The organism is Acinetobacter sp. (genome assembly GCF_050285345.1).
GTDB lineage: Bacteria > Pseudomonadota > Gammaproteobacteria > Pseudomonadales > Moraxellaceae > Acinetobacter.
The window spans coordinates 1-88,679 of the sequence record NZ_JBLZXR010000117.1 but is presented as its reverse complement, the minus strand read 5'-3'; the positions used below and the strand labels follow the sequence as shown (position 1 = coordinate 88,679).

The 88,679-nt window shown below is 41.6% G+C and carries 87 protein-coding genes and 2 pseudogenes; 51 read left to right on the top strand and 38 right to left on the bottom strand.

Annotated elements, in window-relative coordinates; all coding sequences use genetic code 11:
- The 5 genes from ACN6OV_RS10410 to tfpZ all read left to right on the top strand — a co-directional run bounded on the left by ACN6OV_RS10410 (nt 1) and on the right by tfpZ (nt 3,855).
- Complete coding sequence (locus ACN6OV_RS10410; protein ID WP_427952688.1) at nt 1–561, top strand: TPM domain-containing protein; 561 nt, start codon at nt 1–3, stop codon at nt 559–561.
- Between the two features lie 203 nt (nt 562–764).
- On the top strand, nt 765–1,322 hold the full coding sequence (locus ACN6OV_RS10405) for a pilin (RefSeq protein WP_427952686.1): 558 nt from the start codon (nt 765–767) through the stop codon (nt 1,320–1,322).
- Between the two features lie 80 nt (nt 1,323–1,402).
- On the top strand, nt 1,403–2,527 hold the full coding sequence (locus ACN6OV_RS10400) for a serine hydrolase domain-containing protein (protein ID WP_427952684.1): 1,125 nt from the start codon (nt 1,403–1,405) through the stop codon (nt 2,525–2,527).
- A 130-nt stretch (nt 2,528–2,657) separates the two neighbouring features.
- Nucleotides 2,658–2,909, top strand: a complete 252-nt coding sequence (locus ACN6OV_RS10395) for a prepilin-type N-terminal cleavage/methylation domain-containing protein (protein ID WP_427952682.1) — start codon at nt 2,658–2,660, stop codon at nt 2,907–2,909.
- Between the two features lie 223 nt (nt 2,910–3,132).
- Nucleotides 3,133–3,855 (top strand): TfpX/TfpZ family type IV pilin accessory protein, encoded by a 723-nt coding sequence (gene tfpZ, locus ACN6OV_RS10390; protein WP_427952680.1) that lies wholly within the window; start codon nt 3,133–3,135, stop codon nt 3,853–3,855.
- Nucleotides 3,856–3,895: 40 nt separating this feature from the next.
- Here tfpZ and bfr read toward each other — a convergent pair whose 3' ends face one another.
- The 6 genes from bfr to gmk form a co-directional block, all read right to left on the bottom strand.
- Complete coding sequence (gene bfr, locus ACN6OV_RS10385; protein WP_427952678.1) at nt 3,896–4,360, bottom strand: heteropolymeric bacterioferritin subunit Bfr; 465 nt, start codon at nt 4,358–4,360, stop codon at nt 3,896–3,898.
- Nucleotides 4,361–4,627: 267 nt separating this feature from the next.
- Nucleotides 4,628–4,822 (bottom strand): bacterioferritin-associated ferredoxin, encoded by a 195-nt coding sequence (locus ACN6OV_RS10380; protein WP_427952676.1) that lies wholly within the window; start codon nt 4,820–4,822, stop codon nt 4,628–4,630.
- Between the two features lie 576 nt (nt 4,823–5,398).
- On the bottom strand, nt 5,399–5,782 hold the full coding sequence (locus ACN6OV_RS10375; protein WP_427952674.1) for a RidA family protein: 384 nt from the start codon (nt 5,780–5,782) through the stop codon (nt 5,399–5,401).
- A gap of 55 nt (nt 5,783–5,837) precedes the next feature.
- Nucleotides 5,838–7,946: a RelA/SpoT family protein gene (locus ACN6OV_RS10370; protein ID WP_427952672.1), complete on the bottom strand. Its 2,109-nt coding sequence runs from the start codon at nt 7,944–7,946 to the stop codon at nt 5,838–5,840.
- Between the two features lie 217 nt (nt 7,947–8,163).
- Entirely contained in the window at nt 8,164–8,445 is a 282-nt protein-coding gene (gene rpoZ, locus ACN6OV_RS10365) for a DNA-directed RNA polymerase subunit omega (protein WP_067762989.1), read from the bottom strand.
- 76 nt (nt 8,446–8,521) lie between these two features.
- Nucleotides 8,522–9,145: a guanylate kinase gene (gene gmk / locus ACN6OV_RS10360; protein WP_067762988.1), complete on the bottom strand. Its 624-nt coding sequence runs from the start codon at nt 9,143–9,145 to the stop codon at nt 8,522–8,524.
- 134 nt (nt 9,146–9,279) lie between these two features.
- On the opposite strand from gmk, the gene ispH reads away from it, so the two are divergent.
- The 12 genes from ispH to rplS all read left to right on the top strand — a co-directional run bounded on the left by ispH (nt 9,280) and on the right by rplS (nt 19,862).
- Entirely contained in the window at nt 9,280–10,230 is a 951-nt protein-coding gene (ispH, locus tag ACN6OV_RS10355; RefSeq protein WP_427952669.1) for a 4-hydroxy-3-methylbut-2-enyl diphosphate reductase, read from the top strand.
- A gap of 163 nt (nt 10,231–10,393) precedes the next feature.
- A complete protein-coding gene (locus ACN6OV_RS10350) occupies nt 10,394–10,846 on the top strand; it encodes a pilus assembly FimT family protein (protein WP_427952667.1) in 453 nt (150 codons plus the stop codon).
- On the top strand, nt 10,843–11,346 hold the full coding sequence (gene pilV / locus ACN6OV_RS10345; RefSeq protein WP_427952665.1) for a type IV pilus modification protein PilV: 504 nt from the start codon (nt 10,843–10,845) through the stop codon (nt 11,344–11,346). Before ACN6OV_RS10350 ends, pilV begins: the two co-directional genes overlap by 4 nt.
- The gene (locus ACN6OV_RS10340) at nt 11,346–12,236 is read left to right on the top strand and encodes a PilW family protein (RefSeq protein WP_180088959.1); all 891 of its coding nucleotides are present in this window, start codon (nt 11,346–11,348) and stop codon (nt 12,234–12,236) included. Before pilV ends, ACN6OV_RS10340 begins: the two co-directional genes overlap by 1 nt.
- Nucleotides 12,236–13,003 carry a hypothetical protein gene (locus ACN6OV_RS10335; protein ID WP_427952663.1) on the top strand — a complete coding sequence of 256 codons (768 nt, stop codon included), beginning with the start codon at nt 12,236–12,238 and terminating at the stop codon, nt 13,001–13,003. The genes ACN6OV_RS10340 and ACN6OV_RS10335 overlap by 1 nt, the downstream gene beginning before the upstream one ends.
- A 10-nt stretch (nt 13,004–13,013) precedes the next feature.
- On the top strand, nt 13,014–16,715 hold the full coding sequence (locus tag ACN6OV_RS10330; RefSeq protein WP_427952661.1) for a pilus assembly protein: 3,702 nt from the start codon (nt 13,014–13,016) through the stop codon (nt 16,713–16,715).
- Entirely contained in the window at nt 16,715–17,128 is a 414-nt protein-coding gene (locus ACN6OV_RS10325; RefSeq protein WP_180088962.1) for a type IV pilin protein, read from the top strand. The genes ACN6OV_RS10330 and ACN6OV_RS10325 overlap by 1 nt, the downstream gene beginning before the upstream one ends.
- A gap of 14 nt (nt 17,129–17,142) precedes the next feature.
- Complete coding sequence (locus ACN6OV_RS10320) at nt 17,143–17,601, top strand: type IV pilin protein (RefSeq protein WP_427952694.1); 459 nt, start codon at nt 17,143–17,145, stop codon at nt 17,599–17,601.
- A 138-nt stretch (nt 17,602–17,739) separates the two neighbouring features.
- Entirely contained in the window at nt 17,740–17,997 is a 258-nt protein-coding gene (rpsP, locus tag ACN6OV_RS10315) for a 30S ribosomal protein S16 (RefSeq protein ID WP_427952659.1), read from the top strand.
- A 17-nt stretch (nt 17,998–18,014) separates the two neighbouring features.
- Nucleotides 18,015–18,563 (top strand): ribosome maturation factor RimM, encoded by a 549-nt coding sequence (gene rimM, locus ACN6OV_RS10310; RefSeq protein WP_427952657.1) that lies wholly within the window; start codon nt 18,015–18,017, stop codon nt 18,561–18,563.
- A 42-nt stretch (nt 18,564–18,605) separates the two neighbouring features.
- The gene (trmD, locus tag ACN6OV_RS10305; RefSeq protein WP_427952655.1) at nt 18,606–19,346 is read left to right on the top strand and encodes a tRNA (guanosine(37)-N1)-methyltransferase TrmD; all 741 of its coding nucleotides are present in this window, start codon (nt 18,606–18,608) and stop codon (nt 19,344–19,346) included.
- Nucleotides 19,347–19,487: 141 nt separating this feature from the next.
- Nucleotides 19,488–19,862 carry a 50S ribosomal protein L19 gene (gene rplS, locus ACN6OV_RS10300; protein WP_427952653.1) on the top strand — a complete coding sequence of 125 codons (375 nt, stop codon included), beginning with the start codon at nt 19,488–19,490 and terminating at the stop codon, nt 19,860–19,862.
- A gap of 66 nt (nt 19,863–19,928) precedes the next feature.
- On the opposite strand, the gene ACN6OV_RS10295 is transcribed toward rplS, so the two are convergent.
- On the bottom strand, nt 19,929–20,909 hold the full coding sequence (locus ACN6OV_RS10295; RefSeq protein WP_427952651.1) for an esterase/lipase family protein: 981 nt from the start codon (nt 20,907–20,909) through the stop codon (nt 19,929–19,931).
- 38 nt (nt 20,910–20,947) lie between these two features.
- Complete coding sequence (locus ACN6OV_RS10290; RefSeq protein ID WP_427952649.1) at nt 20,948–21,976, bottom strand: lipase secretion chaperone; 1,029 nt, start codon at nt 21,974–21,976, stop codon at nt 20,948–20,950.
- A gap of 149 nt (nt 21,977–22,125) precedes the next feature.
- Between ACN6OV_RS10290 and truB the strand changes: the two genes are divergently transcribed.
- The 3 genes from truB (at nt 22,126) to ACN6OV_RS10275 (ending at nt 24,419) form a co-directional block, all read left to right on the top strand.
- Nucleotides 22,126–23,034, top strand: coding sequence for a tRNA pseudouridine(55) synthase TruB (gene truB, locus ACN6OV_RS10285; protein WP_427952647.1), 909 nt, complete (start codon nt 22,126–22,128; stop codon nt 23,032–23,034).
- A gap of 26 nt (nt 23,035–23,060) precedes the next feature.
- On the top strand, nt 23,061–23,834 hold the full coding sequence (locus tag ACN6OV_RS10280; protein ID WP_427952645.1) for a sulfite exporter TauE/SafE family protein: 774 nt from the start codon (nt 23,061–23,063) through the stop codon (nt 23,832–23,834).
- Nucleotides 23,835–23,957: 123 nt separating this feature from the next.
- A complete protein-coding gene (locus ACN6OV_RS10275) occupies nt 23,958–24,419 on the top strand; it encodes a hemerythrin domain-containing protein (RefSeq protein WP_427952643.1) in 462 nt (153 codons plus the stop codon).
- Nucleotides 24,420–24,505: 86 nt separating this feature from the next.
- Here ACN6OV_RS10275 and ACN6OV_RS10270 read toward each other — a convergent pair whose 3' ends face one another.
- The 3 genes from ACN6OV_RS10270 to serA form a co-directional block, all read right to left on the bottom strand.
- Nucleotides 24,506–25,381: an EamA family transporter gene (locus ACN6OV_RS10270; protein ID WP_427952641.1), complete on the bottom strand. Its 876-nt coding sequence runs from the start codon at nt 25,379–25,381 to the stop codon at nt 24,506–24,508.
- 194 nt (nt 25,382–25,575) lie between these two features.
- On the bottom strand, nt 25,576–26,445 hold the full coding sequence (locus tag ACN6OV_RS10265) for an EamA family transporter (RefSeq protein WP_427952639.1): 870 nt from the start codon (nt 26,443–26,445) through the stop codon (nt 25,576–25,578).
- A gap of 109 nt (nt 26,446–26,554) precedes the next feature.
- The gene (gene serA, locus ACN6OV_RS10260; RefSeq protein WP_374666336.1) at nt 26,555–27,787 is read right to left on the bottom strand and encodes a phosphoglycerate dehydrogenase; all 1,233 of its coding nucleotides are present in this window, start codon (nt 27,785–27,787) and stop codon (nt 26,555–26,557) included.
- A gap of 370 nt (nt 27,788–28,157) precedes the next feature.
- On the opposite strand from serA, the gene ACN6OV_RS10255 reads away from it, so the two are divergent.
- Entirely contained in the window at nt 28,158–29,567 is a 1,410-nt protein-coding gene (locus ACN6OV_RS10255; protein WP_180039425.1) for an FAD-binding oxidoreductase, read from the top strand.
- 171 nt (nt 29,568–29,738) lie between these two features.
- Here the strand turns inward: ACN6OV_RS10255 and tnpA are convergent, their stop codons facing one another.
- The gene (tnpA, locus tag ACN6OV_RS10250; protein ID WP_180039427.1) at nt 29,739–30,146 is read right to left on the bottom strand and encodes an IS200/IS605 family transposase; all 408 of its coding nucleotides are present in this window, start codon (nt 30,144–30,146) and stop codon (nt 29,739–29,741) included.
- 24 nt (nt 30,147–30,170) lie between these two features.
- On the opposite strand from tnpA, the gene ACN6OV_RS10245 reads away from it, so the two are divergent.
- The 4 genes and pseudogenes from ACN6OV_RS10245 to ACN6OV_RS10230 all read left to right on the top strand — a co-directional run bounded on the left by ACN6OV_RS10245 (nt 30,171) and on the right by ACN6OV_RS10230 (nt 33,656).
- Nucleotides 30,171–31,238, top strand: coding sequence for an RNA-guided endonuclease InsQ/TnpB family protein (locus ACN6OV_RS10245; protein ID WP_427952636.1), 1,068 nt, complete (start codon nt 30,171–30,173; stop codon nt 31,236–31,238).
- A gap of 89 nt (nt 31,239–31,327) precedes the next feature.
- The gene (locus tag ACN6OV_RS10240; protein ID WP_427952634.1) at nt 31,328–31,699 is read left to right on the top strand and encodes a hypothetical protein; all 372 of its coding nucleotides are present in this window, start codon (nt 31,328–31,330) and stop codon (nt 31,697–31,699) included.
- Nucleotides 31,700–31,908: 209 nt separating this feature from the next.
- Nucleotides 31,909–32,151: pseudogene (locus ACN6OV_RS10235) on the top strand (hypothetical protein); the annotation flags it as partial.
- 275 nt (nt 32,152–32,426) lie between these two features.
- Nucleotides 32,427–33,656: an MFS transporter gene (locus tag ACN6OV_RS10230; RefSeq protein ID WP_427952632.1), complete on the top strand. Its 1,230-nt coding sequence runs from the start codon at nt 32,427–32,429 to the stop codon at nt 33,654–33,656.
- Nucleotides 33,657–33,758: 102 nt separating this feature from the next.
- Here ACN6OV_RS10230 and ACN6OV_RS10225 read toward each other — a convergent pair whose 3' ends face one another.
- The 4 genes from ACN6OV_RS10225 to ACN6OV_RS10210 all read right to left on the bottom strand — a co-directional run bounded on the left by ACN6OV_RS10225 (nt 33,759) and on the right by ACN6OV_RS10210 (nt 36,978).
- Entirely contained in the window at nt 33,759–34,058 is a 300-nt protein-coding gene (locus ACN6OV_RS10225) for a DUF3817 domain-containing protein (RefSeq protein ID WP_427952630.1), read from the bottom strand.
- Between the two features lie 344 nt (nt 34,059–34,402).
- A complete protein-coding gene (gene sodC / locus ACN6OV_RS10220; RefSeq protein WP_427952692.1) occupies nt 34,403–34,951 on the bottom strand; it encodes a superoxide dismutase [Cu-Zn] SodC in 549 nt (182 codons plus the stop codon).
- Between the two features lie 112 nt (nt 34,952–35,063).
- Complete coding sequence (locus tag ACN6OV_RS10215; protein WP_427952628.1) at nt 35,064–36,182, bottom strand: AI-2E family transporter; 1,119 nt, start codon at nt 36,180–36,182, stop codon at nt 35,064–35,066.
- Between the two features lie 151 nt (nt 36,183–36,333).
- Nucleotides 36,334–36,978, bottom strand: coding sequence for a ParA family protein (locus tag ACN6OV_RS10210; protein WP_427952626.1), 645 nt, complete (start codon nt 36,976–36,978; stop codon nt 36,334–36,336).
- Between the two features lie 131 nt (nt 36,979–37,109).
- Between ACN6OV_RS10210 and ACN6OV_RS10205 the strand changes: the two genes are divergently transcribed.
- Together ACN6OV_RS10205 and ACN6OV_RS10200 are read left to right on the top strand one after the other, a co-directional pair.
- On the top strand, nt 37,110–37,580 hold the full coding sequence (locus ACN6OV_RS10205; RefSeq protein ID WP_427952624.1) for a Holliday junction resolvase-like protein: 471 nt from the start codon (nt 37,110–37,112) through the stop codon (nt 37,578–37,580).
- A 49-nt stretch (nt 37,581–37,629) separates the two neighbouring features.
- Nucleotides 37,630–38,220 (top strand): hypothetical protein, encoded by a 591-nt coding sequence (locus tag ACN6OV_RS10200; protein WP_427952622.1) that lies wholly within the window; start codon nt 37,630–37,632, stop codon nt 38,218–38,220.
- A 67-nt stretch (nt 38,221–38,287) separates the two neighbouring features.
- Here ACN6OV_RS10200 and ACN6OV_RS10195 read toward each other — a convergent pair whose 3' ends face one another.
- A complete protein-coding gene (locus ACN6OV_RS10195; RefSeq protein WP_427952620.1) occupies nt 38,288–38,914 on the bottom strand; it encodes a class I SAM-dependent methyltransferase in 627 nt (208 codons plus the stop codon).
- A 285-nt stretch (nt 38,915–39,199) separates the two neighbouring features.
- Between ACN6OV_RS10195 and ACN6OV_RS10190 the strand changes: the two genes are divergently transcribed.
- A complete protein-coding gene (locus ACN6OV_RS10190) occupies nt 39,200–39,748 on the top strand; it encodes a hypothetical protein (protein ID WP_427952690.1) in 549 nt (182 codons plus the stop codon).
- 45 nt (nt 39,749–39,793) lie between these two features.
- Nucleotides 39,794–40,225, top strand: coding sequence for a protease inhibitor I42 family protein (locus tag ACN6OV_RS10185; RefSeq protein ID WP_427952618.1), 432 nt, complete (start codon nt 39,794–39,796; stop codon nt 40,223–40,225).
- 97 nt (nt 40,226–40,322) lie between these two features.
- Here the strand turns inward: ACN6OV_RS10185 and ACN6OV_RS10180 are convergent, their stop codons facing one another.
- Nucleotides 40,323–40,655 (bottom strand): HopJ type III effector protein, encoded by a 333-nt coding sequence (locus ACN6OV_RS10180; RefSeq protein WP_427952616.1) that lies wholly within the window; start codon nt 40,653–40,655, stop codon nt 40,323–40,325.
- A gap of 166 nt (nt 40,656–40,821) precedes the next feature.
- On the opposite strand from ACN6OV_RS10180, the gene crcB reads away from it, so the two are divergent.
- On the top strand, nt 40,822–41,202 hold the full coding sequence (gene crcB / locus ACN6OV_RS10175) for a fluoride efflux transporter CrcB (RefSeq protein WP_427952614.1): 381 nt from the start codon (nt 40,822–40,824) through the stop codon (nt 41,200–41,202).
- A gap of 231 nt (nt 41,203–41,433) precedes the next feature.
- On the opposite strand, the gene ACN6OV_RS10170 is transcribed toward crcB, so the two are convergent.
- A complete protein-coding gene (locus ACN6OV_RS10170; protein WP_427952612.1) occupies nt 41,434–42,732 on the bottom strand; it encodes an ABC1 kinase family protein in 1,299 nt (432 codons plus the stop codon).
- Nucleotides 42,733–42,934: 202 nt separating this feature from the next.
- Between ACN6OV_RS10170 and ACN6OV_RS10165 the strand changes: the two genes are divergently transcribed.
- Nucleotides 42,935–43,147, top strand: coding sequence for a DUF1737 domain-containing protein (locus ACN6OV_RS10165; RefSeq protein ID WP_427952610.1), 213 nt, complete (start codon nt 42,935–42,937; stop codon nt 43,145–43,147).
- Here ACN6OV_RS10165 and ACN6OV_RS10160 read toward each other — a convergent pair.
- The 3 genes from ACN6OV_RS10160 to ACN6OV_RS10150 form a co-directional block, all read right to left on the bottom strand.
- Nucleotides 43,144–43,575, bottom strand: coding sequence for a hypothetical protein (locus ACN6OV_RS10160; RefSeq protein ID WP_427952608.1), 432 nt, complete (start codon nt 43,573–43,575; stop codon nt 43,144–43,146). The two genes, ACN6OV_RS10165 and ACN6OV_RS10160, sit on opposite strands and share 4 nt — an antisense overlap.
- A gap of 83 nt (nt 43,576–43,658) precedes the next feature.
- Complete coding sequence (locus ACN6OV_RS10155) at nt 43,659–45,017, bottom strand: MATE family efflux transporter (RefSeq protein ID WP_427952606.1); 1,359 nt, start codon at nt 45,015–45,017, stop codon at nt 43,659–43,661.
- A 41-nt stretch (nt 45,018–45,058) separates the two neighbouring features.
- The gene (locus ACN6OV_RS10150) at nt 45,059–45,517 is read right to left on the bottom strand and encodes a DMT family transporter (protein WP_427952604.1); all 459 of its coding nucleotides are present in this window, start codon (nt 45,515–45,517) and stop codon (nt 45,059–45,061) included.
- A 124-nt stretch (nt 45,518–45,641) separates the two neighbouring features.
- Between ACN6OV_RS10150 and hemW the strand changes: the two genes are divergently transcribed.
- The 4 genes from hemW (at nt 45,642) to ACN6OV_RS10130 (ending at nt 50,654) form a co-directional block, all read left to right on the top strand.
- On the top strand, nt 45,642–46,796 hold the full coding sequence (gene hemW / locus ACN6OV_RS10145; RefSeq protein WP_427952602.1) for a radical SAM family heme chaperone HemW: 1,155 nt from the start codon (nt 45,642–45,644) through the stop codon (nt 46,794–46,796).
- A 1,314-nt stretch (nt 46,797–48,110) separates the two neighbouring features.
- Nucleotides 48,111–48,491 carry a hypothetical protein gene (locus tag ACN6OV_RS10140; RefSeq protein ID WP_427952600.1) on the top strand — a complete coding sequence of 127 codons (381 nt, stop codon included), beginning with the start codon at nt 48,111–48,113 and terminating at the stop codon, nt 48,489–48,491.
- Nucleotides 48,485–49,726 (top strand): CsgG/HfaB family protein, encoded by a 1,242-nt coding sequence (locus ACN6OV_RS10135; protein WP_427952598.1) that lies wholly within the window; start codon nt 48,485–48,487, stop codon nt 49,724–49,726. Before ACN6OV_RS10140 ends, ACN6OV_RS10135 begins: the two co-directional genes overlap by 7 nt.
- Nucleotides 49,727–49,841: 115 nt before the next feature.
- A complete protein-coding gene (locus tag ACN6OV_RS10130; protein WP_427952596.1) occupies nt 49,842–50,654 on the top strand; it encodes a hypothetical protein in 813 nt (270 codons plus the stop codon).
- A 121-nt stretch (nt 50,655–50,775) separates the two neighbouring features.
- Here the strand turns inward: ACN6OV_RS10130 and ACN6OV_RS10125 are convergent, their stop codons facing one another.
- Nucleotides 50,776–52,599 (bottom strand): acyl-CoA dehydrogenase C-terminal domain-containing protein, encoded by a 1,824-nt coding sequence (locus ACN6OV_RS10125; RefSeq protein WP_427952594.1) that lies wholly within the window; start codon nt 52,597–52,599, stop codon nt 50,776–50,778.
- Between the two features lie 232 nt (nt 52,600–52,831).
- Between ACN6OV_RS10125 and ACN6OV_RS10120 the strand changes: the two genes are divergently transcribed.
- On the top strand, nt 52,832–55,315 hold the full coding sequence (locus ACN6OV_RS10120; RefSeq protein ID WP_427952592.1) for a hypothetical protein: 2,484 nt from the start codon (nt 52,832–52,834) through the stop codon (nt 55,313–55,315).
- Nucleotides 55,316–55,362: 47 nt separating this feature from the next.
- Here the strand turns inward: ACN6OV_RS10120 and aroE are convergent, their stop codons facing one another.
- The 3 genes from aroE to hemF form a co-directional block, all read right to left on the bottom strand.
- A complete protein-coding gene (gene aroE / locus ACN6OV_RS10115; RefSeq protein ID WP_427952590.1) occupies nt 55,363–56,151 on the bottom strand; it encodes a shikimate dehydrogenase in 789 nt (262 codons plus the stop codon).
- Between the two features lie 111 nt (nt 56,152–56,262).
- Entirely contained in the window at nt 56,263–56,487 is a 225-nt protein-coding gene (locus tag ACN6OV_RS10110; RefSeq protein ID WP_427952588.1) for a hypothetical protein, read from the bottom strand.
- A gap of 215 nt (nt 56,488–56,702) precedes the next feature.
- Nucleotides 56,703–57,644, bottom strand: a complete 942-nt coding sequence (hemF, locus tag ACN6OV_RS10105; protein ID WP_427952586.1) for an oxygen-dependent coproporphyrinogen oxidase — start codon at nt 57,642–57,644, stop codon at nt 56,703–56,705.
- A 248-nt stretch (nt 57,645–57,892) separates the two neighbouring features.
- Here hemF and hemN point away from each other — a divergent pair, with 248 nt between their 5' ends.
- Nucleotides 57,893–59,266, top strand: a complete 1,374-nt coding sequence (hemN, locus tag ACN6OV_RS10100) for an oxygen-independent coproporphyrinogen III oxidase (protein ID WP_427952584.1) — start codon at nt 57,893–57,895, stop codon at nt 59,264–59,266.
- A 79-nt stretch (nt 59,267–59,345) separates the two neighbouring features.
- Here the strand turns inward: hemN and ribA are convergent, their stop codons facing one another.
- Nucleotides 59,346–59,948, bottom strand: a complete 603-nt coding sequence (gene ribA / locus ACN6OV_RS10095) for a GTP cyclohydrolase II (RefSeq protein WP_427952582.1) — start codon at nt 59,946–59,948, stop codon at nt 59,346–59,348.
- Nucleotides 59,949–60,259: 311 nt separating this feature from the next.
- Here ribA and dxs point away from each other — a divergent pair, with 311 nt between their 5' ends.
- The 8 genes from dxs (at nt 60,260) to ACN6OV_RS10055 (ending at nt 69,009) form a co-directional block, all read left to right on the top strand.
- Entirely contained in the window at nt 60,260–62,170 is a 1,911-nt protein-coding gene (gene dxs / locus ACN6OV_RS10090; RefSeq protein ID WP_427952580.1) for a 1-deoxy-D-xylulose-5-phosphate synthase, read from the top strand.
- A gap of 112 nt (nt 62,171–62,282) precedes the next feature.
- Nucleotides 62,283–63,113 (top strand): inositol monophosphatase family protein, encoded by an 831-nt coding sequence (locus ACN6OV_RS10085; RefSeq protein WP_067762939.1) that lies wholly within the window; start codon nt 62,283–62,285, stop codon nt 63,111–63,113.
- A 456-nt stretch (nt 63,114–63,569) separates the two neighbouring features.
- Nucleotides 63,570–65,387, top strand: coding sequence for a DEAD/DEAH box helicase (locus ACN6OV_RS10080; RefSeq protein WP_427952578.1), 1,818 nt, complete (start codon nt 63,570–63,572; stop codon nt 65,385–65,387).
- A gap of 401 nt (nt 65,388–65,788) precedes the next feature.
- Complete coding sequence (locus ACN6OV_RS10075) at nt 65,789–66,604, top strand: ABC transporter ATP-binding protein (RefSeq protein WP_427952576.1); 816 nt, start codon at nt 65,789–65,791, stop codon at nt 66,602–66,604.
- Nucleotides 66,601–67,380, top strand: a complete 780-nt coding sequence (gene mlaE, locus ACN6OV_RS10070) for a lipid asymmetry maintenance ABC transporter permease subunit MlaE (protein ID WP_427952574.1) — start codon at nt 66,601–66,603, stop codon at nt 67,378–67,380. Before ACN6OV_RS10075 ends, mlaE begins: the two co-directional genes overlap by 4 nt.
- Entirely contained in the window at nt 67,380–68,057 is a 678-nt protein-coding gene (locus ACN6OV_RS10065; protein WP_427952572.1) for an outer membrane lipid asymmetry maintenance protein MlaD, read from the top strand. Before mlaE ends, ACN6OV_RS10065 begins: the two co-directional genes overlap by 1 nt.
- 16 nt (nt 68,058–68,073) lie before the next feature.
- Nucleotides 68,074–68,709: an MlaC/ttg2D family ABC transporter substrate-binding protein gene (locus tag ACN6OV_RS10060; RefSeq protein WP_427952570.1), complete on the top strand. Its 636-nt coding sequence runs from the start codon at nt 68,074–68,076 to the stop codon at nt 68,707–68,709.
- 12 nt (nt 68,710–68,721) lie between these two features.
- Nucleotides 68,722–69,009, top strand: a complete 288-nt coding sequence (locus ACN6OV_RS10055; RefSeq protein ID WP_427952568.1) for an STAS domain-containing protein — start codon at nt 68,722–68,724, stop codon at nt 69,007–69,009.
- Nucleotides 69,010–69,116: 107 nt separating this feature from the next.
- Here ACN6OV_RS10055 and ACN6OV_RS10050 read toward each other — a convergent pair whose 3' ends face one another.
- Nucleotides 69,117–70,133, bottom strand: a complete 1,017-nt coding sequence (locus ACN6OV_RS10050) for a CorA family divalent cation transporter (RefSeq protein WP_427952566.1) — start codon at nt 70,131–70,133, stop codon at nt 69,117–69,119.
- Nucleotides 70,134–70,288: 155 nt separating this feature from the next.
- Here ACN6OV_RS10050 and ACN6OV_RS10045 point away from each other — a divergent pair, with 155 nt between their 5' ends.
- Nucleotides 70,289–70,891 carry a TIGR00730 family Rossman fold protein gene (locus ACN6OV_RS10045; protein WP_427952564.1) on the top strand — a complete coding sequence of 201 codons (603 nt, stop codon included), beginning with the start codon at nt 70,289–70,291 and terminating at the stop codon, nt 70,889–70,891.
- A gap of 3 nt (nt 70,892–70,894) precedes the next feature.
- Nucleotides 70,895–71,299, top strand: a complete 405-nt coding sequence (locus tag ACN6OV_RS10040) for an NUDIX hydrolase (RefSeq protein WP_427952562.1) — start codon at nt 70,895–70,897, stop codon at nt 71,297–71,299.
- A 40-nt stretch (nt 71,300–71,339) separates the two neighbouring features.
- On the opposite strand, the gene ACN6OV_RS10035 is transcribed toward ACN6OV_RS10040, so the two are convergent.
- Nucleotides 71,340–71,969: a ComF family protein gene (locus tag ACN6OV_RS10035; protein ID WP_427952560.1), complete on the bottom strand. Its 630-nt coding sequence runs from the start codon at nt 71,967–71,969 to the stop codon at nt 71,340–71,342.
- Between the two features lie 6 nt (nt 71,970–71,975).
- The gene (gene recG / locus ACN6OV_RS10030; RefSeq protein WP_427952558.1) at nt 71,976–74,021 is read right to left on the bottom strand and encodes an ATP-dependent DNA helicase RecG; all 2,046 of its coding nucleotides are present in this window, start codon (nt 74,019–74,021) and stop codon (nt 71,976–71,978) included.
- 33 nt (nt 74,022–74,054) lie between these two features.
- Here recG and ACN6OV_RS10025 point away from each other — a divergent pair, with 33 nt between their 5' ends.
- The gene (locus tag ACN6OV_RS10025) at nt 74,055–74,840 is read left to right on the top strand and encodes an NAD-dependent epimerase/dehydratase family protein (RefSeq protein WP_427952556.1); all 786 of its coding nucleotides are present in this window, start codon (nt 74,055–74,057) and stop codon (nt 74,838–74,840) included.
- A gap of 254 nt (nt 74,841–75,094) precedes the next feature.
- Here ACN6OV_RS10025 and plsB read toward each other — a convergent pair whose 3' ends face one another.
- Nucleotides 75,095–77,668 carry a glycerol-3-phosphate 1-O-acyltransferase PlsB gene (plsB, locus tag ACN6OV_RS10020; RefSeq protein WP_427952554.1) on the bottom strand — a complete coding sequence of 858 codons (2,574 nt, stop codon included), beginning with the start codon at nt 77,666–77,668 and terminating at the stop codon, nt 75,095–75,097.
- Between the two features lie 289 nt (nt 77,669–77,957).
- On the opposite strand from plsB, the gene ACN6OV_RS10015 reads away from it, so the two are divergent.
- On the top strand, nt 77,958–78,830 hold the full coding sequence (locus ACN6OV_RS10015) for an acyl-CoA thioesterase (protein WP_427952552.1): 873 nt from the start codon (nt 77,958–77,960) through the stop codon (nt 78,828–78,830).
- Between the two features lie 167 nt (nt 78,831–78,997).
- On the top strand, nt 78,998–80,245 hold the full coding sequence (locus tag ACN6OV_RS10010; protein WP_427952550.1) for a dicarboxylate/amino acid:cation symporter: 1,248 nt from the start codon (nt 78,998–79,000) through the stop codon (nt 80,243–80,245).
- Between the two features lie 12 nt (nt 80,246–80,257).
- On the opposite strand, the pseudogene ACN6OV_RS10005 reads toward ACN6OV_RS10010, so the two are convergent.
- The 7 genes and pseudogenes from ACN6OV_RS10005 to ACN6OV_RS09975 all read right to left on the bottom strand — a co-directional run bounded on the left by ACN6OV_RS10005 (nt 80,258) and on the right by ACN6OV_RS09975 (nt 87,580).
- Nucleotides 80,258–80,667 (bottom strand): annotated as a pseudogene (locus ACN6OV_RS10005) (VOC family protein).
- A gap of 183 nt (nt 80,668–80,850) precedes the next feature.
- Nucleotides 80,851–81,795, bottom strand: coding sequence for a metal-dependent hydrolase (locus tag ACN6OV_RS10000; protein WP_427952548.1), 945 nt, complete (start codon nt 81,793–81,795; stop codon nt 80,851–80,853).
- A gap of 152 nt (nt 81,796–81,947) precedes the next feature.
- A complete protein-coding gene (yihA, locus tag ACN6OV_RS09995) occupies nt 81,948–82,817 on the bottom strand; it encodes a ribosome biogenesis GTP-binding protein YihA/YsxC (protein ID WP_427952546.1) in 870 nt (289 codons plus the stop codon).
- Nucleotides 82,818–82,902: 85 nt separating this feature from the next.
- Nucleotides 82,903–83,346, bottom strand: coding sequence for an RrF2 family transcriptional regulator (locus ACN6OV_RS09990; RefSeq protein ID WP_427952544.1), 444 nt, complete (start codon nt 83,344–83,346; stop codon nt 82,903–82,905).
- Nucleotides 83,347–83,432: 86 nt separating this feature from the next.
- Entirely contained in the window at nt 83,433–84,641 is a 1,209-nt protein-coding gene (gene hmpA, locus ACN6OV_RS09985) for an NO-inducible flavohemoprotein (RefSeq protein ID WP_427952542.1), read from the bottom strand.
- A gap of 150 nt (nt 84,642–84,791) precedes the next feature.
- Nucleotides 84,792–86,363: a helicase HerA-like domain-containing protein gene (locus tag ACN6OV_RS09980; protein WP_427952540.1), complete on the bottom strand. Its 1,572-nt coding sequence runs from the start codon at nt 86,361–86,363 to the stop codon at nt 84,792–84,794.
- A gap of 14 nt (nt 86,364–86,377) precedes the next feature.
- Complete coding sequence (locus tag ACN6OV_RS09975; protein ID WP_427952535.1) at nt 86,378–87,580, bottom strand: PLP-dependent transferase; 1,203 nt, start codon at nt 87,578–87,580, stop codon at nt 86,378–86,380.
- Between the two features lie 161 nt (nt 87,581–87,741).
- Between ACN6OV_RS09975 and ACN6OV_RS09970 the strand changes: the two genes are divergently transcribed.
- The gene (locus tag ACN6OV_RS09970) at nt 87,742–88,482 is read left to right on the top strand and encodes a type 1 glutamine amidotransferase (protein WP_427952533.1); all 741 of its coding nucleotides are present in this window, start codon (nt 87,742–87,744) and stop codon (nt 88,480–88,482) included.
- The last annotated feature ends 197 nt before the right edge of the window (nt 88,483–88,679 follow it).

The window sequence follows — 88,679 nt, the reverse complement described above, 5'->3', positions numbered from 1 at the left end:
ATGGTAACGAAAACAGAAACAACAGACATTGTCACTAGTCCAAAGACACAGGAAAGACAACAACCGAGTTTTAAACGTTGGTTGAAGCATTTTTTTTATATGCCTGCGGCAAACCGTTTTTTTAATAAGCAAGATCAGCAGGCCATTGCACAAGCGGTGACAGAGGCTGAGCACGGTCATGTAGGTGAAATACAAGTGGTGATTGAAGGGCATATTCCTTCAAACCAAGCTTATTATCAAAATACCCGTGCTCGTGCTGAACAGCTCTTTGCGGAACTGGGTGTGTGGGATACGGAGTTTAATAGTGGTGTTTTGCTGTATTTAAATTTGTGTGAACGCCAAGTAGAAATTGTGATTGATCGCGGCATTAAAAATGCAACAGAGCAAAATATTTGGGATGGAATTTGCCAAAGGATCATTCAACACATGCAAAAAGAGATGTATAGGACTGCCATGACGGAGGGTGTAAAAGAGATCGGAAATGTCATGGATGAGTTTTATGCGGGTAAGTCTGTAGATCGTGCCAATGAACTAAGCAATACACCAATTATTTTGGGTTAATAAAACGTAGGAAAGTGACACAAATTGTCACTTTTGAACACAAAAAGAGACACAATATTTACAAAAATAAAAATATTTTCTTAAAGTGCTGTTTTTTCTGTCAATTTTATTATAATAAAACTTGGCACGTTTTGTGCTGTTTATAAAACAAGCTGCATAGCTTTATTAAATAATTAAATTAAAAAACATTTGTGGAGAATGTTATGAAATCAGTTCAAAAGGGTTTTACTCTTATCGAATTAATGATTGTAGTTGCAATTATCGGTATTCTTGCTGCGATTGCGATTCCTCAGTACCAAAACTACATTGCGAAATCACAAGTTAGCCGTGTAATGGGTGAATTGAGTTCAGTGAAAACTGCTATGGAAAGCTGTATTCTTGATGGTAAAACAAAAGTTGAGAATAATCAGACTACATTTGACGCGCTTGGTGTTGATGACCAAGCTAAAACATGTTTCTTAGGTGCAACAACATCAACACTATTGGGTGCAACTGAGAGTAAGCTAGCATATACAGGTTTAACGGTCGGTTTACCTACAGCTAAAGGTGATACTGGTTATGTATCAGGCCAATTTGGTACCTCAGCAGCTGCACAGTTAAAAACATCAGTATTAACTTGGTCACGTGCCGCTGATGGTTCATGGTCTTGTGCGAGTAGTGCTGAAGCAAAATTTGTGCCTACTGGTTGTACTTTTGTTAAAGAATTAAAGTATGCTACATATCAAGCGGCTCCAGTTAAGGAAGAAGCTAAAAAAGAATAATTCATTATTTTAGTGAAAAAGAACTCCTCTATATAGAGGAGTTCTTTTTATCATAAATAAAAAGAAGAAAAATTTATCGTATGCTAAAAAAAATTATGTATGTTGCTTTTGTTATTACAGTGAGCTATCTATATGGAGTGTATGCTATTTATGGTAGTACACCCTTTTTAAGAAAAAGTTATTTTATAGAGGCGTGGTGGGCTAAAACTAATATTAAATGCCAGCATGACTACTCAGTATTTTTGAAAAATTTTTTAGAAAAAGTTGTATCGGATTACGGCAGCTTGTCGAATCAACTGGTTTATTTAAAAAAAGATGGAAACATTGAATCTTGTAATAGCGGCGCGAATGTAAATGAAGATACACGCTTCCGTTATGCCAGCTTAACCAAAGTAATCACTGCAGCGCTTTTTTTGGAAAATGAAAAATTGGGGCTGTTAAACCGTGAAGATGATCTGCGGCAATATATTGAAATGAAGCATCCTGTTGATGCCAGAATGCAAAAGATTCAGCTGTTTAATTTATTGACGCATACTTCAGGATTTGACCGTACCCAAAGCAATGACCCCATTATTCAGGAAGGAAAATCATGGTGTCCTAATCATTTGGAGAAGTTGAATTATATACGTTTGGATCATCAGCCAAATACAGTGTATAGCTATGACAACCGAAACTATTGTGTTTTGGGTGCAGTATTGGCAAAAAAAATAGGCCAGCCCTTTAGTGTGATTTTGAATGATTATTTGGCGTTTCATCATTTTGATCACATAAAATTCATTGATGGCCCATTTATGCCAGATGAAGTAGATTATGATTTTCGTTTTGAAGAATATTATTTCCCTTCATATACTCAAAAATATGATTTTTATGCAATGCAGTCTGCTGCAGGGTTGTCGGGTTCTGCAAAAGATTATGCAAAGTTAATCCATTATTTTATTGATCAGCGAAAATTACTATTAACCCAAACGGTTTTAGAAATAACAGATACAGGGAAAAAAAATAATTCATTAAGTATAGGTTTGCAGCAAACTACAACATCAAAGGGAGAGGTAATTTCTTATCACTTTGGTGCGCTTCCTGCTTCTAGAAGCATGCTGATAATCCGCGGAAATGGCGATATTCTTGTTTGGACTGGCAGCGGAGTACCTGAAAAAAAAGGTTATAATGATGCCACATTATTAAAATATATTGCTGATCAATTTTAATTTATGAATAGAATAAGTATAATTTTTATAAAAAAGGGACTAGTTGACAAAATTTTTTTTATTAAAAAAATGATTTTTAATTAATTTTATTTTTGGCATTTTTTTGCTTATATCTTATTTTAAGGGGGATATGAATAAAGGATTTACATTAATAGAGCTGATCATTGTTATAGCTATTATTAGTATATTTTCTGCTATCACAATTCCAATGTATCAAAGAAATATTGCAAAAATACAAATTGTCTCCACTCTAGTAGAATTGAATGGGGAAAAATCTCAATATGAACTAATAATGAATAAAGGTTCAACCTCTGGTAGCACTGCGTTTACTGTCTCTAATATCTTTTTTTTCTGGAGCTCAATCCAGCATATGTGTTTATGAAGTTAATGAACCTGATAATGATGGAAATTCGGATCAGGCATTGGTCTGTAAATTTATAAATACGACATCTGTACTAAAGGGTGAATCAGTTTATTTAAATAGAAATAAAGATGGTGTCTGGCTGTGCATAACATATGTGGGAGTGGATCTTTAGTTAAAGCTTAAGAATGTTATTAAATTTGGATTTAATATATACTCTCTCAATTTATAAAAATATGAAATTATGTCAAAGCGGAATAATTTTTTTTTATCGCATTTATTTATCTCTATTTGCATTGGGTTAACAGCAGTTGGGCTGATATTTTTAGTCTGGTATCCAGCGCCGCTAGCGAAAGCACTTGGCGTAACCCATATTTCTTTAATGCTGCTTGCTATAGATGTTATTTTAGGGCCTGTACTGGGGTTTATTGTATTTAAAGAAGGTAAAAAGACATTAAAAATGGATTTGGCCATTATTATTGTCTTACAGCTGTCAGCACTTTCATATGGTCTATTTAGTATTTATCAAGGACGGCCTGTATGGCTAGTCTTTCAAAATGACCATTTTGATTTAGTACGTTTGAATGATGTTGTTGTAGATAAGAAGGCTCATAAAATGAATTGGCTGAAACCTCAGTTTAGAGCTGTTGAGATGGGGCAAACAGCACTGCAAAAAAACAAATATGTGGTTGAAGAAATGCAGACAGGCATTCCGGCTTCTTATCGTGTTGAACGCTATATACCGATTGAACGATCAGCAAATGAAATGCTGGCCAAAAAACGTGATCTGAAAGATCTGAATCATTTCAATAAAGCTCATGATGTATTGAAGATTGTTAAGCAATACCCGCAAGCAGCAGGCTGGCTGCCGCTTCGTGTCATGACTGGCATAGATATGGTGATATTGATTGATTCTAAAGGTGCGGTGGTCAAAACAGTAGACTTAAGACCTTGGAAATTATCTTGATAAAAAACCCGCATTCGCGGGTTTTTTATCGCATCCGTTTTTAAATCTGACTTTGAATATAATTCTCTATACCCACAGTCTCAGTTAAATCTAGTTGTGTTATCGCCCAATCCAACCATTCTTCTTCTTTTTCTAAAATTTCTTGCACCAAATCGCGAGTCACATAGTCTAACTGTTCTTCTGCAAGCTTAACTGCTGCTTGTATCGCTTCAATGTTCTCTTTAACTTTACGCACGTCACAATTTAATACTTCAACCGTATGCTGGCCGATATACAGCTTGCCCAAATGTTGTAAGTTTGGCAGACCTTCTAAAAATAGAATGCGTTCAATAATTTTGTCTGCATGCTTCATTTGACGAATTGATTCTTTATATTCCGCAGAACCGAGTTGCTCAATGCCCCAATCGTTAAACATACGTGAATGCAGGAAATATTGGTTAATTGCAGTTAAATGATGATACAGCACCTGATTTAACTGATTGATTACATCACGATTGCCTTTCATGTCAGACTCCTTAACTGCAAGAATTTAAATTAATTCATTTTAATCGAAGATTTGAATAGAAATATCTTAAACAACAATAAGCGACTTTGCGAGTGTTTTATAGAACAGCAAATGAAAATCACAATCAAAACAATCAGCTAGTTTTGTAGGGAGTTGTAAATAAAAAAACCGCTTAGAGTCAAAAGCGGGGAGGAGGAATGGTCAAAAGACCATTGGTTTTATCATTATGCTTATAGTGGCGCTTGTGCGCTTTATTTTAAATCGGTGTTATGCGGCAATCGCGATACGTGCAGCAATTTGTGCTACTTCGTCACTGATGATCGCACGCGCTTCCGGCGCACAGCGACCACAACAAGTGCCAAGGTCGAGCATATCGCGCACTTCGCGATAGCTTTCAGCACCATTCGAGATGGCATCTTTAATATCTTGATCGGTAATACCACGGCACAGGCAAACGTACATGAGAGTAAACCAAATGAATAATGGGATAAGTAATATTATTGATAATTGTTATCGTTTGTCAATAAAAATCATTTGAAATAGCGTTTAATCTGATTGAGTTTTTGAATAAAAAAAGCCACTTGAGCGGAAATTTGAGTCATGCTCGGATTTTCGCGTAATATTTTTTGATCTTTTGGGCTGATATATTTCGTAAAAGAATTAATTACTGGCGTGTAACTGATTGACTGATGTTACACAATAACATCAGAAGCGCCATTTGATTCAAATAAAAGAACGCTACGCGGCGATGTCGTCCGCAATTGTTTGAGACAGGACGACTTCTAATCAAAAATGTTTTTGCGATACTTTGAATAATTAGACGGTAGTGAATGAGTTTTGCGGTGAGGAGCACTGCTCCGCAAGTTGGTTTCCTTGCGAAGCACGCTTCTCATTTTGCCGAATGAGAAACAACGTTTCATAAGAGTACCTCCAGCCGAAGGCTAATCCCTTTAGTCAAACCTTAGCTGTAAGACTCCGTCGAATAGACTTAAAAATCATTTTAAAAATACGAAATTACTTTTACGGGCGTAACATCAGTTATTGATTAATAATAACGATACCATCCATCTCAACCAGTGCACCTTTCGGTAGGCTCGCAACACCAAGTGCCGCACGTGCAGGGTAGGGTTGAGCGAAATATTCGCCCATAATTTGGTTGACCAATTGGAAGTTAGAGAGGTCGGTAAGGAAAATATTCAGTTTCGCAATATCCGTTAAGGTGCCACCGGCAGCTTCACATACCGCTTTTAAGTTATCGAATACACGGCGAATTTGAGCTTCAATGCCTTCTACCAGTTCCATGCTGTATGGATCTAAGCCAATTTGTCCAGACAAATACAACGTGTTGTCCACTAAAATGGCTTGTGAGTAAGTACCAATTGCAGCGGGTGCATTTTCAGTATGGATTACCTGACGGGACATCTATTTCTCCTATGATTATCTCAGACACACTGCAAAGAATATTGTAATGTGTGATTTAGCTGGCAACTTTTGCAGGTTCAGCAATGGCAATCGGTTGTGCCAAACGACTGATGCGTGGGAAGCCAAAATGCATTCTTAAATTACGGATAATTTCGGCAATTTGTTTGCGGTTATGTACCACGATATTTACATAAGTTTTATCTTCATGTGAACGAACCGCTTCCACCCCCACTTTTTCTTTACGACATAAGTAAATCAGCTCAGAAATCTGTTCATCATTGAGCAGCATATTGAGGCAAAGATAAGCGGTAAAACTGATATCTTCACTGTCTTCAGCAGTCCAGTGCAAAGGCATGATATTTTCAGGATGTTGATGCTGTTCATGCAATAAATTATGACAACGCGCACGATGCACGATTAAACCACGACGTGAAAGATGTCCTTGAATTGGATCACCTAATACCGGGTTACAGCAATGGGCATATTTTACATCGACGCCATCGGTGCCTAAAATCAAGCGCGCTGAATTACTGGAAGTTTGAATCGCATCCAGTGCAAACAAATGATTGGCAACCAGTTGTGGCAGTAAATCACCCACTGCGATTTGTTCAAATAAATGCTCTTTATCATTTAAATGCCGCCAATTGAGGACATTTTCCCAATCGGCTGAGCTTAGATCTTTCACTGAGCGGTTAAACAGTTTTAAGGCGCGATTTAAGGCTTGTTGACCCACCAGACGCTGTTCATCCTGATCTTGATCACGCAGAATGTTTTGCAATGCGCGGCGAGCTTTTTGCGTGTTGATAAAACTGAGCCAGTCAGGGTTTGGAGTCGCCAGTACATCGGTGATAATTTCAATGACTTGTCCACTTGTTAGCGGGGTAGAGAGTGGTTTGGTTTCACCATTCACTTTTGCCCCAACAGCGTGGTTCCCTAAAAATAAGCTGGCAGAATAAGCAAAATCAACCGCTGTGGCACCTTGAGGTAATTCATGCAAATGACCATGTGGTGTATAGACCCAAATTTTTTCTTGATGCAGATAGTCCAGTAACTCACTAAATGTGGTTTTGGCACATTCACCATCAATCAGTACGTTGAGGTTTTGCATGGAAGCCTGAATGGCAGAGCGGCAGGCTTGAGGCGCATTTTCACCCAGTACCACACCAAAACGAGCAGCTTTACGCATCAGTTCCGTTTGAATGGTCAGGGAAAGTGTGGTCTCTTCACCTTTTAGGCGCAGCATGAGTGACTGGTTGCCACCGGGAAGTGGGCGGCGAATATGGTCTTCATAACTGAGAACTTGAAAGCTCTGTTCAAGAATCTCTGCCAGTCGGTCACAGTCAGCAATGCTTTGTAGAATAATTTCAAAAGCATGGCTGTGGGTGAGTTCTTGCAGATCAATGTCATTTTTAACAAAGTGGCGCAGCAATTCAATATTGTTATTTTTCTTTTTAATTCGACCGCTAATGTGGTGGTGTTCAAGTAGGGCGGTGAGGTTGTTTTCCCACTGAGTTTGATACTCACAGCGTTTAGGCTTGGTTTGGAGTAGTGCTTCCTGAACATTGTTATACATATCTAAATCGAGATTTTGATAACACAGATGTTCAAGGTTGTCGGCCATTTCATTCATACCGACCAGACGTGCCATCGGCACAAAAATTTCAAAAGTTTCCTGTGCAATGCGTGCGCGTTTATCTGGGCGTAAAGCGCCGAGCGTGGTCATATTATGATAGCGATCGGCCAATTTAATAATAATGACACGTGGGTCTTGTAAAGTGGCTTGTAGAATTTTACGGAAAGATGCGGCTTTATTATATTCTTTGTCGCTTGATTGACTCAGTTTAGTCACACCATCGACCAGTTCAGCGATGGTGAGGCCAAATTTTTCGGTAATATCTTGTTTGGTAAATTCGGTATCTTCAATCACATCATGTAACAGCGCAGCCATGAGTGTTTCAGGATCTAGACGCATATGCGCCAAAATACAACTGACGGCAATCGGATGCAGGATGTAGGGTTCACCACTTTTACGGGTAATACCGTCGTGGGCAATATCTGCATAGTCACAAGCTTCAAGCACGCGTTCGACATCACTTACCGACAGGTAAGCGTCGATAATCACATTTAACTGTTGCTTGGCTTGACTGACCATTGGCCCTGGCATAGAACACCCTTTTACTACTGCGATGGATTGAAACGGTTAATACTTTAATGAAATGCATATTGCGAGACTTGTCAATTTTTTATTGCGAAAAATGAAAATCTTTTTTGGATTGCGAAGCACTTCTTTAGCTTATGTTATAACTGTTCTGAACAAAATATTAAAGACAATCCATAAAAAAAGCCTAGTTAAAAACTAGGCTTTTTTTATTTGGTTGATCTTATTGGAAAGAAAAACCATCTAAGTTGAGGTTATTTGCTGAAAGTGCAAGATCTAAGCTCGAAGTTTGGTAGTCTTGTTCACGTTGTTTCAAAATATCTTTAGATACATGACCCGCTGCGATTTCACGCAGTGCAACAACGGTCGGTTTATCGTTATCCCATTCAACAGTAGGTTCGATGCCTTGACGTGCCAATTGACGCGCGCGTTTGCTTGCCACTAGTACAAGCTCAAAGCGGTTGTCTACATGGTCTAAACAATCTTCAACGGTTACGCGTGCCATAAGAATTCTCGTTTGAATATAAATTTTTAACAGACTGTGCAGTATAAGGTGCTTTGTCTATAGACTCAAGTTTTAATCACTGCTCAGTCGGCGTGATTAATTTTTCAATTAACTGCTGATGACGTGTCGCTTGCTGTTTTAAAACCAAGCGATTAGCAATAATCACAGACTCTAAATCATGTAAGGCTTTATTAAAATCATCATTAATAATGACGTAATCAAAATTTACATACTGCTGCATGTCTTCAACTGCGCAGCTTAAGCGATGTTCGATCACTTCAACTGAGTCAGTGCCACGGTTTGATAAGCGTTGGCGTAAGTCAAACTGACTTGGTGGGAGAATAAAAATTTGTCTAGATTCAGGAAAAAGTTTACGAACCTGTTCAGCCCCTTGCCAGTCAATTTCCAGTAAAACGTCATGGCCTTTCGCCAATTGTTCTTTAACTGTACGTTGTGCTGTGCCGTAATAATTACCAAAAACTTCTGCATATTCAATAAAGCCACCTTCTTCAACCAAAGATAAGAAGTCTTCTTTTTTTGCAAAATGGTAATGTACGCCGTCTAATTCGCCAGGACGCTGACCACGAGTGGTATGAGAAACAGAGACATGTAAATTGTTTACACGTTCAAGCAGGGCTTTAACGAGGGATGTTTTGCCCGTTCCCGAAGCAGCAGAAACGACAAACAAGAGACCCGACATGATATTTTTCCTGATATGATAAAATATCTTCTCTATTTTAGAGTAGACGCGCGCCAAACAAAATAGTCAGACGTCTATTGTTTGCATTTATTTCAAGTGATACCCGTAAAATTTGAGTGGGCATTGAGGATTCTATGGAAATTGTTTTAGCTAATCCACGCGGTTTCTGTGCAGGGGTAGATCGTGCCATCGCGATAGTCAACCGTGCACTCGAATGCTTTAACCCACCCATTTATGTGCGTCATGAAGTGGTGCATAACAAATTTGTAGTCGATGATCTGCGTCAGCGTGGGGCAATTTTTGTCGATGAACTGGATGAAGTGCCTGACGATAATATCGTGATCTTTAGTGCCCATGGCGTATCTAAAGCGGTGCAACAAGAAGCAGAGTGTCGTGGCTTAAAAGTCTTTGATGCCACTTGCCCGTTGGTGACCAAAGTCCATATTGAAGTGACCAAATATGCCCGAGAGGGTATTGAGGCGATTTTGATTGGTCATGAAGGGCATCCTGAAGTTGAAGGCACGATGGGACAATATGACACTAAAAATGGTGGCTCGATTTATTTGGTTGAAGATGAACAAGATGTTGCTGCGCTAGACGTTCGTAACCCAGAAAAAGTGGCTTTTGTCACTCAAACTACGCTGTCTATTGATGATACGGCCAAAGTAATTGATGCACTGCGTCAGAAATTCCCTGAGATTCAGGGGCCGCGTAAAGATGATATTTGCTACGCGACACAAAACCGCCAAGATGCGGTACGTGATTTGGCCGAGCAGTGCGATGTGGTCTTGGTTGTGGGGTCACCGAACTCTTCGAACTCAAACCGTTTACGTGAATTGGCTGAACGGATGGGTAAACATGCGTACTTGGTCGATAATGCAGAACAATTGCAGCAAGAATGGTTTAATGAACAGACTAAAATTGGTGTAACTGCAGGAGCATCTGCACCTGAAATTTTAATTAAACAAGTAATTCAGCGCCTACAAGATTGGGGGGCAAAAGCGCCGCAAGAGCTAGATGGCTGCGAAGAAAATATTACATTTAGTTTACCAAAAGAGTTACGTATTCCTGTAACTCAGGCATAAAGTGTTAATGACTTAACATTCTGAATTTTTTTAAGAATTGACAGATAATTGCTTTTTGGCAATTATCTGTTTTTTTATGCCTTTTATCCTTATTTGTGTTGGTTTTGTAATTTAATTGGGTATTATTTTTAATAGGGTAAGGTTTTGTTGCTTTGGGGGGAGTATGCAGAAAAATAAAGGATTCACGTTAATTGAGTTGATGGTGACGATTGCTGTGTTGGCGATTATTGCCATGATGGCTGCGCCTTCGTTTCAAGCAATGATTTATAATTATGAATTAAAAAAAGAATTTAAAGAGCTGATTTATATATTGAGTGATGGAAAGTCAATATCTCGTGTATCTAATAAAACAGTGTCTATTCTTTTTCGAGAACCAGAGAGCGGTGATCCTGTTCACGCTTTATATTTGAATGTAGATGAAGATAAATATGATTTTAATATGAAAGATGAAGAGATTTTATTTAGAAATAATGGTGTGATAGATCCTGCGACTGGAGATTTTCCTTTGTGTTTTGAATTAAAACATATTAAAAGCGGTCAAATAAAAAAAGTAGAAGTATCACAATTAGGAATGCAGCAGGTGTCTAATGGAGCTTGTACAGGAGGGACGCCATGAGTTTTCAAAAGGGTATGGGGATGATTGAGATCATTATCTCTATTTTGGTGCTGGCGATAGCAATTTTAGGGTTTATGGCTTTGCAGTATCGTTCTGTTGAGCTAGCAGCAGAGGCAATGCAAAGAGTTGAGGCAGTCAATCTAGCTCGTAATCTATCTGAACGTATTTATGTAAATAGAATTGTATATTCGGATGATTCAGGGCTTTTAGATAAAGGTGATGTCTCTGATTGTTTGAGTAAGGATAATGCGATCGTTGAATGTGATCCTGTTGACTTTATGGCTAAAGATATTGCAGATATTAAGTCTATTGCAGAATCTAAAGCGATGGATATTAACTTGTTGACTTGTCCAGATACTGCCAATAACAGAGCATGTATTTATGTTGCTTGGGATGAAACTAAAGCTGAACAAGGTGATGAGGATGATAATGCTTGTACATCATCAGATAATTTTGCCTACTATCCAGAATCTAAATGTATTGTAATTGAGGCCTTCTAATGAATAAAAAGAATTTAGGCTTCACGCTTGTAGAGTTAATGATTTCGCTTGCATTGGGTCTAATTATTGTCTTGGTTGCTGTGCAAATGCTGTTGTCAGGTCAAAAAAGTTTAGCTTTCCAAACAGCAATGGTTGATGTGCAGGATAATGCGAACATTGGCTTGAATTATGTTGTCAGTGATTTGAAATTAACGAATTTGAATATTATTAATCGCGATATGAAGAGCACGGGTATTTCAGGCCTTGTTGTAAATGCTTCAAATTATCCATCGTTAATTACGGCAAATAGAAGCGTGAGTTCTACTGGGGTGGCTAGTGCCAGTACTCAAGTGGAGAAAAGTGATGTACTGGTGATTCAATACCGTCCGAATGTTACGGGAGGATACGATTGCGAAGGTACATTAATTGAAAGTACTCAAGAAGTTGTGGTTCAGCGTTATTTTTTAAGACCAGATGAAAATGGAGCTGCACATGATTTGGCTTTGGCGTGTGATGCTGGAAGATATACAGCTGCATCAACTACTGTTAGCGGATTGAATGCTGATAGTACCAAAGGCGGTCAAATAATTATGCCCCGAATTGACCATTTTAAGGTGTTGGTTGGGGTTCAAGATATTGAAACAAATAAACTTAGTTATATGACTTTAGCTCAGTTTGCGGCAGTGCCTGCAGCAGTGAGTGCTGACAAAGGGAAGCGTGCAGTTTCTCTGCAGGTTGGATTATTGGCACGTTCGATTGACAGTTCTGGAACGAATACACCAGAACAAACGCAATACTCTTTATTGAATGAATCGTACAGTGTGTATAAGCCAGATACGATGACAACGAAATTTATTCGAATACCTGTAGAGCAAACGATTGCGTTAAAAAATGGTTTAGGGGAGCGCTGATGATTAAAAATAAGCAAACGGGTTCAGCGTTAATCGTCATTTTGGTTGTGGTACTGATGTTGACCATTATTGGTGTTATGGCGGTACGTTCTGGCATATTTGGCTTGAATGTGGCGACGAGCAGCCAAGTTTCCAGAATTATGGATCAAAATAATGATGCAGCCTTATTTAAGATTGAAGACAGTGCACAATTTCCTGAGTTCTTAGTGGGTACGGGGTTATTTGGCTATCCTAAAATGGATACAAACCGTGATAAAGAATTGGTGATCTGCTATAGAGGCAAGAGTGCTGAGTTTTATCAATTCTATCGTGCAAGCTTGGCTTATATAGAAAAAACTGACGGTGTTGATGAAGTAAAAATAGAGAATATTGGCGGTGATGCCCGTCCTGGTTTTTGTCAAGTGTCGAATGATAATGCTGATTTTGTCAGCGGCCGGGCCGCTGCAATGACACAAATAGCGGTGCGTGTTTCAGGGGATACTGGAGCGGATAGTGATCCTTTCGCGTTTTATCAAGAAGGGACAGATACGGAAACAGGCAAGCTGGATGAGGCTGTACGGTTAATTATTACAGCTACGACGGTTATGCCTGCATTAAGTTCTGAGACAAATGCGACAATTAATGCTTGCCTAAGAGGGATGAGCTATTTAGATGCATCTGTTGATGCGGAAACCGTTGCTGAGTGCTTGAGTAAGCATTCGGTTCCGTTTAAAACCCAAGTATCTGAATACAGTTTGGGACAATTTATTAAAAAAGTTGCAGCTTAGGAGAGTCGTTATGAAAAATGGCACACACATTAAGAAAAAATGGATGCAATTTAAAGTATCGGCTTTATCTGCATCTATTACGGCGCTAATAGTCAGCAGTATTCCTACCCAAATTTCTGCTTCAGATATTGATATTTATCAATCTGGCGGTACAGGCGCAATTAATATTTATTTTATGCTGGACGTGTCTGGCAGTATGGGGAGTACTAGCCTGCCAGATGATTATGGGTATACTGCTACAAAAGAGGTTTGTAATAGCAGTAAAGGGATTACGTATACGCAATCTAATGCGGGAACTAACTATATAACTTTTGAATATAAAGGCAATAATAAGGGAAACTATAAAAATGAGGGAAATAACTATGTGTTTGTTGGAGAGAAGAAGGGTAAATACATTATAAAAAAAATCGACACAAAAACTTTTACTGGTGCGTCTAGGTATAATGCGACAGAAGTAACGGTTGAAAGCTGTAATAATGTAAGTACTAATATTTGTCCGGCATCTTGGTCATATTGGGATGATCGGTGGGTTTGGAGCGGTACTACATTGTCGAAAACCTTATCTAAACATGGGTATGATTATGCGCAAAGTGGTGAAGCCTATTGCTTAGTTAAAGAGACAGACTTAAATATTTCGGATATTAACGATCAAAACTACTTAAAGAAAATTAAGAAAATTTGTGAGCCTGTAGAGGGTAAGACTGGAGAATATAATTGTCTTACTAGACTAGCTAACTTAAAGAAGGGCTTTTATGAATTAATTAATTCTTCTGAAATCACAAAAGATCATAATTTTGCTATAGGTCAATACACTGGCGATAGTACAAACAATGGAGGGATAGGTACATTACTGAATTTCACCTCTATGGATAGTGTAGGAAAGGCTTCTATTTCTAGATCTGTTAGCAATCTAATAGCAGCCGGCGGGACGCCAATTGCTGCTGCTTATCAAGAAGCCAGTTCAAAAATTACAACTGGTAACTCTCTAAGTAATGCCAAGCCATCATGTAGCGGTAATGGTATCTATTTTTTAACAGATGGACAGCCAGATCCTGGTTTTACTGATTTATTTTCTAGTAATAAAGTTGAAGATAGTGAACTGATTTATAGCGCACATACAATCAATAGTAAGGGAACAAAACAATACGATTGGTATGGAAATCCTATCATGGCGAATACAGATTATTGGCAGAAAGTGGTTGGGAAGGCGAAAACTTTATATGGCAGTTCTAAACTAATCAAAACTGCAACTGTCGGTTTTGGTGGCGAATATTACTTAACATCAGATTATGCCAAAAATGGTGAGTTTGAATGTTCTGTGTATAGCCACCCTGAAAAAGGTCTGTGCTTATGGGGCACTAAAAACCAAAAATATGGTCAAGGTGGATTTTACAATGCACAGTCGGCTGAGGATATTGTAGGCAGCATTAAGCAATTTGTTAGTGATGTATCAGTTCCTGTTGAAGGCTCAACAATGGGCACAAGTACAATTCCAGTTGATGCATTAAATTCAACGCAGTTGCAGCCTTATTCGTATTTCCCAATGTTTAAGCCGCTTATTGGCACAAAAGCTCAACTATGGGTGGGCAATTTAAAGAAATTTAAAGTTAGTAATGGTTCTATTTACGACACCTCAGATGCGACTGTTTTTGATCAAGACCAAATTCGCGCAAAATTAAGAGATTTTTGGTTTAGTGAAGCTGGCAGCAGTGATGATGACCCTTCAGTGGGCTGGGGCGGGCATCTAAGTCGTTTAAAAGCTAATAATTTACCAAAAATGGATGGAGCACCAGACTTTAATCGTAAATTGTTTATAGACAGAGATGGCGAGCTTGTAGAAGCATCGGTTGTTTTATCTGATGCAAATAAACTTCCGAATAGTGAATATTTATATGGTCTTTTAGGATTTTCGAAACTGACACTGGCTGATTTTGAAGCATTGGGTGCAATGGATCAGACACAGCAATTAGAATATTTGAAGACTAAAACAGATGCTAGAGGTCATCAGCTAGGTTCTGTTATTCACTCTACACCAGTGCTTTTAACACAAAAAGGCGCAGTCAATGTTGTCAACGGCGTTCAGTCCTCTAAAAACCGTGAAGATTATATTATGTTTGGCACCACGCAAGGTGTGCTGCATATTGTAAAAGCAGGCCAGCAGGACACAAGTGCTATTGATGCTAATGGCGGTACAGATGTATTTAGCTTTGTGCCTCAAGAGTTTATTGCAAATCAAGCGAAAGGTTTTGCTGAATCTTTAGCTATGGAACGCACTGATTCTGTAGATACATTCTTCTATGGCGTGGACGGCCCTTGGGTGGCGCATACGGTATATGAGCCACAGGTAACGGATACTTATAAAGAAGTAGATGGTAAAAAAGTTTTAGAAAGTACAAGCGGGTCGTTGGTTGTAAAGGCAAATAGTTCTAAAAGTCATCAATATGTGTATGGCGGTTTACGTATGGGCGGCCGCAGCTATTATGCTTTGAATCTTTCGGATATGGCGGAACCAAAATTGATGTTCCATATTAATCCAGATGCGGTTGAGTCTGGTCCGTTATCGCATATGGGGCAAAGCTGGTCAAAACCATCGTTAGCTTATATTCGCTGGAATGGCGAAAAGAAACTTGCGATGATTGTCGGTGGCGGTTATGACAAGAAATATGAAGACCATGATTTTACCAATGATGGTGCGCAATCTGTAAAGGGTAATGGTATTTACATTTTTGATGCTAAAAATGGCCAACTGTTGTGGTGGGCGAGTAAAGGTACAAATACAACTGCGGACGAGTCATCGGATGCTGTTTTAGATAGTGATGGTGCTGTCACTACACCTGCCTTTAATGAAATTGGAACAATGTATAATAGTATTCCATCACGAATTAAAGTAATTGATCGTGATGGTGATGGTATTGCAGATCATTTGTATACAGGTGATTTAGGTGGAAAAGTCTTTAGAATTGATTTAAATCCTAAACATTTTATTAGTGATGATGAAGATAAGAACCAGCCATTTACGTTAAATGCTTTTGAGTTTGCTGATTTGGGACAGCGCCGTTTTTATGAGCCGCCTACATTCACAATTCATAAGTCAGGAATGACACGATACGCAGTCCTGTCGATGGGGTCTGGTGATAGAAGCAGTCCTTTAAGATCTTCTCAAGTGAATGACTTATTGGTTGGATTGTATGACTATGGTGTGACTCAACGAACGCCAAGTGCTCAAGCTACAATTCTTGAGGGGAATTTAAGAGAAATTTATAAGAGCCAAAAGCAGACAGCTGACCATAAAGGCTGGTATTACGTGTTACCAAAACAAAGTGTCGAAAGTGAGACATATCAAAGCCGAATTATTGAAGAGGGTGTTGCGTTAGATAATGATCTGTATATGGCTATTTTTGATCCGCGAAATAGTACAGCTGGCGAGAATGCTACCTCTTGTACAGGCGGCATTACGGGTGAGAGCACTTTGTATAAGTTTTGCTTGCCTGATGGTGATTGTGGTGCCAGCAAGACAAGTGTCGATAAGGTCGGTAAATTAGGTGCAGGTATTCTTGGGCTTACAATTGGTCCAGGGTCAAAAGATGACCATCGAACATTTATTTTTAATCAGCCGCCAAATCCTAAGCCAGATGAATACGTAACAGCGAATAAGCTTTTGCCGAAGAAATGGTTTGAGTATTCGCCATACAAAGCAAAGAGTAATAAATAATGAAAATTATGAAAGGCTTTACTTTGATTGAGCTTATGGTTGTGGTAATTGTAATAGCAGTAATAGCTGCTATTGCATTACCCAGCTATGCGGCTTACGTTAGAAAAAATCATGAAAAATTAGTCGTACAAAAGATGGGTGATATTGCACTGAAACTTGAAAAAGAGAAGTCACGTAATTTCAGTTACAATAATTTTCCTGATGCAGATATTGAAATTATGAAAAATCCATCTTCCAGTGAGGTGGTTTATACGGTTTCTATAGATCCTCAAGTCCAAACATGGACGATGAAGGGGTGTGTAAATAGTGCGTTAGATAATGCCAGCCGTTATAAAAACTTTGCGCAGAATAGTAAAGGCGCTCATTGTGAATGGTCTGATACCAGTTGTAATGTTCCAGATGAATGTAAATAGGAGGGCTGAAGTTGATTAAGTCTAAAGGATTTACATTTATCGAAATGATTATCGTTGTTGCAATCGTTGCAATTTTAGCGGCAATAGCAATTCCGTCATATCAACAGCATGTACGTAAAACAAAGCGAGTTGAAATGCAAAGTGAGCTTTTAGAAATTGCATCTAAACTGCAGCAGTTTAAGGCAGTACATCATACCTTTACACCAAATGGTACAGCTATTACTTTTTCTGATTTGGGATATGCTGCTGATTATTCGGGTATTGCGAATTTTCCAAAGAGCGGTACAGCTACGTATAAGGTTTCTATTGAAAATGTAACGCAAAACAGTTGGCTTTTAGTTGCCATCACCGATAATAACCAAAAGGGGGATGGAGCCTTAGGTTTAGATAGTCAAGGGCAGAAATGCTGGACACCTAATAATGATTTAACACGCTGTATACCTGATGGCACATCTAATTGGGATGGAGATTAAATTCAAAGCTGCGGATAAGTAAATATTAATCTTTCCCTTTGAATGAATTTAACGTAAAATATTGCCCTCTATGAAAGGGGTTTGAAATGTATCGATGGTCGGTACAGGGATAATCCGTAAAAACTATAAGGTTCTATCATGGTTGTTATTCGTCTTGCACGCGGTGGTGCTAAAAAACGTCCGTTCTATCAAATCATTGTGACTGATAGCCGTAATGCACGTGATGGTCGTTTCATCGAACGTATTGGTTTCTTCAACCCTACAGCTCAAGGTAAAGCAGAAAAACTTCGTTTAGACGCTGATCGTTTCGCTCACTGGGTTTCTCACGGTGCTCAACCTTCTGAACGTGTTGCTTCTTTAGCTGCTGAAGCTAAGAAAGCTGCAGCTGCTGCTTAATTCGTAGTAGGTTACCCATGACACCAACACAGAATGTTCCCGAAGATCGTATTCAGATTGGACAGCTACGTTCAGCATATGGATTAAATGGGTGGCTCTGGGTCTATTCCAATACAGAACCCATGAGCAATATATTTGACTACCTCCCTTGGTACATTGAGACCAAAGCAGGTTGGCAAATTATAGATGTAAAACGTTGGAAACCGCATGGCAAAGGCTTGGTTGTTTCGCTAAAAGGTGTGATTGATCGTACCGCAGCAGATAACTTAGTTGGTGCAAATATCTGGATTTCAAAATCGCAACTGCCTCAAGCGGGCGTGGACGAGTATTACTGGTCAGATTTAAAGGGCTTAACCGTGTTAGGTCTTGGAGAAGATGAGCAAGAAGTTAATCTCGGTCAAATCCATGAACTGTTTGAAACAGGTGCTAACGACGTGATGGTGGTTCGTGCCACTGCCGACAGTGTCGATAGCGAAGAGCGAATGATTCCATGGCATAAAGATGTGGTACAGCGTGTTGATCTCGAAGCTGGTCGTATCTACGTAAATTGGGGCGTAGATTATTAATCCTTCTAGGATTGACGCAGCAGGAAAATAGAGGAGTCTGCGATGTTTTTTGCAGTCATTACGCTTTTTCCTGAAATGTTTGAAGCGATTACGAGCTTTGGTATTAGCGGGCGCGCAGCAAAACGTGATTTAGTGCATGTCCATTGCATTAATCCACGCGAATTTGCTGAGGGTAACTACAAAAGAGTGGATGAACGTCCATTTGGTGGTGGCCCAGGCATGGTGATGATGGCTGAGCCTCTGGCAAAAGCAATTCAACGTGCCAAAGAGCTTGCAGTGCAAGCGGGTGCAGTTCATGTGCCTGTGGTGTATATGTCACCACAGGGCAAAACCTTAAATGAACCGGCAGTACAACAGTTTGTTGAATATGACGGATTGATTGTATTGTGTGGGCGTTACGAAGGGGTGGATGAGCGTTTGATCCAACAATATGTTGATCAGGAATGGTCAATAGGAGATTACGTTTTATCTGGTGGTGAACTCCCAGCGATGGTTTTATTGGATAGTGTGATTCGGAGGCTTCCGGGTGCAATGTCTGATGAGCAATCACACGTGCAAGACTCATTTGTGGATGGTCTTTTAGATTGCCCACAATATACCAAGCCAGACCATTTTGAAGGTTTGGATGTCCCTGAAGTCTTAAAATCAGGACATCATGCCAATATTGAAAAATGGCGGTTTTTGCAGCGTTATCAACGCACGTTAGAACGCCGACCTGAGTTGGTGGAAAAAGTTGAATTGACCAAGCAGCAAAAGAAATGGCTAAAAGATTCCAAGGTTTAAATTTTTTTTAAATCTTATATTAGGCTCTTTATGCATTGAAGCGGTCAAGCATAAAGGGAAAGTCAATCGGGTCTATGCGCTTTAGCCTCTAGCCCCAGCGATGATTAGACCTCTTCTAACTCGCATAATTGGAGATACCCCATGAGCGGTAAACATCCTTTAGTACAAGCTGTTGAAAATGCACAGTTGAAACAAGACATTCCTGCTTTTGCTCCTGGTGACACAGTAGTTGTTCAAGTAAAAGTAAAAGAAGGCGAGCGTGAGCGTTTACAGGCATTTGAAGGCGTTGTAATTGCGAAGAAAAACCGTGGTTTGAACTCAGCGTTCACAGTACGTAAAATTTCTAGCGGTTTTGGTGTTGAGCGTGTATTCCAAACTCACTCACCAATCGTTGCTGGTATCGAAGTGAAACGTCGTGGTGACGTTCGTCGTGCTAAACTTTACTACCTACGTGAATTGTCTGGTAAAGCTGCACGTATTCGTGAAAAGTTACCTGCTCGTAAAGTTAAAGCTTAATTTTAAGTTTAACTTGAGTGAAAAAATGCGCCTTTTGGCGCATTTTTTATGTCTAGATTTTAAGCTTTATAAGCCTTGTAATTTTAAACGGTTGGCATGTTGACGGTACAAGGCAACCGGGTCGGGTGAAAACACACTACGTAAGCCAAAGACCATATTCACTTCATCCAGATGATTATGGTTATAGTCATCGCGAATGACCTGACCTAAATGGGTGCTACAGCGTCCGACTAAACCATCATTGTCTTTGTTGCCATAAGCCAATGGACCGAGTTGGCTAATTACGGTATCCAACACATCCAGTACATTGGTGGTTTGAGCGGTCCCTGTCCAAGAATAGTAATGGATGCCCTTATCGACTTTCGATCCCGACTGATTACAGTCCGAAGCTAAGGCAGTGGTGGGGAACTTGGCATTGAAGACAGCAGCACCTGTTTCACTGATCGAGCTTAATGAGGTATCTATACTGTTGGGTAGGCTGGAATTCCCTTCTGCCCAAGTAATAATAGGCGCCAGAAGTTTGTCGCCGAGGACACCAAAGATGGAATTCAGCCCTTGATGGGCCTGAATTTTATCGGCCACCAATGAACCACGGAATGTTCCAGCAACGCCCGTCACTGATGCGACATATTCTGGTTTGACCGCGGCAATATAACGCGTGGTTGGACCGCCATGGGAATGACCAATTAAATTCACTTTGGATTGACCGGTTAAGGCCAGTACCTCTTCCACTTGTGCCAGCAGTTGTTCACCACGGACCTCGGTCGACTCAAGCGGTGACACTTGTGCGGCAAAGGTATTGGCACCATTTCGTGCTAAGTCTGGCAGAATTTGATAGAAATAGTCCATGCCAAAGCTGTCAAAACCAATGCGGGTAAAGCCAAACATACCATGCATAAATACAATGGGATATTGGGTTTTGGCGTAGGTAGTGCTGGTATTCGCTGTCACATGCTGTAAGCCTTCAGCCGCTTGAGTCGTCGATATGGCGAGCCTTGTTGAACAGAGCAGTAGGGCTGTACAGGCAATTTTCTTTTTGTTTTGCATAATTTCATCCTGAAATGATGGCGTAATTCATGATCAAGTTATTCGGAAAATGGAAGCTTTCCACCCTGATCATGGACGGTTTCAAAAGTGCTTAAGCGCAATTGATCTTGTTGAGATTTAAAATGTTGATTCCGCAGTTGTTGAATGGCTTGTTGTTTAGCACTGTCACTCAGATTGCTTTGTATGATCGAATCACGTTCGCTCAGATATTGATTGACGTTGCCCTTCCATTCACGGCGTTGACCATCGAGGTGTTCAAGGCGTTGTGTCGCCTCAGCTCCCACCAAATTTAAACGCATTTGACGGATTTCTGCTGCTGAACCGCCACGGGCTTTAATGTCAGTAGTCAGTTTGCGCAGGTCATCCAATTGATTGATTTGTTCTAAATTTGCTTTCCAATCTTCAGGCAGTTCATCAAATAATGCTTTGAATTTTTTAGCTTTTTCAACTTCAGAGAGTTTTTTGTCGTTGACCACTTCTATACGTTTTAAGGTGTATTCGTGGTAGCTATTTTCCTTGCCAAATAAACCTTCAATTTCATAGTCAGAGAAGAACTGCTGACGCAGGTTTTGCATGCTGTTATAAATTGCACGGTAATATTGTGGTGATTGTTTCTCTTCATTTGGTGGCTGCACATCACCTAAACGCTCACGATATTGCATGTAGCGATCCCACAGCGCATAAATTTGTGATAGGGCAGGTTCTTTATGGTCTTGAGCAATATAGGTTTTAAAATCTTGTTTAATTTGCTCAATCGGCTTTTCACCATATTGCGTGATGAAATACTCAAAGCAATTACGCGTGTTTTCATTCACAATTAGTCGGTTAGCGTCATCCAGACTGATTTGACAGTTAACTTCGGTATCGTGTTGGCTTGGACTGATTAAAGGTGAATGAGCCGTATTTTCTAAGGTGGGCGTTTCCCCAGAAGCGGCCATTGCAGTCTGTTGTTGTGCCGGATTTGAAGTGTAGTCATTTTGAGAAGCTTGAGGATAAAGCCAATAAATAAAAGCCACAGCAATAAGTATGACCATGGCCAACATAAGCCAGAGTTTATTTTTTTGCATATCCCAATGCACCTTTTCGTTTTAATTGTTTTTTGAGTTCTTAATGTGAACTCAATATGACAGAAAAGCATGATAACAATATAGAAGAGTTGTAAATAATTCGCTTAGATTGCTACCATTGCATGGTACTTTTCTAGCCCGATTTTTTCATGAAAAAAGCTTCTCCTAAAATTCAGCGTCGTCCCGTACATGGTGTTTTTCTTTTAAACAAACCACTGGGAATTAGTTCTAATGCCGCATTACAAAAGGTGCGCTGGTTATTTAGAGCACAAAAAGCAGGCCATACCGGTGCACTCGATCCGCTGGCATCAGGTCTATTGCCGATTTGTTTAGGTGAAGCGACCAAGTTTTCCCATTTCTTATTGGATTCGACTAAGCGTTACCAAACCACGGTTTTTTTAGGGCATAGCACCACGACAGGCGATGTCGAAGGCGACGTGTTGTTAGAGCAAGCGGTTCCTGTATTGACCGAAGAGAAAATTCGTAGTGTGTTGGATCAATTTGTTGGTGATATTCAGCAAATTCCACCGATGTATTCGGCATTGAAAAAAGAAGGCCGTCCCCTATATGAATTGGCACGTAAAGGGATAGAGATTGAGCGAGAAGCACGCCCAATTAGCCTATATGCCATCGATTTATTATCATTTGATGAGAATAGTATTACACTCGACATTACCTGTTCGAAGGGCACTTATATCCGTGTTTTAGGGGAAGATATTGCTAAAGCATTGGGGACTTACGGACATTTAATTTATCTACACCGTATTCAAACGGGGCATTTTGATCTGAATCCAAGCTATACCATTGAATATCTGGAGAGTCTGACCGAAGCTGAACGTGAAGCATTGCTGCTGCCAGTGTATTCACCTGTCGATCATTTTACTAAAGTTCAAGCGCCTGAAGGTCGTGCTGAGTATTTTAGTCGTGGCATGGAAAGCAATATTGAGCATGCTGCGGAAGCACAGGTTTTGGTGTTTGATGGGGAGCGTTGTTTGGGCCTTGCGGAAATTACCGAGCGTAAACGTTTAGTGCCAAAACGTGTATTAAATCTTGAATAGTAATTATTGCTGATAGAAGCCAAACCATGGAAATTGAAATCATCTTAAGCCTCCTGTTTTTTGCATTTTTTGCTGGTGCAATTGATGCAGCAGTTGGAGGTGGGGGATTAATTCAAATTCCAGCCATTATGAATGCCATGCCACAGTTGTCACCGGCGACGGTTTTTGGTACCAATAAACTGGCGTCAATCTGTGGTACAGCATCGGCCGCAATTTCATTTTTGAAAAAGGTCCAACTACGCTGGAAATTGCTGGCTGTAATTGCCAGTTGTGCCTTTATCAGCTCCTTCGCGGGGGCGGCCTGTGTGTCGATGATTCCGAAGGAAGTGCTGCGTCCCTTTGTTTTGGTGATGTTGATCGTCATTGCAATTTATACTTTTGCCAAAAAACAATTTGGTCAGGTACATGTGCGTCAGGAACTTACGCCGAAAATCTTGATTTTGGCCGCAGTGGGCAGTTTGGTGATTGGTTTCTATGATGGGATCTTTGGGCCGGGCACCGGCAGCTTCTTTATTTTCTTTTTCATTCGCTATTTACAAGCGGATTTTTTGCATGCCTCCGCATTGTCCAAGGTGGCCAATCTCACAACGAATCTTGCGGCATTAAGTTTTTTTGCACCGACAGGCCATGTGTTATTCACCATGGGTGCAATGATGGCGGTGGCCAATGTTTGCGGTTCACTGGTGGGGGTGCGTGCCGCAATCAAATATGGTAGTGGGTTTATCCGTATTCTATTTTTGCTTTTGGTCAGTATTTTGATCATCCGTTTGGGCTATCAAACTTTTACAGGACAAGCTTGAACAAAACTTAACAGAGCTCGGCTGTTTTCTGTAGCTGATATGTTTAGTATAAAAAATACGCATTTTAAGTTGCTAAATAATAAATATTGAACCTATTGCTAAGCATTCGAGGGCCGCATCTATATGAATATTTTCGAAGCTTTACGCCAAAGTCATGAACAACAAAGAGCACTTGCAGCACAGCTGATTCAAACTTCAGGCGATACACCTGAACGTCGCGACTTATTTGAGCGTCTAAAAAATGAATTGTTCGCCCATGCTGTCGGCGAAGATCGCTATTTTTATATTCCGCTGATGATGACCGATTCGGGATTAAATATTACCCGTCATGCGTTGTCTGAACATCATCAAATGGATGAGTTATTGGAGCAACTGACTGAAATGGAATTGAGTCACCCTAGCTGGTTGATCATTGCGAAAAAATTATCGGAAATTGTGCATCATCATTTAAAGGAAGAAGAACATGGCTTCTTTCAACAAGCGGGTAAAATTTTAGATGGAGAGCAAAAGGAAACGCTCGCGATTCAGTATTTAGCCGAATATAAAAAATATAAAAAAGCCGATAAAGATAGCCTGACAGGTTAATTAGATCGATGATCTAAAATAAAAAAAGACGGCATTGCCATCTTTTTTTATGAACCTATTTTATAGGTTGTTTTTATGTACTGTTTTTAATTTACGGTTTCTGTCGTTGGTTTGGCAGATCGTAAAGTCACACCAACCGATGCAAGCATAATGCAGACTAAGGCTGCCCATTGCCACGCACCAATACTTTCACCGAGCAGCAGCATGCCGGTAATTGCGGCGAGTGCAGGCGAGAGGCTCGACAGTGTTCCATAGCTAAGTTTGCTGAGTATTTTCAAGGCTTTTAAATCCAGTGCATAGGGAATCGCGGTGGCTAAAATTGCGATGACCAAGGCTTTGGGCCAATATTGCGTGTCCAATAAAGCCGCCGCATTATTGTATAACCCGATGGGTAATAAGGTCAGCGCGGATAAGGTGATGGCGATGGTTAAGGCATGCATGCCAATATTTTGATGCACCACTTTTTGGCCAAAATAAATATAAAAAGCCCAACACAGTCCTGCACCTAAGGCAAAAGCTGCACCAATAATGGAGAAGTTGTCGCCCTGTGCCTGTCCCCAAGGCACCATCAAGACAATGCCCAAAATTGCCAACAAAACCCAAATGTAGTCGCTACGGTTTTTAATCGAAAGTAAGGCCAAGCCGAGTGGGCCAATAAATTCCAGACCGACAGCAATCCCTTGTGGCAGTTTGCCGAGTGACATATAAAACAGCACGTTCATCAGGCACAGTGCGGCGCTATAACAGAGTAAATCACGCCACTTTAAAAAAGACAGCCGTTTTAAAATGTGCCATGAGCGGAACATCAAACAAATGATGATGGCGGCAAAACACAGTCTTAAAATGGTCACGGTCAGTGGGTCAAGCACCAAAAATAATTGTTTGGCGAAGGAGGCACTGATCTGATAGGAGATCATGGACAGCACCATGAACATGACAGCAAGAAGTTGTGAATTTGGCATGAGGCACACAGGTGGTGGGGCAGTTTGTGCCCTATTTTTGAATGCACATAGTATAGCGTTTAATGTTGAAATTTCACCGATCTTTACGATGCTAAAGTTGAATTTAGCACTTTGAATTTAAAAATGTGGAGTGTGCGTAGTGCATTATTTTTATAGCTGAAATTTAAATTCAAAGTGTAGAAGCAGTTTTGAATTTAAAGTGTTTTGGCTTTTTTGGTGGTGTAGGTGCAGCCCATAGAGGCGGTAATAATCACCGCAAGTGCTAACCACTGTGTCCATAATAATTGTTCATGTAGAAAGATAAAGCCTGATAATGCGGCAATGGCAGGTTCTAAGCTCATCAGTGTCCCAAAGCTGAGCGCCGTTAAATTGCGTAAGGCAATCATTTCTAAAGTGAAGGGTAGTGCGCTAGCGAGTACTGCTAATGCGACAAAATACAATAGACTCATGGGTTCAAAGGTATGTGCCGGAATCCCTGCAAAGAGTGCGATTGGCATCAAGACCAACGTACCGACCAACATGCCTAAGCAAACGGTATGATTACCGGATATACCTGAGGGTTTTTGACCGGCTACAATATACAGCGCCCAACAGGCACCGGCACCGAGGGCAAATAAAATTCCGATTGGATCAAGTTGCTGTGCTGCTTGGTCAAACGGAAACAGTAAAATCAGACCCAAAATGGCGAGGCCAACCCAAACAAAGTCGAATTTTCGGCGTGCAGCAAATAGGGCAACACTTAAAGGTCCAATAAATTCAAAAGACACGGCAATGCCGAGCGGAAGACGACCAATCGACAAATAGAACAACATATTCATTCCGGCAAGGGCAATGCCATAGCTGAGAATAGCGGGCCATTTGATCTGTCGGAAATTGATTTGCCAAATTTTAAAGATGCAAGCCAAGATCAAAGCACCAAGCAATAAACGCATGGCAGAGACGGTCAGAATTGGAAATTGACCGAAAAGATATTTGGCAAAAGAGCCACTGCTTTGCACGCTGATCATGGCAATGAGCAAGATTAGCGGTGCTTGAGCAGCAGGGGCGATTTTAAAATTTGGCATACTAAATTTGATCGTTCAAAGAGCGGGAGATAGGCAAAAGCCAGATTTTAAAAACGATCTACAATAAAAAACCACAACCCGAGGGCTGTGGCTTCAAGGTTTTATTGAATTAGAATAATACGCGAACGCGGATCGTACCTTCAACTTCGTGAAGTGTATCGAGTGCTTCTTTAGATGCAGTTGCGTCTACATCCATTACCAAGTACCCCACATCACCTTTAGTCATTAATGATTGACCAGAGATGTTGATGCCGTGCTCAGCAAACAAGTTGTTGATTTTTGATAGAACGCCCGGCACGTTTTTGTGGATGTGAAGTAAACGGTGTTTACCTTCAGTCAACGGCAACGCGATTTCTGGGAAGTTCACAGCAGATAAAGTCATGCCTTTATCAGAGTAAGCTACGAATTTTTCAGCAACTTCTAGACCGATGTTCGCTTGAGCTTCCATTGTTGAACCGCCGACGTGAGGCGTTAAAATCACGTTGTCTAGGCCACGTAGTGGAGAAACGAATTCTTCACCGTTTGCTTTCGGTTCTTTCGGGAATACGTCAACCGCAGCGCCTGCAATGTGCCCCGATTTGATCGCATCTGCAAGATCTTCAATAAGTACACATGTACCACGTGCAGCATTGATGAAGATTGAACCTTCTTTCATTTGAGCGAATTGCTCTTTACCGAAGAAGTTACGTGTAGATGGAACGTCAGGAACATGCAGAGAAACCACATCAGCATTGGCAAGGAGTTCACCCATAGAACCAACTTGACGTGCATTACCCATTGGAAGTTTAGTCACGGCATCGTAGTAAATCACGTGCATACCTAAGCTTTCAGCAAGTACAGAAAGTTGCGAGCCAATCGAACCGTAACCAACAATACCTAAAGTTTTACCACGAGTTTCAAATGAACCGACTGCAGATTTGTTCCAACCGCCACGGTGAGTTGAAGCAGATTTTGCAGGTACACCACGAAGTAATAAAATCGCTTCAGCAAGTACAAGTTCAGCCACTGAACGTGTATTTGAGTATGGTGCGTTAAATACAGGAATACCGCGAATCATGGCAGCATTTAAGTTCACTTGGTTTGTACCGATACAGAAACAACCCACAGCGATGAGTTTGTTCGCAGCTTCAAAAACTTCTTCAGTTAATTGAGTACGCGAACGAATACCAACGAAGTGTGCATCTTTAATCGCTTCTTTCAACGCTTCACCCTCAAGCGCAGTTTTACGATAATCGATGTTGGTGTATCCGGCAGCATTTAGAGTGTCGATTGCGTTTTGATGAACGCCTTCTAACAACAAGAAACGAATTTTATCTTTAGGTAGAGAAAGATGTTGGCTCATTACGGCTCCGCTACAAAGGCCAAATTTAGTGCGCATATAATAGCATAGGAAATTGGCCGATATACATTTCCTTTATGACCCAAGACGTTGCTATTTTGGAAAATGATGTGTCAGAACAGGTCGAAAATGGTCGAATTAACCTTGTAATATTCAACAAAACATTGCAAAAACAGCTTTTTCTATCGGTTTTGTCAAAAAAAGCCAGTTATAGCTTATAATAATGCGACTCAAGCTAATCAGTACGATTCCGCTACTGATTGAATGCCCCCAGTTTCAGGCTTCTTCTTAAAATATGCATTGCCGCAGTTTTAACTGAAGATGATCTGGACCTTTAAAAAAACTTGTTTACTTCTTGCAAGGTCTGAAAACGATGAATGCTCCAGTCGCTTTAACCCCAGAGTTATTGACCCAATTGACCGCTATTGTTGGCGAAAGCCGAATTAAAACCGATGCGGATAGTCTCCAAAATTGGGGTCGTGACCATACTAAGCACTTCGATCCAAACCCGTCGGTCGTTGTTTTCCCGTCAAGCACTGAACAAGTTCAACAAATTGTCAAACTCGCAAACCAATTTAATGTAGCGATTACCCCAAGTGGCGGTCGTACCGGTTTATCTGCGGGTGCGGTAGCAGCCAACGGTGAAATCGTGGTGAGCATGGACAAGATGAACCAAATTTTGGAATTCTTCCCCGCTGACCGTATGGTTCGTGTACAAGCAGGTGTGGTAACTGAACAACTGCAAAACTATGCTGAAGAACAGGGCATGTACTACCCAGTAGATTTTGCATCTTCAGGTTCATCACAAATTGGTGGCAACATCGGGACCAATGCCGGTGGTATTAAAGTCATCAAATACGGTATGACTCGTAACTGGGTGTTGGGTATGACTGTAGTGACTGGTAAAGGTGACATCCTGCGTTTGAACAAAGGCATGATCAAAAACGCGACAGGTTATGCGCTACAACACTTATTTATTGGTGGTGAAGGCACTTTAGGTTTAGTAACTGAAGCTGAAATTAAGCTCGAACGTCAACCACACGATCTACAAGTATTGGTTCTGGGTGTACCTGATTTTGATGCAATCATGCCGGTATTGCATGCTTTCCAAAAGAAAATCGACCTGACTGCATTTGAGTTCTTTGGTGAACTTGCAATGCAAAAAGTATTGGACAATGGTCATGTTCAACGTCCGTTTGAAACGCCATGTCCGTTCTATGTATTACTTGAGTTTGAAGCACCATTTGAACCGATTATGGACGCGGCAATGGAAATCTTTGAACATTGCATGGAACAAGGTTGGGTACTGGATGGCGTGATGAGCCAAAGCCTAGACCAAGTACATAGCTTATGGCGTTTACGTGAAGACATTTCAGAGTCGATTGCACCATTTACCCCATACAAAAATGATATTTCAGTACTGATTACGCATGTACCTGCATTTATTAAAGAAATTGATGCAATTGTGGCAGAGAACTACCCAGACTTTGAAATTTGCTGGTTCGGTCATATTGGTGACGGTAACTTGCACTTAAATATTTTGAAACCTGCGGATTTGTCTAAAGATGAATTCTTTGCAAAATGCCAAGTCGTGAACAAATATGTATTTGAAACTGTGAAAAAATATGACGGTTCAATTTCGGCAGAACACGGTGTAGGCATGACCAAAAAGCCTTACCTTGACTACACCCGTTCAGCAGAAGAAATCGAATATATGAAAGCTTTGAAAAAAGTATTCGATCCAAATGCGATTATGAACCCGGGTAAATTATTCGATCTTTAATTTTTAAAGACGTACTAGAACGCATCTTCGGATGCGTTTTTTTATGCCTTATTTTAACTCCGATTTTTTAAACAGCTTAATATACATCTATTTTGTCATGTTGATTTACCAAATGGAGCGAAAAGCCCCCCCATCGTTCATGTTGGGGATATAAGCGACCACCGTTAGGTGTTAATGTGATGATTGTTGTTTAATATATTGCTTAATAATCTCCAATGGCGCACCACCACAACTTGAAGCAAAGTAACTTGGCGACCATAAAGAGCCACCCCATAATTTGCTTTTAATTTCAGGAAATTCTTTCCTTAAGTGGCGACTTGAAACACCCTTTAAGCTATTCACTAAATTTGAAACAGCAACTTTGGGTGGATAATTGATTAATAAGTGAACGTGATCGTCTTCGCCATTAAATTCGGTTAATTCAGCTTCAAAGTCCAAACAGACTTTTTTAAACATCCTTTTCATTGAATCAAGCATTGATTTTGTAAAAACGTCTTTTCTATATTTAGTCACAAATACCAAGTGAACGTGCATATTAAAAACACAGTGGCGACCTGATCTTATTTCTTGATTTACCATGATAGACCAATTAAAATATAAAGCATGAAAACACTTAAATTACGCATAAAAGACAAACATTGCAAGGTGCTAGACCAATTGGCATCTGAGGTGAACTTTGTTTGGAATTATGTGAATGATTTAGGGTTTAAACATTTAAAGAGAAAGGGTGAATTTCTTTCATCCTATGACATTGATAAGTACACCAAAGGCGCATCTAAAGAGTGTGGATTACACAGCCAAACCATTCAGGCGATTTCTGCTGAACTCGTTACCCGAAGAAAGCAGTTTAAAAAAGCCAAGCTTAAATGGCGTGTCAGCAATAAGAAATCAGCAAGAAGATCACTTGGATGGATACCGTTTAAGAAAGTAGCGATCAAATACGCTGATGGATATGTTCAATATGGCAAACAACAATTTAAGCTATGGGATAGCTATGGCTTAAGTAAATACTGTATTAAAACAGGCTCATTTGTTGAAGATAGTCGTGGTCGTTGGTATGTGTGCCTTGTAGTGGATTCACTGAAACAAGAAAAACCGACAGCCACCAAAGCCATAGGCATTGATCTAGGCTTAAAGGACGTTGCAACCTGTTCAGATGGTACCGTGATTTCAAATCCTAAATTCTATAGAAAATATGAACAGAAACTAGGAATTGCTCAACGAGCAAACAACAAGAAGCGTGTACGTGCATTACATGCAAAAATTGCAAATAGTCGTAAAGACCATTTGCATAAGGCAAGCAGCATGCTTGTTAAGGAAAATGCATTGATTGTTGTTGGTGATCTCAGTGCTAAGAGACTCGTAAAAACTAAAATGGCGAAATCTGTTTTAGACACAGGATTTTCGGCACTAAAAACAATGCTCAAGTATAAATGCGAGAACGCAGGCGTATTGTTTGAGGAAGTCAATGAAAGTTTCACCTCCCAAATCTGTTCGTGCTGCGGTGAGATCACCGCAAGTAGTCCGACAGGTAGGATAGATTTGCGAATAAGAGAATGGCAGTGCAGTAATAAAAAATGTCTCAGTCTAAATGATCGGGACATTAATGCTGCAAAGAACATTCTTGCGCTTGGGCATAAGCGTCTAGCTGTAGGAATCACCTCCGTTTAAGGGAGGTGAGGATGTCAAATTGCTTAAATAGTGTTTTCTGTAAAAAATCTGCATGATAATGTGGTAAATCATAATTTTGAGTTGGGCTTATGAATCGTTTAATGGTTGTTTCTGCATTGTGTGTGGGGATGTTAGCGGGTTGTGCGACAACGCAGAAAATTGTGTCTAAAGTGGGTTCTTCTGCTACACCACTCGATCAGGTGTTAAAAGAACGTCCCGATTTGCGTAAAGAGCTATCGACTGTGGAAATTCGTCAGTACTTTAACCGTGTGGAATCACCAAATGCAGGACAGGTGAAAGTGACTGAAACGGGTTTGATGGATGATTCAGTGAAATCGATTCGTACCATTTATAGTTTTAGATTGGTGGATGGGGAGTGGAATTGCGTAAATACGCAGAAGGAATATCAGTGCCAACGTGGTAAAAATACCAAGACTTTCCAAGCGACGAAGTGTCCTTAAACTGTAAAAAGATACGGTCTAAATTTTTTATAAAATATTCAGGATGGCGAGGTCCTTTCATTTAAAATTCGATGATTGGAGCTGGTATCTACTTTTGTTTCGGTAAAATGAGACGTGTGCTTCGTAAGGAAACCAACTTGCGGAGCAACCTCCTTACCGCAGAACTCGTTAAATACCATCTTCTATTGAGTTGGTCGTAGAAAGTGTAAATGTTGAAGAGTGTCCTGACTCGGACAATTGCGGATGAGTTTCCGTGTATCTTAATTTTCATCCACGTTAATGACTCAGGTTCACCTGTGGGGGATTTTGCCCCTGTCACCTCCGTATTTTCCCATTATGAATTGGGCAATACCGTGTCGCCTTTTTTATTGCTCGACCATTTAGGGATTAGGTTTCTGAAACCAACCCAACTGAAAAAAGGGGTGCTTGAACACCCACATCGTGGATTTGAAGCAGAATCGTTTTCTGTGTGCACTAGCCAAAAAAAATAAACATACAGCCATAGAAAACGCTGCTAAACTAGATGGACTTACTTGGTACGATCTGCTGTTTAAGTTCTGATGAATTTCTTATTGGCGTCTTGTGAATATGGCGCAAACCTTGCAAATTTCCTGCACTCTCCAAATTTTATATTTTAATATTTTTTAGTGTTTGTCATTGGGCTGACGCGTCTCTCCACGAATATAGACCCTGCCTAATCCCGACACATTTTTATATGTAGATAACAATGCAAAACGTACATACTGCAAAGTTAAGCCGTGCCACGTTGATGTTTCCTTTGGCATTGGTGTTATTTGAATTTTCAGTCTATATCGGTAACGATTTAGTCCAGCCAGCAATGCTTGCCATTACCCAAGAATTTGGGGTAAGTAGTGCGTGGGCACCTTCTTCCATGTCGTTTTATTTACTTGGTGGCGCGTGTGTCGCGGCTATTTTAGGGCCTTTGTCTGACCGCCTCGGCCGTAAAGTCGTACTGCTCGGTGGTGTGGTTTTTTTCACACTGTGTTGTTTGGCGATTTTACTGACCGACACTATTGAAAGCTTTTTAACCCTGCGCTTTTTACAAGGCTTTGGATTATCCGTAATTTCTGCTGTGGGCTATGCTGCCATTCAGGAAACTTTTGAAGAGCGTGACGCCATTAAAGTCATGGCATTGATGGCCAATATTTCCTTACTTGCACCCTTAATGGGGCCGGTACTTGGTGCCTTTATGATTGATCATGTGTCATGGCATTGGGGCTTTATTGGCATTGCTTTTCTGTCCTTTCTCAGTGGGTTTGGTTTAAAAGCCAAAATGCCGACGCAGCAGATCAGTATTCCGAAACAGCCGATTGGTTATATTTTTGATGACTTTAAACAGGTATTGAAAAATAAACGCTTTTTGGCCCTGACTTTTGGACTGCCGATGGTGGCAATGCCATTGATGCTCTGGATTGCACTGTCACCAGTGATCTTGGTGGAGGAATTCGGACTCAGTAGCATGCAATATGGTTTGGCACAATTCCCTGTATTGGGCGGTTTGATTATTGGGAACTTGGTGTTGATTAAAATTATCGACAAATTGCCATTGGGTCAATCGGTCATGATTGGTTTACCGTTGATGCTGTTGGGAACAGGCTTGGTGGTGCTTGGCATGTTTACACCGACTTATTTTTTAACGTTACTGATTATAGGAATGACTTTGGTCAGTTTTGGTGAAGGCATTAGTTTCTCCGTATTATACCGTTTTGCCTTGATGTCATCTGAGGTATCGAAGGGGACTGTGGCAGCGGCTGTTTCAGTTTTAATGATGATTTCATTCTTTGCGGTGATCGAGTTGGTGCGAGTGCTTTATGAAGGCTTTGGCTTATGGGCGTATAGCTTGACCGGGGTTGGCTTAATTTTACTGTGGTTTAGTTTCCCACGGTTTTTTGTTAAAAAGATTATGCAGCAGCGTAAAGCTAGGGGTGAGTTTTAAAAGTAGGCTAAACGGTGGTTCGCTATTATCTCCCCATAAATCAGCGATAAAAAAGCCCAACAATGTGTTTGATCAAGTGGTTGGGATTTTTAAATTGTACGATTAATTTTGCGTAGTAAGTTGTTCAGACTGCTTTAATTTACGATCAAAAATAAAAGGACCAAAAGGCAAAATAGAAGCAATCAGGCCCATTAAAAACACACTAAGGGACCATTTTTGTTTTTCACAGACCACAAACAGCACCACCAAGAATGCAATAAAGAGCACACCATGACCCATGCCGACGTATTTCACCAAAATTGGATTGTCCATCAGGTATTTCATGGGCATAGCAATAAACAATAATAATAGAAATGAAATGCCTTCTAGTAGGCCCACAATACGTAAGGTCTTGATATTCATGTACAGTTTACATTCAAAGTCATTTAAGCCTTGAGTGTACCTGAAATAATGGGCCAAACCTAATATTTATTAAACAGATAAAATCCTTAAGTTGATGTATTTTAATAAATTAATTCTGAGTGATGGGCTTGGTTTAATTCAATATATGCTAAAGCCATTATTGAGTTTCGGCTTTTCATAATTAGCGTTTGAGCAATATCTATTTCGGTAGTGTGTTTTTGTGGACAATGACATGCTGAGGATATTTTGGAAATTAGACTGAATTTTTTCAATGAACTGCTTATTTTAGGTAAGAGAAAAGCGGACTGAAAGTCCGCTTATTCGTTCAATTTTTTTAGCTTCAATTATCGAATCACACCACAAGCAATACGGTCACCGCCACCGCCTAAAGGTTTTGGATCATCTGAATAGTTATCTCCACCGGCATGCACCATGATGGCTAAACCTTGAACATCAGCAAGTTTGAGGCGTGGCGCAATCAAATTCACTTTAGCCGTACCATCTGTTTGCACTTGTAGAATCGGTAAATCGCCCATATGACCTGTGAGTGGTGTTCCGTGATGTGGGACAGCTTTCGGGTTGAAGTGACCGCCTGCGGCAATGGCAGCACCCATTTTTCCATCTTTTTCCGCAGGTGCACATGAACCTTTTTCATGGATATGGAAACCATGTGGGCCGGGTGGTAACTGGCTAAGATTGGTGTTAATAACCAGACCAGCAGGACTATCAACCAATTGAATTTGTCCGATATTTGCTCCAATTCCTTGAGCAGTGACTGCATTAACGGTCACAGATTTAGTATTCAGACCCGTTGCAGGAAGGGTACTGGCACAGCCAGTAAAAATTAGTGTACTGACTGCTGCTAAAGCGCTTAGTTTGAATAAAGAAGAAATCATGGGCATCCTGTCTGTTTTTATGATTCAAACCATTGAAACAGAAGCCAAGGCAGGATGACAGATAATTTAAGTATTTGATTGTAAAATTTGTTTAAGCACAATTTGGCTTTTACTGACTTGGCGTATCGTCCGTATTGTCGAGGTCATGTGCCATGGTAGCCTTAGGCATCATTACCGGTTCAATTTTGGTTTCATGCAACCATTCACGCCAAATGGCGAGCAATACCGCCAGAATCACAGGACCAATAAATAAACCGATCAAACCGAAACTGGCAATACCGCCCAACACACCGAACATGATCAGTAAGAAGGGAATTTGCGTTGCGCCAGAGATGACCAATGGACGAATCACGTTATCCGCAGTACTGACAATACATACGCCCCATGCCATCACGCCAATCGCTTCAATAGTTTGTCCTTGTGAGAATAACCATAAAGACACTGCGCTATAAGCAACTGGAGGGCCAAAAGGAATCAGGGCCAACATAAAGGTAATGATGGTTAGCAGCATTGGATTTGGAACGCCTACAACGAAATAACTGAGACCTGCCAGCAGCGCTTGGGCAATAGCAGTGAGGCCAATCCCGTAAACCACGGCACGCGTTGTATCTGAAATGGTGGCAAAATAATGATGAATACGCGGGCCAATCACCATCTCTAAAGCTTTACTCACCTGACTTAAAATCGTTTGTCCATCACGATAGAAGAAAAATAAAGACATTACCGCAAAGCACAGTTTGAAAATATTTTTGCTGATTTCACTAAATAAAATTTTGCCGTAATTCAGATGCCCCTGAATCCAAATTTGAACCGATTGAATAATGCTGTTTGGATCATTATTCAATTCTTTTAAAGTACGCGTAACTTCTTTACCAATAAAGGGCAATTGACGAATAAAATCGGGCACATTGACATGACCCGAGAATACCTGTTTTTGTAATTCAAAATATAGGTTACGACCTTCGTGTTGTAACAGGAAAATCGCAAAGATTACCGGCAAGCCAACAACTAAGATCACCAGTAGAATCATCAAGGTGGCGCTCAAATTGGTTCGATTACCACAAAAACGATGTACCGATTGATAAAGCGGCCACGTCATATAGGCAATAATCGCGGCCCAAACAACAGGTACAATAAAGTATTTGAGGACACTAAAGCTCAAAAAAATCAGGATAAAAAATAATCCAAATAATAAGACTTTTTGTAAAGTGGGCGCGAAGGTTGGCAATGAATTCTCAGATTATTTCATCAAGGTGAGCCCAATCTTAACTGAAAAAAAAGCTCCCGAAAACGAGAGCTTGTTAAGTTATGGTGAATATCTTTCAGTCTGAATTGCTAAACGATACAGTATTCGGTTTGAAAACCAGAAAATGCGCTGCTTAAAACCACTCCGATTCATCTTCAATAATGGCATTTAGCACAGGCTGCCATTGATGTTGCATGGCTAAATAAGCTTTCTGAGACTTGTCAAATACAGATAAACCTTGCATCGCCAATTGACTATAGGCTGTGCGTTCAGAAATCCAGGCCACCGGTTGCTGTTCGATTTTATGAAAGAACTCCTGCATTTCTTTTGAGTGAGCAGAATTGGGTTTTACTCGATTGGCTAATAGCAGAATTTGTACTTTACCTTTACGAATACGTTTAATGTCTTGTAAATGCTTTAAGAAGCGTCGCGTGGAGTCGATATCAAAAAATGATGGTTGCAGCGGGGTAATAATGGCCTGCGCTTCATTGACCAACTGATCGGCATGTTCCCCTGACAGTGCGCCCGGCGCATCAATGATTAAATATTCAATCCCTTTAGGAACTTCACCAATCGATTTTTCATGGCGCCAATCTAGGCTTTGGATTGGTGCTGCGGTCTCAGGACGTTGTTTGAGCCATTGGCGAGCGGACTTTTGATTGTCGGCATCAGCCAGTGCAACTTTATATCCTTTTTGTGCTAAGGCCGATGCTAAACTGATTGCTGTAATGGTTTTGCCACAACCACCTTTTTGATTGGCAATTAAAAGTGTTTTCATTGACCTAAATCGATTTTATTCTGCTCATCCCTAGCATATCATTCTTTAATGCGAGGAGTATGATAAAGGACAAAAGTCTTAGTTTTTCCTCAAAATCGTAATGTAAGCAATTAAAAAATTAGGAATTTTGCATGTCTGTCTGGATGGCGATGTTAATTGGCGCAGGTATCGGCATTGTGCTGACCACCTTAATTTTAAGTGGCAGTCGAAATGGTCGGATTAAGGCAGAATATGAGCAATATATTGCTGAGTTGGAACTGGAACATCAACACGCATTGACTCAGGCGCAAAAGCGCAGCGTTAATACCAGTCGCGCGGTACTGAAAGGCAAAATGGCAGAGCAAATGGCCCCGATCATGCCTGAATTTCAATATCTCCCCAGTGATGCGAAGTTTCTTGGCGACCCGATTGATTATGTGGTGTTTGATGGTTATACCGACTATCGGGATGGCGATGGTCGTGCTGAAGATATTGAAATTGTGTTGATTGATATTAAAAGTGGTGGAGCACGTTTAACCAAAGGGCAGCAAGCGATTGCACAAGCCATGGCCGAGGGTCGCGTGCGCTTTGAAACCATCCGTATTGATTTTGATGAATTATAAAAGCAGCATTGCTTTAAGCAGGACATAGCCAAAGGACAAGATTGAAGTCATGGAAAAACTTTTTGTTGCAGCTGCTTTGTTTGCATTGATGCTGTGGATTTGGTCTGAGTATTTTCGTGCTATTCCAGACTTAGAACAGACGGGCGTGCTGAAAAACTTTCAGGTTCTTAGTACGGACACTATGTCAGGACAATTTATGGTACTGGATAAACGCTACTACAGTGCAGGGCAGCGCTTTTTACATCCGGCTGCACCGACCGTGGTCGGTGGCTTTCAAGATTTGGCCTATGTCAGCAATATTGATTTGCTACTCAGTTCAGGCTCACAAAGTCGGGATGCACTCAAACAACTTCTGGAATGGTCACAGCAACAGCGATGCTTCACGGTAAAAAACTCAAAAATGTCTGCGACTCAATTTGAACAGCGCAAAGCTGAATTACAAAATGTCAGTGTGATTGCGGCATCAAAGCAGGTGGCCGATCAGATCCGCCGCGTAAAAACAGGACAGCGTATTCAAATTCGAGGAGAATGGGTTGAGGTGAATTCGACCAAAACTGGTCGTCCTTATAGCACCGTAGATTTTCAGAGCCAGAACCCATGTGGTATCTTGAAAATAAATAGTATCAGTACCCTAAATTAATAGGGTATCGTTTTAAATCCAAGATTCAAAAAGCCAGTAGTGATTTCATGGCTTGTATTTACCGTAATTAAGAGCATTTTTGCGCACGTACAAGCAGCATGCGTTGCCCAATTTTTGGAATAGTTGCTGCATCAAAATATTCACATTGCAGCAGTTCAAACTGGGCATTTTTGAGTAATTTTTCCATATCACGATTCAGATGACAGCCATCCGCAACTTTCTTTTGAAGAGGTGTCAGTAAGTTCTGAAACAGTTGAATGCGTTGATTTTCATTGTGTAATACATGTTCAACCAAATGAAAGGTTCCACTCGGTTTCAGCACACGGTAAATTTCTGCTAGGGCTTGTTCCACATGAGCAATGCTACACAGCGTCCAAGTACTGACAATGTGATCTAAACTCGCATCGGCGAAGGGAAGTTTTTCTGCGCTGGCTTGGATATGTTGCACATCAAAGGGCGTGGCGCAAATACGTTCAGCAGCTAAATGGTAAATATCCGGATTCGGTTCTAGCGCATATAAAGTATCGACATTTTGATAAAACGCTAAATTTAGTCCAGTCCCAAACCCTATTTCCAAAACTTCTCCTGATACTGTCGCAAGTAGCTCACGGCGCTTATCCATCAGACTCGGTGTTTGCATCACTTGATTTAGTAAATGCGGAAAAATATGCTGCTGATAAAACTTATAAATCATTTTTAATCTTTATTTTTAGGCTTAGCGCTAGTGTAAAGGATGATGGTTTAGGCTGTCATGCTGGAACTGACTGAATCCCTGCATTTTGTTACCAAGTTCATAAGGTTTATGCAGATAATCTGCGTAATATAGAGTTACAACTGTGAAATATATCGATCTGATTTAAGTTTAATTTCAGCTTTTGATTTTAGGTTAAAAGGATGATGAGCTGCCCACATGAGGCAGTTGCAGTGAAAGTGAAATGTGTAAGCAATCGGTAAAGAGGATAACTTGATGATTAAACCAATGCTATTAAGTACTGTGTTGGCAGGCTTATTATGGAATGTCGGTGTTCAAGCCTCTACAGACTATAATATTGCCAAAGGACTTTCGCCTGTGGCCAAAGGTCAGTCGATTTCATCCTTAAAAGCGTTTAAAGGTGACTTTCGTATTTTAGGTTCCAAAACCTACCAGTCCGATGAACAAGCCAAATTTTCACCGATTGATTATGCCGTGAGTTGGGGCTTATTTGCTGAACCTGAAATTGCGCGCAGCATTTCGGTCAATCAATATGATCGCTTCCTGAACTGGAAAATGGATCGTGTGCCGGTTCCACAAAAACAAGCCATGATGATGGTTTCCAATATGCATATCATTCCGGCCAACCCTCAAATTGCCAAACAGATTACTCAAGTGAAACGCGGTGATTTGGTCCGTCTTAAAGGCGATTTGGTTGAAGTTAAAGATAAGGATTTGGTTTGGACTTCATCTTTGACCCCAACCGATACTGGCGATGGCGCTTGTGAAGTCTTTCGGGTCAATTCCATTCAGTGGATTGAAAAAGTGAAAGCTTAAAACCAGTTTAAACCGCGGTGATTCAACAAGGGCTTAAAGAAAGAGATGATGAAACATAAGCTGAAGCAGATGCTCCTTGGGCTGATGATTGCCAGTGGTTTAATGTTAGGTGGATGTACCAGTATGAGCCCGACAATAGATGGTAAAACCCATATTTTTACGGAACAGCAAAGTTGCCCAACCTTGTTGGAAATGGATCGTGGACAAACCCTTGAAGTGTTACTGAAGGAAAATCCAACGACAGGTTATATGTGGTCTTTAGCAGCACAACCGAAATTATTTAATGTTGAAGAAAGTTATCAAACTGACCAACCTCAAACGGCAAAAGATGCTGTACCGATGGTCGGTGTCGGTGGTCAAAAAATCTATCGTTTTACTGCTATACATGCAGGTCAAGAGTTGCTGCATTTAAAACACGCAAGAGTTTGGGAACATGCACCGATTGATGAGTGGACTTGTCGAGTGAGAATTTCTTAATGTTATGCTCGATAAGAAAGATCAAATAAAAGTGATACGACAGGATAGGGATTCGATGGTTTTAAATACACTTTTAAAGCCCATCAATCAGCTTAAATTACTTCGCTGTCAGCGCTTGACCATCAAATTGAATACCTTCCCAGCCATTTTGCATAAACTGACGGATATTTCGGTGATCTGTCGCTTCAGGCTTTGCAAGCACTCCCGCATAATGTTCAGCAAAAAGACTTAAAGTTTCGGCTTGATTCAGACCGTGCAATTGTGCAAATGCAAAAACTTTGGCACTGCCTTGATTTTCAGTGCTTGCATTGACTTGTTGACCGTTGGTAAATGCCGTTGGAGTATGGGTATAACGTGCTTCAATAAAGGCAATCACATCTGAAAACTGAGCAGTTCCTGCTTGAAGTTGAGTCAATAATTCCTGAGCCATAATGTCCTCAAATCATAATAAAATGGTGCAAAGCCCGCTGACTATAGCAAATTTTTCTCGGATCACTGAACACTATTTGCCTAAATTAAATGCGTGTATAGTGGTTTAGCTAAACAGATGAAAACCGTCTGTGATGCTATGCATAAATCATTGCAATAGGACAATTATGAACTGGCTTTGGGTCGCACTGGGTGGTGCAATTGGTGCAACTTTTCGCTATGGCACCGGCGTTTTACTGATTAAACCGACAGGACTGTTTCCATGGACCACGTGGTGGATCAATCTTTTGGGCTGCTTCCTTGCGGGTGTGTTTTTTGCATTGAGTCAAAAATATCCAGTTCTGCAAAATGAAGCACGTTTGTTTTTAATGGTTGGGATTTTGGGTGGTTTTACCACATTTTCCAGTTTTGGTTTAGAAACCTTTCAACTGTTACGGCATGGACAAAGTATCTTGGCTTTCAGTTATGCGCTTTCAAGTTTGGTTCTTGGCGTAATTGTTTTAGGACTGGGATATTACCTATTTCAAACCCTACTGAAATTTGAATAACAACAAAAAACCATATTTCAAAAATATCCTCATAAAAAAAAGAAGCTCAGGCTGGAGGAGAGGATCCTGAACTTCTTTAATCGTTTTACTTTAAAAGCAGAAACTTAACTGAATATGAACATCTTGTGAGTGTTTGCAATCTGCACCATGTTTATTTAAGTTTGTAATTTAGCCTTGATTATTCAATCGCCTGCGATTACCCAAAAGACAGAGGCAATCACAGAGACGGTATTATGCCGTTGGCGGTACCAATTCATTAAATAAATCGGTCAGATTGTCATTCACTTTTAAATGAATTAAGTTCCAATAATGACCCGAGACGGTACGGTTGACCATTAAGGTATCGGGTGAGGGTTTGAACACATCCCAATATTTGAGAGAGGGTTTAATCAGCTCCACCCCATCATGATGGGCTGAGTTTTCAGCAAAGTCATATTGAGTGGTGAGTGGGCGCATCAGGACTTCTAACCATTGCTCATACAGCTCAGTTGGAAATTTACCCAAGGCATTGAGGGAATGCAGCGCATCGAGATGTTGTTCCATTAAGGCAATATCATGCTGACGTGCAGCATTAATTAACTGTTTAAAATGCGACACGACTTCGAGTGATAAGGTTTTGACCCCACCGTAGTCATAAACAATCACCGAGCCATCTTCACGAAAGGCAAAGTTCCCCGGATGTGGGTCACAGTGGAAACGTTTGAGAAAGAAAATTTCCTGTCCAATTGCACGGAATAGACGACGACCGAGTTCGTTCCGGGTTTCCTGTGACCATGTGCTTGCGGTTTCTATACTTTCACCCAACTCTAGGCTAAGGGTTAAAATATGCCGCGATGAATAGTCATTAAAGACTTGTGGAATGATGATTTTACTGTCGAGTGCGCTATGAAAGGCCCGAGCGACTTCAAGATTTTGTGCTTCAATTTCATAGTTTAGCTCATTGTCCAAACTTTCTTGAATTTCTTGAAACAGTTTATCTTGCAACTTCCGGTCAATTTTTAACACACCCATCAGGCGCAGTGCCAAACGAACTTGTTTTAAGTCACTTTCACAGGCTTCATCAACACCTGGATATTGCACCTTGACCACCACTTGCTGACCATTTGGCAATACGGCTTTATGCACTTGACCAATGGAAGCAGCGGCAAAAGGTTGTTCATCAAAACTTTTAAAAATTTGATTCAGCGGTTTACCGAGTTCTTTTTCCACTTGTGCCTTAATTTCGGCAAAGGGCATTGGGGGGGCTTGGCGTTGCAGTTTACTAATTGCCTTCGCCACTTCAGGTGGGAAAATGTCTTTGTATTGCGAGGCAATTTGCCCCACTTTCATCACCGCACCTTTCATTTCACCCAAAGTATCTGCAATTTGCAGACCGATGTCCTGAAAAAGTTTAGTGCGCGAGGCATTTTTCTGTTCTTCATCGGCAGTAAGATTGCGAATCGAATTTGAGACGGTTTTAGTAGCAATGCTTGCGGTCATGCTCGCAAGCTTCATAAAGCGACGACCGGGAGTACTAGCCGTTTTTGCCATGTGATGTTCCTCAAGATCATCTATTTATTATCTATGATTGATCATAGGCGACAAAATACCAACTGCCTACTTTAAATTGTTAAGACTTTATTTCTCTTCATAAAGTTCAGGGTAAAAATATCAATACTGAAAAACGTTCAGGCAAATTTTAGCTAGAGATAGAATGGTTTAAAATGGCGTGTTGATGGATGGAATATTGAAAATGAAGCTGTATCGTTATTTAACTGGTAAAGATGATGTGAACTTTTGCGCTCGCGTGACCAAAGCGCTGAACGAAGGCTATGAACTTTATGGCTCACCAACCATGGCCTTTAATGGCACGGATGTGATTGTCGGACAGGCGATTATTAAAAAGGTCGAAGATGAATCCGAAGTGCCTCAAGGTTTGAAAAATGCCGTAGCTGCACTTGATTAATCGACTTTGGCCGTGGCTTCTTGTTGAGTCTCATTTAATTCTATCTGTGGACTTAAATATTGGCTGCACTGGTTATGGTGTAGATTGGTATTAAATTCAATGAGGTTTTTGGTCACTAAAAAGTCTTGGTCTTCCGCAGAGGCAAATTTCGGATTGGCCGCAATAAAGTCTTGATAGCGATAGGCCATGCCTGATTGTTGGCAACTGAGTTTTAAGCGTGTGGTATAAGAGTCTGCTTGCTGTTCTTGATAGTAACGCAACGCGGTCCATAAGGCGTTATTGATATAATCAAACTCGTGTTGAGTCTGTACGTTGATCGGGGCTTGATAAAGTGGAAATTGGTGATGATCAATGATTTCTTCAGCATATAGCGTGAAGCTAAAGAACAAAAGCGTAATGCTGCAAGCAGGTTGAAATATTTTTAACATTATTCTTATCCAGTTGAGTGGGCCTATTCCGCATTGGTGCTCATCGCAATGGAATGCGGAACAGACTTTTAGACTTAAATATTTTAAACCGACTGTGTCAGGCGTTTATTCATCATAAATAAACGGGTTAATAACAGGATACAGGCCACAGTCAAACCGACAATTAGACCAATCCATACACCGGCAGCACCAGTCGTGGTAAAGCGAGCTAAATAGATCCCTAGCGGGAAAGCCACAATCCAATAGGCCACCATGGTAATCCACATCGGGCCTTTGGTGTCTTGCATGCCACGTAGGCAACCTGCTGCACTGACTTGCCATGCATCCATCAATTGATAGGCGATTGCAAATAAGATCAAGTACACCGCCAGTTTCGCAACGTCATAATCATTGGTATAGAGTGAGACAATTTCATTGCGGAAGAACCATAACAATAGCATGGTCATCACGGCAAAAACTGTTCCTGTCGCAAGCCCCACGTTTTGCACTTTACGCATCGCCACCCAGTTTTTTTCTCCATAATAGGTGCCGACTCGAATAGTCAGTGCAATAGCTAAAGACATCGGGATCATAAACAGTTGTGACGTTACGGAGATGGCAATTTGATGGGCTGCAACCGTAATTTCTCCTAAAGGGCTGAGAACGATGGCTGCGGTACTAAAAATACTCACTTCAAAAAAGATCGCCAAGCCAATTGGAAAACCGAGTTTTAAAATGCGTTTGACCCAATAGCGATCGATTTTTTCAAAGACGGCAAAGGGTTGGGTTTTTTGATAGACCGAACCTTTAAAGATATAACCGGCTAAAGCAAAGAACATTAACCATTGCAAAATTGCGGTGGCAAAACCACAACCGGCAGAGCCCATTTCAGGAATCGGTCCAAGGCCATACATAAACACAAAGTTCAAAGGAATCAAGGCCACTAAGGCCAATAAACTCAGTGCCGTAACTGGACGAGGGTAGCCTAAGGCTTCCGAATAACCACGTAGCGCTGCATACATGGTCACTGCCGGCATACCTAAACTAATGGCATGTAAGAACAGATTGGCTTTTGGCAGTAAAACTTCGGGCACACCCAAAATTGGCAGTAACAGCGGCATAGCTTGTAAAATTAATGCTGCGATAATACCGAGAAAAAATGCGACCCATAAGGATTGACGCGCAATGGTGGCAATTTTCTCTGGTGTACGTGCACCGTTGGCTTCTGCCACCAACGGGGTGGTTGCAATCATGATGCCGCAAAACAGCAGCATGACTGGAATCCATAGCCCCACACCCACAGCAATGGCTGCAAGGTCATTGGCCGATAAATGTCCTGCCATCACGGTATCAATGAGGCCAAATCCTGCTTGCGCAAATTGCGTAATTAAAATCGGGACGATGAGATGAAACAGTTTTTTTAATTCATACTTGCTGGTTGTTACAGCCGTGACAGTCGACACAAAACGTACTCATTGCTTGGGAGGTGCTTAGGAATGAGGTCTTAGCGTTGTAAAGTGAGAAGCACACCAATAAAAATCACCACGCCACCCAGTAAGCGTTGCCAGTTAATGGGAGTTTTTTCAGTCCCCAGCAAACCAAATTGGTCCACAATCATCGACATAATGATCTGTCCAAAAATAATCAGCCCTGAAAGGGTTAAAAATCCAAGTTTTGGTGCCGTGTAAATACTGACACTAATGGCATAGACGCCTAAGCATCCACCAATCCATAAATACCAAGGAATTTGACCGAATGTTGCAAGTTCAGGTTTTGTGGCCGGTTGAAAAAACACCAAAAAGGCGAGCACTATTGTACCAACCAAAAAGGAAAAAAGGGCAGCTTGTAAGGGAGAATATAAATATTCACGTAATTGGCTATTAATTGCGGTTTGAAATGTCATCGCAATTCCAATACCCATCGCCAAAGGTATGAGAAACAACAATTGAGAGCTAAATTTCATCTTATCATCATCTAATTCTTCTTTGTTTTTATTAGTCTACTGTATTGCGGCAGAGAATTCACAAGCGCTGTGATGCAGTCATGTTAAAATAAGTCCACTTCTTTTGTTCCTTTGAGCGCTTTCCTTGGCTGAATTAAATCCTGCACTGGTTCCTTTATCTTTATACATTCACATGCCGTGGTGCGTACGCAAATGTCCCTATTGTGACTTTAATTCGCATGCTGTACCGAATGGCGAATTATCTTTAGATTTAGAACAGGAATATTTGCAGGCCTTGGTGGCGGATTTTAAAACACAGGTAGATTTTGCGCAGGGTCGTGCTATTCATAGTGTGTTTATTGGAGGAGGAACACCGTCGCTAATTTCAGCTAAGGGCTATCAATGGTTGTTTGCACAGTTGCGCGCCTTGATTCCTTTTGAAGCAGGTTGTGAAATTACCTTGGAAGCCAACCCAGGGACGGTGGAGCATGATCCATTTGCAGGCTATTTGGATGCGGGTATTAATCGTCTTTCCATCGGGGTACAAAGTTTTAATACTGAGCATCTGCAAAAATTAGGGCGAATTCATTCTAATGATGATGCGATTTCTGCCATTCAACATGCCAAAGAAGCGGGTTTTGAACGCATTAATGTCGACCTGATGCATGGCCTACCGGAACAAACTCTAGAACAAGCACTGTTGGATTTAAAACTTGCGGTAGAAAATGGCGCAACCCATGTGTCGTGGTATCAATTGACTATTGAGCCGAATACAGTATTTTTTCGTACCCAGCCGATTTTACCTGTCGATGAAGTATTGGAAGATATTCAGGAACAAGGTGAGGCCTATTTAACCGCACAAGGTTTTATCAATTATGAAGTGTCAGCCTGGCGTAAAGAGCAACCATCAGCACATAACTTAAATTATTGGCAATTTGGTGATTACCTTGCGATTGGTGCAGGGGCACATGGTAAAGTCACGCAGCCCGATGGTGTTTACCGTTTCCAAAAGACTCGATTACCCAAAGATTATTTGGCCAAAGTTCCAGCAGAACATTTGCAATATCATCGTATTGAAGCAGATGAGATGCCGTTTGAATTTATGATGAATGCACTGCGTTTAAATGATGGAGTAGAGGCAAAATTCTATGCAGAACGCACCGGACAGTACTTGGATAGTTTAAATTCGTTATTAACCTCATTGCGTGAACGTAAGTTAATGGTCAGTGACCCTACACGTTTGGCTTGTACTGAGCAGGGACATGTCTTTTTAAATTCGGTGTTGGAAGAGTTTCTTTAGAATGACAGATTCTACCTGCGAAAAATAATTAAAGAACTTGTGTGAAACCTGAAAAACCATCAAAAGCCCACTGAGCAATATGTGGGCTTATTTTTTTTAAAAATTTAGCGTTTGTAAATATTCAACATAAAAAAAAGCCCGGACAGGGATGTTCGGGCCAGAAAACAGAAACTACAGCATCATTTCTAAAAAGAATTGTATTTCATCATAGGTTGGAATTAGGTAGGTTTAGCCAATAATTTAGTAATCAAAGCTAAAGTGTTCTACAGCCAGCGAAGTCATGGTTTTCGATGGATTCACCATCGCTTCAGGGTTTGGTCTGCAAAATACTGACCACCAATATGAAAAAAACAATCAGCACCAGCATGATACAAGCGGTCAAGGCATTCCATTGTGTACAAAGCTTGGCTAAGTTCATTACAAAACGATAAATGTTGTATCTATTTAAGATTAATTAAACAATATGATGCTGAGAGCTCTTGTGTTTTTTTAAATAAATATAATAACTTTGTATGAAGTAATATATTTTAGGTATTTTATTGTTATTTTAATAATTTATATCGGATTTTTTTATATTTTTTATATTTTTGATTTTTTTGGGGTTTGTTGAATTATTTTTTTGGTTTTTAAATGGTTGTTATGTATTTTTAATTGGCTTGTTTTCTGTCGAATTTTATTAAAATTTATTTTTTGTGGGGATTTGTTTTTTTTGCTTTTTTGTAATTTATATAAAATTTTTAAAAAATTAAAATTAATATTGCTTAAATATTTATTTGAAAAATACTAAATCAATAGCGCTATAAAAATTAAAAGTATTAATGGGTGCTATGTGTACTGCTATAAATTCTAGTCCAAAGATATAGAACATTGAAGTAAAGTCAGTATCAAGAACAAAGCTTAGGCCTAGAGTTCAAACGTTCACAAATGAAAGTAGAGGGTATCCGATTTACACATGTATCAGTGTAAAGTTTAAATATTTGACCTAGTGTTCAAATTAATTCTTGGAATTTAAACTAATTTAATATGGAAAATATTTTTAATTAAAATGTTATTAGAATGTGTTGGGGATATTTTTTGTATTTGTATTAAATGTTTGAAATTTTTTTTTACATTTAAGGTGGTATACCAAGTTTCAGTCATTAAAAAAGAAAACAATAAGATGTCTTCTATTTGTTTTTATTTTCATTTATTTGTTTTAAGTTGGTTGGGTGTTTTTGTTTTTTATGTGATTTAATGATTTTAGATTAAATTGAAGTTTAACTTTAGTAAGCTGAGAGTGTAAGAGTAATATGGGCTAAAAGGATGGTTAAGGTTATGAAAATATTAGCAATCAATATAGGGTTATGTTGTTTAATTATTCTAAATAATACCTATGCGGCAGATGCTTGGAGTCAACGCTGGGAGTCGTCTAGAACACGAGCAGCAGAGCATTTGGCTCAAGCCAATCTCATTGAGCTCATGGACTCTGATTATTATGATGGGCTAGGCAAAACCACAATTTACAGCAATACAACATCGACGAGTTCGATCGGCACAGTCAACTCATCTACGAGTAACGTTAATCTGAATGGTTCAGACAACACTGTTGATATTTCTAGCGATGCGGTGAATGAGGCCGAAGTTAATTCGACGACCAATAAAGCCAGTCAAGCATGTCCTAATTTAGGGACCCTAACGGGAGCGACGCTATGCTGAATTGTCGAATGAAAGGAACATTGGGTGTTGTGATTGCTATAAGTCAAGTTGTGACAGGTTGTACTGGACTAGCACCCTCTAATAAGAAACCTGTGGCTTTGGTACAGGGCCCTCCAATTACAGATATTTTTACCCCTTTTGATATGGCTTTATCTTGTTTAAAAGGGCAGTTGCGTAATGATGTGAATTTCTCTGTTGGTGCGATTTTAGACCAGACGGGTAAAGACTTAGTCACTGATGGGGGGACTGGGAAAATGGTCACCCAAGGTGCAGGTGATATGGTGCAGTCTGCATTGTTTCAAGCAGGTGTCAGCCTATTAAATCGACGTGATCCTCGCATTATTGAAAGTGAGGCGAAGTGGGGGATTCGCGATCCGAGAAATATTCAGGCTTCGAATTATTATGTGACGGGCAGTATTAATAGCTTAGATTTCATCCCCGGTGGTGGTTTTGATATGCAAATAGGTGGTGTTGGGCCAACCTATAGCCAAACTCGGATTATGGTCGGTCTGGATTTAGCGCTCACCGATACGCGTACCAGTCGAGTGGTGGCGAATGTATCACTGCAAAAGCAAATCGTTGCGCAAGATTATGGGGTGAATGCAGGTCGATTTGCAGGACATACCTTGCTGAATATTCAAATAGGCAAAGGAGAGCGTGAGGCGACCAATTTTGCCTTACGCCAAATGTTGAATCTGGCGACCTTTGAGCTGTTAAGTCAGGTGATTCCACCAAATGCATTTGAAAGCTGCCGAACTGTCATTCCGCCTGAATATGGACAACTCAATTTAACCCGAAGCGCAGTAGCGCTGCATAAGTATCGAACCAGTCAGCAACAAGAGTCTCAAGCTGCAAACATAGTTCCGCAGACTTCCTCAGCAAATGAAACGGCTGTTGTCGTAGAACCAAATCAGTCTGCCCATCTAACCGATAACGGTAAGGCTGTAACGGATAAAAATAAATTAACAGATAAACCCAATAAAGATACGCAGCCTCCTAAGCAGAAAGAATCTGACTTGATTCAGGACCCTGATGCTGAGCCTGAGATGAGTAAACAAGATCTCATTAAATATATCAGTAAAGATCAGCCAACCCCATTAAAGCAGACTAAGGTTGGGAAAGTTGGAGATCTAAAAAAAGTTGAAAATGAAAAAGAAGATGAGGAATTGCCAAAGCTTTGGAGTGTAAATCCAGCAGTTGCTGAAAACTATTGGTCTACAACCCAGCGTGATTAAAAAATCTTAATAGGCTCGCTCCCCTATGGCGATAAAAGAAGTACTTGGCGAGGAGTATTTCAACATAAACAAGGAAATGATTATGAATACGTCAATTAAAACAATCGTCTTATCAGTGTCAGTTGCCTGTCTGTCAAGTGTAGCTATGGCAGGCGGTGGTCATGGTTCGGGAGGTACAGTCGTATCGGTTGATACCAATTTAACAAATACGTTAGATGCAATATCCAAACAAGGTCTAAATGGTGTTGCATTGAATCTTGCTGTGAATACGGGTGATGTAGACGCAAGCGTGAACACAACAGGCAACGGTTCTTATATGAGCAGCCGCCCTTTTGAATTTGATGCTCAGTCTATAAATGATTTGCAGGGAGATATTAAAACTACAGCAATTGGTGCAGTCAATAATGGCACCATCACCCTTGAACAAGGTAATAGGACTTCAGGTAGTGGAGGAGAATTTTCTAAAGAGCTTTCGGGTTATGTGAAACATTCAGTAAGTAATGCGACTACGAATACTGAATCGGGAGCAGAACAGGCTTCAGCAGCACACCAAGCTGCATCAGCACATCAAGCAGCAGAATCTGCGTATTCTGAAGGGTGGCATCATAGTATATCTGATGAGGCCTCTAATCACAGTGGTCAAGCTAACCACAGCGCCAATAGTGGCAGTGCGAGTAATTATTACTTAAATGATACTACCGATTTTTCAGCAGCGGGCGAGGCTGGAATGAGCTCTGCAATCAGTGGTAGTCATTATGAATATGAGACAAGCACTTTAAGTAATTATGCGGCTGCCAACGTTGCCTTTAACTCAGGTTCTATTGATGCTTCTGTGAATACCACAGGATTTGATAATACATTGGGTAATATCACTACAACAGCAATTGGTGCTGCGAATACAGGAACCATTACTGTTACTGTAAAATAAATCCGATGCCATTAATTAAAAAAGAACCTAACTTTCAGCAGAAAGTTAGGTTCTTTATTTTTGTTGATGCTCATCCTATTGTATGAGTACATCAAAAGGATGAGACATTCTATTTCTTTGCTTAGTAATCAAAGCTAAAGTGTTCTACAGCCAACGCAGTCATGGTTTTCGAAGGGTTCACCATCGCTTCAGCATGACCTTGTGCGCGAGGCAGCATACGTTCAAAGTAGAAGTCAGCCACTTTAATTTTGGCTTTATAGAACTCAGGAACTTCTGCGCCATTGCCTTCAGCCAATTTTTCAGAAGCCACCGCCGCTTGTTGCGCCCAGAAGTACGCCATCATCACGTAGCCAGAGAACATCAAGAAATCGACAGATGCGGAAGACACAACGTCACGGTCTTTACGTGCAGCCAGCATGATACGAACGGTGAGCGCGTTCCACTGTGCACATAGCTTGGTTAAGTCCCATGCAAAACGACGCATGTATTTATTACGTGCATGTTGACCACAGAATTTTAAAATTTCAGCGGTGTAATCACGAATTACTTTGCCGCGAGAAGAGAGCAACACTTTACGACCAATCAAGTCAAGGGCTTGAACACCTGTTGTACCTTCGTACAAGGTTGAGATACGTGAATCACGAACAATTTGTTCCATACCCCATTCTTTAATATAGCCATGACCACCGTAAACTTGCATACCGTGGTTCGCCGCTTCATAACCCAATTCAGTTAAGAAACCTTTGAGGATTGGGGTGTAGAAACCTAAATGATCGTCATGTGCTTCAAAGGCTGCAGTATCACCACGAGTTAAGGCATCCGCCATTTTGTCGGCAATTTGTGCAGCGTAATAAATCATTGAACGACCGCCTTCAGCGATGGCTTTTTGCGTCAATAACATACGGCGAACATCGGCATGGTGAATAATCGCATCTGCCACTTTTTCAGGATCTTTTTTACCTGAAAGTGCACGCATTGACATACGTTCTTTGGCATACGGTAGTGCACCTTGGAAGGCCAATTCAGCATGAGCAATCCCTTGGATCGCAGTACCGATACGTGCTGTGTTCATGAAGGTGAACATGGCATGTAAGCCTTTATTTTTTTCACCAATCAGGTAACCAATGGCATTGTCAAAGTTCAATACTGCTGTTGCAGAAGCACGGATTCCCATTTTGTGCTCAATTGAGCCACAAGTCACCGGGTTACGCTCACCCATTGAACCATCTGCGTTTACCATGAATTTAGGCACGATGAATAACGAAATTCCTTTGGTACCTGCTGGTGCATCTGGAAGGCGTGCAAGTACGATATGAATAATGTTTTCAGCTAAATCGTGTTCACCTGCAGAAATGAAAATTTTGGTACCTGAAATAGCATAAGAGCCATCTTCTTGTGGTTCTGCTTTGGTTTTAACTTGACCTAAGTCGGTACCACATTGAGGTTCAGTCAAACACATTGTGCCTGACCATTCACCAGTCACAAGATTTGGCATATACAGATTTTTTTGCTCATCTGTACCAAACTGTAAAATTGTATTCATACAGCCTACGCTGAGGCCTGGATACATTTGGAATGACCAGTTTGCGGTACCCATCATTTCTGATTTGATCAGGTTGAGCGATTGTGGCAGGTTTTGACCGCCAAACTCTTCTGGGAAAGACAAACCTTGCCAGCCACCTTGTACGAATTGGTCGTAAGCTGCTTTAAAACCTTTCGGTGTTTTGACTTCACCATTTTCAAAGTGACAGCCTTCTTCATCACCTGATTGGTTTAGCGGTGAAAGGACGTTTTCACAAAAGTCAGCCGCACCTTCCAAAATCATATCAACAGTGTCTGCATCTGCAGCTTCACCGTTAGAAAGTGTTTTGTAGTGCGCAGGGTAATCGAGCACTTCATTCATTAAGAAACGAATATCGTGTAAAGGCGCTTTGTATGCAGGCATAGTCTTAATCCTAATGTCGAAATTTTTTTGGATTATCTGTATTGATAATTCGATTATTCAGAGTTTTAGTTAAAAAAACATTGATAAATACGCCTTAAAAAAATGTCAGAAAGGCGAATTGTAATATTAAATCAACAGGTGAAAAGTAAAGTTCTGTTAGACTCCTGATTGAATTTTTAATCAAATTTTTCTTTTAATAAATCATAAAGAACACGGGTTTTCAACGGATATTATGCGTTTAAAATATATTACACTTTGTTTATTGGGTTTGAGTATTAGTGGGTGTACTCAACATGTCATTAAAACCAATCAGTCAGGTCAAACTTTAGCACAACAAGCCAGCCATGGCTTAAATGCCATGTTTGAAAATGCCAGTTATGACATGAAAGGTCAGTTCTCAATTCAAACTGATATTCAGTTTGAATCTGAGCAAGCTGAAACAAAACCTCAAGCACTGGCAGAAAAAAAATCTGAACTTGATCCGCAATTAAAAAAACAGCTCGATCAACTGATTAAAACGCAAAATATCCCGTTTAGCCAGAAAGAGAAAAAACAGCTATATCAAGCTTTAGCCAATGAATCTGCATCAGCTTCAGGGCGTTATGATGAGGAAGGCGAAAGCAGTTCACCACAGGCTAACATTACACAATCTTTAGTTAATATATTGAATGATCTCCAGTTTAGTTATAGTGGTTCGGTGCATTTTAGACAAAAGCTCGCAGCCTTAACTTTGCAGCTCAGCTATCAAAAACCAACTTTGCAAGTCAATGCACAGTTGCCGATGGTGGTAGATTTTAATGAGCATAAGTTCTATACCAACTATTTTGCGTTTATGCCATTTATGGTCAATCGTGAAAGCCAAGGCAGCTTGGCTTATGTCGATTTCTCTAAACATAAAGCGACATTAGAGCAAATTGATTTAAAGAAATTTGCCGATTATTTAAAGCAAATGAATGTCGTGCCTTATGCGCTGGCGGAGCCGAACCAATTGCAAACAGTTGGGTTAACACGTACCGAAAAAGATGCGGGGATTGTTAAAAAGATTCGCTTTATTGGCGATATGGCAACCTTACATACCCAGCTTGAATTATTTGATTATGTGAATGAAATTTATTATACCGAGCAAATCAAAGGCGGGAATTTTGTTGATTCTGAAGTAGATGCAGAACAAGAAGCCAATGAAGCTGCTGCAGAATCCTATGCTACGGCAGAAGCGGCAACTGCAGCGGCTGCAGAAGTCGATTTAGATGAAGACGAAATTGATGCTGCATATACCTCTGTAGAGCGTGTGAATGAAGTAGTTAATACGAAAATGCAGAGCCTGACGTATCACGAACAGGCTGACAGCACAGAAAGTGAATATGCTGCGACTGAGGATGAAGTCGATGCGGAAAGCGCGTATGCCGTAGCAACCTCTGATGGCGATGAGTCATATCGTGATGATGAAACTGAGGCTTATGCAGCTGAAGAGGATGAGAGCGAAAGTGCAGCAAAATTGTCTGAAGAGATCTGTCAGGCACTGATAAAAACCAAGCATGTTCCGATTGGTAAAGTGACGCTATGTCAGGATTATCAAGATATTCGCGTTATTCCAGTCAACACAGCCTCCATGGCCGAACCGACATTGGAAGCTGAAGCGGCCGAAGCTCAAGAATCAGCTGATGCTGTAGCGCAATTAAAACCAATCTTCCAGCAATACCAATCTGAACAACGGGTTGATGCACAGCAATTCCAACAGTTGTGGCAAAAGCACCAGCGTGAGATTTCACAAGCACTGAATGCTACAGATAAAGCCTCTTCAAGTTTTGTAGCAGATGTTGGCTTAGATCAGAAAGGCCGTGTTCAAAATATGGATTACAGCCTAGTATTTTCTGACCAACGTATTGGGAAAGTGAATCTCAAAAGTACCAACCAAATTTTGAATTATGGCAATGCCACACCGATTGATCGTCAAGCCTTGAAACAAGCCAAATCGATTGAAGAAGTCAGTAAAGGTTCACTCTTTGAAAATATGGTGAAGGGCTTCCTTTCTCCAATTACAGGTCAAGACCCGTATGCAGAGGAAGCTGAAACGGCATCTGTTGATGATGCAAATCATCAAGACTCTATCGAAATGCCTGAGTATTTGAGTACCGTTGCGGCACAAAGTTATGCACGTCATCATTCAGAGCTGAAAGCCTATCAAGCGACTTTTGCTGTTGCATTTGCGGCATATCGTCCTGAATATGTGAAATATTATTCTGCAAGTGCATTAAATGAAATTTCAGAAGTCTACGCTTATCAATTCCTTGAAGATTTAGATAAGCCAAAAGGTAATGTTTTGAAGCGCTTAAATCAGTTGCGTGAAAAACATGCGTTAAAAGGCGATGAAGATTTTGATGATCTAGGTTCTTCTGTGAAGCATTATATGCAAGAGGGCATTGGGAAAATTAAAGCGCAGCACGAGTTTAAGCAGTTGCTGAAAACCTATAAAACCAAGCAAGCGGTATTTGCACAGCTCTATCAGCAGAAATATTTGGCGATGTATGATGTTGAAGATGCCGAAAAGGCCGAGCTAGCGAAGGTGGCAAAAGTGTATGCCAAAGCATTTGTTGATGATACCCAAGGTAAATTGTCGGAAGCATCGGTGAATGGTTTAACGGCTGCGCATGAAGATTTATTCAGTCAGTCTGCTTATTATGAAAGCTATAAAATTGTGCAAAAACACATGAAGTAATGTAGATAAAAAGAACCTCAATCGAGGTTCTTTTTATGTTCTTAGATTTAAAGGAAATCTTTAAGTTCAGGTTTGACCCCATTCCAAATTGAAAATGATTCAATCGCTTGACCGACCAACATGCCAAATCCTTCTGATGTCGGTACATGACGAGCTTTGGCTTGATCAAGGAAGCTTGAAGGTTTGCCATACGCCATTTCATAAGCATATTTAAATTGCAGATTTTCAGGAAGTACTAAGGCATCGCCAGTTAAGCTGGCTGAAGTGGCATTAATGACCAGATCAAAATCGCCATTTAAATCATTTAATGCAATCGCTTGTAGTTCAGCATTCGGTACTGCGGCTTGTAAGTCAGCGACCAATTGTTCGGCACGTGCAAGGGTACGGTTGGCAATCACAATTTTTTTCGCCCCAGCTTGCACCAAGGGGTAGATCACGCCACGGGTCGCACCACCAGCACCAATAATTAAAATATCGGTATTTTCAAGTGACCAGTCTAAGGCATGAATGGCATTAACTAGGCCTTGGCCATCGGTATTGTCACCATGTAATTGACCGTCTTGCATCCATAACGTGTTGACCGCACCGGCAATTTTAGCGCGCTCCGTCAGTACGCTACATTGGGTATAAGCTTGTTCTTTGAAGGGAACAGTGACATTCATTCCAATGCCACCTTCGGCAAAAAAGCGCTCTACGCTGTCCTTAAAACCATCAAGAGGAGCAAGTCGTTTGCTGTACTGAATGTCGAGGCCAGTTTTTTGAGCAAAGGCATGATGAAGTTCAGGTGAACGTGATTGTTCAATTGGGTTGCCAATCACGGCAAATTGTTTGCTCATTGTGCAGCGTCCATGTTGGAGTGAATTAGAGCAGACAATATACGCCAAATTTTCGGTTGGCTAAAGTTCGGGCAGCTTGAAAAGCCTGAATCCTGAATATAGAAGGGAATTTTAAGGATTACAAATGTCTAAAATACATTTGATTAAAATGGTTGCGGCACTAAAAAACAGACCAATCAATGCAAACACCATAAAGCCAATAGCTAAATTGTCATGTAGTGATGTTTCAGAAAAAATATTGGTACTGATCGCACTTACCAGCACGACAGCAAAACTCCAAAACACCAGCGCAGCAACGCTGAATATATTTGGTTTATGAACGAATTGAGCTGGCATACGAGTGATACTCCGTATCTAAAAGTGTAGCGATTAGTGTAATCGCCTGAAGCTTTACAGTGTAGGGCAAAGCTGTGTCAAACATGTGTCATTGTTGAGGATTCTGATAACAAAGTAAATGGCCTGATCAAGTATTTTTTATGACCATATTTATACCATATCAGATATAAGTCACTGAATTTTAAAAGCCTCTGACGTCAGAGGCTTTTTTTATATTATTTCAAAATGTTTAACCAATCTTGTGGTTTGAGATAAAAGTCAGTCAGTCTTTTTTCAGCGGAATGTTCTTCCCATTCAGGACGGTATGACCAGCCTGCCAGTGGTGGCATGCTGACTAAAATCGATTCAATCCGACCACCGGTTTGTAAGCCAAACAACGTGCCACGGTCATAGACTAAATTGTATTCGACATAACGACCACGACGATAAAGTTGGAAGTCACGTTGTGCTTCGGTATAGGCTTTATCCTGATTATTTTTGAAGATAGGTAAAATCGCGTCTAGATAACCATTGCCGACAGCTTGCATATATTGGAAACAGGTTTCAAAGTCCCATTGATTCAGATCATCAAAGAATAAGCCACCGACACCGCGCTGTTCATCACGATGTTTTAAATAGAAATAATCATCACACCATTTTTTATGTTCTGCATACAACTCATCACCAAATGGTGCACAGAGATCATGTGCGGTTTGATGCCATGACAACACATCTTCATCATTTGGATAATACGGCGTTAAATCAAAACCGCCACCAAACCACCAAATCGGGTCTTGGCCTTCTTTTTCCGCAACAAATAAACGTACATTGGCATGCGAGGTTGGTACGTTTGGATTCTTTGGATGAATTACCAGTGACACGCCCATAGCTTGCGCTTTTGCACCAGCAATCGCTGGATGACGTTCTGTCGCTGAGGCAGGAAGTTTGGAAATATTGATGTGTGAAAACATCACACCACCTTTTTCAATCACAGTACCATTTTGCAGCACACGTGAACGACCGCCACCACCTTCAGGACGTTCCCAATCATCAATGATAAATTCAGCATCGCCACCACCTGCGCGTTCTTGCTGCTCCAATGCGGCACAAATACGCGCCTGTAAATCTCGAAGGAAATCATCTACACGTTGTATATCTGCTGAAGTTGGATTCTGCATGGCGACCTTTATCAAAAAAACTTGAAGATAAGCATCATCAAAGCATAAATTGGCTGAAAACTTAAGGGAAATTTCCTGATACTCGGCATCAGTGAGATAACTCAAAATTTAAAATACGCTATGGGTAGCTAGAGTAAAGGTGAAATATCCCGACTAAGCTGCTTGGTTGAATTCGATCACGAAGCTCAGCACAATAATCACAGAGAGATTCAAATGGAATCTCATTGATTGATCGAAATGGTGCATCTATGTCTCTACAGGCGAGTTCCTTAATTCAAAAATATAATGTGCCCGGCCCACGCTATACGAGTTATCCAACCGTGCCTTATTGGGAAGAAGCTGAGTTTTCTTTGGCACTTTGGAAGCAGGGTTTGAAACGATCTTTCGATGAGAGCAATCAAACGGAAGGCATCAGTCTGTATATCCATCTGCCATTTTGTGAAAGCCTATGTACCTTCTGTGGTTGCCATAAAAAAGTCACCAAAAAACATGAAATGGAACAGCCTTATATTCAGGCCGTTTTAAAAGAATGGGACTTATATTGTCAGTTGTTGGTAGATCGACCAATCATTAAGGAAATTCATTTGGGCGGGGGAACCCCGACCTTTTTCTCGCCTGAACATTTGACTCAATTGATTCAAGGGATTTTAGCCAAAGCGCAGGTCGCAGATCAGCATGAATTTAGCTTTGAAGGTCATCCGAACAATACTACACGTGAACATTTGCAAGCCTTATATGACTTGGGTTTTCGCCGTGTCAGTTATGGGGTGCAGGACTACAACGAAAATGTGCAAAAAGCCATTCACCGGATTCAGCCTTTTGAACATGTAGAACAGGTGACCCAATGGGCACGAGACATTGGCTATAACTCGATTTCACATGACTTGGTATTTGGTCTGCCATTTCAAGACTTAAACGATGTTTTACATACCATTGATCAAACCAACCGTTTGATGCCCGATCGTTTAGCCTTTTATAGTTATGCGCATGTGCCTTGGATTAAAGGTAATGGGCAACGCGGTTTTAAAGATGCCGATGTGCCAAAAGATGATTTAAAGCGTCAATGTTATGAAGAAGGCAAAAAGCAACTACTGGCGCATGGCTATCATGAAATTGGGATGGATCATTTTGCCTTGGCCAAAGATGGGATGTATCAGGCTTTTCAGCAGGGGACTTTGCATCGCAATTTTATGGGCTATACTGCATCAAAAACTCAAGTGATGATTGGTCTCGGTCTATCCTCTATTAGCGACAGTTGGTATAGCTTTGCGCAAAATGAAAAGAAACTAGAAGACTACTATGCACGTTTAGAGGCCAATGAAATTCCAGTTTACCGTGGGCATGTATTGAGTACAGAAGACCTGATCATTCGCAAACACATTTTGAATTTAATGTGTACCTTTAGTACCTCATGGGACAGTGCGGATATGGCGTTTCCTGAAATTGATGAGGTCTTAGCACAGCTACAAGAAATGCAGGACGATGGATTATTGACGATTACAGGTCAGTCCATCTGTATTACAGAAAAGGGCAAACCTTTTGTGCGCAATATCTGTATGGCTTTTGATTTAAGATTAAAACGTCGCATGCCAGAAAATCGGATTTTCTCGATGACGATTTAAGCTTTTATTCCCCTCATCTCAACCTTCTCCCAAAGAGAGAAGGGATATTTCAATAAGAGATGCAGGGAATTCGATGAATTTAAAAATCATCCTTTTGATACATGTGTGACATGCGATCATGTTTGGTTTTTAAATATTGTTCGTTGAATGGGTTTAAACCGACCGTTAGGGGCACACGATCAACCACATTTACCCCTTGTTCTTGTAGTGCTTCAATTTTTAACGGGTTATTGGTAATTAGACGCACGGCTGTAATATTGAGATGATTCAACATGATGGGGCACATGTCATAACGACGTGCATCGGCAGGCAAGTTCAACATCAGGTTGGCATCAACGGTATCATGGCCTTGATCTTGTAAGGCATAAGCACGGATTTTATTGGTGAGACCAATGCCGCGACCTTCCTGACGTAAATACAGAATCACCCCTTGACCCGCTTCATTAATTAATTTTTGTGTTGCTTGGAGCTGTGGGCCGCAGTCACATTTGAGTGAAGCGAAGGCATCACCAGTCAGGCATTCGGAGTGGATACGTACTAAAACAGGTTCAGTGGGAGCTTGTTCTAGTCCTTTAGAGAGTGCGACATGTTCTTCACCGGTTTCAGGATCCTGAAAAACCGTAATATTGAATTCACCAAAAGCGGTCGGTAATCTTGACGTTGCGACAAATTCTATAGGCACTGCTTAACCCGTTTATTCGATTATAAATTGGCTAAAGTATAGCGTAATGCTTGGACATTGGTAGAATTGCAACGATGAATTTATGCAGAACATTTTCTTTTTTGTATAAAGCGAACGATAATAGTTGATAAATAGGAAGATTATTCAGGATAATCTGACTCATTCAAAATCTCCCCAACGAGATCATTGCTAAAAATTACATCGCTACAAGTTTGGCTGATTGTAAGGTGATACAATTCGACGATATGATCGAGTTACCCATTTAGACCGAGCTTAGGAATTTGCCAGGCTTTAGAAGGCTTTGCCACATTATGCTGTATAAAGAAATACCATCTCAACGCCCTGTAACACCGTTGCTGGATACTGTAAATTATCCACAACAACTTCGTTTGCTCGAGCGCAGCCAATTAGACCAAGTGGCAGATGAGTTACGTCAGTTCATTTTGTATGCAGCTGGACAAAGTGGTGGGCATTTTGGTGCCAATCTTGGGGTGATCGAGCTCACTGTCGCACTACATTATTGTTTTAATACGCCAGATGATCGTCTGATTTGGGATGTGGGCCATCAAGCCTATCCACATAAAGCCTTAACCGGTCGTCGTGAACAATTGGTCACCATTCGGGCAAAAGATGGTTTGGCAGCCTTTCCTGCACGTGAAGAATCTGAATTTGACACCTTTGGTGTTGGGCATTCGTCAACTGCAATTTCAGCAGGCTTAGGCATGTCTTTAGCACGTCGCTTTAAACAAGATCCATGTCATGTGGTGGCCATTGTGGGTGATGGTGCCATGACAGCGGGTATGGCCTTTGAAGCCATGAATGATGCAGTTGCACATGATGCTGATTTATTGGTGGTATTGAACGACAACGATATGTCGATTTCATGTAGTACCGGTGGTTTTGCTAAGCATTTGGCTGCGATTTGGGAAAGCGGTCAATCGGTAAATATTTCTGAAGATGGTGAAGTCTATATTCAACCCCATCCAGAATGGGCGTATAACTCACGTTTACACTGTGCAGCCACCGATGCGGCAGATAACCTATTTAAAGCCATTGGTTTCGATTATTTTGGCCCATTTGATGGTCATGATGTAACGCAATTGACCCATGTATTTGAGGCGTTAAAAAAACGTAAAGGCCCGCGTTTGGTGCATATCTATACCAAAAAAGGCAAAGGCTTTGAACCTGCGGAAGCAGAGCAAATTAAATATCACGCGATTGGTAAACTTAATGCACCTGCTGCCGTGGTCACTGCGCCAAAATATTCAGAAGTATTTGGTCAATGGCTATGTGATGAAGCAGCACAAGATGACCGTTTATTGGCAATTACCCCAGCCATGTGTGAAGGCTCAGGTATGGTGAAATTTGCCCAACAATATCCTGAGCGTTTTTTTGATGTCGCGATTGCGGAACAACATGCAGTGACACTTGCCGCGGGTATGGCGTGCGAAGGAGTAAAACCAGTTGTCGCAATCTATTCAACCTTTTTACAACGTGGCTATGATCAACTGATTCATGATGTGGCGTTGCAAAACTTGGATGTCACTTTTGCTATCGACCGTGCAGGTTTGGTCGGTGAAGATGGCCCAACGCATGCAGGCGCGTACGATTATGCCTTTATGCGTACCGTACCGAATATGGTGATCATGGCACCTAAAGACGAAAATGAATGTCGTCAAATGTTGCATACGGCTTATCTATATAAAGGTCCGGCAGCTGTGCGTTACCCACGTGGAAATGGTTTGGGTGTTGAAATTCAGCAAGAGATGATGGAACTAGAAATTGGTCGTGGTGAAATCCTTGCTAGCTTTAATACGGCACAAGAATCAACGATTTCAATTCTCGCATTTGGAAGTCGTGTTCAAGCATCACTAGACGCAGGACAAGCACTTGCAGAAAAACTTGATGTTGCTGTTCGTGTCATCAATATGCGTTTTGTAAAACCACTGGACACCCAGTTGATTGATCAAATTGCGGACTCTACTCAACTGTTTGTGACGGTTGAAGAACATGCAATAATGGCCGGTGCGGGCAGTGCTGTGAATGAATATTTAGCACAGGCGACTATTGTGAAACCAATTTTAAACTTGGGTCTTGCAGATGAGTACATGCATCAAGCCACGCATAGTCAAATGTTGCAACAAGCAGGTCTGGATGCAGCAGGTATCGCAGCGTCAATAGAACAGAGCTGGTTGAAATGCACACAAACAGCAGTTTGCTGAATTTCTAATTTTTAGAAACATTTTTTCCCTAAAAGCCCTTATATTTGATAAGATATAAGGGCTTTCATGCATTATTCTTTATCAGTATCTTCAAATTTGTAGTGGGTGTTCAATGGAACCTATGGTGGTTATGGCTGCGCGTGCGGCTCAATTAGTTGGTCAAGAGCTTTTAAAAGCGCATCAAAATCGTCATAAACTCGATCTACAAGTCGAAGAAAAAGGAATTGATGGTCCTGTAACGCGTGTTGACCGTTACTTGGAACAGTTGGCTATCGATACCCTACGTAAAAGTTATAAAAATCACAGCTTCCTTGGTGAAGAGTTTGGTCTACAAGAAGGTAAAGGTCACGACGCTGATTGGTGTTGGATCATTGACCCACTTGATGGCACTTTAAACTTCGTTCAAGGTGTTCCGCATTTCTGTATCTCTATCGCAGTTCAACATAAAGGTGTAACTCAACACGGTGTTATTTATGACCCTGTGAAAGATGAGTTGTTCTCTGCAAGTCGTGGCCGTGGCGCGATGATGAACCAACGCCGTATTCGTGTAAATGTAAAAGACAGCTTAGAAAATACTTTCCTTTCAGTGGGTCATGCGTATCGCAAAATTCGTAATGGTGAAGTGGTTTCTTATGCGAAAAATCATTTCAATTCATTGTTAAATGTAACTGAAGCGGGTGCGCAATATCGTCGTACGGGTTCTGCTGCATTGGATTTGGCTTATGTTGCGGCTGGCCGCTTTGATGGTTATTTCGAACTTGGTTTGAAACCATGGGACATCGCTGCAGGTGAGTTGATTGTGAAAGAAGCGGGCGGTACTGTGGTTGATGCGCGTGGTGGTAATGACTCTATGGAAAATGGTCAAGTACTTGCGTGTTCTATGAAAATGCTTAAACCATTAATGCAAGCTGTAGTTCCAGCTTGGGGTGAAGCTGCAAAATAATAGAACTCCAGATCGAGTTTATTGATGGAATAATGAAATAAAGCCCTCCATGAGAGGGCTTTATTTTGTCTAAATGGTCAAAAAAATACAGTCAAAGCCTTGTAACGAAAGGAAACTTACAAATAAATAATTTGAAGTTGACTAAAACAGGTGACATTTAAAAACTTTCTGCTATAATCGCCGCACGCACTAAATTTCGTTCATTACCTGAACATTCTCTTCTATCATTGTGTATGCGCGTCCGGTCCAAAGAGAGGACGATATTTCGCGCCCCACCCAATCGCTAAGCGATTCCTTCAGGTTGCGGCTGTAATCATGTGTGCGTTATACGCATCGTCGTTCTCGGATCGCCGCTGATTCTATATTTTCAGCGTTTATTGCTGTGCCGCTTTTTGCCGATGTCCATCTGAATTTATTATTTTTAATGGAGCACCCATTTTCCGGGTGAAATACTCTATGAGCAAAACTTTTGCTGATTTTCCTTTACATGAGTCGTTACAACTAGCACTACAAGGTTTAGGTTTTACTACACCAACTCCAGTGCAAGAACAATCTATTCCGGCTGCATTAGAAGGCAATGACCTTCTTGTATCAAGCCAAACAGGTTCTGGTAAAACAGCTGCATTCTTACTCCCAACTGTGAATGCTTTGGCTGAACAAGACACATTGATGTCTTTCAAAGAGCGCATGAAAGCGGTAACTGCACCGTCAATTCTTGTGCTTTGCCCAACACGTGAATTAGCTCAACAGGTGAGCCAAGACGCGATTGCTTTGGTACGTCACATGAAAGGTGTTCGTATTGCTGCGATCATGGGTGGTATGCCTTTCGGTAAGCAAATCCAACAGCTTAAAGGTGCACAAGTTGTTGTGGCGACTCCAGGTCGTTTACTTGACCTTGTGAACCGTCGTCAAATCAAATTAGACAACGTTGATGCGTTGATCGTTGACGAAGCTGACCGTATGCTTGACTTAGGTTTCTCTGAAGACCTTGAAGCAATCAGTGATTTAGCGGCGAACCGTAAACAAACATTGATGTTCTCTGCAACATTTGCTGGCCGTATTATTACGCTTGCAGAACGTATGATGAATGATCCAGTACGTATTGCAATTGAAACTGGTCACTCTACAAATACCGACATCACTCAGACTCTTCATTGGACTGATGGTTTCGAGCACAAGAAAAAATTATTAACACACTGGTTGAACGCTGAAGATGTAGACCAAGCTGTGGTATTTGCTTCAACTCAAGAAGATACTGATATGTTGGCTGAAGAGCTAGCTGAAGCAGGTCTTTCAGTTGTAGCACTTCACGGTGCAATGCCACAAACTGTACGTAACCGTCGTTTACGCAGCATCCGTGAAGGCCGTGCAAAAATCTTAGTTGCAACTGACGTTGCTGCACGTGGTCTTGACGTTCCAACAATTTCTCACGTAATTAACTTCGGTCTTCCAATGAAGAACGAAGACTATGTACACCGTATCGGTCGTACAGGTCGTGCGGGCCGTACAGGTAACGCGATTACTTTAGCGACTTACCGTGAACGCGGTAAAATCCGTGCTTTAGAAGACTTCTTAGATGCACGTTTAAATGTATCTGAAATTGAAGGTCTTGAGCCATCTCCACCTCCTGCACGTGGTAGCCGTGATGGTCGTCGTGACGGTGGTCGTGGCCGTGGCCGTGACGGTGGTCGTGGTGGTTTCGGTGGCGGTCGTCGTTTTGAAGGTGAATCAAACTTCAAACGTCGTGAAGGCAGCCGTGATGGCGAACGTCGTTCATTCGGTGGCGAAGATCGTCCACGTCGCGAATTTAACAATGATCGTCCACGTCGTGAAGGCGGTTTTGAAGATCGTCCACGTCGCGAATTTAACAATGATCGTCCACGTCGTGAAGGCGGTTTCGAAGATCGTCCACGTCGCGAATTTAACAGCGATCGTCCACGTCGTGAAGGCGGTTTTGAAGATCGTCCACGTCGCGAATTTAATAGCGATCGTCCACGCCGTGAAGGTGGTTTTGACCGCCGTTCTAACGATGACAATCGTGGTAATCGTGTAGATTACAAACCACGTGAAAACGGTTTTGGCGATCGTCCAAAACGTTCATTTGGTGAAGATCGTCCACGTCGCGAATTCAATGGCGACCGTCCGCAACGTTCATTTGATGATCGTCCAAAGCGTTTCGGTGATGACCGTCCAAAACGTAGCTTCGATGATAAACCACGTGGTGAGCAGCGTACTGTGGGTGAAGATCGCCCACGCCGTAAATTCAATGACTAATTGAATTTCGAAAGAAATATCAAAAAACCGGTGGAAACACCGGTTTTTTTTATGGAATTAAATTAGATTTTTAACCAAAAAAATGTATACTTGATCAAACTTTATAGGTTTAATGATAATTATGAATAATGATTTATCTTTTTGGCGTACGGTGATGATCAAGGTACTTATGCCTTATATGGGCTTAACTCTATTCTTATGTAATATCGTTTACTATATCTATCATTCTTGGAACTAAATACGTTTTACCTTCATTTTGCTGCTTTCTTAAAAATTCTTATTAATAATAAAAAACAAATTACCTGATGGAATGCAGGGAACTCTGTGCATGCAGAGGTAACATTTTAAACTTCAATCCTTTATAGTATGCATGCTGAAAAAATGCAGGAAAATCCTCAGCTATGAATAATCAAACGTCTTCTCAGACTCAGGCACTGATTGAAGTGAAAAACCTGAGTTTTAAACGAGGGGAACGCGTCATTTATGAAAATGTCAGTTTAAAAATTCGTCGTGGTCAAATTACTGCAATTATGGGGCCTTCAGGCACAGGTAAGACGACTTTACTACGTTTAATTGGGGGGCAATTAACTCCTGATTCAGGCGAAGTCTTGCTGGATGGTCAAGATATTGCGCAAATGTCACGCCAAGAATTGTTTGCAGCACGTGCACGTATGGGCATGTTGTTTCAAAGTGGCGCGTTATTTACCGATATGTCGGTCTATGAAAATGTCGCTTTCCCGATTCGTGCTCATACTAAATTACCCGAGCATCTCATTTCAGAAATTGTGGCATTAAAACTGGAATCAGTCGGCTTGCGTGGCGCAGAACAGATGATGCCGTCAGAACTCTCTGGCGGGATGAATCGTCGTGTGGCATTGGCACGCGCGATTGCACTGGATCCCGAATTGATCATGTACGATGAACCTTTTGCTGGACAAGATCCGATTGTCAAAGGCGTCTTGACGCGTTTAATCCGTTCTTTGCGTGAAGCTTTGGATTTAACCACGATCATTGTGTCGCATGATGTGGCTGAAACCTTATCGATTGCTGATTACATTTATGTTGTGGCGGAAGGCAAAGTACAAGGTGAGGGGACACCTGAGCAGCTGCAAGCGAATGCTTCGCCATTTGTGCAGCAGTTCTTGACTGGTTCCGTTGAAGGTCCTGTAGATTATCAATTTAGTCGTCAGCCCTATTTAAAAGAGGTACGTTCATGAATGCTATTGCCGCTTTAGGTAGACGCGTTATTGAACGTGTTGAAGGTATTGGTGTGGCAACCATGATGTTGCTGCAAATCCTATTTTCCATGCCGACGCTATTGGGGGTAAAACTCTTTATTTACCAGATGTACCGCGTCGGTGTGCTGTCACTATTGATCATTGTGGTTTCAGGTCTATTTATTGGTTCAGTCCTCGGTTTGCAGATGTATAGCATCTTGTCGACCTTTGGTAGTGAAGCCATGTTAGGCACTGCGGTCGCATTAACCTTACTGCGTGAATTGGCGCCTGTGGTTGCCGCTTTGCTGTTTGCGGGACGTGCAGGTTCTGCCTTAACTGCCGAAATTGGCTTAATGAAAGCCACTGAACAATTGTCCAGTATGGAGATGATCGGCGTTGATCCGTTGAAACGGGTGATCTCACCACGACTCTGGGCCGGTGTTTTTAGCTTGCCAATGCTGTCGGTGATTTTTGCTGCGGTTGGGATCATGGGCGGTAAATTGGTGGGTGTCGATTTTCTGGGTGCAGATGAAGGCTCTTATTGGGGCGGCATCGAGAACAGCGTGCAGTTTTATAAAGATGTGTTTAACGGCACCATCATCAAAAGTTTTGTATTTGCATTAATTTGTACCTGGATTGCGGTGTATCAGGGCTATGCCTGTGTACCAACTTCAGAGGGTATTGCAACGTCGACAACCCGTACTGTGGTGTACTCTTCGTTGTGTGTTTTAGGTTCAGATTTCGTGTTGACTGCGGTCATGTTCGGAGGTATTTAATGAAATCACGTACGAGTGAACTGACCGTTGGGATTTTTGTTATTTTATTTGCAATTGCACTCTTTTTCTTGGCCATGCGAGTCAGTGGCTTAGTGGGCAATAATTTAAAAGATAGTTATGAGTTAACCGCAACCTTTGACAATGTCAACGGAATTAAACCGCGTGCCAAAGTGACCCTGAGTGGGATGAAAGTAGGACAAGTTGAATCCTTAAAACTTGATCCAGTGACGCGCTTGGTGACTGCGCATTTAATGATGGATGGATCTTTAACGTCATATACACCAGAGCAATTAAAACAAGTCCAAGAAAATGCTTTGGAAGAGCTGCGTTATAGTGCTGAATATGAAGCAGCAACACCAGCGCAACAAAAAGAAATGGAACAGCAACTGATTGCTAACATGAAATCCATCACCAATATCGATGAAGATGCTTACATAATGGTAGCAACCAATGGTCTATTGGGTGAAAAATATTTAAAAATTGTTCCAGGTGGAGGTGTGAACTTCCTAAAACGTGGTGATCAAATTGGCAACACCCAAGGGACAATGGAAATTGAAGATTTAGTGTCGAAATTTGTGACTGGTGGTGCGGGCAACAAATCAGACAGCACAGCAGAGACTGAGCCAAAAACAGAAGCTGCTGAGGCAACCGATGCAGAACCTGCATTTGTTGAATAATTTGAGGAGAAATAAAGTGAACACAATGTTAAAACATACGCTGACAGCCAGTATTTTATCAACAATGATAGCGGGTACTGCTTTTGCTGCACCAAGCGAAGCACCACCTGCATTTGTTAAAAAAGTTGCGGATGGTCTAATTTCTCGTTTAAAAGCGGATCGTGCAAAGCTACAAAATAACCCTGCTGCCGTAAAAGCCATTGTGCGTCAAAACCTTGACCCTTATATCGATTCACAAGCATTTACCCGTATTGTGATGGGTACTTATGCAACCAATCAATACAGTTCTGCGGCGCAACGTGCACAGTTTGAACGTAATTTCCGTGAAACCTTGATTGAAAATTATGGTTCAGCATTTGCGAAGTTTAGTAATCAAACTTATAGCATGCGTCCATACAAAGCATCGACCAGTAAAAATCCCGTTGTGACGATTGATTTCAACAACAACGGCGAAAAAATCCCAGTGTCGTTCCAGTTGGCAGACAAAGGTTCGCAATGGAAAATCCGTAACATCAACGTTTCAGGCATCGACTTAGGTCTGCAATTCCGTAACCAGTTTGCGGCAACGGTAAAACGTAATGGCGGTGATATTGATAAAGCCATTGCCAACTTTAAGCCAGATGCTGATGCGGCAATTGACAAGAAAAAATAAGATAGGTGATGCGTGATTAAACTTCATCAACATGAGTTGGTTGTTGCAGGCAAAATTGATTATGAAAATGCTGAGCAATATTATCAAACTGGTTTGCAGCTGATTCAACAACAGTCAAATTTTCCATTGGTGGTGAATTTGGCTGAACTTGAGCAAGGGAGTACTTTGGCCCTTGCGGTATTGGTGCGCTGGCTACGTCAAACACCAAATACGCAAGGCTTACAGTTTAAAGCTGTACCTGAAAAAATGATGAAGATTATTCAAGCTTGTCATTTAGAAGATGACTTGCAGCTGATCTAAATAAAAAAGCACCGAAAGGTGCTTTTTTATTGATTGTAAATAGGCATTTATCAAATTTGGAGCGTTTCTTGCGCTTTGCTTTGAGGCTGTGCTTCAAAGCTTGCTTATTAAATCCATTTCTTCCAACGGAAGTAAATCAGTGGGCCAATAAAGAAAGCAATCAGAATCAAGCTGACAATAACGAAACTGGTCGTGCCTTGTGCAAAAGGCAAGACATCGGTATTCATGCCATACACGCTGGCCACCAACATGGGCGGTGCAAGCATACTGGGTAAAATTGAGAATCGACGAATTGTGTCATTCTGCTCGGTATTAATGAATCCAGAAGTAGTGTCCAAGAGGAATCGAACCTTTTGGAACAAGAAGGCATCGTGTTCGACCAGTGAGCGCACGTCTTCACTAAGCTCTCGAATATCTGCATCGTAAATATGACTACCTAAAGCACGTGGACGTGACAAGAAGGTGAGGACGCGGCGTAAATCGATCAGACAGAGCTGCGCTTTCCCGAGCATATCTTCTAAGTGCGCCAGTCGGGTAATCATGTCGTCAAGGTCGAGAATCATTTCACGATGACGGTTATTCAGCACTTCTGTGGAATACTTTTCCAAGTCCTTGTGGATATCTTCCAAGATATCCGCAAGCTCATCAAGCTTCGCTTCCAATAAACCTAATAACACCCAAGTTGGATCTTTATAGTCGATTTCATAGTCATTACGACGGGCGCGTGCACGAAAGGCACGGAAGGCCACTAATTTTTCACCCCTTAAGGTAAATAAGCGTTCTTTATGTAGAATAAAGGCAACGGTTTGCACTGTGGCGAGGGCACCTGAGTTTTCTTCATCAGGTTCGCCATCGACTTGAAAGTTTTTATTTTTGGTTAAAAAATAGGTGCTGATATGCAAAATACCGTCATCATCACGGTAGAATCGAGCACTCGATGAAATGTCTTCCAACGATTTTAACGTAGGTAAATTTTGCTCATAGGCATCCATAATCCATTGCTGCTCTTCTTGAGATGGAGCAATGAGATCGAGCCATACTAAATCCTGATGTAAATCAAAGTCGCCATTGATGGTGGCATCTTCCAGGCTACCGCGCTCTGTGGCATAAAAGGCTTCAAGCATGTTGTCTTTTCCCCCTGCGCAGTATGTAAAAAATGAATGGGTGTATTTTAGACAAGGATTTGCTGAAAAACACTGTTCGAAAGCTTATTTTATGAAAAAATCTCGTTAAAGTTGATTTTTCCAGTTTCGCTCTGCTGATTTGATGGTGATTATAAATGAAATCGATCGCAATATTCTGTGGTTCTGCTTTAGGTAAAGATTCTGTGTATTTAAATGTCGCACAAAATGTGGGGCGTTATTTGGCTCAGCAAGATATTACGCTGGTCTATGGCGGTGGTCGCTCTGGTTTAATGGGGGTGGTTGCGGATTGTGCATTACAAGCTGGTGGGAAGGTCATTGGGGTGATTCCACGGGTGTTGGTGGATAAAGAATTGGCCCATCCCAATTTAACTGAGTTACATGTTGTTGAAGATATGCAGCAACGTAAAACCAAGATGTCCGAATTGGCTGATGGCTTTGTGGCAATTCCGGGGGGTGCAGGTACATTGGAAGAAATTTTTGAACAATGGACTTGGGCACAGTTGGGGATTCATTTAAAGCCATGTGCATTTTTGAATGTAGACGGTTTTTATGACGATTTATTGAAATTTTTAACGCTCACCGCAGAAAAAGGTTTTACCCATCAGCGCTTTATTGATAGTTTGGTGGCTGAAGATAATATTGAAGCGATTGTCGAAAAGTTTAAGCATTTTGCTGCACCAGAACCGAAATGGGGCATGGTGGAAAAAACCGAATTTTTGGTAGCAATGGATCAATAAAATATGAAGACCATTACGGTTGCGGCAGCCATTATTTTAAATCCACAGCATGAGCTTTTGGTGGTGCGGAAAAAGCATACCGAATTTTTCATGCAAGTTGGAGGCAAGCTTGAACCCAATGAAGCACCTGAAGTGACGATTTTACGGGAAATTCAGGAAGAAATTGGTTGTGCCGCAGAAATTGAACAGTTTGTTGGGCGTTTTGAAACCCTTGCGGCAAATGAGCCCGATCATCGGTTGGTGAGTTATGTATATGTGATCACCTTGCACGATCAGCCCAAGATTGATGCTGAAATTGCCGCAATGCAATGGATTAGCTTGGACGATCAAAAAACTCAACTTGCACCTTTAACGCGTGAAGTGGTGATTCCTTGGGTAAAGCAGAATTTACTTGCTGCTCCAGTTTAAGGCTTTAGGTTTTCATAGAGCATTTATTTGAAATTTATTTCTAGCTTTGTGCTGCGGCAATACATGCCGCATATACCTGTTTACAGCCAATTTCATGTAATGCTGAACTAAGGGTATGAATCGAACTGCCTGTCGTCACCACATCATCGACAATCAACACCTTACGGAAGCGGCGTTTTTCGGCAGCATTAATCTGAAATTGTTGGTCAATATTTTCCAGACGTTCTAAACGCGATAAACCTTTTTGCGCATGTTGATGCATCCTTATAACGGGTTGCCAAATCGGAATATTGAATTGTTTGGCCACATGCTGTGCAATTACTACGGATTGATTGAAGCCGCGTTCACGCAGTCGTTCAATCGAGATTGGCATGGGCACAATGGCTTGCACCCGCGGCAGTTTTAACTGCATTAGTGTGCCTGCAAGCAATTGCTGATAATGCAATTGTTGCTCATATTTAAATTGCTGAATAATGCGATCCAGTGGATAGCGATATTCACACGCCGTTAAAATTTCCAGCTCGTGTCGTTGCACGCTTTGCTGTGCCCAAGGTAGGCTATTCCAACAGTCCAGACAGACTCGATGCTGAGTTTGTGGCGCGATTTGACACAGTTGACAAGGCGGCGCAAGTTTAAAAAAACGCTGTAAATTCTGGAGTGCAAAAGTCATGAAGCATTACACATAGGCATAGCGCGGCGCTTCAGGCAGCCAACGTTTTAATAGGGCATCTGCTTGCTTCGGATAATCCTTCAGTACTTGCTGCGCCACATAATGTGCTTGGTTCAATAAGTGGTCATCGCGTTCCAGTTTGGCCACACGAAAGCCCATATCTCCCGTTTGTTTAGTGCCAAGCAGCTCACCTGGACCACGAATTTCCAAATCCTTTTCCGCAATGATAAAGCCATCATTGGTTTCACGCATAATGCGTAAACGTTCCTGCCCATTTTGTGACAACGGATTTTTATACAGCAGCGCACAGAAACTGGCTTTGGCGCCTCGTCCCACGCGCCCACGGAGCTGATGCAATTGCGACAGTCCAAGACGCTCAGCATTTTCAATCACCATAATCGATGCATTCGGCACATCGACCCCGACTTCAATCACCGTAGTGGCGATTAATAGTTGTAATGCGTTGTCTTTGAATTGTTGCATCACCGCCTGTTTCTCATCGGCTTTCATTTTGCCGTGTACCAGACCAATATTCAACGCTGGAAAGCGTTCTTTAATTTCATTAAATGTAGCTTCTGCGGCTTGCGCATCTAAGGTTTCCGATTCTTCCACCAAGGTACAGACCCAATAGGCTTGTTTACCCTCGGCACAATTGGTTGCAATCCGTTGTAGCACTTCTTCACGGCGGTCGAGTGGAATGGTCACGGTTTGAATTGGGGTACGTCCCGGCGGTAATTCATCAATCACCGAAGTATCGAGATCGCCATAGGCAGACATGGCCAAGGTACGTGGAATTGGCGTAGCGGTCATCACCAGTTGATGTGGGGTCATACCATTTAAGCCTTTATTGCGTAGCGCTAGACGCTGATCGACCCCAAAGCGATGTTGTTCATCAATAATCACTAAACCAAGTTTGGAAAATTGTACATTGTCCTGAAACAGGGCATGGGTTCCGACCACCAGATGGGCACTGCCATCTTGGATACTTTGCTCAGCTGCAGCACGAGCTTTACCTTTTTGTTTCCCAGATAACCACGATACGGTGAGTCCCATTGGCTCAAACCATTTTTTGAAATTTAAAAAATGCTGTTCCGCTAAGATTTCAGTTGGTGCCATCAGCGCGACTTGCCAGCCTTCTTCCAGTGCATGACAGGCTGCAACACCCGCAACCAGTGTTTTGCCTGCACCAACATCACCTTGAACTAAACGCAGCATCGGTTTGTTCTGTTTTAAGTCTTTGGCAATTTCTTTTGAGACTCGTTTTTGTGCCCCAGTCAGTTCAAAAGGCAGTGTGCTTAAAAGCTGTTTGGCAAATATTTTACTTGGGCTAAAAGATGGTGCTTCGATTTGCTGAATATAAGCCCGTCGTGTCAGTAAACTGACTTGGTGTGCGACCAATTCTTCAAAAATCAGGCGCTGCTGCGCGGGGTGTGCGCCCTGAGTCAGTTGCAGCATGTTGGCATTCACCGGTGGGTGGTGAATGTAGTTTAGTGCTTGTTTTAGCGCATAACCATTGGTGAATTTTTCTGGTAATAGTTCAGGCAGGTGATCACTGTACTGCTCTAGTGCTTGTCTGACGTATTCGCGGAGTTTCGGTTGGGTTAAACCTTCAGTCGCAGGATAGATTGCCGTGAGCTGTGTTTGCGGCAAAGGTGTATGTTCATGGATAACTTGGATTTCAGGATGATACATTTCCAGACCACGTGCACCGACACGGACTTCACCAAAGATCCGTAAACGGTTGCCGAGTTTCACGCGATCCATGATGCCTTTATAAATATGATAAAAGCGCAAGGTTACTTTGCCGCAGTCATCATCCAGTAGGGCGGCCATGGACTTACGCTTTCCAGGTGGGAAATCCACGCCTTTGACCACGCCTTCGAGTAAATAGCTGCGGCCCACGGTCAATTGGTTCATGGCAATGATCGTGCTACGATCTTCATAGTCGCGTGGCAGATGAAACAATAGGTCATCTGTGGTGAAAATATTCAGTTTTTCAAGTAATGCCGCAGAAGCCGTGCCGACCCCTTGCAGCTGATGGACTGCAGCCATGTCCCCTCAACTTTGTCAGTGATTTGGTGCTAAATGCATATTTTATTTATAGGTTATGGTAAAACATCTCAGCGTGTTGCTAAACAGTTATTTCAGCACGACCACCAAATTACCACAATTAGTCGAAGTGCGAAAACTGATACTTTTGCTACCCATCTGATTCAGGATGTGCATCAACTGGATGTATCGCAGCTTGCCCCGATTGATGTGGTGTATGTACTGCTGGCGTCGCCAAGACAAAGTCCTCTAAGTTCGATAGATGCTTATCAACAGACTTATGTTGATTCAGTGCAATCCATTGTTCATGCGCTTAAACCGCATCCCGTCAAACGTATCATTGTGGTGTCTTCAACGCGGGTTTATGGTGAAAATGCGGGTGAGTACATTGATGATGAAACCGTACCAGAGTCAAGCGATGAGCAAGGTAGATTGTTGTTGACAATGGAACAGCTCTATCGTCAGGCCTTTCCTGAGCAATGTATTATCGTACGCCCAACAGGGATTTATGGCATATCGACAGCACGAATGCAAAAACTGGCTGAAACCACGAGAAGCTATCCGAATATTCACTGGTCAAATCGAATTCATATTGATGATTTAGCAGGGTTCTTGGTATTTTTGCTTCATGTGGAACATGCTGAAAAATCATATATTTGTACAAATAACCAACCGCAGCCTTTACATGAGCGGATTTTAGAATTGCAACGCGCAATACATTTATCTGAACTAGTTCTAGAAAGTCAGCAGGTCACAGGGAAAAGGATTTATGCCGGACGGATGGTGGAAAGTGGATTTAAGTTAGTGCATGATAAGCATTGAGGTAGCGGCATTGTGCGGTGAATGATTTGTAATTAATTCTATAAAAAAAAGCATTAAATTAATAAAATATGAAAAACATGAAAATTTACACAGCATGCTTTAGCGCATTCAACTTTGGAGAAAACGGACAATTTCTACTTGGGAGTGACAGCTTGTGTAAGTCCAAAAAATCAGGGACAAGCCTTTTATGGCTTGTCCCTGATTTTGCTCATATTCTTTCGCTATTTATAGCTAAAAAAACAGAAGTAAAGAGTTTACTTCTTCTTACGTTTCAAACGTTTTTTCGCTTGTTCAGCAGCGACTTTGTCGAGGGCGTCTTTGAGTTCCTCATCACTAAAGGTAGTAATGTGCTGCAACATTTGTAACGTTACATCATCCAAAACCAAGTTGGCGTATTGCGCAACATTCTGGAAGTTCTCATCAAAAACAATCGCATTGTTTTCATTGGTGCTGATATAGCCTTGCTGCGTCAGCACTTTAATAAAGCTCTGGAAGAGTGATTTATCAAAGAATTCTGGCGAGTTAAATTCATACAACACCGACAGACGTTGCCCCACTAAATGGCTGAGTTCCTCAACCTGACGGGTCGAGATATTGCCCGAGCCACGTTGCGTGATTAATGCCAAGGTCATGTAATAACGCTCAAGACTTTGCATCACTGGCGCAGCAAGCACCACCAATTGATTATGCTGTTCTGAGTTTGGCGCTGGAGAGATTAAATGTCCTTCAGCATCTTCTGAAATCAATTTGGCTTGAATCAAAAGTTCCGCATAAGCACAGATTTGTTCTTTTAGCTCTTCATCTTCCCATTTTAGGAAAAGTTCCGCTTTTAAGAATGGATACAATGTACGAATGACATTGATTAAATCACCACGCTGAATTGAACCATTGTGTTCAACCAAAGCGGCAATCAAAGATGGCAACACAAATGCATGTAGAATGTTGTTACGGAAGTAAGTCAATAAAACTGCCTGATTGTCGGCAATTGCGATAATGTCGCCTAAAACATGATTGACACGTTTAATCAGCTTCAGTTTTAAACCGTAGGCAATAATTTCTTTACCTGACAACGGTGTGACTTGCATGCGTTGGTCATACGGTAATGCAGTTAACAAGTCACGATAAGTATCAAGCTGCTTAATACAAATTTCTTCATCTAAGGTGTGTTTAGCTGTTGCCAGTAAAATCAACGAGAGCAATGAAACAGGGTTGACCACAGCGGCACGGTTGATATTTTCCAAAATCGCATGGGCAGAACTGTTGACTGCATCTGAAACTTCTTGTGGAATCGGATCATCATTTTTCTCGATTTTAATGTTTTCAGCATTGTGCTGTTTCAACATATCATCAAGGAAAACTGGCTCACCAAAGTTTAAATGCACTTTGCCGAAGACGCGCTCAATCTTACGCAGGGTTTTCATAATCCCCATGATTGATTCGCCTTCTTTTGGCTTACCATTCATTTCACCAACATAGGTCGCGCCTTCCATCAGGCGTTCATAACCAATATAAGTCGGTAGGAACACAATCGGTTTGGCTGGATTACGTAAATGACTATGTACGGTCATGGCCAGCATGCCCGTTTTTGGTGGCAATAGCCGACCTGTACGGGAACGGCCACCTTCAATGAAGTATTCCAGTGGTGTGTTACGCGACAAAATACTGTATAGATATTCTTTAAATACCGTGGTGTATAGACCATTGCCACGGAAGGTACGGCGAATAAAGAAGGCACCACCACCACGCAGAATCTGACCGACAAATGGCATATTCAGGTTATCACCGGCTGCAATGTACGGCACCATCAAGCCACGTTTATAGATCACATAGGACAATAATAAGTAGTCGATATGACTGCGGTGACATGGTGTATAGACTATTTCATAGTCTTTGGCCAATTCACGAACCGTGCTGAAGTTATGCACTTCAACACCATCATACAGCTGTGTCCAAAGACGAGTCAGGGCAAGATCTGCAAAACGCACCGTTGAATGTGAATAATCGGAAACGATTTCATTCAAATAGCCAATGGCGCGACGTTCGGCTTCGACCATGCTAATTTTGCTGCGGATACTTTCACGGCGAATCGCATCTTGTACATCCGATGATTTGATCAGGCCATGCATCACGTTGCGACGGTCGGATAAATCGGGACCCAAGACCACTTCACGTTGACCATCTAAGTAGTTATTCAGTGAATTAACGATATAGGTCGCAGGAGATAAGTTTGGATGCGTGATTTGGGCATATTCAATCAAGCTACGTAAAGACTGCGCTTCATGAAATTCTAAATAAGACTGACGACCATGCAAACCAATATTGACCAGTTGCTTCACCTTACTTGGCGTTGACCACGTATCAGTAAAGAGTAATTTAAACCATGAATCTTCTTTGTCCGGTTCACGTCCCCACAAAACAGTGACAGGTACCAACTCTACATCTAAATCTGGATTTTTTTCTAAGAGTTCAATCAGACGAAGTAAACGCGGTGGGAAGGCATTCGGTGGAGGATTGAGTAGGTTGTCTTCATCGTGATGCTGTAAAAATACCACAGATGCTTTTTCTGTTTGTACACCAAGCTGCATTGGGTCAAGCGCAGGATGCAATTTTAAACGTCGCGTTTCACCATCGACAATTAAAGCATTACTGCGTGAATAATTTTGCAAAACGTAACAGGTGATTTTCGCTGTCTGTACGTTGGCATCCGTATCGGTTTGGACTACAACAGGCTCAACCGGAACTTCACCTAAAACGTGCGGTGTAACTACGAGGTCAAGCAGTTTACTCGAAAGCTTTCGATACATTTGACCAAAGCCGCTCTTGGACATACAAACTCCTACTTTTCATGACCAAAACCACAGAAATTCTGAGGGGGATCTATTTTGTGTAATTGTAAATAAAAACAGTATGTCATTTTCTGACAAATTGCATAGATATTGTAAGATTTTATCGTTAAAAAACGTATTTTTAGCAGATATATTGCATTAGTACGGTGACAGATCAGTCAGTCAATCTTTAGGGTTTTAGTCAGAATTTATGGCAAAATAGATTGAATTTGAAAAACATTGGTCGATTTTACCTGCCTTAGGTAATCCCAAACTAGAAAATAGGTTCGTTATGAATGCCTTAACACAAGAGTTGGTTGATTTGCTCAGCCTTGAGAAATTGGAAGAAAATATATTTCGTGGGCAAAGCCGTAATTTAGTTGGGAAGCGTGTTTTTGGTGGGCAGGTATTGGGGCAGGCGCTGCGTGCGGCATCTTATACCACTGATCGTCCGGCGCATTCTTTACATGCATATTTCCTTTTTGGTGGCGATGTGAACGCACCGATTATCTATGAGGTAGATCGAATTCGTGATGGCCGCAGTTTTGTCAGCCGTCAGGTGAGGGCGATTCAGCACGGTAAAACCATTTTTATGTGCATGGTGTCTTTTGCTGAACCGGAAGAAGGTTTGAATTATCAAATTTCTGAACCTGAATACCCAGCCGTTGAAGCACTGAAAAATGAAGCTGAATTGAAAAAAATGATGGTGGAATTTGTCCCAGAAAATGTTCGTGCCAGTTTCATGCGTGACCGTCATGTGGAAATTCGTCCAATCAATCCGCAAAACCCGTATCAGCCACAGCCTGAAGCGCCCGTATATGCACACTACATTCGGACGCATGATGCCCTTGCCGCTGAAGTAGATGAAATTTCCTTACATCAGGCCATTGCTGCGTTCTATTCAGATTTTACTCTAATGACCACGGCGTTGCGTCCGCATGGATTAAGCTATTTATCACCAAGTTTGCAATGTGCCAGTATTGACCATGCCATGTATTTCCATAAACCTTTCCGTGTGGATGACTGGATGCTCTATGACATGGATGCAACCGTAAGCTCAAGTTCACGTGGTCTGAACTTTGGCCGTATGTGGCAAAATGGTGAATTGGTGTGTAGCACGACGCAAGAAGGGCTAATCCGTTTACGCGAAATCGAAACACAATGAAATCGCAACATCAATAAACGTCGTTGTCTAAAAAGCCGAGTCGATTGATTCGGCTTTTTTGTTTAAATGGCTGTGTCTGCTATAGGCTTCATGACAAAAAAATCCTCGATTCTAAATGACCTACATGGCATAGTGCCTGCAGGAACTCATGATAAAAGCATGGCAAAATGAGCTTAAATACACAAATTTTAGTGGCCGCAATTTTCGGCGTAGTTTTTGGTTTTTTATTAACTCTGTTTCCCGAAACACAGTTTTTGTCGGGCAGTCTGTATGGTCTTGGCATTGTCAGTAGTGTTTTTATTGGCTTACTGAAAATGTTGCTGATCCCGTTAATTTTTAGCTCGATTGTCGTTGGTGTTTCCAATTTACAAGCTGGGGGACAACTCAGTCGAACGTGGAAAATTACCTTGGCCTGCTGTGTGACCACCACGACTTTGGCTTTAATCTTAGGTCTGGCCTGTGCTCATATTTTTAAGGTGGGGCAGGGTGTTGATATTCTGATGTTTCAAGATGCGATGAATCAGCATCAGACCCCCGATACTTTGACGCCGAGTTCATTCTTTACCAACTTTATTCAAAATACCCTGATTAATCCCTTTAAAGCCTTTAGTGACGGCAATGTCTTAGCTGTGGTGGTCTTTGCCTTATTTATTGGTGTCGCATTAGTCAAAGGTGGCGATAATTTCCGCAGTGTACGTAAACTGAGTCAGCAATTTTTTGACATCATGATGCTGATGATTGGCTGGGTGATGAAATTGGCTCCACTCGGAATTTTTGCCTTATTGGCTAAGCTGATTGCAACAGAAGATATTACCGTGCTGAGTCGTTTGGCAGAATTTGCAGCCGTGGTCACCGGAACGACGATTTTCCATGGTGTGGTGGTTTTGCCACTGTTGTTGTGGGTGTTTGGGAAAATGAATCCGATCACTTTCTTTAAAGGGGCACGTACTGCACTAATCACCGCATTTGCCACCAGTTCCAGTTCGGCTACGATGCCGCTGTCACTGAAATGTGCACAGGAAAATTTAGGGGTACGTCCACAGATTGCAGGTTTTGTCATACCGCTCGGTACGCAGCTCAATATGGATGGTACAGCTTTGTACGAAGCGGCGGCAGCGCTGTTTATTGCCAATTTAATGGGCTTGGATTTAAGTCTCGGTCAGCAATTGATTGTCTGTGCCACAGCGATGATTGCCTCGCTCGGTGCACCGGGTATTCCAAGTGCAGGGATGGTGACCATGATTATGGTTTTGCAGTCTGTTGGATTACCTGCCGAGGCGATTGCGATTTTATTACCCATTGACCGTTTATTGGATACGGTACGAACCGTGGTCAATGTGCAGGGCGATATGATGATCAGTGTGGTGGTTGATCGCCATACCAAAGATTTGAATGAGCCTGCACTGTCGAATTAAATCAATGTTTAACTAAAGATGCGGATTGTAGACCACCTCCCAAAGATGCCCGTCTAAGTCCTGAAAGTAGCCTGCATAACCGCCGTAAAAAGTGGGTTGTGCAGGCTTCACTGCTTTGGCGCCTGCTTGAGTCGCTTGCTGCATCAGGCGGTCGACTTCTGTAGGGCTATTACGTTATGTCCTAAAGACATTTGTGTGGCACAAAAAGTCGAGATTTTTAAGCCAGCGTCATGACTCAGACTATCTTGCGGCCAAAGTGCCAGTTTAAGCCCCTGTTGCAACTCAAAAAATGCCACTGCGCCATATTCAAATTCAGTCCCGATAACGCCTTGGCTGGGCAGCCCAAGCCCATAGTGGTAAAACTCAAATGAAGCGTGTAGATCTTTAACCGCAAGGGTAATCACCGTGATGTGTGCATGCATCATGCGTTCCTTTTTTGTTTTATAGTCTTTTAATTGGTACGCTCTATTTGCTCTATGAGCTTATTCATCAAATGTCTGTGATTTAATAGAGTTGTTTTTATAAAAGCGTCATAAAAAACTTTATAAAAAAGCACAAAAAAGCAGGGCGAACCCTGCTATTGATCAGTCGATTTATTTTTGAGTTTAAGCCACTTTAAGGGCAGCACGTTTTGCTGCCGGCGATTGATCAAGATAAACAATTGCATCTTCAGTTTTTGCTTCATGGACAGGGTCATACCATGGCATCAGATAGCCTAACTGCTGTGAAATGAGCCAAAGCGGATGTGGCAATAAACCATTATCTTTTTGTGCGATACGCGCCCATTCACGCCAAATCCAAGGTTTATAGACAGCAGGTTGAATGGAGTGATAGCGTGGGTCCTGTTGCATAATTTGTGCAGCGCCATCGACCCATAAACCGAGAACTGCCGCAATCACAATCACACTTTGATAATAACGTGCGATATAACTGCCACCGAGATGCCGGTATAAATCGAAGGCCACGGTTCGGTGTTCAATTTCTTCTGCACCATGCCATTTGACCAAATCCAGCATAGAGGCATCGGCGCCCAACTTTTCCCATTCGGTGTTATACAGCGCATATTTGCCCAAGACACAGGTCATGTGTTCGACGGTTGCCACAATCCCCAGACGGAACAAATCCCATTGATGGTTGAGTAATTTGGGTACGGTGAAACCAAGCGGCTGATCGGCCAGCAGTTTGCCAAACAGAAAATCCATGACATCTAGATTACGTTGAATCCCAATATTGCGTTGGCTTAAATATTCTTTATTGGCAGAGTTGTGCGCTTGCGCATGCATGGCTTCTTGGCGAATAAACGCTTGTACATCTTGTTTGAGTTTTTCATCGCTAATTTGCGGCAGCACTTTATTGTACAGGCGGCAAAACCAAAATTCGCCAGCCGGCAAAATCATATTAATTTCATTGATAAAATAACTAACAAAAGGCTGATTGGGCACCCAATCCACTTGGGTGTCTTGCCACTCAAATTTTACTTTACGCGGTTTAATTTTATATTCGATTGAAGAGCCAAGTTTTGAGTGTCTTAAACGGGAGAGTAGCTTCATGATCTGTCCTTGTTTTTCTATGATGTCGAGTGCATTGAACAAATTCAGTATCCAAAAAAAATCCTGCATTGTGATTAGCAATACAGGACATTTCATTATCATCACATGATACTTTTTGTCAGACAATCATTAGGATCATCGCATGAAGTGATTTATTTCTCTTGGGGTGGCGTTGCTTCTGCCTCCGTTGAGGTCATTTCTGTATCGATGTTCTCAGCGTCATCATCTAGATCATCATGCAAATCCATTTCAATATCATCTTCTGATGCTTCAGGAATGCTGTCGAGATCAAAGCTATTGGATTGTTCAAGGGTAAAGTTAAGACGACCTGCCATCACACTGGCCAATTCTTCTAAACCTTGCTTGTTTAGCGATGAGAACAATTGAATTGAGAAATTCAGCTTCATCTTTTTCAATGCCGCTTTCACTTCTTGTAGTGATTTAGACGCAGGGCCACGGTTGAGTTTATCCGATTTGGTTAACAGCACGTGCACAAATAATTTACGTGAATGCGCCCATTCCAGCATCATCACGTCAAAGTGTTGTAGTGGGTGGCGAATATCCATCAGTAAGACTAAACCTTGTAGGCTTTGACGGTGAATCAGATAATTTTCCAATTCTTTTTGCCACACGATTTTCATCGCTTCAGGTACAGCTGCATAACCATAGCCTGGTAAATCGACCAAACGCTGGTCAGGATTACCCAAACTAAAGAAGTTGATCATTTGCGTACGGCCTGGTTTTTTGGAGGCACGTGCCAATTGCTTTTGATTGGTTAAAGCATTAATTGCGCTGGATTTACCGGCATTAGAGCGACCAGCAAAGGCAATTTCGTAACCGGTATCTTCTACACACAGATTCAGTTTTGGCGCACTCATCAGGAATTCAGCTTTGCGTAGCCAGTTGAGTGAGCGAACAGCATATTCAGTAATGGCAGAGTCTACTTTTTTCTCATAAGTAATCTTTTGCTTCGGCGCATTGGCTGCTTTACTGTTTCGTGATTTTCCGCGGTGCTGATGCATAACCCAACTTCAATAACTGATTTACAAGCACGCATTATAAAGGAAGTCGAGCAGGCAAGCGAATTTTGTAGTGATAGAAATAGAATTAGAGATTAATCATCTGAATTGGGGAGTGGGTGGTGTATTTGGAGGAGGGCGGAGTGTTGAGGACATCACCTAAGCTATATTGGTCTAAGCTTTGGTAAAACTGTTCCATAGCTTGATCTAAAATGCCTTTCAAACCACAGTTGCTACGTAACACACACGGAGGTGTGTTGCATTCCACAATTGGGTTGTCGCGTTGTAAAATTCGAACCATTTCACCCAGTTGCAGTGTGAGGGCTTGAGGGTTGAGACGAATGCCACCGCCTTTACCACGAGTGGTAATCAGCCAGTTTTGCTTGGCCATGAAATGCACAATTTTGACCAGATGATTCTGTGACACATGCAGGTCTGCCGCAATTTCCGCAACGGTATAAGGCATCTCTTTCGGCTGAGCGATATACATCAGAACACGTAAGGCATAATCGGTAAATTTATTCAGCTGCATGATAATACTGTGAGTCTGGGAGAAATAAATAAGGGCTAGTCTAGCATAACTAAACTAACCCTTTGTATTTCAGGCTAATAGCTTAGTTAGTGTTTTACACCACCTGTGCCGAAAGCTTCGCTGTGAATATTGTTAGCAGGAATACCACGCGCAATTAAAGCTTTCTGTTGTTCAGCCATAAATGCCATTGGACCACAGAGGTAGTAATCGGCATTGATTGGTAACAGTGCGGTATCCATACTACCTAAATCTAGACGACCAGCAGTATCATAATCTTCACCTAACTTGTCATTGGCATGAGGGAACTCATACGCGGTAAAGGTGCTAAGACGTGGATATTTGGCTTCCAAATCCTGAATGTGTTTATGCATCGCATGCACTTGTTTGCTACGGCACGCATGGATAAAGGTTACAGGTTGTGGCATGTCTAAAGTGACCAGCTGATTGAGCATGGCAATCATTGGCGTTAGACCTACGCCTCCACTGATAAAGACATTGCGTTTTTGTGAGTCGATCAGGAAGAAGTTCCCTGTTGGAGCAGACACTTCGATTTCTGAACCGATATCCAAGCCATGTAGTGTATTCGATACCCAACCCGGAACCAAGTCACCTTTTTGGTCTTCACGTTTCACGGAGATACGTAAGTAGTTGTCTTGCGGGCTAGTCGACAGCGTATATTGACGTGGCTGTTTTAGACCTAGCTCATCGACCAATACACGTACTGAAATGTACTGACCTGCTTCATATTTTGGTAAATCGCCGCCATCAGAAGGCTCAAGGTAGAATGACGTGATTTCATCACTCTCAACCACTTTTTTCGCGATTTTGAAATTGCGCCAACCTAACCAGCTGCCTTTAGTCTGCTGATGTTGCTCATAAATCGCTTTTTCAGTGCTGATAAACAAATCTGCTAATTGTCCATATGCTGCCGCCCAAGCTGCAATCAGTGGATCTTCCATTGAAATGTTTAATACTTCGCTAATCGAGTGCAGCAGGTTTTCACCAACAATATTGTAGTCCGGCGCTTGAATATTCAGGCTCACATGTTTGTGCGCAATTAATTCTACAACCGGTAGAAGTACAGAAGGGTCTTCAATATTTTCAGCATAGGCCAATACCGCACCTGCCAAGGCTTGTGCCTGAGCGCCGCTGCGCTGGTGTCCCATGTTAAAGGTTTCTTTGAGGTCGGGATTATTGCCCAACATACGGTTATAGAAGTAACCAGTCAGCGCGACACCATTTTCACGTAGAACAGGAACAGTAGCTTTTACTAGGTCAATTTGCTGCGGAGTCATAGCTGATCTCTCATGGCTGTTATTTATAAGATGTATTTAAAATACATGTTTAAAGCTGTATGCGCAATACATGTTTTAGCAAAAACCATAAAAAAATTATGGAATATAAAAATATTCCATAATTTTGTACTTTTTGATTGGGCTTTTAGATTATTTTTTGCCGAAGAGAGAGCCTAGAAGTCCACGGACAATTTTCTGTCCAGTGGAACCACCAAGGCTACGTGCAGCACTCTTGGCAAATGTACCGACCGTATTCTGAATCAGCTTTTCACGTTGTTTGACTGTGCGTTCAGCTTCTTTTTGTTGTTCGCGGGCAATACGTTCTTGTTCACGCGCTTGCTGTTTTTCTAAAGTGGCTTGCTGTTTGGCTAGGGCTTCCTGTTCCTTGGCTTGAGCCTTGTCCATTTCAGCTTGTTCGGCTTGTTGCTGACGTTCCTGTACTTTGTTTTGTAACAACTCAAAAGCACTATCACGGTCCACTGCATGATCGTAAACGCTATTCACAATACTTTGCTTCATCAAGGCCTTACGCTCATCCTGACTAATCGGGCTAAACGAAGAGTAGGGTGGCATCACCCAAGCACGCTCCACCATTTGCGGTGTGCCTTGTTCATCGAGACAGCTAATCAGCGCTTCTCCAACAGCAAGTTCAGTAATCGCTTGATCGACTTTAAAATCCGGATTGGCACGAAAAGTATCTGCCGCAGTTTTGACCGCTTTTTGATCTTTGGGGGTAAAGGCGCGTAGCGCATGTTGTACCCGGTTCCCGAGTTGTCCTAAAACACTTTCAGGTAAATCCAGTGGGTTTTGCGTAACAAAATAAATCCCCACACCTTTAGAGCGAATCAGACGCACCACCTGTTCAATTTTTTCCTGTAGCGCAGGACTGGCATTATCAAACAGTAAATGCGCTTCATCAAAGAAGAAGACCATTTTCGGTTTATCCATATCACCGACTTCCGGCAGACGTTCAAATAACTCCGACATCATCCATAGTAAGAACGTGGCATACAGTTTTGGTGTGTTCATCAGCTTATCGGCAGCCAATAAATTGATGTTGCCACGACCTTCGGCATCAGTTTGGATGAAATCCATAATGTCGAGGGCAGGCTCACCAAAGAATTGATCACCACCTTGATCGGCCAATGCCAATAGATTGCGTTGTATTGCGCCTAAACTTGCCGGTGAAAGATTGCCATATTCAGCTTTAAATTCGGCAGCATGTTCGCTGACATAGCTGATGAGTGCTTTAAGATCTTTAAAATCGAGCAGCAATAAACCTTGGTCATCTGCAATACGGAAGATCGCAGATAACACACCTTCTTGCGTATCATTCAGATTCAGCATCTGCGCCAGCAGCAGCGGGCCAATTTCAGAAATCGTGGTGCGAATCGGATGACCTTGTTCACCAAACAAATCCCAAAACACCACAGGAGATGCTGTAAAAGGCACGGCAGCAATATTTAAACTTTGTATACGTGCATCAAATTTGGTATTGCTTGCGCCAGCTTTGGCGAGGCTAGAGACATCGCCTTTGGCATCAGCTAAAAATACCGGCACACCAATGCGTGAAAAATTTTCTGCCAAAACTTTTAAGGTCACGGTTTTACCCGTGCCTGTTGCGCCAGCTATTAAGCCATGACGGTTGGCAAATTGAGAATGTAAAACCACGTCCTGTGTGGTGTCTTGGGTTTTCTTCGCAATAACAATTGGTGTGCCCATGGCTTGTCCTGTAATTATTCGAGTTGTGGTTGATTTAAATGTTGTAATGCGTTTTCTATATCTTGTATTAAGTCAGCAGGGTGCTCAAGTCCAATGCAGAATCGAACCAAAAGTCCTGCTTTGAGATGTGGGTGTTCTAGCACGCGCATATCTTTTAAGTTATATAGCATGACTAAGCTGACAGGACCACCCCAGCTAAAACCGAGTTTAAATAGCTTTAGTGCATCGCAGAAGGTACGAATATCTTGCAAGCTATATTGAGGGTCAAATATCACACTGACTAAGCCTGCACTGTGTTGTTGCGTGCAAATTTCTTTCCAGTGTTGATGCCCTGCAGAGCTTTCATCGGTGGGGTGTAGGACTTGGACAAATTGCTTTTGTTGCTTCAGCCAGTGGAGTAAGCTGAGCGCACTTTGCGATTGATGTTCATAGCGCATACGCATCGAGGCAAGGCTGCGCTGAACTTGTGCAGCATCATCGCCCGAAATGCTAATGCCTTGAATGGCATGGGTGCGGAACAGTTGGTGATGCAGCTTTTTATCACGCGTCACCACAGAACCCATCAAAATATCACCGCCGCCACTTGGGTATTTGGTCAGCGCATGTACCGTGATATCGACACTTAAATGTTCAGAACCAAAGTCAAAGGCATTAAATGCCAGTCCTGCTCCCCAAGTATTATCTAGTGCAGTCAGTATATTGTGTGCTTGGGCTTTTTTGACAAGCGCAGTTAAATCTGGAAATTCTAAGGTGACAGAGCCCGCTGCTTCGAGCCAAATTAACTTGGCTTTATCGGAAGGATTAAAGCTGCTGACATCGATCGGGTTATAGACCTGCACATCAATGCCATAACGTTTTTCCAGATTGCGCAAATGCTCCATGTTTGGACCATAAATATTGTCTGCGACCCAGACTTCGTCGCCTTGACTCAAAAAGCACGAATTCACTAAATTAATGGCCGACAAACCACTGGGCGCAAGCAGGCTGTACCTGCCACCTTCAATCTGTGCAATCTGATCGCCTAGAGTAAAGGTGGTTGGTGTGCCGTGCGTGCCATAACTATAGTCATAGTCATCGGTCCAATGGCGATTAAACAGCGCATCGGTATTCTCAAAAATAATGGTGGATGCACGAAACAAGGGAGGTTGAATAGTTGAAATGTATTGTGGAGCCTTTCTTGGTGCATGGATCAATTCTGTTTGTGGATTCTTTTTCACGGCTTAACTCAAAAATAATGGTTGATGACGGATATATCAAAAAGAATACGTTGAAATGAAATGAATTTCAGAAGATTTTGTCGAGAAGCATATTGGATCAGTTAAGTTGGCTTCATTTTTGCAAAAGCTTTATGAGAGCAAAAAATAATAGGGTTTAGCGTATGAAGTCGCATTTAAAGGTACATTATTTTCAGCATATTGCAGGTGAGGGATTTGGCAGTTGTTATGAATTTCTTAAGCAACACAACGCACAGATTACCGCAACCGAGTTCTTTGCTTTGCCTACAGATCAACCCTTGGATTTAGAAGCGTTACCACAGGTTGAGGATGTGGATTTGCTAATCATTATGGGTGGCACCATGAGTGTGAAGGATGAGATCAATTATCCATGGTTGAAAGTTGAAAAAAGATGGATACGTCGTTATTTGGCTTTCGCGAAACCTGCAATTGGACTGTGCTTGGGTGGACAACTAATTGCCAATGCCTTGGGTGCTACGGTTAGTCGTAACCCACAACAGGAGTTGGGGTGGACGACGGTTTATAGAGTGCCCCATGTGCCGCATGACTATTTTTACTTGCCGGAAGAATTTCAGGTGATGCAGTGGCATAGCGAAACGTTTGAAATTCCCAAAGGAGCTGTCTTGCTCGCGGAAAATGAAGTCTGTCGTAATCAGATGTATCAAATTGGCACCAATGTCTTGGGCTTTCAATTTCATCCTGAAATTACCCCCAAAGTGCTAGAGATGTTCCTTGAAAAGGATGAAGAGGTTGCGAACTTTTCAGGCCATCATGTACAGCAGGTGAATGTATTGCGAAAAAGCGAAAGCAGTAAATTTATTCAAGGAAATCAAATATTAAATCAAGCTATTGAGTATGTATTGAGAAAAAAGCCTGTCGATTAAAACTTAAACAGTTGATCTTTCGTGAAAAATGAAAAATACACGAAAAACCGTAAAAGAGATTTGCTTATGCAATAAACAGTAGCTATAATGGGCGACCCTTTAATGAAAGGGGGTTAACTGCGAATAAAGTAGTTAACATCGTGACAGTCGCGGCATCGATCGTGACCTTAGTGATATTTCACTGCTCTTGACACTTG

Coding starts and splice junctions, on each gene's coding strand:
- ACN6OV_RS10410 (WP_427952688.1), top strand. CDS start 1: ATGGTAACGAAAACAGAAACAACAGACATTGTCACTAGTCCAAAGACA.
- ACN6OV_RS10405 (WP_427952686.1), top strand. CDS start 765: ATGAAATCAGTTCAAAAGGGTTTTACTCTTATCGAATTAATGATTGTA.
- ACN6OV_RS10400 (WP_427952684.1), top strand. CDS start 1,403: ATGCTAAAAAAAATTATGTATGTTGCTTTTGTTATTACAGTGAGCTAT.
- ACN6OV_RS10395 (WP_427952682.1), top strand. CDS start 2,658: ATGAATAAAGGATTTACATTAATAGAGCTGATCATTGTTATAGCTATT.
- tfpZ (WP_427952680.1), top strand. CDS start 3,133: ATGTCAAAGCGGAATAATTTTTTTTTATCGCATTTATTTATCTCTATT.
- bfr (WP_427952678.1), bottom strand. CDS start 4,360: ATGAAAGGCAATCGTGATGTAATCAATCAGTTAAATCAGGTGCTGTAT.
- ACN6OV_RS10380 (WP_427952676.1), bottom strand. CDS start 4,822: ATGTACGTTTGCCTGTGCCGTGGTATTACCGATCAAGATATTAAAGAT.
- ACN6OV_RS10375 (WP_427952674.1), bottom strand. CDS start 5,782: ATGTCCCGTCAGGTAATCCATACTGAAAATGCACCCGCTGCAATTGGT.
- ACN6OV_RS10370 (WP_427952672.1), bottom strand. CDS start 7,946: ATGCCAGGGCCAATGGTCAGTCAAGCCAAGCAACAGTTAAATGTGATT.
- rpoZ (WP_067762989.1), bottom strand. CDS start 8,445: ATGGCACGCGTAACCGTTGAAGATTGTTTAGACCATGTAGACAACCGC.
- gmk (WP_067762988.1), bottom strand. CDS start 9,145: ATGTCGGGTCTCTTGTTTGTCGTTTCTGCTGCTTCGGGAACGGGCAAA.
- ispH (WP_427952669.1), top strand. CDS start 9,280: ATGGAAATTGTTTTAGCTAATCCACGCGGTTTCTGTGCAGGGGTAGAT.
- ACN6OV_RS10350 (WP_427952667.1), top strand. CDS start 10,394: ATGCAGAAAAATAAAGGATTCACGTTAATTGAGTTGATGGTGACGATT.
- pilV (WP_427952665.1), top strand. CDS start 10,843: ATGAGTTTTCAAAAGGGTATGGGGATGATTGAGATCATTATCTCTATT.
- ACN6OV_RS10340 (WP_180088959.1), top strand. CDS start 11,346: ATGAATAAAAAGAATTTAGGCTTCACGCTTGTAGAGTTAATGATTTCG.
- ACN6OV_RS10335 (WP_427952663.1), top strand. CDS start 12,236: ATGATTAAAAATAAGCAAACGGGTTCAGCGTTAATCGTCATTTTGGTT.
- ACN6OV_RS10330 (WP_427952661.1), top strand. CDS start 13,014: ATGAAAAATGGCACACACATTAAGAAAAAATGGATGCAATTTAAAGTA.
- ACN6OV_RS10325 (WP_180088962.1), top strand. CDS start 16,715: ATGAAAATTATGAAAGGCTTTACTTTGATTGAGCTTATGGTTGTGGTA.
- rpsP (WP_427952659.1), top strand. CDS start 17,740: ATGGTTGTTATTCGTCTTGCACGCGGTGGTGCTAAAAAACGTCCGTTC.
- rimM (WP_427952657.1), top strand. CDS start 18,015: ATGACACCAACACAGAATGTTCCCGAAGATCGTATTCAGATTGGACAG.
- trmD (WP_427952655.1), top strand. CDS start 18,606: ATGTTTTTTGCAGTCATTACGCTTTTTCCTGAAATGTTTGAAGCGATT.
- rplS (WP_427952653.1), top strand. CDS start 19,488: ATGAGCGGTAAACATCCTTTAGTACAAGCTGTTGAAAATGCACAGTTG.
- ACN6OV_RS10295 (WP_427952651.1), bottom strand. CDS start 20,909: ATGCAAAACAAAAAGAAAATTGCCTGTACAGCCCTACTGCTCTGTTCA.
- ACN6OV_RS10290 (WP_427952649.1), bottom strand. CDS start 21,976: ATGCAAAAAAATAAACTCTGGCTTATGTTGGCCATGGTCATACTTATT.
- truB (WP_427952647.1), top strand. CDS start 22,126: ATGAAAAAAGCTTCTCCTAAAATTCAGCGTCGTCCCGTACATGGTGTT.
- ACN6OV_RS10280 (WP_427952645.1), top strand. CDS start 23,061: ATGGAAATTGAAATCATCTTAAGCCTCCTGTTTTTTGCATTTTTTGCT.
- ACN6OV_RS10275 (WP_427952643.1), top strand. CDS start 23,958: ATGAATATTTTCGAAGCTTTACGCCAAAGTCATGAACAACAAAGAGCA.
- ACN6OV_RS10270 (WP_427952641.1), bottom strand. CDS start 25,381: ATGCCAAATTCACAACTTCTTGCTGTCATGTTCATGGTGCTGTCCATG.
- ACN6OV_RS10265 (WP_427952639.1), bottom strand. CDS start 26,445: ATGCCAAATTTTAAAATCGCCCCTGCTGCTCAAGCACCGCTAATCTTG.
- serA (WP_374666336.1), bottom strand. CDS start 27,787: ATGAGCCAACATCTTTCTCTACCTAAAGATAAAATTCGTTTCTTGTTG.
- ACN6OV_RS10255 (WP_180039425.1), top strand. CDS start 28,158: ATGAATGCTCCAGTCGCTTTAACCCCAGAGTTATTGACCCAATTGACC.
- tnpA (WP_180039427.1), bottom strand. CDS start 30,146: ATGGTAAATCAAGAAATAAGATCAGGTCGCCACTGTGTTTTTAATATG.
- ACN6OV_RS10245 (WP_427952636.1), top strand. CDS start 30,171: ATGAAAACACTTAAATTACGCATAAAAGACAAACATTGCAAGGTGCTA.
- ACN6OV_RS10240 (WP_427952634.1), top strand. CDS start 31,328: ATGAATCGTTTAATGGTTGTTTCTGCATTGTGTGTGGGGATGTTAGCG.
- ACN6OV_RS10230 (WP_427952632.1), top strand. CDS start 32,427: ATGCAAAACGTACATACTGCAAAGTTAAGCCGTGCCACGTTGATGTTT.
- ACN6OV_RS10225 (WP_427952630.1), bottom strand. CDS start 34,058: ATGAATATCAAGACCTTACGTATTGTGGGCCTACTAGAAGGCATTTCA.
- ACN6OV_RS10210 (WP_427952626.1), bottom strand. CDS start 36,978: ATGAAAACACTTTTAATTGCCAATCAAAAAGGTGGTTGTGGCAAAACC.
- ACN6OV_RS10205 (WP_427952624.1), top strand. CDS start 37,110: ATGTCTGTCTGGATGGCGATGTTAATTGGCGCAGGTATCGGCATTGTG.
- ACN6OV_RS10200 (WP_427952622.1), top strand. CDS start 37,630: ATGGAAAAACTTTTTGTTGCAGCTGCTTTGTTTGCATTGATGCTGTGG.
- ACN6OV_RS10195 (WP_427952620.1), bottom strand. CDS start 38,914: ATGATTTATAAGTTTTATCAGCAGCATATTTTTCCGCATTTACTAAAT.
- ACN6OV_RS10190 (WP_427952690.1), top strand. CDS start 39,200: ATGCTATTAAGTACTGTGTTGGCAGGCTTATTATGGAATGTCGGTGTT.
- ACN6OV_RS10185 (WP_427952618.1), top strand. CDS start 39,794: ATGATGAAACATAAGCTGAAGCAGATGCTCCTTGGGCTGATGATTGCC.
- ACN6OV_RS10180 (WP_427952616.1), bottom strand. CDS start 40,655: ATGGCTCAGGAATTATTGACTCAACTTCAAGCAGGAACTGCTCAGTTT.
- crcB (WP_427952614.1), top strand. CDS start 40,822: ATGAACTGGCTTTGGGTCGCACTGGGTGGTGCAATTGGTGCAACTTTT.
- ACN6OV_RS10170 (WP_427952612.1), bottom strand. CDS start 42,732: ATGGCAAAAACGGCTAGTACTCCCGGTCGTCGCTTTATGAAGCTTGCG.
- ACN6OV_RS10165 (WP_427952610.1), top strand. CDS start 42,935: ATGAAGCTGTATCGTTATTTAACTGGTAAAGATGATGTGAACTTTTGC.
- ACN6OV_RS10160 (WP_427952608.1), bottom strand. CDS start 43,575: ATGTTAAAAATATTTCAACCTGCTTGCAGCATTACGCTTTTGTTCTTT.
- ACN6OV_RS10150 (WP_427952604.1), bottom strand. CDS start 45,517: ATGAAATTTAGCTCTCAATTGTTGTTTCTCATACCTTTGGCGATGGGT.
- ACN6OV_RS10140 (WP_427952600.1), top strand. CDS start 48,111: ATGAAAATATTAGCAATCAATATAGGGTTATGTTGTTTAATTATTCTA.
- ACN6OV_RS10135 (WP_427952598.1), top strand. CDS start 48,485: ATGCTGAATTGTCGAATGAAAGGAACATTGGGTGTTGTGATTGCTATA.
- ACN6OV_RS10125 (WP_427952594.1), bottom strand. CDS start 52,599: ATGCCTGCATACAAAGCGCCTTTACACGATATTCGTTTCTTAATGAAT.
- ACN6OV_RS10120 (WP_427952592.1), top strand. CDS start 52,832: ATGCGTTTAAAATATATTACACTTTGTTTATTGGGTTTGAGTATTAGT.
- aroE (WP_427952590.1), bottom strand. CDS start 56,151: ATGAGCAAACAATTTGCCGTGATTGGCAACCCAATTGAACAATCACGT.
- ACN6OV_RS10110 (WP_427952588.1), bottom strand. CDS start 56,487: ATGCCAGCTCAATTCGTTCATAAACCAAATATATTCAGCGTTGCTGCG.
- hemF (WP_427952586.1), bottom strand. CDS start 57,644: ATGCAGAATCCAACTTCAGCAGATATACAACGTGTAGATGATTTCCTT.
- hemN (WP_427952584.1), top strand. CDS start 57,893: ATGTCTCTACAGGCGAGTTCCTTAATTCAAAAATATAATGTGCCCGGC.
- dxs (WP_427952580.1), top strand. CDS start 60,260: ATGCTGTATAAAGAAATACCATCTCAACGCCCTGTAACACCGTTGCTG.
- ACN6OV_RS10085 (WP_067762939.1), top strand. CDS start 62,283: ATGGAACCTATGGTGGTTATGGCTGCGCGTGCGGCTCAATTAGTTGGT.
- ACN6OV_RS10080 (WP_427952578.1), top strand. CDS start 63,570: ATGAGCAAAACTTTTGCTGATTTTCCTTTACATGAGTCGTTACAACTA.
- ACN6OV_RS10075 (WP_427952576.1), top strand. CDS start 65,789: ATGAATAATCAAACGTCTTCTCAGACTCAGGCACTGATTGAAGTGAAA.
- mlaE (WP_427952574.1), top strand. CDS start 66,601: ATGAATGCTATTGCCGCTTTAGGTAGACGCGTTATTGAACGTGTTGAA.
- ACN6OV_RS10065 (WP_427952572.1), top strand. CDS start 67,380: ATGAAATCACGTACGAGTGAACTGACCGTTGGGATTTTTGTTATTTTA.
- ACN6OV_RS10050 (WP_427952566.1), bottom strand. CDS start 70,133: ATGCTTGAAGCCTTTTATGCCACAGAGCGCGGTAGCCTGGAAGATGCC.
- ACN6OV_RS10045 (WP_427952564.1), top strand. CDS start 70,289: ATGAAATCGATCGCAATATTCTGTGGTTCTGCTTTAGGTAAAGATTCT.
- ACN6OV_RS10040 (WP_427952562.1), top strand. CDS start 70,895: ATGAAGACCATTACGGTTGCGGCAGCCATTATTTTAAATCCACAGCAT.
- ACN6OV_RS10035 (WP_427952560.1), bottom strand. CDS start 71,969: ATGACTTTTGCACTCCAGAATTTACAGCGTTTTTTTAAACTTGCGCCG.
- recG (WP_427952558.1), bottom strand. CDS start 74,021: ATGGCTGCAGTCCATCAGCTGCAAGGGGTCGGCACGGCTTCTGCGGCA.
- ACN6OV_RS10025 (WP_427952556.1), top strand. CDS start 74,055: ATGCATATTTTATTTATAGGTTATGGTAAAACATCTCAGCGTGTTGCT.
- plsB (WP_427952554.1), bottom strand. CDS start 77,668: ATGTCCAAGAGCGGCTTTGGTCAAATGTATCGAAAGCTTTCGAGTAAA.
- ACN6OV_RS10015 (WP_427952552.1), top strand. CDS start 77,958: ATGAATGCCTTAACACAAGAGTTGGTTGATTTGCTCAGCCTTGAGAAA.
- ACN6OV_RS10010 (WP_427952550.1), top strand. CDS start 78,998: ATGAGCTTAAATACACAAATTTTAGTGGCCGCAATTTTCGGCGTAGTT.
- ACN6OV_RS10000 (WP_427952548.1), bottom strand. CDS start 81,795: ATGAAGCTACTCTCCCGTTTAAGACACTCAAAACTTGGCTCTTCAATC.
- yihA (WP_427952546.1), bottom strand. CDS start 82,817: ATGCATCAGCACCGCGGAAAATCACGAAACAGTAAAGCAGCCAATGCG.
- ACN6OV_RS09990 (WP_427952544.1), bottom strand. CDS start 83,346: ATGCAGCTGAATAAATTTACCGATTATGCCTTACGTGTTCTGATGTAT.
- hmpA (WP_427952542.1), bottom strand. CDS start 84,641: ATGACTCCGCAGCAAATTGACCTAGTAAAAGCTACTGTTCCTGTTCTA.
- ACN6OV_RS09980 (WP_427952540.1), bottom strand. CDS start 86,363: ATGGGCACACCAATTGTTATTGCGAAGAAAACCCAAGACACCACACAG.
- ACN6OV_RS09970 (WP_427952533.1), top strand. CDS start 87,742: ATGAAGTCGCATTTAAAGGTACATTATTTTCAGCATATTGCAGGTGAG.